This window comes from Mangrovibacterium marinum, from assembly GCF_003046625.1.
GTDB lineage: Bacteria > Bacteroidota > Bacteroidia > Bacteroidales > Prolixibacteraceae > Mangrovibacterium > Mangrovibacterium marinum.
The window spans coordinates 1-115,343 of sequence record NZ_QAAD01000009.1 but is presented as its reverse complement, the minus strand read 5'-3'; the positions used below and the strand labels follow the sequence as shown (position 1 = coordinate 115,343).

Genomic DNA, 115,343 nt, shown 5'->3' with positions numbered 1-115,343 from the left:
ACCGGATAAATCCGTTCGTCGCAGGCACTGTCCACCAGTTCCATTACGGTATGTTCGGCGTGCGGATCGTCCAGGGTTGTTACAAACCCACGCGGCTTATTCAACAACAGATACACCTTCTTTTCCACCATCAGGGGCTTGCCTTTGTACAGCACCTCGTCGCGCTTGCACACCTTGGCACCCAGCTCGGTCACAACTTGCCCGTTCACGGTAATCTCGCCATCGGCAATCAGCTTGTCGGCCTCACGACGCGAACACACCCCCGAGTTGGCGATATACTTATTCAAACGAATTTCTTCGTCTCCCTTTTTCACCAGGTTCAATTTCTTTTTTTCAGGTTGAAAAGCCTTTTCGTCCTGCTGCGATTTCGGGCGGAAGTTGCGTCCTTGTCCCCGGTTTTTCATGTTTCTCATATCTAGCTGTCAAATTGCCACAAAGGTCGGAAAATTATGCGAATAAAAAAGGTATCCTTAATGGAGAGCATCGCGGAGTTTACTTTACTGAGGGCTTCACGGTTTCCACTGAGGGCTTCACGGTTTCCACTGAGGGCTTCACTTTGAGTGAAACCCTCAGTAACTTTAAGTGAAACCCTCAGTGGAGTAAAAACCCTCAGTAAACTGAAACCCTCAGAAAGAAATTGAAGTAGTTTAAGCTGCTTGCATTCTAAAACTCACTCAATGAATTTCGAACGAAACCACATCTACCACATTTATAACAGAGGTAATAATTCTCAACCTATTTTCTTTTCCAGAGGAAACTACCTTTTCTTTTTGAAGAAAATACATGACTACCTGCAACCTTATACAGATGTGTTGGCCTGGTGCCTTATGCCAACACATTTCCATCTGATGGTATATGTAAATACATCTGAGATGACACAAGCCAGTATGGATAGAATGGCTCGAAGTGAAAACTTTCCAACAACACGCACCCTTAATCAGTCTATTGGAATTATGCTACGCTCGTACACAAGAGCAATTCAAATTCAAGAAGGAATGACGGGCTCTCTCTTTCAAAAACAAACAAAAGCTATGTGTATCTCTCAAATCAATGAATTTTCAAGAAATTGGTACAACACAGCCACCGGAACGCAATTCAACCTGACGTTTCCTGAAAAAGAGTATCCTCAAATTTGCTTTAACTACATTCACGGCAACCCAACGAAAGATGGTCTGGTTGAACAGGAAACATTTTGGGAGATTTCCTCTGCCCGCGATTACGCCGAACTTCGAGATGGGAAATTGATCAACAAAAAGCGCGCAACTGAATTGGGCCTAATTTACGGAGGGCTGCATTGAGCTTACTGAGGGCTTCACTCTCTTGTTTACTGAGGGCTTCACTTTAAGTGAAACCCTCAGTTAAAAAGCTTTTACCTACTCCGGCTTCAACTCTGCCGCACCGTCAAACTGTTCCTGCTGGTACAATAGATATTGTTTGAGGATGGCATCGCGCACGTCATATTCGTTGGAATGAGCCGTCAGCACATTCTTTTGGTTGAAGTAGATCATGAAGGTGTCGGCCTCGGCGTAAGTTAAGCCGGTAATGGCCATCACCACATCCTTATTGTAATATTTCGAAAGTCGCTGCCATTGCGCATCGCTGATCATGGCCGCGCGCACATTGCGTTTTTCCTTTTCGCGTTTGCTCAGGTGATATTGCAAAAACGAGGCCGGTGAAAAAATGGCTGCCAACACCGATGGCTTTTTGTTAAAGGCATCGCCGCGCAAGGTCGGATCCAAGTCAGAGGGTTTGCCGGTTCCCACGCCATCCATATTCACCTTTTTACCTTCGCCGGTTACTTTTACCTCGCCAATGGCAACCCGCAACGGACGGGCATAAACCCGAAGAACGCTATCCGGATTGTAGCTGTACGGAATATGAACAAAGTCGCGCATGTAGCCCATGGCCGATAAGCCCAGGCTATCGACATTGAGCATCTCGAGCGAGAAATAGCCATTCACATCGGTCGTTGTTCCACCTCGGGTGCGCATATTCACAATGTGAGCATAACTAACCGGCGAACCATCATCGGCATCCACCAACCGGGCTTTCAGGTAAATCAGCACCGGATCGATCAGCTCATCATCGTCCTGCGCCCAAACACGCCCCGGGAGGATAATGCAACAAAGTATGATCAAACTAAAAACGATTCGCATAGGACAACAAAAATACAGTTTTCCACAGGGCTTAAGATAAGACGAAAACGATTCCTTACAAGATTTAACAACATTTAAGGGATCTTGTTGTCATTCGCAGCTCGGCGATCCCCCAAAAACAAAAAACCCCAACCAAACGGAAGGGGTTCATCTATCTTTAATCGCTTAGCAGCTTAACTCAGTTTCTTGATGCGTTCCATGGCTTCGATCACATTTTCGCGATCGGCAAAGGCCGAAAAGCGGAAGTAACCTTCACCGGCAGGACCAAATCCAGACCCCGGGGTGCCCACAACATTGGCTTCCGTCAATACCTTGTCGAAGAAATCCCATGAGCTCATGTTGCTTTTGGTTTTCACCCAGATGTATGGTGCGTTAACACCACCAAACACGGTGTAACCGGCAGCCGACAGGCTTTCGCGCATGATGCGGGCGTTTTCCATGTAGTACTCAACCACTTCTTTCACTTCTTTTTGACCTGCTTCGGAATAAACGGCAGCAGCGGCTTTTTGAACCGGGTACGAAACACCATTAAATTTAGTTGTGTGACGGCGCAACCACAATTTTTTAATTGAATGTGCATTTCCGTCTTTATCGTAGGCTTTCAATTCTTCCGGAATTACGGTAAAGGCACAACGGGTACCGGTGAAACCAGCTGTTTTTGAGAAACTGCGGAACTCGATAGCCACTTCTTTAGCACCTTCAATTTCGTAGATCGAACGCGGGATGCCCGGCTCGGTGATGAACGCTTCGTAAGCAGCATCGAACAGGATCACACACTTGTTTTCGCGGGCATAGTTCACCCATTTGGTCAGCTCTTCTTTCGAGGCTACCGTACCGGTCGGGTTATTGGGGTAGCACAGGAAAATCAGATCAGGACGCTCGGCCGGCAGCTCGGGAATAAATCCGTTAGCCTCCGTACAAGGCATATAAACAATGCCCGAGTAGTATCCGTTTGTTGCACATTCGCCTGTTTTACCGCTCATCACGGTTGTATCGGCGTAAACCGGATAAACCGGGTCGCAAATCGCAATTTTATTGTCGTTGCCAAATACTTCCTGAATGTTTCCGGTGTCGCATTTCGAACCGTCCGAAACAATGATGTCGTCAGCTTTAATATCGATTCCGTTGGCCTGGTAAGCTTTTGTAGCAATAACCTCGCGCAGGAAATCGTACCCTTGCTCGGGGCCGTAACCTCTGAAGGTAGCTGCATTACCCATTTCTTCAACCCCTTCGTGAAAGGCTTTCAACACAGTTGGAGTTAATGGTTGGGTTACGTCACCAATCCCCATCCGGATAACCTTCTTATCGGGATTTGCATCGGTAAATTCTTTCACGCGACGGCCAATCTCCGGGAAAAGATATCCGGCTTTCAGCTTCAAATAGTTCTCGTTAATTAATGCCATGTATTTCGATTATTTAAATGAATTTCTGTTTTTCGTGTAAACGCGCACAAAGTTACAAAACGCGGGCAAAATGCAAAAGATGACCGCTAAAATAACGGAGAGAAATATTAATCAATCAAGCGTTTAACGGCCAGGCTGTCCGAACAATCTTCCAGCAAACCGATAATACTTTGCTTGAAAACAGGATGGACAAAGTCGGCGGCTACTTCGGCCAGGGGCTCCAGCACAAAACGGCGGTCGATCATGCGCGGGTGCGGCAGTTCCAGATCCGGTTCGTGAAACACCAAGTCATCGTAAAAGAGCAGATCGATATCGATTAAGCGCGAGCTGTAGCGGGCAGCTTTGCGAATGCGCCCCAGCTCCAGCTCAATAGCTTTGGTGAACTTCAACACCTCAACCGGCAACAGCTTGGTCTCGATAACCAGGACCTGATTCCAGAACAAATCTTCACAGTCGAATCCCCAGGGTTCGGTTTCGTAAATCGACGAAACTTCAATGATGGCTCCCAACTCTTCCTGCAAACGATGCCGAGCTTTGCTAAAAATTTGCTCTTTGTCGCCTAAATTTCCACCTAACAATAAAAAAAGCTTCGCCATCTTATAAACAAAATGTAATGAAATTAGTAAATTCGTGTCCAATAGTATACGAAGCCGCAAAGCTACAAACACAAAATTAGATTTCATCATTATGAGAAACTTTTTAAAGTACACACTGGCTACAATTGTCGGTGTTCTGATTGCCGGGATCATCGGATTCTTTCTGCTGATTGGTCTCTTCTCGGCCATTATTTCGCTCTCGGATAAACCGGTCGTTGTCGAAGAAAACTCCGTTTTACTGCTCGACTTTAAAAAAGCCATTGTTGAACGAGCCGTCGATAATCCGTTCGATAGTTTCGCCGTTCCCTACATGGGCAGCACCGGGCAAATGGGTCTTGACGACATTCTGGAGTGCATCGAAAAGGCCAAAACCGATGACAACATCCGGGGTATTTATCTAAACCCGGGAATGATTCGTGCGGGAATGGCATCCCTCGAAGAAATCCGCCACGCTCTGCTTGATTTTAAAGAGTCGGGCAAATTTATCTACGCCTACGGCGATGCCTTTTCGCAGAAAGCCTATTACCTGGTATCGGTGGCCGACAAGGTTGCCCTCAACCCGCAGGGAATGCTCGAACTGCAAGGGCTTAGCGCCAACCGGATGTTCTTTAAGCATGCCCTCGAAAAAATCGGTGTGGAAATGCAGGTTGTGCGTCACGGGCAGTTTAAAGCAGCCGTTGAGCCCTATATGCTCGATAAAATGAGTGAGGCCAACAAACTGCAAACAAAAACTTACTTAAACAGCATCTGGTCGCAAATGGTGGAGGCCATTGCCGAATCGCGAAAGCTGTCGCCCGAACAAATTAACCAGATTGCCGACTCGGTGGCCCTGTTTATGCCTGCTGAAGAGTTGACGGCAAAAGGCTTGATTGACACCTTGATTTACAAAGATGAACTGATTAACGAGCTGAAACAACTGACCGGTATTGCCGAAAAAGACGATGTGCCGGCCATTGGGGTTGAGAAATACGCCAAGGTGCCCGCTGCCAAAGCCGGAAAATTTGTGCGCGAAAAAATTGCGGTGATCTATGCAGAAGGAGAAATTGACGGAACAGATACCGACGGCATCAAGTCCGACAAGTTGTCGAGAACCATCCGCGAAGCACGCCGCGACTCCTCGATCAAAGCCATTGTGCTGCGCGTAAACTCGCCGGGGGGAAGCGCCTACGGATCAGAGGTTATCTGGCGCGAAGTGAAACTGGCCAGCGAAACCAAGCCCTTAATCGTATCGATGGGCGATGTGGCGGCCTCGGGAGGCTACTACATTGCCGCCGCTGCCGACACCATCATGGCCGACCGCACCACCATCACCGGCTCCATAGGTATCTTTGGTGTTATCCCCAACTATGGTGAATTGCTCAACGACAAACTGGGGATTACCACCGATGCAGTGGGCACCAATGCCAATTCAGATTTATTGGCTACATCGCGCCCGATGACCCGCTTCGAACGGATGAAGCTGCAAAGCTACATCGAACGGGGCTACGACACCTTCATCGGCCGGGTGGCCGAGGGGCGCTCCATCACCAAGGAACAGGTTGATGAAGTTGGACAGGGCCGCGTGTGGGCCTCAACCGATGCCAAAGAACGCAGTCTGGTTGACCTTTACGGCGGAGTGAATGACGCCATCAAGCTGGCCGCACAAATGGCCAAGCTCGAAAACTACCGCATTACCAAGCTGCCCAAACTGCCCGATCCGCTGGAAGAGCTGGTGAAAGAGCTCACCGGCGAAGCCAAAAGCTTTTTCATGCAGAAAGAACTGGGCGATCAGTATAAAATTTACCAACAGCTAAAAGCTACGGCAAACACCAAAGGAATACTTGCCCGTATGCCCTACGATATTACATTTGAGTAAAATCCGCCGAGCTCAAACAGAGCTTTAATCACTACGGATACAAGTGCTTAAACAATAAAAACACCTCTAAAGAAGTTAGCTCATTGAGCTAGCTTCTTTTTATTGCTTTCGATTTTGGTAAATTCGCCAAACAAATGTGCGCTATGATAAAAATTCTCTTATATCCGCTATCGTTAATCTACGGTTTGATTGTTTACATCCGTAATATGCTGTACGATACGAAAATCTTCAAATCGACCGAGTTTGAAATCCCTGTTATTTCCATCGGGAACATTACCGTTGGCGGAACCGGTAAAACACCTCATACCGAATACCTGGTAGAATTACTGAAAAAGCATGTAAAAGTGGCCACACTCAGCCGTGGCTATAAGCGAAAATCGAAGGGCTTCGTTGCAGTACAGGAAACCTCCGATGTGCAAAATGTTGGAGACGAACCGCTTCAGATAAAACGCAAATACCCCGAAGTAACGGTGGCGGTGGATGAAAACCGCGTACACGGCATTCAGCAGCTTATGAAAGACGAAAATCCCGATGTCATCCTGCTCGACGATGCCTTCCAGCACCGCAAGGTAACCGCTGGAATCAACATCCTGCTGATCGACTACAACCGCCCGATTGAAGAAGATCACCTGCTGCCCATGGGACGTTTGCGCGAGCGGGCTCATCACCGCCGCCGGGCCAACATCATTATCTACACCAAGTGTCCCGATGAGATCACTCCCATCACCCGGCGCATCATCATGAAAAATGTGAACCTTCGCCCCTACCAGTCCTTGTATTTTACAACCATGGTGTATGGCGAGGCCGAGCCGGTGTTCCCCGAGTTGGCTACCGAGCGTCCGGAGATGGATGGAAACCAAACGCGAACAGTCATGCTCTCGGGCATCGCCAACCCCTCACAATTTCGGAAGTATTTGGCGGCACACTCAAACCTTCTGGACGAAATCGTGTTTAGTGATCACCATAACTTTACAAAACGCGATTACAAACAAATTGAGGATATCTTTGCAAAATACCAGGCCGAAAACAGCTATCTGCTGACAACCGAGAAAGATGCTGTTCGCCTGCGCTTTTCGTCGGAACTGAGCGATGAACTAAAAGCAAAGCTTTTCTACATACCGGTAAAAATTCACTTTCTGGATAGCGAAGGAAAAAGTTTTAATAAAAAAATAGTGGGCTATGTTAAAGACAATAGAAGCAACCGCAGACTACATCAGCAAAATCATTGGTGATCAACCCGAAATCGGCATCATTCTGGGTTCGGGTCTGGGCGGTCTGGCCAAAGAAATTGAAATTGAGAAGGAAATTCCTTACGGGCAGATTCCGAACTTTCCCGTTTCAACAGTTGATGGCCATAACGGACATCTTATTTCGGGCAAACTAGGGGGTAAAAAGGTGCTGGCCATGCAAGGTCGTTTTCATTTTTACGAAGGCTACAACATGAAGGAAGTTACCTTTCCGGTGCGGGTGATGAAGAAACTGGGCATCGAGTACTTATTTGTATCCAATGCCACCGGCGGGCTAAACCCGGATTTCAAAATTGGCGACCTGATGATTATCAACGACCACATCAACATGTTTCCGGAGCACCCGCTACGCGGCCCGAATATTGATGAACTGGGCCCCCGCTTCCCCGACATGAGCCAGGCTTATTGCAAGGAGCTGCGCCAGAAAGCTAAATTCATCGCCCTGAAAAATAAAATTGAAATCAAGGAAGGCGTGTATGTGGGCGTGCAGGGACCAACCTTCGAAACACCACACGAATATAAGATGTTCCGCATCCTGGGAGGCGACGTAGTAGGTATGTCAACCGTTCCAGAGGTGATTGTTGCCCGCCAGATGAACATGAAAGTGTTCGGTATCTCCATTGTGACCGACAGTGGTGTGCCGGGCGAGATTGTGGAAATCTCGCACGAGGAAGTACAGGAAGTGGCCATGAAATCGGAACCCTACATGACCCAAATTCTGAAACAACTGATTGAAGAACTTTAAGCTGGCACAGGGGACTGCGAAAAATGAAAGCGCTTGCCAACAAGTCCGCTTTTCGCTTCAACAATGCTTGGAAAGATCTCCTGTTCCCCCAATCGTAAACCCGTTGATTATGAAACTTCCCGAATTTGCCGATATCGCCGAGGCTCACCAACGCATCCGCTCGTTGGTGCATCGCACGCCGGTTTTAAGTTCATCAACCATGAACAGCATCTTAAACTGTTCGCTCTATTTTAAGTGTGAAAACCTGCAGAAAGTCGGCGCCTTCAAATTTCGGGGAGCCTGCAATGCCGTTTTTGCACTTAGCGAGCAGCAGGCAGCCCGAGGCGTTTGCACACACTCGTCGGGCAACCATGCCGCAGCCCTGGCCCTGGCGGCCCGGATGCGGGGAATCCCGGCCTACATTGTGATGCCCGAGACTGCACCCGCGATTAAAAAGCAAGCCGTTGAGAGCTACGGAGGCCAGATCACCTTTTGCAAACCAACACTGGAAGCCCGCGAAACAAGCCTGGCCAAGCTTGCCGCCCAAACCGGAGCCGTAGAAATTCACCCGTACAATAACTTCGAGGTGATTTGCGGACAGGGAACAGCAGCCAAAGAGCTGATTGAAGATCAAGGACTATTCGACATTGTGATGTGCCCCATTGGGGGTGGTGGGCTGCTTAGCGGAACCGCCATTGCCACGCGTACGCTCAACCCCAAAGCCTTGGTTATTGCAGCCGAACCCGAGGGAGCCGACGATGCCTACCGCTCGTTTCACGAACACCGGCTCATCCCCTCGGTGAACCCCAAAACCATTGCCGACGGCTTGCTGACCTCGGTGGGCGAAATGAACTTCCGCATTATACAACGCAAGACCGATGAGATTGTCACCGTCTCGGAGCGAGCCATTGTCCGGGCCATGCGCATGATTTGGGAACGTATGAAAATTATTATCGAGCCTTCGGCAGCCGTGCCTCTGGCCGCCATTCTGGAGAATAAGCTCGATGTTCGCGGTAAAAAGATCGGCATAATCCTCAGCGGCGGGAATGTCGACCTGGAGAAACTTCCTTTTCACGAATTTATGTAAGCCTGCCGCTCTGCCCCCTTCGGCGCAGCCTATCACCCCATGACAAAGGGGCTAAAGCCCGTTCGGAAGGGGCTCCGGGCTTTTACCAACCGCCTTGCGCATCAGCAAGGCGGTGCTGCCGTTTTTATAGTAGGCACGGCGTTCGCCAAAAACTTCAAATCCCTGCTGCAAATACAGCGTCACTGCGGGTTTATTTTCCTCGCTAACCTCCAGTGTCAGGTATTTGAAACCATCGGCCGCGGCTCTTTTCAGGGCTTCGGCCAGCATGATGCGCCCCAGCCCCTGCCCCCGAAACCGGGGATTGACAGCAATGGAGTACAGGCGCATCCCCGAGCTATTCTTCTTTTTCAGCAAAATCATGAACGCACTTATCCGGCTTTCCTGCCGGCGCAGCAGAAAATAGCCCTTGGCTTGCGAAAGCAGGTAACGCAGCTGCCGGCGTGTAAATGCTTCGGCATCGAAACACAACTGCTCCAGTTCGAAGATCTCTTTCAAATCCGACTTTTGCGCCGGCACCAGCTGATTTTCTTCCATTATCGGCGACCTTTAAGTTCCATCCGGCTGACAAACTCGCGCAAAATACGCCGGTACAGCTCGTCACCCAAAATATCGTCCTCAACGCCGTGATCGATCGAGGGATTATCATTCACCTCAATCACCAACGACTTCCCTTCAATCTCTTTCACATCAACACCATACAAGCCCTTACCGATCAACGATGCGGCCTTTACGGCGCTGCGTACCACCTGCTTGGGAGCTTTGCCAATAGGCACCGACTCCCAGGCTCCCGACCGGGTTTTCTTACCCTCGTGATTATAGATCTGCCAATGCCCGCGCGCCATGAAATACTTACAGGCATACAGTGCTTCGCCATTGATAATGCCGATGCGCCAGTCGAAAGGAGTCGGCACAAACTCTTGTGCCAGAAATACGGAAGTTTGTTGCGACAGCTCGTTCAGGGCTTCCTCATATTCCTGTTCATTATTGACCTTATACATGCCAACCGAGAAGGAGCCATCAGGGATCTTCAGCACGATCGGCTGGCCCAGGCAGGCGGTTACCTCCGCAAAGCTGGCGCGGTTGTTTTTGAAGATTAATTTCGACTTGGGCGTGGGAATGCCTTCCCGGTCGAGCAATTCTTTCAGATACACTTTATTGGTGCAGCGGATAATCGACAACGGGTCGTCGATCACCACCATATCCGCCTGATGAGCCTTCTGTGCCAAACGGTAGGTAAGGTGGTTCAGCGCCGTTGTCTGGCGGATAAACAAGCCATCAAACTCCAACAAACGAGCCGTATCGTCCTCGGTAATCAGCTCGGCGTTGATATTCATCTTACGGGCCTGGCTCAAAAACTTGTTCAGAGCGCCCTTATTGCTGGGAGGCAATTGTTCGTCGGGATCGTACAAAATGGCCAGGTCGAAGCGCGAGGCTTTGTGATGCCGGGGTTGCCGCCAGACCTTTTTGTTGAAATTATCGAGAGCCGTGGCAAACAAATCTTCCTGCACATCAGTCAACTCGTGCAACCCAAGTATTTTAACTGAATCGATTTGGTTTTTAGCACGATTAGCCAGTGTCACGCGGATCAGCGGACAGGGCAGCTGTTCGAAAATGTAGCGGGCAATCTTTTCCAGTTCCGGCTCGTGAGTTAAGCCAAAGTAGATGTCGATGTCGAAGGATTCGGCTGCCGGATTTGTTGCCTGCATCCATTTGTAGCAAAGCTTCTGCAACAAATCGTCCATGCGGGTGAGGGCCCCGTTATCGATCCGGTTTAACACATCCACATCGGGTAACACCTTGTGCCCGCGGGCCTGAGCCAACAACGAACAATAGTATCCTTCGGAATGATATTGGTGCGAACTGCAAAGATTAATAACCAGCAGCGGTTGCTTGCTCAATTCGTCGTTTTGCAAATAGTCGGCTCCTGTAATCAGGCTTTCGGTCTCGTAGTAGGGTTTCCACTGCTCCAGGGCGTCGACCAAAATAAGTGTTGATTGCATTTTATAATTTCAAAAAAGAAAAACAAGTTAAAGAAAACAATCGTTTAAACCGGAAAAGCAGGAAACACCGAAGCTCAGAAACACAAATTACAGTTTTATTTATCAAGCCTTTACACGACAAATCGCCACTTTAAACCGGGCCTACAATTGTACGCAAAATCTTGACTTGTTATCCGGGCTCCCTCTTTTTTTTAACGAAGAAAATGATGGTCTGCATAAAGCTCAGCCCTAAAGCATTGGGCTCAACAAACGGGCGAACGATTCTTTGGCTTTTTCCAGGCGCGGACGTTGTTCCCATTCCCCGGCAATAACCTCGCGGCTCTGCTTTAGGTCGTCCATAAATTGTGCTTCCAACTCAGCGGTAGTTTCCGGGTCGTAAATCATCGCGTTGACCTCGAAATTGGTTTCCAGACTCCGGAAGTCGAAGTTGGCCGTTCCGACTGAAGCAAAAACCCCGTCGACCAGAATCAACTTGCTATGCAAAAATCCTGCTTCGTAAAAATAGATCCGTACCCCGGTTTCAAGCAGCTCGGCAATAAACGAACGGGTGCTCCATTTGGGAGTCAACGCATCCGACTGGCGAGGAACTAAAATACGCACATCAATTCCTCCCATGGCCGCCACTTTAAGCGCATTCATAATCTCGGGGGTCGGAATCAGGTAGGGCGTGTTAATATAGACCCGTTTCTGAGCCGAGGCAATCGCCGCGAAATAAGCCTGGCCAATGCTCTCCCAGTCCGAGTCGGGACCACTGGCCACCATCTGCACCAATTTACCAGAGCCTTGTACCACCGGCCTGAAATATTGTTCGCCTTGTAATATTTCCTTCGACACAAAATACCAGTCGGCCATAAAAATCACTTGCAGCATGCTCGCACCACCTCCGCGAACCATTAAATGCGTATCGCGCCAAATGCCCATTTGGGGAGTTCCGTTCAGGTATCGGTCGGCCACATTCAGCCCCCCAACGAAGGCCGTATGCCCATCGACCACCACAATCTTTCGGTGATTGCGATAGTTCACCCGGGAGGTAAGATGCGGGAAACGCACTTTCATGAAACAGTCAATCTTCACGCCGGCTTGTTTCAGCGAGCCGATGTACTTGCGCGGCAATGCCCAGCTGCCCACATCGTCGTAAATCAGGCGCACCTCCACGCCTTCTTTGGCTTTCCGAATTAACAGATCGCGCAGCTGGTTGCCTAAAATGTCGTTTTCAATAATGTAAAACTCGATATGAATATGATGCCGGGCTGTTTCGAGGGCCTGAAATATAGCCGGAAAAGTTTGCGCTCCGTTCTTCAGAACAGTTAGCTCATTATCGCTCGTCAACAAGGCATTGGAATTGGACAACATTAAGCTCATCAGGTGTTTTTTGGCCAACACTTCCGGCGGAAAACTACCTAAGGCCTGCGGCATACTAACCAACTGATCCTGAATCATCTTGCGCAGCCGCTCGAGACCTTTCAGCCCCTTGCGCGAGAACATTTTCTTTTTCCGGTATTCCTGCCCGAAAAATAAATAGAAAACGATGCCGGCAAAGGGCAACAACACCAATACCAACACCCAGCTGATCGTCTTCAGCGGGCTTCGGTTTTCCAACACAATTAAAATCGCAATAAAAATAACCGTCAGTAAATACAGGGCATTCAGCACTGTTGTGAGGTTCTCATTTAAATATGAAAGCAAACTGTTCATCCGGTATTTTTGGTTCCTGTACTAAATTCGATAAATTATTATTGATTAACAAACGAATTAATATTTCGTAGAAGATAAAAAAGCAGACACCATGAAACATTTAACAATTATCGGATTCGTATTCCTGATCATTTTTGCCTGTTCCAACAAACGCGAAATGGTGATTGAAGCACGTCAGGGCGAGAATATGGAAGATACCGTAACCTACGAACTGGTTGTTTTAGACCCCGGCTTCGACAGTTGGTATCTTCTGCACGATTCTCCCTCGAAATACCACAGCCAGAGTTACTACGAAGGCTGGAACCAGCGCTATGTCGATGCCTGGAACTATCAGCATATCGGACATCGGTATGCACAGGTAATTGAAGGGAATATTGACTACCAACCCGGCATTGACTACGGGTTTGAGCTGAATCACAAGCTATTTTACTACTTTATGTATGTTGAAAACGAGTTGGATATTCAACTCATTCCGGACGGGCCAAAAACCTACTAAGGTTGATTTGATTGCACAAATACCTGCAACTGTGTATCGTGCAGCAGTTCGCTTTTTACCGGCAGGGCGTTGAGCTTTGGAGCGGCAACACCGCTTCCGAACCAACTGTGGCCAATGTATAGGTGCGCCTCGTCCCACATTCCCTGGTCGATAAATGCTTGCAGTAGCTGACGACCGCCTTCCACCACCAGCGACTGCAAATTCTGTTCATAAAGCCAATTCAGAATTTGAGGGACAATATTTCTGGCGTAATCCAGCACCACATACTCCGTTAGCTCCGACGACTCGACAGGCTTCCCGGTAAATACAACAGTGCGGCAGGTTTGGTCTTTCAGGTGAATAGCAGCGGGCAGCCGATTCATGCGATCCAGCACCAGGCGCACGGGCTGGCGACCACTCCACTCGCGAACGGTTAGGGATGGGTTATCTTTCCAGGCCGTGTTGGTTCCGATTAAAATGGCATCCACCTCGGTGCGTTGTTTGTGCACCATGCGCCGCGACAGCTCATTGCTAATCCAGGTAGGCTGGCCAAACTCAGGATGAGAGCGGTCGATATCCAGGTAGCCATCCAGGGTTTGGGCCCACTTCAGATAGATGAAGGGACGCTTTTTTTGATGAAAGGTAAAAAAACGCTTATTCAGCTCCAGGCAAGCTTCATTTAACACGCCAACATCGACCTTGATCCCTGCCTTCAACATTTTTTCAATGCCCTTACCGGCAACTTTGGCAAAGGGATCAACCGAGCCCACCACCACATGCGGGATACCGCTGGCAATAATTAAATCGGAACAGGGGGGTGTTTTGCCGTAGTGAGCACAGGGCTCCAGACTGACATAAATCGTCGATTCCCTGAGCAGTTCCTTGTTTTTCACCGCATTGATGGCATGTACTTCGGCATGCGGACCACCACACTGACGATGGTAACCTTCGCCAATGATTTTCCCCTCATGAACAACAACAGCCCCCACCATGGGGTTGGGAGCAACCTCGCCCCTGCCCAGCCGGGCAAGTTCGATGCAACGATTCATATAGATTTCAGCTTGAGTCACAATGCAGAAAAACTTAAATTTGCCAAAAATACAAATAATGCAAGCAAGCCTACAATATATTCGTCAGGAATTACGGGATAACTACCCCCCCGAAGAAGTCGAAAGTTTTATCCGCCTGATCTTTTCCTGGCTCAAAAGCTATTCGCTAAGCGATCTGATCTTAAAAAAAGACGATCAGCTCAGCAACGACGACCGAGAGAAGATTATCGACATTGTAGCACGTCTTAAAAGACACGAGCCAATCCAATACATTTTCGGAGAAGCCGATTTCTATGATCTGACATTTCAGGTTTCGGAGCATGTGCTGATTCCGCGGCCCGAGACCGAAGAACTGGTCGACTGGATCATTAAGGATCGGCCCCATGCAGGGACACGCATCATGGATGCCGGCACCGGCAGCGGCTGCATTCCTGTTGCCCTCAAAAAAAACCTTCCCGAGGCCATCGTTTCCGCCTGCGACATCTCTGCCCATGCGCTTGCGATAGCACACAAAAATGCCGAGCAAAACCAGGCTGAGGTGTATTTTTTCGAAATGGACATCCTGAGCTCGACGCAAACAAGTTTAGATCACCAGATCGACATTTTAGTCAGCAACCCGCCTTACATCCGTCTTTCGGAAAAAGAACTAATGCACGCCAATGTGCTCGACTTTGAGCCCCACCATGCGCTGTTTGTCGAGAACGAACAACCATTGCTGTTTTACGAAGCATTGGCTCGCTTCGCCCAAACGAACCTGGTTCCTGGCGGTTTGATTTATTGGGAGATTAACGAAGCGTTTGGAAAGGAATGCTGCGAGCTCCTGCACCAATTTGGCTTTACCGACATTATTCTGCGGAAGGATTTAAACGGCAAAGACCGCATGGTGAAAGGACGCCTGATTGAGTCCAAAATGTCGACAGGGAATTAAATTACAAGAATTTTGACAGCTTAAAGCCGGCCATGATTGGCGGATGCTTTGGGTTTTCTATCTTTAGCAACGAAACACAATTAAACCGTTCTGTATTGAAACGATTTTTCAGAAACATACTCCTTTTTTTCAACATCATAGCAGCTTTAACACTGCTTTTCATTTACCTGTCGGTATGGGTTAGCCCGGTTGTTTTCTGGGTTCCGGCCTTGGTTGGGCTGGCCTATCCGTACATTTTGCTGCTCAATATTCTTTTCATTCTATACTGGCTTTTCGCTGCTCCCAAATGGGCCTTGGTCTCCATCGTTTGTGTTGGCCTCGGCTACACTCACCTTCAAAACTACTTTCAGTTTGCCCCAAAGGAAAGCACCGACAAAGGCATTGTGGTTTGCAGCTACAACGTAAAAGCGTTTGCCGCAAAAGGATACAAATACAAAGATGCTACACAGAATGCCCAAACCATTCTGGATCATCTGAAAACGAAAAAGCCCGACATTCTTTGTTTTCAGGAGATGAGCTTTTTAAATAAGAAGGGCTATGCCGGCTTTAACAAGCAGTTCGATCTGAAAGGCTTACCAACCAAAGCCGATGCGGGGCGCGTTCACGGGCCGGTAACCCTGACTAAATTCCCAATCATCCACAAGGACGAAGTGCATTTTGAGCATACCGGCAACATGATCATCATCACCGATGTGGTGACACCGAGCGATACGCTGCGCGTTTTTAACTGCCATCTGGAGAGTTACCGCTTTACGCAGGAAGACATCAGCTCACTGGATTCCATTTCAATTAACAAGCAGGATAACAATATGAAAGAATTCCGGTTGTTTGGTTCGAAGTTGAAAAAGGCGTTCATTAAACGAGCCGAGCAAGCCGAAGAATTGCGGCGCCAGATTGATGCCTCGCCCTACCCCGTTTTAGTGTGCGGCGACTTTAACGATACGCCGGTGTCGTACACCTACCATACCGTGCGCGGCGAACTGAAAGATGCCTTTGTTGAGTCGGGAGCCGGAATCGGAAACACCTACCTCGGGCGCCTTCCCTCGTTCCGGATCGACTATATTCTGCACAGCCCCGACTTTGAGGCCTATAACTTTCAGATTGATCATGTTGATTTTTCGGATCATTACCCGGTGAGCTGCACCTTGATCCCGAACAAGAAAGATTAAAACAGGCGTTTTCGTTTGAGCAGAAACTGCATCAGCACCTCGGAAAAATTTTGGTGAATATCGGCTTCAACCAAGTCAATCTGGTACTGGCCGCACTTTATTTTGAGCTCTTCGAAATAAGCTTTTACTGCTTCGCGATAGCGTTTTTTCAACTCGCCGGGCGAGAAACGCAGATGCTGGCCGGTTTCCAGGTCGACAAAGCGATAGGGACGATTGACAAAGTCGAGTTCCCGCTCCTGCTTGTGATCGGTGACATGAAACAAAATCACTTCGTGCTTATTATAGCGCAGATGCTGCAAAGCTGAGAACAGCTCATCGTCGGCATGCTCGTCGAGCATATCGCTGAAGATAACCACAAACGAACGTTTATGCACCTGCTCGGCAATCTGATGCAGGGCCGACACCGTATTGGTTGTTTTGTTTAAGTCGTCCTTTCCGGCCGAAAGTAAGCCTGCCAGCTTGCCGTAAAGCAATTCGGCATGCACGGATGATAAGCGGTTTTCGGAGTGAAACTCAATGAAATCGGAAAAGAGCGACAAGCCTACCGCATCGCGCTGTTTGCGCATTAGATAAATCAAGGCTGCCGAGCAGTAAACCGAGAAGGCCAGCTTATTCATCCGCTTTTCTTTGCCACTGTTAAAGGGAAACAGCATCGACGAAGAGGTGTCGATGACCAGCTGACAACGCAGGTTGGTTTCTTCTTCGTATTGTTTGACATACAAACGGTCCGACCGCGCGAAAAGCTTCCAGTCGATATGCTTGGTCGATTCGCCCTGGTTATACTGGCGGTGCTCGGCAAACTCGACCGAAAAGCCGTGGAAGGGGCTGCGGTGAAGGCCCGTTATAAACCCTTCGACCACCTCGCGGGCAATCAGTTCCAAATTATCGAACTGCTGAAATTGCTGAATGTCAAACAGGTTGTTCATACCTACAAATTTAGGATACTGAGGCCGATACACAAGCCCGGGACAACTAAAAAAGGCATGAATTTCTTCACGCCTTTTCCCGATTGCTTTTATCGTTAGTCTTACAGAATAGCATCGATTTTAGCGGCCAGGCTCGATTTTGGCGCAGCACCTACATGCTTGTCAACCACTTCGCCACCTTTAATGAAAAGGATGGTGGGGATGTTGCGAATGCCAAACTGCATAGCTGTATTGGGGTTGCTGTCTACATCAACTTTGGTTACCAATACTTTTCCTTCGTAGTCGTTCGATAATTCTTCAACGACGGGAGCCACCATGCGGCAAGGACCACACCATTCGGCCCAGAAATCGACCAATACAGGGATTTCTGATTTCAATACTAATTCTTCGAAATTTGCGTCAGTTACTTCGATTGCCATAATTCAATATTTTTTTTGATTTTAAAATTCGTTCTTGCTACTTGTGCTCACCGTTCTCCGTTTTTCAGAAAATGCAGCACAAAACTAATTAATTTTGAAGGAGATATTTTCGTGTCTTCGTAAAAATGTCTCAAATTCCTGATTCAACTCGATTCGAGTGTTTCTTGAAAACAGATTGACCACGGATTTTGTTTCGGTGTCCCACAAATTAAACTTCAGCAGCGCACCACCTTTATTTTCGCGGCATCGCTGGTCAACCTCGCGGATAAACTCCTCGGTGACCGACTGCACGGCCACCTCAACGGTAACGGCCTTCACCTGGCTTTTGCGCACTTCCTCGAGCATTTCGATGTGGCGCACGCGGTATTCCAGCCCCCCGCGGAAACTTTCCTGCACCACCCCTTTCACCATAATAAAGATGTTGGGCTTACAGAACTTCCCAAACTCCACATAGTCCTTTCCGAAGAAGAACATGGTGTAGGAATCCTGGTAATCGGCCAGGGTGAGCTTGCTGTAGGGTTTACCGGTTTTACCCACGGTTTCGAAGGCTTCGGTGACCATGCCGGCAAAAGTAATCTCGCGGCCTTTTAACGCGTCGATGTTATTATTCAAATCCTTGAGGGTAAACTCGCGGCTTACAAAATTTTCGAACTCCAGTCGATAGTCGTCCAGCGGGTGGGCCGACAGATAGATGCCGATCAGCGACTTTTCCTTTTCGAGCAGCACCAGGTTGGCGAACTCGGGCACTTTGGGAATATCGGGGGTTTTTACGGCCTGCGCCGACATCACCTCGCCAAAGAGCGACTGCATGGCATTATTGCTTTCCGACTGGATCTGGTGCCCGTACTTAATCAACTTCTCGATGAAAGGGGCATCGTTTTCCTCGGCGCTGGCAAAGAACTGGCTTCGTTTCATGCCGAAGCTATCGAAAGCACCGGCACTGGCCAACCCTTCGATATTCTTTTTATTGACCGACTGCAGGTTCACGCGCTCCACAAAATCGAAGATATTGTTGAAAGGCCCTTTGTCGCGCGCTTTCACAATCTCGGCAACGGCGCCGGCGCCAACCCCCTTGATGGCGGCCATACCAAAGCGAACGTCGCCGTTTTTGTTTACAGTAAACTTCTGGAACGATTCGTTCACATCGGGGCCAAATACGTTGATGCCCATCCGCTTCGACTCTTCCATGAGCTTGGTAATATCGACAATATTGCTGAGGTTACGGCTCATGTTGGCGGCCATAAATTCGGCCGGATAGTGGGCCTTCAGGTAACCGGTTTGATAGGCAATGTAGGCATAACAAACCGAGTGCGATTTGTTGAAGGCATAGCTGGCAAAGGCTTCCCAGTCCTTCCAAATCTTATTAATCAGCTTTTCAATTTCGTTTTCCTTGCCAATCTGCTTGCAGCCTTCCACAAAATCGGGGTTGGCCTTACAGCCTTCCACGAACTTCACTTTCAGCTTATCCATCATGGCAATAATCTTTTTCCCCATGGCCTTACGCAGCGAGTCGGAGTCGCCCCGGGTGAATCCACCCAAGTGGCGCGACAGGAGCATCACCTGTTCCTGGAACACGGTAATTCCGTAGGTGTCGCTCAGGTACTTTTCCATCATGGGGTGGTCGTACTCTACCTTTTTGCGGCCATGTTTCCGCTCGATGTAGTCGGGGATGTATTCCATTGGACCGGGACGATACAGGGCATTCATGGCAACCAGGTCCTCGAAACGGTTGGGTTTCAGGTTGCGCAGGTGCTTTTTCATCCCCGGCGATTCAAACTGAAAGATTGCCGTGGTGTCGCCATGACTGAACAGCTCGAAGGTCTTGGCATCGTCCATCGGAATTTTGTCGATGTCGATGACAATTCCTTTGGAAAGCCGGATATTCTCCAAACACTCTTTAATGATCGACAGGGTTTTCAGTCCCAGGAAGTCCATCTTCAGCAAGCCGATAGCCTCCACAAAGCGGCCGTCGTACTGGGTGGTGAACAGGTGCTCCTCCTTGGTGGGCATAATGGGAATATGATCGGTCAGCGGGTCGCGGCTGATGAGGATCCCACAGGCATGCACACCGGTTTGGCGCACCGATCCTTCGAGGGTGCCCGCGTATTTGAGGGTGTCGCGCACCAGCGGATCGTCCGAATCGCGCTCGGCAGCCAGCTCGGGGCTTTCCTTATAGGCCTTGGCAAAACTCATTTTGGGTGCTTCGGGCACCAGCTTGGCCAGACGGTCGGCATCGGGCAGCGGCAGCTTGAGCACCCGCGCCACATCGCGAATAGCCAGTTTGGTGGCCATGGTTCCGAAGGTACAGATGTGCGCCACCTTGTCCTGTCCATATTTATCGGTTACCCAGTCGAGCACCATCTGACGGCCATCGTCGTCGAAGTCGATATCGACATCAGGCATGGAGATCCGGTCGGGGTTCAGGAAACGTTCGAACAGCAGGTCGTACTTAATGGGGTCGATGTTGGTAATACCCACGCAGTACGACACCGCAGCACCGGCAGCCGATCCACGGCCGGGGCCAACCAGCACGCCCATGTCGCGTGCAGCACCGATAAAGTCCTGCACAATGAGGAAGTACCCCGGGAAACCCATGGTTTTGATGGTGTCGAGCTCGAAGTCGATACGATCTTTCACATCCTTGGGCAGCGGATTTCCGTAGCGCACATAAGCCCCTTCGTAGGTGAGATGCTGCAAGTAATCGGACTCGAGCTTCACGCGGAGGGTTTTCTCGTATCCGCCGTTTCGTTCCACGCTCTTCTCGCCAAATTCCTCGAGAATGGCCGCTTCGTTAAAGGTTTCCAGGTAGTGTTCCATGGTGCCGAACTCCTCGGGAATGGGGAATGGCGGCATGATGGGCGACGAGTTCAGCTCGTACACTTCAACCTTATCGACAATTTCCTGGGTATTTTGCAGCGCTTCGGGCACATCGGCAAACAGCTCGTTCATCTCGGCCTGCGTTTTAAACCATTCTTGTTTGGTATAGCGCATCCGGTTCGGATCGTCGTAGTCTTTACCGGTATTCAGGCAGATCAGCAGGTCGTGCGCATCGGCATCTTCCTTATTAATAAAGTGAACGTCGTTGGTACAAATTACCTTAACGTCGTATTTTTTCGAGAGCTCCAGCACGCGCTCGTTCACCATCACCTGGTACTTGTACACCTGCTCGTTCATCTCGGGCAGTTCCGAGTTGTGGCGTTGCAGCTCCAGGTAGTAATCGGCGCCAAACACCGATTTGTACCATTTCACGGTTTCCTCGGCCTCCTCGAAGGTGGAGTTCATAATATGCTGCGGCACCTCGCCCCCCAAACAGGACGACGACACAATCAGGCCTTCCTTGTGCTGCTCGAGCAATTCCTTATCGATACGCGGTTTGTAGTAGAAGCCATCGGTGGCCGCCACCGAGATCAGCTTGATCAGGTTCACGTAGCCCGTGCGGTTTTTGGCCAACAGGATGAGGTGGTCGCCCGATCGGTCAACTTTATCGCTTTTATCCGATATTTTGCGCGACGCCACATAGGTTTCGCAGCCCAGGATCGGCTTCAGGCCTTCCTTTTTACAGGTATCCCAAAACTCTTTAATCCCGAACATCATCCCGTGGTCGGTCAGAGCCAGGGCGGTCATGCCGTCGTTCTTGGCTTTGCCCACCAGCCCTTTAATACTGGCGGCACCATCGAGGATGGAGTATTGCGAGTGAACGTGTAAATGCGTAAATGGAATCATTCTCAAATGGTTTAAATCGTTGGCGGAAATCGGTCGCCCCGCTTTTTTCCGCCGGCTAAAAATACGCTTTTCAATCAGGCTTTAAAAACTCCGGTCCGAGAATATTGACCGGCGAACTGCCTGTTTCGGACATTGGTTGCTTACAGCAGGCTGAATTTCTGCGTGAACAGGTCGTGAGCACGAAAATGTTGCACAACAATTGGATGCTCACGCCATGAGCACGAAAAAAAGAACTCCGAATTTGATGCCCACGCCGTGAGCACGCAAAAAAGAAGTCTGAATTGGATGCCCACGCCATGAGCACCAAAAAAAGAACTCCGAATTTGATGCCCACGCCATGAGCACGAAAAAAAGAACGCTGAATTCGATGCCCATGCCGTGAGCACCAAAAAAAGAACGCTGAATTGGATGCCCACGCCGTGAGCACCAAAAAAAGAACGCTGAATTCGATGCCCACGCCGTGAGCACGTTTCAGCAACCGATCGGTTTTAGGCTGCGGGCATGAGGGCGCGCGTGCCAATCGAAGCACAAACGCTTAGTCGGTGGTGCTGAGTTGGTCGAAGATTGAAAAGATGAGATCGGGCTCGAAACCGCGGCTTTGCGCAAAACGGACCACCTTCGCCTTCAAATCGTAGTGATTGGCGGCTTTGGTTTTACGAATTTTGTCGGCCAGCAGGCGTTTCAGGCTGTCGCGGTAGTCGTCCTCGTTAATTTCGTCCATAGCCCCCGAAATAATCGGGCCCGAAATGCCCTCGGCTTTCAGGTGAAAGGCGATTTTCACCCTCCCCCACTGGTTAAAGCGAAATTTATCGCGCACATAGCTGCTTGCAAAACGTTCCTCGTCCAAAAATTTTTGCTGAAAAAGCAGTTGCATCACCGCCTCGGCCTCCTCCGGCGCAAGCCCCCACTGCCCGAGCTTCTTCTGAATAGCACCGGGGCTTTTCTCGGCCCGGCTGCACAGCGCTGCTGCTTTGGCGAAAGCTTGCTTTTGTTCGTTATTCAATTCTGTCATTGTCGTATTTGCCCTTATTGCGCAAAGTTAATACCTTGATGCACCTTTCAAAACAACGAATATGGATCGAAATTACATTGACATCAACCGTAAGCTGTGGAACGCCCGCACCTTGATTCATTTTGACTCGGATTTTTACGGGGTAAAAGATTTTATTGAAGGAGGCAGCTCATTACAAAACATCGAACTGGAGCGGCTCGGTAACATTAAGGGGAAAAAAGTACTGCATCTGCAATGCCATTTCGGGCAGGACAGCATTTCGCTTTCGCGGATGGGTGCCAAGGTTACGGCGGTCGATTTGTCGGACGAAGCGATCAAGCGTGCCGAACAACTGGCCAAGGATTGTGGACAGGATGTTCGGTTTATCTGTTGCGATTTATACGATTTACCCAATCAGCTGTATGACTCGTTCGACCTGGTATTTACCAGCTATGGCGTAATTGGCTGGTTGCCCGATTTGAATCGCTGGGCAGCAGTCGTCTCCCATTTCCTAAAACCCCGAGGGCAACTATTGTTGGTGGAGTTTCACCCTTTCGTTTGGGCTTTTGATCCGGATTTCACGCATATCCAATACGATTATTTCAACCGTGAAACCATCGTTGAAACTGAAACCGGCACCTATACCGACCGCCAAGCACCGATTGAACTGCAATCGGTATGCTGGAACCATCCGACCAGCGAGCTACTCAACAGCCTGATCAAAGAAGGCTTAACGATCACTGCTTTTGATGAATTTGACTATTCTCCCTACAATTGCTTTAATAAAACCGTTGCCTGTGGCGAAAACAAATACAGGATCGAGCATCTGGGAAATAAAATACCGATGGTGTTTGCGGTAAGTGCATCAAAGTCATAAAAAACCTTCCTAATTCCGGGGAATCACCAACAGGAATGAAAGTTTACTATTTTTCGACGATGCTGTTATCGTTGTTTTCAACAGTTGTCGGGATTGTCATTTTAAAAAGCGTTAACCAGTAAGGAGTCCTTTTGAACAAGGAGGAAGAGTCGGAAACCGGTTGGCCTATTTTTATCGAGTGTTCACATTCGAAAATGCTATACAGAAAAAAAACAGAGTGATGTTTCTTAAGAGAGGCCGGAATCAAACGGAAAGCTCCGAAAAATCCCGGAGGGATGACATTTGGGTAGCTTTGGCATTTCCGCTGGTAAAATTCCGTCCCGGACGGGACGGGACAATCTTCGTGTTATCGTTTGTACTACCCAAATTGAATGGCTAAAGCCATTGCTGAAAGATGAAAACCTGTCCGGTAGGACAAAAGCTCCGAATTGCGCAAGAGTAGGCGAAAAAAACAGCAGGCTCCGAAACGCCGTGGAAGGAACTTTCAAAACACATACCAGTAGCCCTCTGTAACTCTCCCCTGAAATGAACCAATCCTGGCGGATCGATTCAATTCTGTCCCCTCTCTGCGAGCAGAGCGGGGAAATCCAGAAGCTACAGGTAGATTACAAAAAGCACCATCAGCGTATAAGAATGACGTTCGATCAATGCCAAAAAGTTGGGAACCGGTTGGCCTATTTTTAACAAGACCGGAATCAAACGGAAAGCTTAGTGAACCCGGGAAGCTCCGTCGTGAGACGGAGATCACCCGGTTGAACTTAGCTTTTCGGCAGATGGCAGTTGAAGATAAAAATCAGCCATGACCTTTTTGTTTCGTTTTTGTGTCCCCGTCAGACCGGCCGGGCAGGACTACAAAAATGAAAAACCGTCCGGTAGGACAAAAGATCCGCGTTGATCAAAAGTTGAAGCAAAGGAATAGGCTCTAAAGCGCCGGAAAAAGTGACGTTCATAAAAAAAGCCGGAACATGCCGGCTTCAATAGCTCTTATATCAAGAATTTCTAGTGTGAATCAATCTTGGGACCGAAGGCCAAATCGCCGGCATCGCCCAATCCGGGAACGATGTACGATTTCATGGTCATTTCCTCGTCGATGGCGCCCACCCAGAGGGTTACATTCTTGGCTTTAATGTGTTGTTTCACGTAGTCGACCCCTTTGCGGCTGGCAATAATGGCCACCAAATGCACGTGTTCGGGTTCGCCTTTTTGCATCATGGCTTTGTACGAAATCTCCATGGAGGCACCCGAGGCCAGCATGGGGTCGGTAAGCATGAGCACCTTATCGCTGATATCGGGCGTTGCCAGGTATTCAAACTCGATATGAAACTCGCCTTCGTCGTCGTACTTCCGGTAGGCCGAAATAAAGGCATTCTCGGCTTTGTCGAAAATATTCAGCAAGCCTTGCTGCAAGGGTAAGCCGGCACGCAGAATGGTTGCCAGCACCGGTTGTTGCTTCAAAACAGGCACCTGTGCAATTCCCAGAGGGGTTTTCACATCGGCCACTTTATATTCGAGTGTTTTGCTGATTTCATAAGCAAACAATTCGCCCAACCGTTCCAGGTTTCGGCGGAAACGAAGCGGGTCGCGCTGGATGCTTTCGTCGCGAATCTCAGAAATGTATTGATTGAAGATTGACGTTGATTCGCTGAGGTTGTAAATTTTCATGTCCCAAAAAAATTTTGGGCGAAAATACGCATTTTTTCCCGTTAGCCGAGAATCAGCTGGCTATAAAATTCACCTCAGCGAGTTGTTGCTGACTGTTTTGCGGCAGATATAATTCTATCTTTACCCCTGCAAACCCGCAACTATGGTCAAAGCGATTTATAAAAAACTGGTTTCGGAACGTCGTCGAATCGCGATTCGCCGGGGCATCAAACGGATTTACGCCCTTGCCTACCGGGGCACAACGGTTCGCTGCAACTGTTGCAACCGAACGTTCCGGAAATTTTTAGCCAAGGGAAACCAACCGAGAGCCAATGCCGAATGCCCTTACTGTGGCTCGCTGGAACGCAGCCGACGAATGAAGTTTTACCTGGAGCGGGAAGTGTTTTCACAAGCCATGCCTCAACGCATTTTGCATTTTGCGCCGGAGAAATGTCTGGATCAATTATTCAAAAACCAATCGTTTGAATACGTCGATGCCGATATCAACCCCGCTTACGCCAGCCATCCGATTGATATCACCCGGATTCCCTTCCCGCCAAACTATTTCGACCTGATTATATGTTCCCATGTTCTGGGGCATGTAGCCAACGAAAGGCGTGCGATCAGTGAGCTGCATCGGGTGCTAAAGCCCGGAGGACAAGCCTTAATCCTAAGCCTGTTGCAAGCCGGCCGGGAGAAAACCCTTGAGATGCCCGAACTTGAGACCGCCGCCGAGAAGCTTCATTTTTACGGAGAACCGGATTTGTGCCGGGCGCATGGAAAAGACTTTATCGACCGCCTTGGCCAGGCCAACTGGACCGTTGAATGTGTTGACTACGCGCAAAGCCTCCCTGCCGCCTTCCAGGATCAATACCGGCTGGGCAATGGCGAACGGGAACTCTTCTTTGTATGCGTCAAATAATTAAGATCTCCGGGCATAATGTTTCCCCAGCAAGGCCTTCAGGCGGTAGGCCACAAAAGCCTGTTTGAGCCGCCTCTGGGTGCTCAGCGCCGTATTTTGCTCCATGGGCAGCCGCTGATAGTGACAATTGAAACGCTCTTTTTTGATCCCGGCAGTGCCGAAGCTCAGATCGAACAATCGCTCGCGCTGGCAGGCTTCAAAAACCGCATCGCTCACCCCAAAATCGGTAAACGGAAAAGCAAAGGCTTTGATCGTGGGTTGCAGCTTGCGGTTCAGCCAGTCCATACTTTCGCGAATCTCTTCCAACTGGCTTTCCTCATCCAACAGCTCAAACTCGGGATGATCCATCGAATGCGAACCAATGGTAAAGCCATCGTTCTGCAAGCTTTTCACCTGCTCCATGGTCATGTACGGCTGATTGTCGGCCAACCACTCGTCCCAGTTAATCCCAACCTCTTCAGCCATCTCATCGAGCGAGGCCAAGTCGGCATAGGTTCGCTGCAAGCTAAGCTGAATATTCCGCGACTGAAAGATCGATGTGATCACCGAGGCCTTATAGCGATGAAAAAGATCCTTATTGTCGACAAACGATGGGTTGATGAAAAAGGTCGCGGGTATTCCCTTGCTTTTTAGCAGCGGAGCAATCAGCTCGTAACACTCTCGCAAACCATCGTCGAAACTCAGGTGGAAGCAGCCCGACAAATCGTCGCCTTTGAGCAACTGCTCCAAACCAATGGGTCTGAAATGCTGCAACAAAAAATCCAGGTCTGCCTCAAACTGCGCCACCGACGGGTAGTCGTAGTTATTGCGATAAGGCAAATCCCGATCGGACACCAGATGATAAAAAGGCAACAAAACCGGCAGCGTCCTTCCCGATTTGAGCAGGCGAAATGGCGTAATGGCCGCCAATTCAGCTATAAGTTGTTCTGAAAATTCATTCATCGTTTTAACCATTTCGCCCAAAAGGGCAAATTATTCCAGGCCAGGTAATAGTAGGTTTCGGGGCTAGCGCCAAAGCCCTTATACATGCGGGCCACACCGTCAATCATCGATCCTTCAAAGTCGAGCACATAATCTTTGCCGGCATGCAGATGTATAAAATGATCGAGCAAAAAAAACATGGCTCCCAGTTCGCGCCCCAGCGGGCTGCTGGCCGCATTGATAAAGGTAACCCGTTTTTGATGGCGCACAAAGAAAGCAGCAGCACACAGTTCGTTGGTTCGGTCGTACACTCCGTACAGCTCGCCCCTGTTGCGCGACAGCGAAAAGGTTAGCAGCTGCTTCAAGCCTTCCACTTCCTGCTTTTTCAGGCTATATTTTGAGTGCTCCGTCTTAAACGCCAGATAATCCTTTACCGCCAGCCCATTAATGAAACTGAGCCGGTTGTGCGAGGCTTTTTTCAACTTGCGCACCGTATGCTGCGAAAAATGAGCGGCCAGCTCGCGGTAGGGCTCTTTCAGATTCAACAGAAGGTTGTAGCGCACTTCAACCGCCATCTCGTTGATGGGCCGGTTCATCGCATTGAGGTGAATTTGTCCGAATGAAAAATGCTGCAGCGCGGCCTGATAAAAAGCCGCTGTTATCTGCTTGCCTGGTGTAGGAAAGATGCCCAACTGCTGGCAGTACAAGGGCTGAAACAAATAGCGGATCCCGTATTTTTTGCGATACGTCAGCGGCATCACATACTGATAATCGCCAACCACCAAAGCATCCCATACCGGACAAAGCTTATCGAGATACCACGACTGCACATACACCAGTGAGTTTGGCGCCTTGGCTACGCAAGTATCCCACTTGTCGGTATCTATCTCATCATATTTTAAATAATTAACTTGAATATCCGTCATTTTTCAAAGCCATTGCGTAGGCAGTAAGTTCTTCAAAAACAACTCGCCAGCCCTTCCAGTTTCCGGCATCGCTTAAACTTTCATTATGCCATAAACTTATAAAAGTTCCGCCGCTTTTTTTGATTTCATCCATCATTTTTTTCAGTAATTCGATGGCCTCCGCGGGCGATTTCTGCATATAATCACGCAAGGTGATATCCATACATTGAAAAGGATAAACCCGCAAATTTGTTTTCTGATCTTCTTTCAGGTCGAAAAACCAGAAAGGACTGGCAATTCCGGCTCTAAAACCGATGGTCTCGGGGTAGCCCAAGGTATAATCCTCATGAATTCCGGCTTTGATCAATCGCCGGTAGGTGCCCGGGAACAAAAGCTTCAGATAGTGCTGACGACTAGCCACCACGGGCTTGCCGATAATTTCCTCCAACACCTCACGCTCACGAGAAAGCTCCCGTTTCTTACAGTTTGAACGATAAGAGGGGTGCAGGCCGGTCTCAAAATCGCGGGATAAATCGCGCACCAAGGCTCTAAAACCGGGCTTTGCGGGCGACACATTCCGATCGTAACGGCCAGCCCTACCAACCAAAAAGAAAAAACGCAGAAGCTCTTCCTGCCCCCGATAAACCTGCCGGATATAGCCGTACGTATCGTAGGGGTCGGGATCGTCTCCCGACCAAATCCGCAAGCGCTCGCTAAACTCGTCCAATTTACCCCGCAACACACTCTTCACACTGGCAGCAATCAGCCGCCCCAGACTTTTATGCTTGTAAGCCCAGGCATTGTCAATGTCGATTGTTGTGAGAAAATTGAACCGCACTTCCGGAATCAACAGCCCTGGCCGATGCTTTTTCAACTGATCAGCAATCAGGCGCGACCATTGATTCACCACCGGCTGAACCAACATGTTGTTCCGGCTCAAGACGCTGTGCCGGGCCGGATAGCGACCATGTTTGCCAAACTGACGTTCCAGGTATTCCTCGTACCGGCTCACCAAAAAGAAGCCGGCAGCAAACGGATCGAATGGCAAAAAAGAATCGCCGGAGCTTCTAAACAGACATCGCTGCCCCTGCCATTCAACAGCCGACAGATCCTGGTACTCCAGCCCATGTTGAAACAGCAAGCTATGGGGGCGCATGGTCAACATCTTCCCCGACATCTCTTTGTTGGAATAATTAATCCGAACACCCGCTTCGCGCTCAAAAACACGCTGGTCGTCGGTGAAGCTCACCGGCAACTTCAGCAACTCCTCAAAATAGAGTTCAAAAATATACCGCAAGCGATTTGTTATTTTATTGGCGTAAACAGCAATCATGATCGGGCTACATTAATCCTTCGTCAGCAAAGCTAAAATACTGATGGTGGGCGATGATCAGATGATCGAGCACCGCAATTTCCATCAACTCGGCTGCACTTTTTATTTTACGGGTAATATTCCGGTCGGCCTCGCTGGGGCGGGTATTTCCGGAAGGGTGGTTATGACATAAGATCATCGCGGAGGCTAGTTTTTCGAGTGCCGTCTTCAGAATGATCTTCACATCGATGACGGTACCGGTTAGTCCGCCCTGGCTCACCATAAATTTATCGATGACGGTATTGGAGCGGTTCAGCAATAAGATCCAGAATTCTTCAACAGCAAGGTCCTCCAACAGCGGGCGAAAGTAATTGGCGGCATCGGCGCTCGCCGTGATGGTAAGCTTTTCAAGTGGCATCTGATCCTTTCGGCGACGGCCCAGCTCCAGCGCTGCGACAATATTCACGGCTTTGGCTTCTCCAATACCTTTGAATTTTATAAAGTCGGAGACCTGCTTTTTCCCCAGTTCATTCAGATCGTTATTCGCCGAGTTCAAAATTCTCCGGGACAGCTCAACGGCAGATTCGCCAACATTTCCGGAGCCGATTAAAATTGCCATTAGCTCTGCATCCGACAGCGAGCGGGTACCTTTAGTAATTAATTTTTCCCGTGGACGATCTTCAACTGCCCATTCTTTGATGCTTAACTTCTTATACATGGTTTGTTGGTTTTGAACTAAGTTAAAAAAATCCGGTCAAACCAACTTTATGAACGCAAAAAAAGCCTCTTCATTGCTGAAGAGGCTTCCCATCTATAAGTAATTTCTTATAATTTGTTCACATGCGAAGCAATACTTGCCTTTAAGTTTGCAGCTTTATTCTTGTGAATAATGTTTTTCTTAGCTAATCTGTCAATCATTGAAGTTACTTTCGGCAACTCGGCAACAGCAGCTTCTTTTTCAGTTGCAGCGCGCAACTTTCTCAGTGCATTACGCATTGTTTTTGCGTAGTATTTGTTCTCAAGACGTTTTTTCTCGTCTTGTCTGATTCTCTTTTTTGAAGATTGATGATTTGCCATTTTATAATTTCCTCAATTTTTTTCTTTGTAAAGTAGCCCGTAGGGGAATCGAACCCCTGCTACCAGGATGAAAACCTGGCGTCCTAACCGCTAGACGAACGGGCCATCATTATTTAGCTCCCTTGATTTTGGGACTGCAAAAATAGTTTCTTTTTTTCAGCCTCCAAATTTTTTCAAGAAATTTTTCTGAAATTTTGCGTCGCTTCATTTAGCACCGCCGTTTTTATTTCAGCGATGCAAAGAAATGGAAGATTTTTGAATCTGCAAACAAAAATCTGAAAAAAAATTACTTCCAATCGACGATCGTTCCCCGATCTTTATTCAACAAGCTCTGTGGCATCGCGTTAACAATCTCCTTCCACAACAAGTCGATGAGTTTATTCTTGGCAAAATGCCGCGAATACACCAAACTCACCTCGCGCAAGGGAGTCATATCGTCGAATGCCCGTACATGAAGCGAACGCTCGGTACTCATTCCGACCGATGCCAGCTCCGGAATCAGCGTGATCCCACCTTCCTTATCGATGATATTCATCAAGGTTTCCAGCGAACCAGCCTCGAAATGGAAAGGAAGCTCATCGTTGGCCGCTCCTTTAAACGAACAGAGGTTGATCACCTGGTGACGGAAGCAATGCCCGTCGCTCAACAACCAGATGTCAGGACCGGAAATATCTTTCACTCTGACCTCCTCTTTATCGTGCAACGGATGATCGTGATGCGCATACAGCATCATCTCCTCGTAAAAAATGGGTCTTTCGCTGATGCGGTCTTCCTTTAAGGGCGTAACCAGAATGCCTACATCCAGCAGATCCTTGTTTAAGCGATCGACAATATTCTCGGTTGTCAGTTCTTCAACCTTCAAGGTGATATTGGGATACTTACGTTTGTAGTTTCCGATAAACAGCGGCAATAAATAAGGCGCCAAAGTAGGTATAATGCCAATTTTGAGCTCTCCGGAGATGAGGTTCTTGTGATCCTTGACGATATTATTCACCTTTTCGGTCTCTTGCAGGATGATGCGCGACTGTTCGATAATACGCTTGCCCACATCGGTTGGAATCAGAGGCTGCTTGCTGCGGTCGAAGATGACAACTTCCAGATCCTCCTCCAATTTCTTAATCTGCATACTCAAGGTTGGCTGGGTAATAAAACAATGCTCGGCAGCACGCCCGAAATGACGAAAAGTGTCGACCGCAACAATGTATTCCAATTGGGTTAGCGTAATCATGGTTTATTTATAAAGTTGAGCTTAAATATAGAAAAAATCTATCCTTATCTCTATTCGGCCGAAAATAATTGTTGGCGCTGCCATTCGAACAAGCAAACGGCCAGAGCATGGGATATATTCATCGATTTACACTTTCCGGTCATGGGGATGTAAATTGCGTGCGAGCAACGTTCCAGCAGCTGATCATTTAATCCGTGTGTTTCACTTCCGAGTAAAAAGACAATTTTGTCGGGCAGCTTGGTGGTAAACAAATTGCTTGCCCCTTCGGCCGTTTCGATGGCACAAACAGCATAGCCGTCGGGTATCTGATCGAAAAAATCGGCCGACGATTGATAGTACAGGCTTACGTTTTTAAAACTCAGCCCGGCAGTCTTGCGAATGGATGCCTCCCGTTTGGGGATTTCATCATCCAGCAAAATCAGCTTCTCGCCCCCCAGGTTATCAACCAAACGCATCAAACTTCCCACATTCTGGGGATTCTTCACTTTCCACGCTGCAACAATCGGTTTAACCGGCAGGCTCGGAGCTGTTTCTGCATTAAAAAATGCCACCGAATTTGTTTCCATCCTAAAAATTATTCTTTTTCTTTGACCATTCAGAAAGCACGAAAGAAAAGATTTTAACCCATTTGTCCATGAAAGCAGTACGTTTTTTTCTTCTTTTTTTCATTGCCGCTCAACTTATTTCATGCGGAAAATCGGAAAAACAACTAGCCTCCGAAAAATTGCAGCTGGCCGAAAGCTACTATCAGCAAGGCGACACTACCCTGGCTTTGCAGCTGGCCGATTCGGTTCAGAACTACTATAAGGGAGCCATTCAGCAGGTTGTTTCAGCCGGTCAGTTTAAGAAGAAAGTATACGGAGAACTGCTCTACAAGGCACAGGACGAATTGGACTCGGTAAAAACGCAACTAACTGCACTGCAAAAAAACTTTGTGACCGAAAAAACCGAATTTGACCGCTACACACAATTTATCCATAAGCGTCAGCAGTTTCAGCGCCGATGGAACAAATCATTCATTCAGATTTACCTGGATGAACGGGGCGAGATTTACATTTCGAGCAACTATTACGGCAAGCAAGCACTCGACCATACCGGCATCCGGGTTTATGATGGCGATCTTCAGGCCAAGACCGAGCAAATACCGGTTGGCTCGCCACTTAATCACCAAAGTGATTTCATGAATATGAAATGGGAAAAGGTGTCGTACACCGACGGAAAAGAAAATGGCGTAATCGCGTTTATAGCCGAACATGCCGACCGCAACCTGAAGGCGGTGTTTTTAGGGAAGCGTTATTACTACATTATTCTGGAGAAATACGACAAGGAAGCTTTTGTTGAAGCGTTGGCCCTGTCGAAGGCATTAAAACGAAAAGCCAAGCTCGAACAACAGATTAAAACGCTGCAGTCCAAGGTTGGCTAAACGCTTGCCCGTGGGCATCAATGTTACAGAATTTTATCAATCAACTCGGCGGGTTGCGCCAGAACAGCTTTGGTCCCATTCAACACGATCGGACGTTTAAGCAGTTTAGGATTCGCCGAAAGTGCTTTCACCCAGTCATCTTCGCTCATGGGCTTGTCGCGGAACTCCGTCCGGTACAGTTCTTCCTGCGTGCGCACCAAATCGAAAGCAGACATCCCGGTTAGCTGGATGATGTTTCGTATTTCCTCTTCGGAGATACCATCTTTCAGGTAGTTTACAATGTCCACCGGATAACCGTTTTCCTCCAGAAACTGAAGTCCGGCACGACTTTTTGAGCAGCGTGGGTTGTGATATATTTTCATAATTACCTGATGTTTATCTTTAATATATTGATAGAAATCTTCCTGGGAACGATACCTGCCACCAATCGTTTTGTGGTTGTACCGATTCGATAAAGCATTGTCCAAAATGCGCGACTTGGCATTATCCTTCAACTGAAGGATCAGCATTTGCTTCAGCTCATCCTGAATATCCAGGTCATAAATCGGACAGGCCACCTCAATGCGGCGGTTCAGATTTCGGGGCATCCAGTCGGCCGAAGAGATAAACATCTTCTCTTCGCCATCGTTCCCAAACAAGAATATCCGGGAATGTTCCAGGTACTTATCAACAATGCTAATGGCTTCCAGGTTTTCGCGCACCCCCTCTTCCTCGGTTTTCAGTCCGAAGATTCCCCGCACAATCAGCTGCACCTTCACGCCAGCCCTTGCTGCCTCAGCGATTTTATCGATCATCCCCGGGTCAATCAAGCTATTCATCTTCAGGATCATATATGCCTTCTTGCCCGATTTGGCAATTTCAATCTCTTTGTCAATCATACTGACAAAGAAATTCCGCATACTAAACGGGCTCACGATCAAATGTTTGTACTGATCGTTCCGGTAGTTATGCTTAAAAAATCCAAACAAGCGGGCCACTTCGTCGGCGATGCGTGGGTCGGCTGTCAACAAGCCATCGTCGCCATAAACCCGGGCAGTGCCCTCGTGGAAGTTTCCTGTACCAACGTAAGCGTAGTTCCGCAAGCCATTACCTTCTTTTCGCTGAATCCATGCCAGCTTGGAGTGCACTTTCAGACCCGGCACACCATTAATAACATGGGCACCTTCCTCCTGCAGCTTGTTCGACCAATAAATGTTGGCCTCTTCATCGAACCGGGCTTGCAGCTCAATAACCACCGTTACGCGCTTACCATTGCGGATGGCATTCAGCAAGGCATTCACAACCCGCGAGTTGTCGGCCACCCGATAAATGGTAATACCAATCTCGTGCACCTTGGGATCGATTGATGCTTCGCGCAGCAAATCCAGAAAGTGACTAAAACTTTGGTAGGGATAGTGTAACATCACATCGGCCTGACGAAGCTTTTTCAGGATACTGTCGTGCGGCGGTAAATTGCGATGACGCACCGGAGTTAAGCGCTTATAATAATGATGAACGCTGCCCACCTCCGGGAAGTTCATAAAATCTTTATGGTTGTGATAACGCCCTCCGGCAACGGTATTGTCCGGATCGAGGTTCATTTTTTTGAGAATAAAGCTCAAAAAGTCTTCCGGAATATTACTATCATACAGCAAGCGAACAGGCGTTCCGACTTTTCTCCGTTTTAAGCTGAGCTCCATCTTCTCGATGAAACTTTTCGAGATGTCGTCGTCAATATTCAACTCGGCATCGCGGGTCACCTTAATGGTGTAAGCTTCATACCTGTCGTACTTAAACAACGGGAATATGTCGGGCATGCAATAGCGAATAATATCATCGAGCAGAATGATGTATTTTTTATTATTGCGAGCCGGCAGCACCAGAAAGCGGGTTAGCGTAATACTGGGAACACGCACCAGCGCGTAGGCAAACTTACCGGGTTTCAGAGCCCGATAAAGCTTAATAGCGAGATATACCGAACGGTCGCGCAAATAAGGAAATTTGTGATCCTCAGCCAGCATGATCGGCACCAGGTTAGGCAACACTTTTTCGTTGAAATAGCGTTTCACAAAAATACCCTGCTCGCTGGTCAACTTTGTTTCATCGATAATGAAGATATTTTCATCAGCCATCTCGGCCATGATTTTGCGATATATCTCCTGCGACTTTTTCTGATGACTGATTACAACGCGATGGATTTCCTCATGCAGCTCTTCCGGCGTAAAATTTCCCAGAATGCTGCCATCGTCGCCTAAATCGACCATCCGCCGAACCGAGGCGACCCGAACACGGAAAAATTCGTCGAGGTTATTCGAGAAAATCCCCAAAAAGCGCAGACGTTCAAACAGCGGCACAGTCGGATCCTCTGCCTCCTGCAAAACTCTGGCATTAAAAGACAACCAGCTAATTTCCCGATTAATATATGAATCTGTTTTTCCCATAGTAGTGAGGCTCTGCCGAATTTTACAAGTAAACAGATTTTTTTGAGTTGTTCAAGAAAAACCAGCTAAATCTTTACAAACTCCGCCGCTTTTCGAAAAAGTTCAGCCAAAAAGGAAGGTTCATCAAAATTCTCAAAAAGAATTGGCTCAACAGGTGCCTGTTCCGGCGGAATTAAAGCCAGCTCCCACCAGCCTACCCGATGCCATTGCTTCTTCTTATAACCAACCTGGTTAAACACGGCACATGGTTTAAACCCGACCCTTTCGTGCAATCGGGCGCTTCCCTCATTGGGCAAAGTCACCACGGCCAGCAGGGTCGCAAAGTTTTGCTTTTTAAGAATTTCAATTAACGCATAGTAAAGGGCCGTGCCGATATTTTTCCGCTGCCCTTCCGGATGAATATAAACGGTCACTTCCCGATTCCATCGGTAGGAAGCCCGCGACCGATAAGCGGCCGCATAAGCATAGCCAACAATGCGGCCATCGACTACACACACCAAGTACGGGCACTCCTTTAAAACGAATGCCATCCGCTGGCGAAACTCGCTAACAGATGGCACTATTTCTTCAAAAGTAACAACAGTATCCGTTATAAATGGCTTGTAAATCTCGAGTATTGCCTCGGCATCGGCAAGTGTTGCCAAACGAATTTCAGCTCGATTATGCATCGCCATACTGCATTAGATATGCTTTGATAAAACCATCGATTTCACCATCGAGAACCGACTGAACATTTCCTGTTTCGTGACCGGTTCTCACATCTTTCACCAATTTATAGGGTTGAAGGACGTAAGAGCGGATTTGGGATCCCCATTCGATTTTCTTCTTCCCCGCCTCAATTGCGTCGACTGTTTCGCGTCGCTTACGCAGCTCCAGTTCGTACAACTGAGATTTCAGCAATCGCAAGGCGTTTTCCTTGTTTCCAAGCTGCGAACGACTTTCGGTGTTTTCAATGATAATGCCGGTGGGGGCGTGACGCAGCCGAACGCCGGTCTCAACCTTATTCACATTCTGACCACCAGCGCCTCCCGAGCGGAACGTATCCCAGCTAATATCCGCCGGATTAATCTCAATTTCGATCGAGTCGTCAACCAAGGGTGCAACAAATACGGAAGTGAACGAGGTCATCCGCTTGTTTTGTGCATTAAAAGGCGACAAACGAACCAGACGATGGACGCCGTTTTCACTTTTCAGATAGCCGTAGGCATAATCACCTTCAAACTCGATGGTGCAGTTTTTCACACCTACTTCGTCGCCGGCATTAAATTCAGACACTTTCACCTTAAAGCCTTCTTTTTCACCATAGCGCAAATACATACGCATCAGCATATCGGCCCAGTCATTGGCTTCAGTACCTCCGGCCCCGGCATTAATCCGCAACACCGCACCAAGCTTATCTTCCTCTTTGCGAAGCATATTTTTGGCTTCCAGCTGTTCAATAAGCTCCAAGGTTTCGTTAAACTGATCATTGACCTCGTCTTCCGAAGCCTCCTCAGCTTCAAAAAACTCATACAGAACCATTAAGTCTTCCAACGACTTATCAACAGCTTCAAATCCCTCGGTCCAGACTTTAATTCCGCGAATAGCTTTCATTTGCTCTTCGGCCTTTTTCGAGTCGGTCCAGAAATCAGGATCTTGCGTCTTCAGTTCTTCTTCCTGCAGTTGTATTAATTTTGCATCGTAGTCAAAGATGCCTCCTCAGCGCATCCCGGCGCTCAGCAAGCTCTTTTAGCTGCTCCTTTAAAATCATATCTTTTCGTTTTTTATGGTTTGCAAAAATAGGAAATACAAGCAGATAATTCAACATTGCCCGAGCGATTCGCGCAGTTGGCCAAAAGCAGGGGTGATCTGGGGCAATTCGCGAAACCGGGGGAGGCCTAAAATTCGGAGAGCTGCGCGAAACCATTGGGGCTGAATATTGCGGCTTCTCTTTTCAGATCCTGCTCGAAAACAGAGAGCATCGGGGCATTTTCGCGGTCTTTTCTTCTGCCTCGAAAGAAGAAAAGCAAGCTGCGACCGCAACCTGCCTTACGATATCAGTGTTATTGAATTGCTTATTCGCCCCAAACAACCGTTTGCCGGGTGATGGCTTTAGCTTCCAGAAATTGATCCTCTCCGTCCTCCTTGGCATACAAACCCAACTCAACGGTATAGCTTTCGCCAAAAACTGGTTCGTAATCGCCAATCCAGCCACTCGAGCTAATGTTCGCAGATACAACCGATGATCCAAGCGAGCTGGAATAATAAACCCTTGTTCCTTCCGAATTGCGCAAAACCACAACCGAATAATCTTCCTGGTCGCTCGAATCCCAAACCAAATGAATTCGGTTATTATCGGCTTCGTACTCACAAGTTGTCAACTCCACCGGCTCGATGGTTATGCCTGTCAGCTCATCGGCAACGGTTAGTTCTTCGCCATTCGTGCGCGTAACGGAAAAGGTATAAACTCCAGTTTCGGGCAAACTGGTTGTAAAATCGGCTTCATCCATTTCGGTGTAAAACTCCAGCACGTAATCGTTGTAGGAATATAATTTATAGACCTCTCCCGACTCGCTCCTGGCATTAACACCGGCCATTGCTACATTGGCATAAGTATGAAATGCCAAGCCATATTTTGTGACCCCATCAATTTTCTGACTCAAGATCAAGGCATCGCTATTCACAATTGGCAACACCTCTTCACTCTGGCATGAAAACAAAGCCGGAATCATGGCCAAAATTCCACATACGATCGATACTTTATTCATCTCTTTCTATTTAATTTTATCTAACTCATTTTACAGATCTGCGCCAGGCCATATCGTTGCGTCCCGGGTCCCGCCTTGCCTGCAAATTTCACACCTGTTTTTTCTAATCCAACCAGGAACCACAAAACCCTCCCGGTGAGAAGAAGAAATTTCAAATTACGTCATTTTTATCGAGTTGCATAAAAAACAGAAAGACTTTTCCCGATCTAAAATAAAAGATTATCTTTGCGCCACATTTTAACGAATTGTTTATCAATTAAATTTAAATTCAATGCCAGCAAAAATCAGATTGCAGCGACATGGTCGCAAACGTTTAGCTTACTATCACATTGTGATAGCTGATAGCAGGGCACCACGAGATGGTCGTTTCATTGAAAGGATTGGATCTTATAATCCGAATACTAATCCTGCTACGATCGATCTTGATTTTGATAAAGCTTTAAACTGGCTTAACAAAGGTGCTCAACCAACTGACACTGTAAGAGCTATTCTTTCTTACAAAGGTGTTTTATACATGAAACACTTGCAAGGTGGAGTTGCCAAAGGTGCTTTCTCTGAAGAAGAAGCTGAAAAACGCTTCCAAGCATGGGCTGCTGAAAAAGAAGCAAAAGTCCAGTCTAAAAAAGACCGCTTGTCTCAAGAAGCCAGCGATTCGAAAACAGCTCGCTTAGAAGCTGAAGCAAAAGTTAACGCCGACAGAGCCGAAGCTATTGCTAAGAAAAACGCTGAGTTGGCTGCTGAAGCAGAAGCCGCTGTTGCCGCTGCTGAAGAAACAACAGAAGAAGCTCCGGAAGCTGAAGCTTCTGCCGAAGGCGAAGAAACAGCCCAGTAATTCCGGGTCGGCACTGTTTTTAAGCTTCGAACTTAATACAGAACGACATAAAAAAAGCGATGGAGTTTTCCATCGCTTTTTTCATATCTGCTAATTTGCGTCCAATCGTGATCTATTCTTCTTCGTCCTTATTCTGTGGATCAACAATCCATTCCGGGTCATACAAAAAGTCGTTATAAGGAAAACGCGTAATATGGATTTTATGAACTTCCTCGTAGAGTTTCTTCTTAAAATCGTCGACATTCTGCTTCTTAACCGCCGAGATAAATAACGAAGGCGTATTCTTCTTCCCCATCCAACTGTTTTTCCAGTCTTCCAACGAATAGTTCTGGTTGGTCTTCGGGCTCAGGTCGGCTTCATCCTTGGCCACGTAATTATAAGCGTCAATTTTATTGAACACGTAAATCGTCGGCTTCTCGCGGGTATCGATTTCACTCAAGGTTTCATTAACCGTGTCGATTTGTTCCTCAAAACCCGGATGCGAAATATCGACCACATGCACCAACAGATCTGCTTCGCGCACCTCGTCGAGCGTCGATTTAAACGACTCAACCAGGCCATGAGGTAATTTTCGAATGAACCCAACGGTATCCGAAAGCAGAAAAGGGATATTTCCAATGACCACTTTCCGTACGGTTGTATCCAATGTGGCGAATAATTTATTTTCGGCGAACACCTCGGATTTGGCCATCATGTTCATAATGGTTGATTTCCCGACATTGGTATAACCGACCAAGGCTACCCGCACCATTTTCCCCCGGTTTTTGCGCTGCGTTGCTTTTTGCTTATCAATTTTAACGAGCTGCTCTTTCAGGCGGGCAATTTTATCTAAAATAATCCGGCGGTCAGTCTCAATCTGTGTTTCACCCGGACCACGCATACCAATACCACCTCGCTGACGCTCCAGGTGAGTCCACATTCGTGTCAGACGTGGCAACATATATTGATACTGCGCCAGCTCAACCTGCGTTTTGGCATGGGCTGTTTGAGCCCGTTTCGCGAAAATATCCAAGATCAGATTGGTTCGGTCTAAAACCTTACAAGTTAGCTCTCGTTCAATGTTACGCAACTGAGTCGGACTCAATTCATCATCAAAGATGATTGTATCTATTTCATGTATTTTAATGTAGTTCTGGATTTCTTCTAATTTGCCGGAACCAACAAATGTTGCGGGATGCGGAACATCCAGCCTTTGAAAAAATTTCTTTTTCACCACAGCACCTGCTGTATCAGCCAGAAATTCAAGCTCATCCAAATACTCTTGAGCTTGTTTTTCGTCCTGATTTTGGTTGATCAAACCAACCAAAACTGCTGTTTCCTGTTGCGGAGCGGTTTCAATCATTCAACTTCAATTTATGGCATAAAAAAACCTGGTCTCGAACACGAAACCAGGATTTTTGTAATATAATGCGTCTTACTGTAATACAAAACTGATAGGCACCGTGTAAGAAACTCTTACTGGCTTACCCCTTTGCATTCCCGGCTTCCATTTGGGAAGACTGTTAACAACGCGAAGAGCTTCTTTATCCAAAGATGAGTCAACACCACGTGCAATACGCGCTTGTGTTACCGAACCATCTTTATCAACTACGAAGTTCACGTACACTTTTCCCTGGATACCGTTTTCCTGAGCAATGACAGGATATTTAATTGCATTGGCAATGAATTTACGCAATGCCAACTCGCCACCGGGGAACTCAGGCATGTTCTCTACAATAAAGAACACTTCACTTTCTTCTTCTTCCTCCGCTTCTTGTTGAATAACAGGAGCAACATCAATTACGGTGTTATCGTCCGCTTCTGTGTCTTCGATCTCCAGTTCATCTTCGATCTCCACATCGTTATCCACAATATTCAACATCTCAACAACCTTTGGTGGCGGTGGTGGTGGCGGTGGTTTTACTTCTTCTTGACGCGTGATCGGTATGATCTCATCTTCGACCTCTTGCTGCACCACAGTACCCAATGAAGAGGCTTGCTCAACACGAGTCGTCCACTCAAACGCAAGAAGTGTAAGTCCAAGAGAGATCACAAGACCGATCTGAACAAAGATATTTCTCTTGTTCTCGAGATCAGCTTTCGGTGATTTCTTCAATTCCATAATTCAGTTTTAGAAGTTTATTCTGTGACAGAAACTTTTTTTTCTTTGAGGGGTTAAAGATATAAAATTATCCACAAAAGCAAATTCACCCCAACTAAAAAAAATCGTCCGTCGTTTATTTCAAATTCGTTTCAATTTACTGCAATACAAAGTTAATGGGGATGGTAAAATTCACCCTTACGGGTCTCCCGTTTTGAGAGCCTGGTTTCCAGCGGGGCATCAGCCGTACAACACGAAGAGCCTCGGCATCCAACAACGAATCAACCGACCGGACAACATGAGCATCGGCTATGGTACCGTCGGTATTCACAACAAAACGTACAAAAACGCGCCCCTGAGTTCCCAGCTCGCGTGCTTGAGCCGGATAGCGGACACTTTTCGAAATAAAACTAAGCAAGGAAGACATGCCGCCGGGAAACTGCGGCATCTGCTCGGCGAAATCAACAACCGCAACCTCATCGGGCTCCGGCGAACGCTCGCTCAATATCGGATTCAGCGCAATGCCAACTCCCTGATCAATCTCATCGGTATAATCCGAAAAGTCGAGCTCTTGTTCTCCGGCCTCCAGATTTAAAACAATTTCGTGGATCGTAATTGGCTTGATTTCGGGCTTCTTATCTTCAGGGCGGGTAACGGGAATGATAATTTCCTCCGGTGGCTCCCAATTTACGGTTCCTCTTTCAGGAATCGCTACAACGGCTGTTTTGTAATTAAAAGCGGCCAAAACCAGTCCAAGTGCCAGAACCAGTCCGATTGAGAAAAACAGGGATCGCCCCTTTTCCAAATCAACTTTTGGGGATTTTTTTGTTCTCATAGCTTTATAATAATTAGGTTGTGAGGGGTGGCAGAAAGGCAGAAAACAAAAATCAATCCAAAAAGCAAACATTTTCTTGCGGTTTTGAAAATATTACTATATTTGCCCAACCAAAGCAATGGGGGATTAGCTCAGTTGGCTAGAGCGTTTGACTGGCAGTCAAAAGGTCGCCGGTTCGATTCCGGCATTCTCCACTGGTAATAAGGCAGTTAGAATTCACTTCTGACTGCTTTTTTATTTTATACATACCAGATGCATACAGGATGGACAAGAAAATGCCATACGCCCCATTGCCTTGGGACGGAAGAACCGGTTGTTCTGTGGTAACGACAGCGCTGCCGAAAATACGGCTGTGATCTATTCCATGATGGCTTGCTGCAAAGCTGCTGGACTGAACTTCCGAGACTGATTGGTTTTCGTCCTGGAAAACGTTATTAGCCAGGAGAAAAAGGGCGGAAACTAACGAAAGTAATCATCCTTCAATTTATCTGAATTGACAACGAATTTATCTGTCAGTTAGGTACAATTTATTAGCTAATACAGCTATTTGTTTCTCTTAACTATATCGTTGACAATGCTAAAGAGTGAATCTGGGTTACTCACTAAAAGACAATGATTTTCATTAGGAATAACGTACTTTCGATATTTGCTGGCAGGTATCGAACCATTTACTCCTCCACTTCTGTCTTTTGCGCCGTAAATTACATTAACTTTTTTTACAGTTGCCGGCGTATTGTTTAAACTAGCTGAGAGTATTGTAAATGTCTTAAACGAATCCGGGAAATATTGCACCGAGGTATTGACTGCGGAGCCTCCATTGGAAAGACCAATCAAATGCGTCTTCTTGTTTTTTAGCCCCATTCTCTCGAATGCATGTGGCAACGTCGTTTTAAGGATTTTCTGCATTACTACCCTATTGAAAACCCCATTGAAATCGGGGGTTTCTACCGCAACAACAATTGCATTCGTATATTTCGCCAACAGCTCGGTGTACAAAACCCAACTACCGGCATAGCCATGACAAAAAACGACAACCTCGGCGTCGTCTTTTGCGCCTTCCGGAATGTGCAAAAAATAATGGTCAATATTTTTATACCAACCGCTCCCCTTTAAAAGCTGAAATAGTACGTTATGAGGAGGCGTTCGCTTCCAGGCCAACTTTCTATATGGCAGATGAAAACCATTCTGAAGGAATGGTGTTTTATTGCAATAGTTAACAACGTCTTCAAACGCGTTACTCTGAATAAAAGAATTTTTCTGCGACACTTTACTAATCAAACTAACCACTGTCATCACTTCTCCTTCGCCAACAATGTTCGACAAATACGGAATCAACGGAGTTACGACAACTTTTCTGGATTCTGTATTAAAATATACACTTTGAATATAATCACCGGCATGGCAGATGCGACGCGGATACGTATATGCAAAAGCCACCACGAACAAAGCAAAAGCAACCCAACCGTAATTTTTTCGATTAGGGGTAGGCAAGAACCTCTTTAAGACCAAGAAAAGTAAGTATACACACAGTACTTTCAGATGCCAACTAACAAACACCATTGAAAAGGTCAATAAAATGACCACTAACAAAATCACTAAAAACATTCAATTATTATTTAGATGTAAAAACAACACATATCTTTCCAGTGTAGCCCTTTAATAAATCACAATTAAGTAAATCGTAAGCCTTATAGTACAAATAAAGTTCGAATGTACGTTTGATTTTTGACATTGCGGTGGATCCCTAAAATGCACGACTACTTAAGCTAAATTACTGATTATTGAGAAAATGATGTCAATAGTTGGCATCATTTAATCCCATCCAAAATAAAAACTACCGGAGTGCCCTTCTGGAGTGAAGAAATGCAATAGAATGCATGAATTCGCGCTTCATACAGCCTATAATCAACTGATATTCCGACCACCCAGATTATATAAGATCCACTGGCAGTCAAAAGGTCGCCGGTTCAGTTCCGGCATTCTCCACTGAATTTTTAAAGAGCTACAATCGGCGATTGTAGCTCTTTCTTTTTTCCCCTACTCAACCTGCGTTATTTTCTGTTTCGCCTGCACAAAATCACGTTGGCTCCACTAAACCTTCAAAACCGAAAAATCGTATGTTTTAATGGAGAGCCGTCAATCAACTTAGGTGCGCAAAAAAGGAACTTTTCAGTAATTCAGACGAATGCGTCAAGGTGACAGGGAGTGAGGCATTACAACAACATGCGATAACGAACACTAAAAGCAGGAACGACATGAGAACAGAAAAACAAAAATTATTTGAGCCGGTTTCTCACCATAAGATACAACTTCAGCAATATACACGCACCATAGGAGATTGCTATCATCCCAGCAAAATGAAACAGGGGATCCACTGCACCGGCAACCGCTTTGAATACGTTGTACCATGGGAGGTAAGGAAAAAAACCGAACAAGTTTCCGCGAGTCAACATGCTTATTCATAAAGCAAATCAGGAAACAAAAAACGCTGTCCGTAGAATTCTCCTCGAGCAGCGTTTTCTTTTTTGTGTTTCTGTTAACACAATAATATAAGGCGTCCTTTTTATTGAAGAACCGATAAAGGCAAGTCAACAGGGCGTATCCGTTCGTTTGGCGAAAATGCTTATTCGTAAGACAGCGATGACTGAAGATTCTGCAGGAACAGGAACGTTCTTTTCGTTCATTTTTTGCTTTCGCATCTACCCAGCAACAAATCAAGTCAAGCCGCTTGGATCACTGAACAGCACCATACACATTTGGAGACGCATCGCCCCCTCGCCTCCCCAAACACGATCAATTAAGATTTTGAGCACAGCGATTCCGCAAGCTCTTTCACATCCTTTCCGGAGAAATTACCGGAGGTCATGATCAGTAAATTCTTACCGCTCCAATCTTTGGACTGAAGCCGGGCAAACAGTTCATCCGAATCGGTAAAAACCTGAAGCCCGCCGGATGCAAAAGCCTCGGCAACCTGTTCTTTAGTGATCGGCTCCAACTGCTTATGCACAATGGTCTGTGGATTGAAGTAAACATAGGCCTCATCTGCCGCAGCCATACACCCTTCATACTGCGGCAAAAACTCTTTTTTCAACGAACTGAAGGTATGCAGCTCCATTACAGCGATCAGCTTTCTGTCGCCAAATTGCTTCTTCACCGCCTCGGTGGTTGCTTTCAGCTTGGAGGGTGAGTGGGCGAAATCGTAGAAGACGGTACTGTCGCCATTTTCAGCCAACACTTCCAGGCGGCGCGCAGCCCCCTTAAAAAAGGCCATAGCCGAAAAAAAGGCTTCATCACCGATTCCCAACTCGTTACAAACCAATTTGGCACCGGCGATGTTTTGCAGATTGTGATCGCCAAACACCTGCAACCGGTATTTATCGTTGCCCGAGGTCAAATAAGTAATGCCGTCTTCAACACAGGAGGGCTGCTCCCGATAGGCCTGGGGACGGATATCCGCGCGAAGATCACCGGCGATATCACAAAGATGGCGATCGCCGCCATAATAAAACAGTTTCCCATCTTTTTCAATTAAGTCGGCAAACAAGCGAAACTGTTCCACATAGTTTTCAAAAGTCGGAAATACATTGATGTGATCCCAGGCAATGCCGCTCAATAAGGCAATATGGGGATGGTAAAGATGAAATTTAGGTCGCCGGTCAATTGGCGATGACAGATATTCGTCGCCCTCGAACACTGCGATTCGGCTTTCGTGACTCAACGAAACCATCGTATCGAAGCCGTCCAGCTTAGCGCCAACCATATAATCAAATTGCACCCCATTACATTTCAGCACGTGCATAATCATTGAGGTTATCGACGTTTTGCCGTGCGAGCCACCAACGACCACACGCAGTTTATCTTTGGTCTGTTCGTACAGATATTCCGGATAAGAATAGATCTTCAAACCCAACTGCTGCGCTTTCAACAATTCGGGGTTGTCGGGCCGGGCGTGCATGCCCAGAATAACGGCATCGATGGTCGTACTTAGTTTCTCCGGATGCCAGCCATAGTCCTCGGGCAGCAAACCATACTGCTCCAGACGCCCTTTGGAAGGCTCAAAAATCTCATCATCGCTCCCGCTAACTTCAAAACCTTTTTTGTGCAGTGCAATTGCCAGATTGTGCATGGCACTACCGCCAATCGCTATAAAATGAATACGCATAGTGTTTGTTTTCAGAATGACCAAAGATAAACATTAGTTGACTTCCTACGAGCCGCCGCCTGTAAAACAGCCCGATCTCCCCCACCGTTCATTCAACATCACTCCTCACACATTCAATAAAACCCCAGTCTTTCACGTATAAACGCAACAGATCGCCGGTCATCCGATACATGGATATTGCCGGAATGAGTTCGGCAAACCGAACAGCAAATTCACTGTCGCAACACATCTCCGTACAGGCAGGCATGGCCAGAATTAAGTAATTATCGGTAATATTCAGGATTGAGCCACCACAGCTATTTACACCGAGCTGCACCATATAATGTCCGTCATCGTATAAGGCAAAGTAGATTGGCTTAGCGTCATCATTGTCCATCGTTTCATCGATGGCAACAAATCGTGTTACCTCCCATGTTTTATAGACATCCGCAGCCGGCCCGTCAATTTTCTCACAGGCCACGATCGCCAGGCAGAGTACCATAAAGATTACAGAATGTGCTAACTGAGGCATAAGTTCCGTCTTTTTTTGAAGCGCTTATAAAATTAGCGAACCCAAACCGATTATCAAACAATTAACTTACGCAAGAGTCAAACGGCAGGCAACCACCAATTAATCAGACAACAACCGAACACACACGCCTTCCGAAGCCCCATCAAAATGCCCTGTTTGCCCCTGAAAATGCGATTCCGAATGCCAATTTTAACAAATGGTTAATATTAAGAATCGATCTAAAGAGTCACAATAAAAGGCTTTTTTGTCTTATTTTGACCGATATAACAAATTAAATTACAATCGATTGGCAACCCAATCGCAAATAAACAGGCCCAAACAAAAACATACAGGAAGGTTGATATGTAAATGCGTGAAAAACAAACACTGACTTTTGTTAGCAGGTGGTTAAAAACTTGACAGACTATGGGATTCTATGCCTAAAAACCACTAATTTTGCCCACTGATTTTCTTAACAGTTACATTATGGCAGAAAAATATAACAAACTTTTTGAAGAATTTCCTCCTGTCAGTAGCGAAGATTGGAAAGCAAAAATTGTTGCTGACCTGAAAGGCGCTGACTTCGACCGCAAACTGGTCTGGAGGACAAACGAAGGTTTTTCCGTACAACCGTATTACCGTCAGGACGACTTGACAAATCTGAACTACCTGGACACGCTTCCCGGTGAGTTTCCGTTTGTTCGGGGAAACAAGACCAATGACAACGACTGGTATGTTCGTCAGAACATCGTTGTAAAAGACTTTGCAGAGGCCAACAAGAAAGCACTGGATGTATTAATGAAAGGTGTGACTTCGTTGGGCTTTGTGTTTAATGAGTGCATCAATGTTACCAAAGACGACATGGCAGTGTTGTTGAATGACATCTGTTTAGAGTCGGTAGAAGTAAACTTTGTTGCCAAGTGCTACACCGCAAAAATTGCTGAAGCTTTTGCCGACTATGTGCTGGCTGGCAAGTGGAACCCGGCCAATGTTGTGGCTTCAGCGGCTTGCGACCCCTTTGGAAACTACCTGGTTTACGGCCGCATGAAAAACGGCTTCGACGGTTCGGTAGAACAAGCCAAAGGCCTGATTGAAAAAACAGCCCAATTACCTCAATACCGGGTTGTTGCTGTTAATGCTAAAAACTTTGCTGCTGCCGGTGCATCAGCTGTGCAAGAGTTGGCTTTCGCCCTGGCTCAAGGTGCTGAATACCTTTCAGCATTAACTGAAGCAGGAGTTGCAGTGAACGAAGCTTCCACGAAAATGAAATTCAACTTCAGCGTTAGCGCCAACTACTTCATGGAAATTGCAAAATTCCGTGCAGGTCGTATGTTGTGGGCTCAAATCGTAAAAGCTTACGGTCCGCAAGACGATGCAAGTTGCAAAATGAATGCTTATGCTGAAACAGGAACCTGGAACAAAACATTCTACGATCCTTACGTAAACATGCTGCGTACGCAAACCGAAACCATGAGTGCTGCCTTAGCTGGTGTGGATTCAATTTCAGTTCTTCCGTTCAACGCCATTTACGAAGACACCACCGTGTTCTCTGATCGTATTGCCCGCAACCAACAGTTGTTGTTGAAAGAAGAATCTCACTTGGATAAGATCGTTGACCCGGGTGCCGGTTCATACTATATTGAAGAGCTGACTGCTTCAATCGCCGACGAAGCCTGGAAACTGTTCCTGACCATTCAGGATAAAGGCGGTTTCGTAGCTGCGGCTAAGGAAGGTTTCATCCAAGCCGAAATTAAGGAGATGGCTCAGAAACGCGATATGAAAGTTGCTACTCGTCGCGAAAACATCCTGGGAACAAACCAATTCCCGAACTTCACCGAGCAATTGGAAAAAGAAGATGTGGATGCTTCCGTTTTCGAAGCAACTGATCTGACTGCTGAAGATGCAGAAATTGAAACCCTGAAACCTTACCGTGGCGCTCAGGCTTTCGAAAAACTGCGTATTGCTACCGACAAATTTGCAAAAGCAAACAAACGTCCGTTGGCCTTCATGTTAACCATTGGCAACCTGGCTTTCCGTAAAGCTCGTGCTCAATTCGCCTGTAACTTCTTTGCTGTTGCCGGTTATGAAGTGAAAGACAATAACGGTTTCGCAACTGTTGAAGAAGGTTTGGCTGCTGCTAAAGAAGCAGGCGCCGAGATTGTTGTAATCTGTAGTTCTGATGATGAATATGCTGAGTTGGCTCCTGCTGCTTTCGACGCGATGAAAGGCGAAGGAATTTTCGTTGTAGCTGGTGCTCCTGCTTGCATGGATGATTTAAAAGCTAAAGGCATTGAAAACTTCATTCACGTGAAGAGCAATGTGCTTGAAGACTTGAAAGCATACAATGCAAAGTTAGGAATCGGCTAGATTGCCGGATATTTAGATTTTCGGATTTTCAGACGTTCAAACCATGCACAACTATCAGGAATTAAAAATATGGCAGGAAGGGAGAAAACTCGTAAAAGAGATTTATCTGATTTCAGCTGGTTTCCCGAAAGAAGAGATGTATGGATTGACATCACAAATTAGAAGAGCTGCGGTTTCCGTCCCTTCGAATATTGCCGAAGAAACAGGAAGAGCCAGTGATGTTGAATTTCAACGGTTCCTGGATTTCGCACTCGGATCGCTTTTTGAACTTGAAACACAAACGATTTTGGCGAACGATTTGGAATATTTGAAAACTGAAGATTTCGAAAGAGTTAGTTTGATGATTAAATCATTGATTAAGATGATTGTCAAGTTTAAGAGCATTCTTTAAGTCTGAAAATCTGACATCTGATTGTCTAATAATCTTAAAAACAAAACAATGAAACCAGATTTTAAAAGTATCAATATAAAAACAGCCACTGCGCAGAAAAAAGCGAGCGAGTGGGCTGCTGAACACAAAATTTCAAAAGACTGGATCACACCGGAGCAAATCCCTGTGAAACCGGTTTACACCAAAGAAGATTTGGAAGGCATGGAGCATTTGAATTATGCTTCAGGTTTGCCACCATTCCTTCGCGGACCTTATTCAGCCATGTATCCTTTGCGTCCCTGGACAATCCGTCAGTACGCCGGGTTCTCAACTGCTGAAGAGTCAAACGCATTCTACCGCCGTAACCTGGCAGCCGGTCAGAAAGGTCTTTCTGTAGCTTTCGACTTGGCAACTCACCGTGGTTACGACTCAGACCACCCTCGTGTAGTGGGTGATGTTGGTAAAGCCGGTGTGGCAATCGACTCAATCCTGGATATGAAAATCCTGTTCGACCAAATTCCATTGGATAAAATGTCAGTTTCGATGACAATGAACGGTGGTGTATTGCCGGTAATGGCGTTCTACATCGTTACTGCATTGGAGCAAGGCGCTACCTTGGATCAGTTGGCCGGTACCATCCAAAACGATATTTTGAAAGAATTCATGGTGCGTAACACCTACATCTACCCACCGGAATTCTCGATGAAAATTATCGCTGATATCTTCGAGTTCACTTCTCAGCACATGCCGAAGTTCAACTCAATCTCAATCTCGGGTTACCACATGCAGGAAGCCGGTGCAACAGCCGACATTGAAATGGCTTACACCCTGGCCGACGGTTTGGATTACATCCGTACAGGTATCAACGCCGGAATTGACATCGACGCTTTCGCGCCTCGTTTGTCATTCTTCTGGGCCATCGGTATGAACCACTTCATGGAAATCGCCAAAATGCGTGCTGCACGCATGATCTGGGCGAAATTGGTGAAACAGTTCAACCCGAAAAACCCAAAATCAATGGCTTTGCGTACGCACTCGCAAACGTCAGGTTGGTCGTTGACAGAGCAAGATCCGTTCAACAATGTTGGTCGTACTGCAATTGAAGCGATGGCTGCGGCTTTGGGTCACACCCAATCATTGCACACCAATGCGTTGGATGAAGCGATTGCATTGCCAACCGACTTCTCTGCTCGTATTGCACGTAACACACAGCTATATATTCAACAAGAAACTGAAATCTGCCGTGGCGTAGACCCATGGGCCGGTTCATACTATGTTGAGGCGTTGACGAAAGATCTTTACACGAAAGCATGGGCCTTGATCGAAGAAGTTGAAAAACTTGGCGGTATGGCTAAAGCGATCGAAACAGGTGTACCTAAAATGCGTATTGAAGAAGCTGCTGCACGTACTCAGGGACGTATCGATAGTGGAGCTCAAACCATTGTGGGTGTTAACAAATACCGTTTGGAAAAAGAAGATCCGATCGACATCCTGGAAATCGACAACACAGCTGTTCGTTTGTCTCAGATCGAGCGCTTGAAAAAATTGCGTGCTGAGCGTAACGAAGAAGAAGTACAACAAGCATTGGCTGCCATTACAAAATGTGCCGAAACCGGCGAAGGCAACCTGCTTGACCTCTCTGTGAAAGCTGCACAAAAACGTGCTTCATTAGGTGAAATTTCTGACGCCTGCGAAAAAGTCTGCGGACGTTATAAAGCTGTAATTAGAACTATTTCAGGCGTGTATTCATCAGAAAGCAAAAACGATGCTACCTTCCAGGAAGCTCAGGATTTGGCGAAGAAATTCGCTGAATTGGAAGGCCGTCAACCTCGTATCATGATCGCTAAAATGGGTCAGGACGGACACGACCGCGGTGCTAAAGTAGTAGCAACCGGTTATGCCGACCTTGGTTTCGACGTAGATATGGGACCCTTGTTCCAAACTCCGGAAGAAGCTGCCAAACAAGCGGTTGAAAACGACGTTCACGTCATGGGTGTTTCTTCGTTGGCTGCAGGTCACAAAACATTGGTTCCTGCCGTTATCGAAGAACTGAAGAAACTGGGTCGTGAAGACATCATGGTGATTGCCGGTGGTGTAATTCCTGCTCAGGACTACAAATACCTGTACGATGCAGGCGTTGTAGCCATCTTCGGACCTGGTACCAGCGTTGCTGCTGCCGGTAAGAAAATCCTTGAGGTTTTGATTGCTGCGCACGAAGCGTAACAGCCCCTCCCCAGCCCTCCCCAAGGGGAGGGAGTTAAAATACAGAAAGCCATCTTCCGCTTATAGCCGGAGGGTGGCTTTTTTTGTTGGGTGATGCGGTTTCTAACCGCATTCTAATCAGCGGATAGAATCCGCTGCACCGGGGAAGTACGCGGATTTTCTTTTTTGGCGGTGCCCAATGCCCCTGTCTGGTTTTCCTTAGCCCTATGCGATTCTACTGTTCCCTGTGCTGTTTTCGGTCACCCTGTGCACTTTTTCGCCGTCCTGTGTAATATTTCCCCGCCCTTTGCGATTTTTGGCGTTCCTTTGCGATCTTATTGACTCTTAGTTACACTGGAGCGAATTATTTCGCACAGGAGTCTGAAAAAGAGCACAGGACTGACATTTTGCTCACAGGATTAGCTAAACTCGCACAGGAAGCAGCAAATTAACACTGGAGCGTACAAAATGTCCCTGAATTGCCCCAAAGAACACAGGAGACCACCCAACACACCAAAACAATGCCGGAACATCACGAACGTTCCGGCACCTGGTTCCCTCTTCACTTAACCATGCCCATCAGGGCTTAATATTCTGATTCATCCGGAAGGTATTCAGCGGGTCGTATTTGGCCTTCAATTGGGCCAACCGCTCGTAGTTCACTCCGTAAGCGGCTTTCACCCGGCTTGCCTCTTCTTCGGTCATAAAGTTGACATAGGCGCCTCCGGAGGCATAAGGAGCCGAAGCTTTGAAAAACTCGCGTGACCAGCCAATACATTTGTCATCGTCTGCTGCGGCTTCCCAGCGTCCGTGTACATTCATCACAAACTTCATATCGCGGCTACTGAAGGCCGTTGCATCTGCGGGAACCTCATTCGTTTTACCCGCAACCACGCCAATAAATATTTCACAATGCGGCGAAGGCATTTTGCCCGCGTAATCGATCATCGCTGAAAACAAACCATCATGCAGCTCGGTGAAGTTATGCGACTTCCAATAGTTCCGGAAGCCGGGAGTCAAGAGCGGATCAAAAGCCTGCTGCCAGGCCGTGTAGGGAGCCATCCCGATATGTTCGCCCATCGGATCGCCAAAAGTCCGCATCGGAGCCACCAGCTTCTCGCCTTCTTCGGCTCCGCCGAAATAGCAAATCGCTGCGACCAAAACATCCTGCCCGTGAACATCCTCTGCAAGGAAAGGCAATGGCGGTGCTTTACGCATAACTACCCACGCATTAAACTCAACCGGTGTGGAGAGAATATAATCGCGATAATGCGCTAAGACCTGTTTGGCCTGAGCATAAGGGAATACCAACAACCCGGCAAACACCTCGGTGCCAATATTGTGTAAATCAAATTCAAACTGGGTGACAATCCCGAAGTTTCCTCCGCCACCGCGGACCGCCCAAAATAAATCGCTGTTCTCCGACGAACTGGCATGTACAGCCTCTCCCTCAGCCGTAATCATATCTACCGATGTCAGGCTATCGATGGTCATTCCGTACTTGCGCGACAGCCAACCAAATCCACCACCGAGTGTTAATCCGGCAATTCCGGTGGTGGAGTTAATCCCAACCGGAAGAGCCAATCCCGAAGCCTGGCAAGCTTTATCAACATCGCCCAAAGTCGCACCGGGTTCAACGTATGCCTTTTTCTTGCCGGCATCAACACGCACTTTATTCATCCGAATAAAATCGACGACCAAACCACCATCACACAGCGAGTTGCCGGCAATATTATGTCCCGCCCCCCGAATCGACAAGTCCAATTCATTTTCTTTCGCATAACGCAGCGCCATTTGCGCATCTTTTGCGTTTGCACATTGTACAATCACTGCGGGTTTCTTGTCGATCATGGCATTCCAAATCTGACGTACTTCGTTATATTCGCGATCATCGGGCATTACAACCCGCCCTTGAACTTTTTGCTTCAAACCGGCAACGGTTTCTGATTTTGCTTCTTTCATACTTACGGTTTCAATCGGTTAATATCCTGTTGGTTTGAGCTCTTCACCAAACCAAATTTCAGGCGCACTGCTAACACCTGCGTTTTCCATCGCTTCCTTCAACTCCCCGGAATTAAAAAAATCAGTTGCATCTTTCATCGTATTAAATGCGTGCGTCACAATCACCTGATCGGGTGAGCCGGGATCGCGAAAGACATGTTCTTCGACGACTCCTTTGCCTTTGGCCACAGGCGTGAAATCATCGTAAACAGCTTTCCAACTTGCAAAGTCTTTAACTGAATGCTTGATAAAAGTGGTTATCATTCTGCGTTCATTTTAGGTTGAAAAATTGGCATAACAACTACATCAGCACCATCCGGCACTTCCGGACGATGAGTTCATGAGGTGAAATAAATTACAAATTACAGGCGTCAAGATTGCTCCCGAGGTGTTGTTGCTTCGAGCAATCCAAAGCCTTTAGCTATTTTTCGGGGCGGGAATAAAACAGACAATTAATTCACTTCTTCATGGATGAGTGACTTAACTTTCGGCACAAGTTCTTCATTAATTTCCATACCATGCACTGCTTGTGCATGCTTCGCGACCTGGTTCATCAGGTCTTCTTCTGATTCAGAGCGGGCAACAAAAGTGCTATCAAAACCCGCATCACTACGACGTACAACCTTCATCCTTCCCATAATAAATCCTCCTCAATTTTGATGATTCCGGGTTTTGGTACCTGCCGGTTCCGCACGTCAGACTTTTGGGTCTACGCGATAAATCCAAATAAGATACTTTTATCTCTTTTTCTTTTCCTGATCGCTCCTATCGCTACTGATAGGAATTATGTATCAAAAAAAACTTCCTGATTCCGGAGATGCTGTTGTCGTTGTTTTCAAAAGTTGTCGGGTTGTCGTACCACATCTATTCAAAACCTTGATCGACATTTTGGCTTAGCTCCTTTGGGTGGTATGACTTTCAGAAAAAAACTTCCTAATTCCGGGGAATCGCCAACTGGAATTACAGTGAATTCTTTTGAATTAGATTGACCCTCCCATTCCGACAAAGTCGGAATTTCCAGCCCTCGTGAGGGAGGTCCAGGGTGGGTACATTAGGTCAAAGGTAAAAGCAGAAGGAACTTTCACAGAAAAGGTCTCACTTTTCGAGTGAAACCTTTTGTATTCTTCAACGGAGCACCATCGATTGATCCTTCGCTTTTCCTTACTCCACCTTATAGTTGAAGAAGCTATTGTCTTCGTTTCCGACCAGCAGGTTGAAATAATCGTTCGCCCGACTCATGTAACCAATGCTGAAATCGGTATTTCCCTGAAGCGGAAAGCCGTTGTAGAGTTTCCCGTTCATATTGACCAGGTAAACCCGGTTTTCGTTCGAGCACACCACACCAACTTTCTTATCGGCATTGGCAAATGTGTAAATGTTCGGGCGATTACTGATTGTACTGGAGAACTCGTACTCCATCAACTCCTTGCCTTTATCACTGTAACAGGTCAGTTCCTTTCCGTCTGCAATCACGAAATCCGATTGACCGTCATTATTCAGGTCGTCGGCCACAAAGAAGTGACTTTTGTTGAAACTGCCCAGATCAAGGGTTTTAGCCTGACCATTGAAATATTGCAAATGCACCAGCCCTTTCACATCGGTTGTTGCCAGTGCAAACGATCCTGCTTTAACCAGGTAAAGCTGATTGCCCGAGTGCTCGAAATGATCGGTTGTTTTCACCCGGATGTTTCCCTGACGATCGAAAATATAGGTTTTATACTGGTCGGCACAAGCGATATAGTCTTTACCATCGATCCGGAAATGTTGAATCTGGTTGGTAACCAATCCATCTGTTTTTCCCGACTTCCAGCCGTTAACGATACGACCATCGCGGTCGTAGCAATAAATTTCTTTGTTCTCGCAAGCCACAAAAAAGCGATAATCGCGATTGCTATCGTAGTCGAACAAGGCCACGCCATTGGTTGCGGGCGAGCGGAAATTCACCGGAAAGCGAGCCAGATGATTTCCGTTACGATCGAGTAAATACAGCTTGTCTTTCGTATTGAACAGGTATTGAAGCTTCCCGTTTCGGTAATAATCCACCTGATAGACATCGCCCAAAATCTTATCCGAGAGCTTCACCTTCCACAGACGCACACCCTCTTTGTTTATCAGATAAAGGTTGTTGGCATTATCCTGCACCATCACTTCTTTGTTTTGGCGATCGTAGTGATTGGTCACAATCTGCGGTTTAATCCAGATGGTGGTATCCAGCTTGCTTTGCCAAACGGTTTGCGGATCAACCTTCATCACCGGATCGAAACGCAAGTACAGGTTATTGAGCAAGGACCCCGAGTTGGTTGAAATTTGCCATCCCAAGGCATAAAATTTCCGGAACAGATCTTCGTGGGCTTTCACCGATGCAAAGGCCTCCTCATTCAAATAGTAAGTGCCCAGGTTGAAAGCTTTCGAGCAGTTTAGGTAGAAGTAGACACTGGAACGTGAGGCCATCTCTTCCTGAAATTTTTGAAAATGGATATCCTTCTCAAGCGTTGCCGACAACACCAGGTCGTGGATATAATTCTTCAGCGCAGGCTCGCTATCGGCAAAAACAAGGTAGTTGTCGTAAAAACAAAGGTAATTACAGGCCACACCCGAAAATACGTTCCCAAAGAGCAAACGTGCCAGCTCCGGAACGGGAAACTGGTAAATTGAATAAACAACATCTTTCTGCAGTTGGTATTTACTCTCCGTATCGGCTAAGGTCTTTTTCGCCGACTTGGCAAAGTTCTCCAGAACCGGAAGCAACAACTCCTTGGCAGCCGACTGGCTTTTCACCTTGGCAATAAAGAAGCGATTCAACGTTGGGTCGTTTTGCAAAACCGATCCGTAGGCCATGGCAAAATCGTTATCCGCTATTTCTTCAAAAAGCGGAATAAGTGCCTTTCGCCCTCCTTTTTCGGCATGAGTCAACGCTGTTTCGCGGTTGTAGAAATCACTTCCTCCCTGCTTCTTCAAAAATGCCACATAGTCGTCCTGAAACTGGTTGAAGTCGTCCAGGTTGAAGTTAACGAACATGCTGGTATTGCCTGACAACACGCGATCCATCCGAAAACGCTGCCCTGTTTGATTTTTCAACACATTCAGGTAATTATCGAAGGTTTTGCCCGCCGCACTGAAGCCATTAAACCAAAATTTCGAATCTTTCATATCGACGTCCAGCTCACTCCAATCGGAAAAGTTGGCAAACTGCCGGATAAGCTTTCGAAAATCGGACGCGACAAGCTTCTCAAGCAAGATGGACAGTTTCTTATGGTTGACAAATACATTGCAGGACGAACCACGATTAACGGTGCTATAAAGCTGCTTAAACTGGGCTTGGTTATACAGATTGTCGGTGCGCACCTGACGAATGCCTTCTTCGACAAAAATGACATTCCGGCTAAACAGGAAAATCCCCTTCACCTCGGCAAAGGCAAAGCTCTGACTACCGCTTTTCAGTTGAAAAACCTCGTTCCCATCATATTCGCGCTGACTCAACTTCAGCTTGCCCTCCTGTTGCAATTGCTTAAGATAGGCAATCAGCTTTTCGCGCTCGCCCCGGTTGTTTAAGCTCAGGGCAAACAAGGCCTCAATTTCGTCCTTCCCTTCGGGATTGAAAGCCACCACAACCGATTTTGACTGGATGGCCTGACGCAAATTTTCATCTTCGGCCATCAAATTCTCAATGGCATCAACATCCTTCCAAAACGACTTTAAGAAGGTGGCTGTGCGCAAGGCTTCAATCACCGGATCATTGCTCCGTATTTCCTCGAGCAACGAACGCAACTCGGGAACCTCAACAATCAGCGGTGTACGAACAGGGATTGCCTGGTAGGCCGAATTTTCGTTGTAAGCGGTTGATTGCCGCGCCATAAAATACCAGGCGAACCCCAAAATAACAAATAAGACAAGAAGCAAGGGAATAAGAAACTTACGCATATCGAAAGGCTTTTATTCAAAAATAGGAAGTTTAAAAAGATTATAAAACGAAAGAGCTTCCTTAACTTAAAAATTACGCAGAATTAAAGTGAAAGAAGCTCTTTGGGAGCAGCGGTATTTAAGCGTCGCCAACTACCGCCTTTGTTTGACCTCGCTGGCCGGCACAATCTTGTATAACTTGTCGGAACGCCGCACCTTTTGGGGTAGCTTCACCGAGAAAAGTTCGCCCTTGTGGGTTTCCTCAACCGGTTTCAAATCAACACGGATTTCCTCAACCACCGACTCAATAACGCCGGTACTGGGGCCGGTTACCAGAATCTTATCGCCCACCTTCAGGCTCCCGGCTTCCAACTTAAATTCGGCCACACCAATATTGGGGAAATAATTCATTCCACGACCAATGTAAATCTTGCGTTCGGTAGCCAACGAGCCGTAGTTCTTGCTCCACTCGCCCAGGCGTTGCCCCTGGTAATAACCATCCCAGAAACCACGATTGAATACCGTCTTTAAACGGGTATCCCAATCGGCAATCCGCTCGTCGGTGAAGTCATCATCGAAATAAGCATCCACAGCTTCGTGGTAGCACTCCACCACTGTTTTTACATATTCCGGGGCCCGGGCACGACCTTCAACCTTTAACACCGAAACCCCGGCATCCAAAAGCTTATTCAGAAAATGAATGGTCTTCAAATCCTTCGGCGACATGATGTATTCATTGTCAATCTCCAGCTCTGCGCCGGTGTCGTTGTCGGTTACGGTGTACGAACGCCGGCATGTTTGCATGCAGCTGCCCCGGTTTGCCGAGCTGTTCATCTCGTGCAGGCTGAGGTAACATTTGCCCGACACGGCCATACACAGCGCGCCATGTACAAACATCTCAATCTGCACCAGCTCACCTTTGGGACCACGAATATTTTGTTCGCGAATCTGATCACTGATGGCTTTTACCTTCTCCATGTCCATTTCGCGCGCTAACACCACCACATCGGCAAATTGAGCATAAAACTTCACTGCCTCAATATTGGTAATGTTCACCTGGGTCGAAATATGCACTTCAACTCCAATTGAACGGGCATAGCTGATCGCTGCAATATCGCTGGCAATAATGGCAGAGATTCCGGCTTCCTTGGCCGCATTAATCACCTCGTGCAATTTTTCCAGCTCATGATCAAAAATGATGGTATTCACCGTCAGGTAGCTTTTCACCCCATGGCTATGCGCCTTGTCGGCAATGGTACGCAGGTCATCCAAGCTAAAATTATTGGATGAACGTGAACGCATATTCAGCCCTTCAACGCCGAAGTAAACCGAGCCCGCGCCGGCCTGAATAGCTGCTGCCAGCGACTCGTACGAGCCAACCGGAGCCATAATTTCGATATCTCTTCTCTCCATATTTTCAACTAAATCGGCCACAAAATTACATTTAATTTGACGACAAGCCAAAGCCTGCTGCCAGGCGAATAGTTGGATTTATAAATTGTGGTTTTTCTCTCGAGAGTCGGGAGTAACGAGTAGTGAGTCTTGAGTCGTCATTAATGGTCATTGGTTGTCAGTCCCTCAATCCTTCAATCCATCAATAAGTCTATAAATCCGGCTGTCCAAAAAATCTAACAATCTGACAATCCAGCAATCCGATCATCCGGCCATCCGACAATCCATCTACTGCGCCAGGGTAAAGCGGAAACTCATACCAAAGCTGGTGGTTCGCGTTGGATAGGCCGACGAGGTAAACGGGTTGTTCACCACCTTATCGTAGTACACCCGCAGTTGAAAGCGGTCGCTGAGCATATAGTCGGCGGTGGACTTGATTGTCACTTTCTTCTGACCGGCTGTCAACTGATTTTCCGCTTCGGTTAATTTACGAAGCACGGTTTTGTTTTTGGCAAATGCCAGGGCAATATTAATATTCAGATCGTTGGAATAGGCTTTCTGCCCGTTCTTCGACTTGATGATTAAGTCCATCCGCGGGAAGCGATAACCAAGCCCCATCGACACTTCGTTGCTGCGCACTTCGGTAAGCTGCACATTGGCAAAGTTGAGCGACAGATTTCGCGACCGGTTAATCTGGAAAGTCGTGGAGACATCGTTCAGCCAAGTGATATCCACATTGATCAGCGGGTTAAACAATTCGGTAATATTCACCGAAGCAATATCGTATTGCGGAACAAAATTACCCGAACTGTTGGTGACATAGCTCCAGCCATCGTCGTACAGCTGATCGTTAAAATTCAGGTTTGTAGCATACGAGCCAACGTTATAGGTTGAACGGTAGGTCTGACTTAAGCTCATCGATTTCATCACCTTCTTCAAGCCACCAATCCGGGAAACAACGCCATTATAAGTAATCCGCCAGTTGGGCCGCATATATTTCAACGAAGGGAAGGGCTCCAGAGAGACCTTCTCGGCCGACTGCCCGGTATAGGCCGCAATAAATGCGGGAATCAACACCTCCTGCGAAGTAGGGCCATAGCCATAAGGGTAACCCGTTTCGGGGTTGTCGCCAATGTTATTATAGCCTTCGGCTGCGTTGGGAACGCGCCGTGCTGCCAGCCGTTGCGCAATAATGTAACGATTGTCCAGCAGATCCTGATAAGCTTTTGGCGGTTCCACATCGGCCTCTCCCATTTTACTAAAGGCTGTCCCCAGGGTATTGATCGACATGGAAAAACTTCCGCTAACAGTTCGGCTGGTCGGGTTAAACACATCATCCACCTGATCATACAAATAGTACTCGCTGGCATTCTCCGAGATGGAATGAGAACCCGTTAAATCGATGGTCAGGAATGGCAGGGGCTCAATATTCGTGCGGAAAGTCCACGACTTGTTAGTAGTCATCAGGTACGCACTGTTCAGCGTTGTATCTTTGGTGATCCATCCTTTTTGGGCAGCTTCTTTGGCAAAGTCGTCATTCTGCCAGCCCAGCAGGAAGGGAATCCCCGGGGCCATCGACGAGGCGATATTGCCAAATGTAGCCTCATCGGGCGTATACCGGCCGGCACCAAAAATGGTGGGTTCAGGCATGAAACCCGGCAAATAAGTACCATCCGAAGAAGTGTAAGTCAACGACAGATTCTTCACCATCATGGCGGTACGGGCAGCGTACTGGCTGGCCGTATAAAAGATGGTATTTTCAATTTTCCGCTTGCCGCTAACCTCAACACGGGCCTTCTCGATGGCGTTACGGCTTTGGAAGCTCATGCGATTTTCGTCCAACACTTTGGTGATACCGCGAATTTGCTGCCCGTCCTGGTTGTATACTTTCAGCCGAACATCGGTTGTTTTCAGGTTATGCTCAATCACCAGGGCCTCACCGGCCGGCACATCGACCTTTCCTTTTTTATACGACACTTCTTTAATCCGAAATTCTTCCGTCTCTTTCTTGCGGGCTGATGCGGCAGCCACACGGCTCCGCGAACTGCGGGCCGAACGCGTGCTGGCACCAAACTTCCGGTTCACCTCTTTCAGGAAATCGACCTTATTGTACAGGTTTGTCAGCGTCATCTGTCCATTCCCCTGGATGATGCGCGAGTTCTCGATGACATTCCCCAACTCGACTGACTGATCGGTAATCGATCCGGCAGTCCAATCGTACAAAGCCTGATAGCGCCCGGTTGCTGTTACCCAGTTAAAAGCAGGTATTTTATTCAGTGGCACCTGATAACTTACATTCAACGAATGATGGTACAGGATCGGACGTCCCAAATCGAACAGGTTGCGCAGGATAGAATCTTTCTTTAGCTGATAGTCATCATCGGCCCGGTTGATTCGTCCTTCCGGCTCGTCGATGCGTGCTGTTCCCTGCGACGAAAAGTCGATTTTCAGCGAACGTGTGAGGTTGTACTTGAGGTCGAAATTCCGGCGCCACAGGAAATCTTTTTCAACCGTCAGCGGAATAACAATCCCCGGATCGGAAATATTGCGCGACTGCAATTCATAGTAGTACCGGTAAAGTTCGTTGCGATACGAGATCTGCGTTGGCATCAGGTAAAAATTGAAATCGCGAATCAAACGGAAAGCACTACTACGCAGAAATTTCACCTTTTTAAAAGGCTCATACAATTTTGGGCGGGTATTGAAATTGTAATTCAAGGCCAACCTGTAACTTTTCTCAATGCTGTATTGGGTGTTTACATCGCGGTCTTTTTGCTTGTTGAAGGCAAAGGATGCCGAGAAGTTCGTCGGGTCGTACAAGCGGGGTTTACCCGATTTATTGGTCTTATCAACCTTTACATTATTCAACACGATGCTTGTTCGTTTTGAATAGTCCTGCACCAGCTTTTTTATCGAATCCCGCTCCGACTTGCTGTTCAGGGTCGAATAGGTTTCCTTCATCGTAATATCCGGATCGAGCGGGTTGTATTCGGGATTGCTGATAGATTTTGAAATCCCCACGTACAACGGGATTTTCACCCGCGCTTTTTCGGGGAAGAAACGTCCCAAATCGAAATTGGATGAAATATCGTATTGCAGTAAATCTTCGTTGGAACGCTCCGAGGCACTTTTGTCGAGGCTCCCAAAACCTGTTGACCGGTAGCTTCCGGCAAACACCACGGTTCCCAAGTCGGCCAGTTTGGTTGAAACACGGGTGTTGGCAGCCCAACCACCCGAGTTAGTGAGATTTGTCAGGCGCAGCTCGTTCACCCACACCTCAATCGAACGCGGAGGAGTGGTTAATGTGCCCGACTTATTGCGAACCCCCATCATCATAACGGCCACATTCCCCAGGTTGGGACTACCCTTGATTTTCACCAGGTTTTGATCGTCATTATAGCCTGTGTGCACCTGTTCAAACAAGTCGGATAACGAAATCACGGAGCCGGCAGCCCGCATTTGTTCGTTTCGCAAAAGTTTCGTGTTGGTAAACACCGACAGGGGGATATCGATGCGGTTCTCGTCGGGCCATACCAGATACCGGTCGGTTTCAATATTTGTGTTATAAACGCCCGGCTCGGTCAGCTTCAGTGGCAGTTCATACTCGTAGTAGTTGTCGTTGTAGTCCGATCCCAGGCGCACAAAGAAATAAAGATCATCATCGCGTAGCTCCTGTCCCGGAATAGCCTCGGCATGTACCTCCAGCTTAATCCGCTTGTAAGGCCTGAAGTCGAGGTTAATACTTTTGTAGGCAGCACGGGCATCACCTTGTTCCAGGTTTTGCACATTCAGTGTCATAGCCTGTTCGTTCAGCTCCAGCAACTGCGCATTCGACGGGTCAATCACCCGGTCGATTTTTGGCGGAAGCACATAGTTGACCGGTGTGCGGTCGCTGTTTTCCTCGATGTTGACAGCCGACACCGCAAAATTGGTGTTGGTGCCCAAATTATTGCTGTTTTCTTCCAGATCGTTGGTATAAACCCGCCAGTCGGCACGAACCAAATCCAGGGTTGCAAAACGAAGGACAACAGGCTGGTTAAAGTGTTTCAGGAACATCCGCATAAAACGGATGGAGCTGAAGTCGGAGATCGAGCCCACCACAGCTTCGGGCTGTTTTACCGGCACCTTAAACTGGTACCATTTTACCGCACTGGTTGTTCCGTTGGCCATGGTCACCGAAGCCGTACGTACATCGGAAATAAAGTTCTGCCCCACCTGCATATTTTCCGGGCGCAAACTTACCCGGTATTGGTAGTAACGTTCGTACTCGTTCAGGGTATTGTCGCTGTTCACATCCTCAACATCGGGCAAGGTTGACGCTGAAGTCGTGTATGACTCGGGCGACAAAGCTGCGGGTACGGAGTTCCCCTCGGGCCCGTTATACTTCTTGTAGCGCTCCAAAATTCCCAACTGCTCATTGTCGTAGTCACTCCCCCTGAAATAATGATAATCATCGCCTGCGGGGTCGGCAAAAAACTCCTGATAGGTCTCTGCATTCACCACATTGCGCAAATCGGTCAGGTAAGTCTCAAAGAAGCTTTCCTCATCGCTGCTCGACAAGCCATCGAAGCCAATATCCTGATTGTGGATGATGTTGTCGTCCGACACAAAGCTTTTGGTTAGCTGGGTCGTTGTCGCCACGCGTCCCCACACGGTTGTGTCTACTTCGGATACCAGAGCCGACTCGGGCAAGCCATTTTCAAAGCCCTTGCGGGAGTCCTTCAACACATCCTCCGACACCTCTCCCAGATTGAAATACAGATCGCCGCCATCCATCGCCCCCACGGTGTCATTCACAAAGGGATCCATCATCCAAAACTCGATATACTCGATATTGGCCGACTCGAAATCGGTTGTTGTAATCTTACGCATAATCCCGCCCCAGCGACTCTCCGGGTCGGCCAATGTCCCGTCGGCATTCAATCCGGCCGAATAAGACGAGGGTGCTACATCGAAATTGTAGGGACCACGTTCTTCCGGATAGAAGGCCAGGTTAAGCACCGATATATTGGTTGGCGTACCAACCTCAGTATCCCGTTCGGGGTATATTTCCTGTTGATAAACTTCGCGCACCAGGTGGTTCGACTGTTCGTCGCGATTTTGCTTAATGTGTGCCGGTGTTTGCGATGTATTGCGCAGAAATAAGGGATCGATATTGTACCAGGCCAGTTTGGCGCGGTTATAACCATAGGCTAAATCATCGTTCAAGTCGCCCTCGGGGAACATGCCCGGTTGGTTCTGCGGCGTACTGGCCAGCATCCATGCCGAACGGGTTTTCAGATCGAGCGATGTTTTGGTCGATTCAAAATCATCAATATAAACCGTTCCGTCGGTAATATTGGAATTTCCGACTACCAATTTGGCGACCTCGGCCTCAACCGCAACGGTCGATTTTTCCTTGGTATCGATAAAAGGCAGCTTATCCACCAGGTTGGTCAAAAACTGCGATTCGGTGTTATAGCTCAAATCCAAGCCCAGCATGGTGTTCGACACGGGCTCTTCACCATAAATCACCTTTTGCGTCAGTGGTCGTTCTTTGAGGTGAAGGATCGTTCCCCCCAGGTTGAAGTTATCCGAAAAGGCATAGTTGGCATGTGTTCCGAGTAAGGTTTTCTGCTGCACCGAGAACAGGTCCTCGCTTTCGGTTGAGATTTGCAATGATGTCCCTGACTCCAAATAAGTCGGGTTGATGATTTTCACCCGCCCCAGCGTGTAATCAACCGTATAGTCGAGCCCCTCGGTCAGGGTAATCCCCCCGGCAGTTACCGTCACCGAACCTTGTGTGAGGTTGATGGTTCCCAGCGAAATTTCGGAGTTCGACGAGCCGCTGTAACTCCCCCGCAGCACATATTTATTATGCTCGGCGTCCTGCTCGGCATAGGTGCGCAAGGTGTCGTACAAGCTTTGGTAGGCATATTTATCTTTAAAAGTTTCGGAGCTAATCTGGTTGGCCAAATACGAGCCGAAAGGCTCCACCGCCGGGAAGATCACACGTCCCGACGACGACTGCACCGTCACGCCATCAACATAGTCGAATGCACCATCGCTGCCCAGGTCGAGCTGCGAATTCAGGTTATCCAGATTGACCAACCCCAATAATATTTTACCTTGCAGGTTCGACTCGGGCAGGTAATTAATCAGGGTTCCGGTTTTTTCATTTTCATACAACACATTCAGCTTGAAATCCTCGTTGGTCAGCGAGTAGGCATTCAGGCTGTAAATATTTTTCATCATCAATTTCCAAGTAGGCAGCTTCGGTGTTTGGTTGGTTCCTTTCAGCAACTTCACCAACAGGGTGCTCGGCGCATTTACCCCGTCGGTCGAAAATTCACCCACCTGGTAAGTCTTACCTTTCGCGGTATAGTTGAAGGCTACCGCCAGCACCTCGTCCGAGTTCAGCGCCGAGTTCAGCGAGATGTAGCCCAGTTTCGTGTTCACCGTATATTCCGATGAACTTAACAATCGAGCCTGCTCAATTTTCTCAAAATCCTGCCCGCCCTCAAAATCATTCAACACGGCAAGCGTTTTCGTGATCTGCGAAACGTCGCGGATGGCTGCGTAGTTTTCAGTTAACTCCAGATACATCCGGTTGGCTCCGTTGTAGGGATACAGGTTATCGGGAAATACCTGCCCGCTGCTTTCGCCGAATGAAGGTACCGTGTTATAAATATTCCCGGCATGCTCGCCCAGGTCCATCAGAGCCAGAATATTACGCGACTCATCGTAATCGCCCGATTTGTTGGTCACCCAAACTTCAATTTTATTGATGGTAATCGACGAATTGATGACCGGCAGGTTGGCCAGTGCTTCATCGTAATGATCGCGAAAATACTGAGACAGGAAAAAGTGACGGTTGGCGTCGTAATCGGAAGCCCTTAGCTCGAAATTGGTCGTCTGGGCTCCATCTTCAATGTTTACAACCTTGGTTTCGCCTTTGCTTTGCGAAAAAACGGTTGACAGGTAAAGTTTCCCGAACTGCATATCGGTTTTTACCCCAAACAGGTTTGTCGCGCCGGTGATGAGTGTCCCGTTGAGTGGCAGCGACACATTCCCGGCTTCCACTTTCTTGATAATCTCATCTTCATCGCCCGAGTACTCCAGGTTCATTTTATTCTCGTAGTCGAACGTTGCTTCGGTGTTGTAGTTCACGCGCATCTTCATCTTATCGCCGATGCTACCGTTGACACTCATCTGGATCTTCTGGTCGAAATCGAAGGTAGGAACCTTCCGCAAACGCTCGGCAATGGACGGATTTTGGGTTTCATTCATCTGGTAGCCAAAATTGACTTCCACAAAACCTTGCGTGCGTATGTCGATATTATTGCCGCCAAATATGCGATTGAAGGCCTCCCCGCCGACCGAAAGGCGCGGAATAAGCCCTCCGCGGCTTTCCAGATAGCTCTCGCTCGACTTCTGGCGCCAATAATTCCGAATTGAATTTTGAAAATCGTAGCGAACAAACTCTTCGAGCGACATGGCCTTAGGCAGGCGATAATTCATATTCCCGATCTTCTCGGTCACCACATACTGCCCCGTAACCGGATCGTAAACCACCTCGCGCTTGATGTTTGAGGGAGTTTTCAGGAATAAGCCCGAGCGCTGATCATCGTCTGAATAGTCAAATTCGCCGCGATCATCGAAGGGATAGATCAACACGCCGGTGGTATCAATTTCGAGCGTGTCAACCTGCATTGAATCAGCAGGCTGAAGCAATTCCGGATATCGTTGGGCCAGGCCAATATCAGGGACAGAAGTCCAGCCCATAGCCAGAACCCCTGAAAAAATAACCGTAATCAGCGAATTTCTCAGAAAAGTTTTCAATACCGCGCTATTCAATTGTTAAAGGCTTTTCAAAGCCATCTTTATCGTTTGCTCGACAGTTATCCCCGGATTTGACTTGAAAATCTTGTCTAATTCCTTCTCCACACTTTTGCGTGCAAAACCGAGCATAACTAAAGCAGATAACGCTTCATCGCGGATAGTATTGTCTTGATTGGTGATTAAAATTTGGTCGGAAGCGGGCTGTTTCCCGATTTTATCCTTCAGGTCGATAATGACCCGTTGAGCCGTTTTCGCACCGATTCCTTTGATGCTCTTCAGCAAGTTCACATTCTCCTCCAGAATGGCTTTTTTGATTTCATCGGGAGTCAGCGACGAAAGCATCATCAAGGCCGTGCTGGAGCCGATGCCGGTTACCGAAATCAGCAGACGGAACAACTCGCGCTCGCTATTTTCGGCAAAGCCATACAACAGGTGGGCATCCTCGCGAACCACCTGATGCAGAAACAATTTAACAGCCTGCTGCCCGTTGATGGCAGAATAAGTATTAAGAGAGATATGGAGAAAATAACCGATTGACCCCGCTTCAATGATTGCATTGGCCGGTGTTAAACCAGCTATTTTCCCGTTAATATATTCATACATAGTTTGAGAACAATAGATCGTTAGATTTTCAGACTATCAGACATTTGTAATGCTTAAATTCAGCGTGTTTTGATAAAATCAAACAGCACGTTCACAAAACACTTCCGATCAGGCAACTAAAAAGCTTAACGAACTGTCGTGAGAGATAACGAAAGCTAATCTAGCCGCGCATAGCCTGCCTTAGCCTGCCTTCATTCGTTGTTTTTCCGACAGTGCGGATTTACAAATTAGCCTCATCATCGGCAAAGCCCACACTCTCGTCAACCTGGTTGGGATTGATCTCGTAAGTCTTCAGCGGGTTTTTACTGATTTCCTTATACAGCTGGCGGCTTTTATGCACGTCGATGGCCAGGTAAAGCGCTTCGCGGAACGATTCGGGCGAAGCTTTTCCCTCGCCGGCAATATCGAAAGCAGTACCGTGCGATGGCGATGTACGAATCATGGGCAAACCAGCAGTATAGTTCACTCCGCGCTCGAATGAAATCACCTTGAAAGGTGTTAAGCCCTGATCGTGATACATGGCCAGGATAGCGTCGAACTTGGCATAGTCGCCCGAGCCGAAGAATCCGTCGCAGGGATAAGGGCCGATGGCGAGAATTCCTTCTTCTTTGGCCTTTTCGATCGCCGGAATGATAATTTCTTTTTCTTCGGAGCCCAGCAAACCTCCGTCGCCGGCATGCGGGTTCAGCCCCAACACGGCAATACGCGGCTTTTTAATGCTGAAATCCTGCTCCATCGAAGCCGAGATGATGCGCAGCTTACGCACAATGGCCTCCTTGGTGATTAAGGAAGGTACCTTCTCTAAAGGAACGTGAGTCGTGACCACCCCAATCTTCATCATCTCGCTAACCATCAGCATAATATAATTATTGGTATTAAACTGCTCGGCTAAAAACTCGGTATGTCCCGGGAAATTGAACTTCTCGCTCTGAATATTATCTTTACTGATGGGTGCAGTCACCAAGGCATCAATCCGTCCGGCTTTCAGGTCGCTCACAGCCGCATCCAGCGCCATGTAGGAAGCCTCGCCGGCCACATCCGAAATTTTACCCAGTTCCACCCGTACATTATCGTCGATGCAATTGATGATGTTTGCTTTTCGGGGATCAGCCTCTTCGGCATTACGGATTGTGTTGAAGTTAAAATGCTCCATATTCAGTGCCTTGCGGTGATAAGCGGCCACCTTGGGCGAACCGTAAACAATCGGCGTACACATTTCCAGCACGCGCTGATCGCTTAAGGTCTTCATGATCACTTCGTAACCAATACCATTAATATCTCCCTGAGAGATGCCTATTTTTATTTTGTCTTTACTCATCGTTCTTATGTTGTTAATTAGCTCAACCTTTCGGCAAAAACAGCTTCCCGCTCTTGCATCGGGTAAATTTAATGCTAAAATCCTTTAATCAAAAAAGAAAAATATTCGATGTTATTGTTGCCTGCTAAGGCGTATACAGCCCCAAAAGCTTCGTCCCGGCGCACTTCGCCAAACAATCAAAACCGATTTTGATGAATTTTTTGCCACTGCAAATCCTCTGTGGCGACTGTTTTTCGCTCTTGAGCCGGATAACCAATGGCCACAATACTGAGCACCTTTTGGTTCGCGGGTATTGCGAGCTGCTCACGCACAAAGTCTCCGGCTGTTTTTTCATCATCGTGATGACGCCCGCGAATTTGCACCCAGCAATTGCCTAGTCCCAACGACTGCGCGGTAAGCTGAAGGAAAATCGTGGCCACCGAGCAATCTTCAACCCAGGCTTCGGTTTTCGAATCGTCGGCCATCACCACCACAGCCAACGGTGCCGACTCCAACAGTTTGCTTCCATGAGGTTTTGCAGCTGCAAGCGACTGAATCAACTTTTTGTCCTGCACAAAGATGAACTCCCAGGCGTTGGCACTCTTCGATGCCGGCGAGCGCAAAGCAGCTTCCTGCAATAACTTGATTTTTGCGTCCTCAACCGGTTGTTCGGTAAACTTACGGATACTGCGTCGTTGGCGGATAATATCGATCATGATGATAGTGTTTTTGATTTTGAATGAACAAAAAAAGCACATTTCGTGCACAAAACCATCCTTTGGCCAGGGCAAAATGGATCAACAAGGTTCGTGTCCGGGAAATCACATCAGCATAAACAAAACCACAAACAACAGGAAGACCATAAACAGAACCAATTGGTTACGGACAAAGAGCCCCAGCAGGATCAACACCTCCAGCTCTTCGGTATCGGCGGTGTAAATTTCAATGGTCCCGCTGTCTTTGGTAAGAAATTCCTGACTTTGAAAAACAATGATCTCCTGCCCGTTGTATTTCCACGACCAGCGCGATTGCCAAAAGTTTTTGATTTCGAGTTCAAAACGCTTTCCGTTCAATACCAAGTCCCCTTTCGGGTTGAAAAGATTAATCATGATGGTGGCCAGAAGTGCCTGAGTGGTCGCATCAGAAATTTCGAGCTTGGAAAGAAAAAAATCGCGGTTCAGTAAAAACCGATGGCCATTGATGGTGGCCAGTGCGTCGGAACTAAAAAAGTTATTCCAGTCGATAACCCCAACTTGCTCATTACCTCGCCGAACCGTTAATCGGTTTCTGAATAATCCTTTTGTCCAATGTAATTTATCCATAGTAGCCGCATTCACATCAAAGGATTTGCAAGTTAACTATTTTGAATGAAAGAGGACAAGAGCTTTCTCGGATCCAAATGCTTAAAAATGTTAAAAAATCAAGGTGATTTCGTCCCAAAGCCCCGCTTAAATCGTCGGTTTAGTGATAGCGCCAACACTCCATTAAGATAAACAAATAGAGCAAAGACAGCGACATACATCAGTTGGCTCCCAAAGCTTTAGTGGACAGCAAACCGCAGGCCGCATAAATATCCTGACCGCGCGAAGCACGGATGGTTGTGGTGATGCCTTTTTTCTCCAGCCCTTCTTTAAACTCCTGCAAGCGTGTTTCGTCGGTTCCTTTCAGCGGGGTATTCGGGATGGGGTGAAAACGAATCAAATTGATCCGGCATTTGATGCCATCCAGAATGCGGGCCATTTCACGAACGTGTGCCGGGGTATCATTTAAGCCGTGAAAGACAATGTACTCGAACGACACGCGGCGTTGGCGGCCAAAGTCCCAATTGCGGATTTCCGAAAGCACATCATCCAGCGGATAAGCAATCTCCACAGGCATCAGTTTCTGACGTTCTTCGTGAAAAGGGGTATGCAAGCTGATGGCCAGATGGCACTCGCTCTCATTCAGGAAACGCACCAGGCCGGGAACAATGCCAATGGAGGAAACCGTGATCCGCCGCGGACTCATGGCAAAGCCCCATTCCGAGGTGAGGATTTGTGTACTCTTGAGCACTTCATCCAAATTATCGAAAGGCTCGCCCATACCCATGTACACAATGTTGGTCACCTCTTCCCATTCGGGGATGTTACGAATTTGGTTCACAATTTCGCCAGCCGTCAGCTGTCCCTGAAAACCCTGTTTCCCGGTCATGCAGAACAGGCAGCCCATTTTACAGCCCACCTGCGAGGACACACATACGGTCTTGCGATCCTTATCCGGAATCATGGCTGTTTCAACATACTTTCCGTGCGCGGTAGGAAACAGATACTTCTTGGTGCCATCGACACTTTCCTGCACCTTGGTCGGATCGGTTAAGCCAAAGAGGTATTTTTCATTCAGCAACTCGCGTGCTTTTTTCGAAAGGTTGCTCATCTCATCAATCGACGACACCTTTTTCTTATACAACCAGTCGGCGATTTGTTTAGCGGTAAATTTTGGCAAAGCCAGCTCAACGCATATCCGTTGCAATTCGTCTAAGGTCTTTCCAAATAAAGCTTCTTTCTGCATCCTGAAAATTTTTCGGCAAAGTTAGAAATAAATCTCGGCAATGATATTCTCGTAGGGCACGCCCTTCGCAATCAACAAATCGCGGACATCGACAACCATGATGGCTTTCCCGCACAAATAATATGGTACGTCGGCGGGCAGCTCGTCCAGGCTGTTCAGGTAATCGGTTACGCGCCCCGGAAACAGGTCGCACGACTGCTCGCGGGAGCAACAACGCTGGTAATTCGTCCCCAGTGCCCTGTCCAGCTCATCTTCAAAATAAAACTGGTTCTGATAGCTCGCTCCGTGAATCAACCGCTTATTGGCAAACAAGCCCGATTGAAACATGGCGTAGAAAGGCGCAATTCCGGTTCCGGTGGCAATCCAGCAGGCAGGTTTGCTGTTGCCGATAAAACCACCGTAAGGCTCGCTGAGCAAAACCCGATCGCCGGGCACCAGGGCTGCCAGCTTCGGGGTCAGGTATCCATCTTCCTTAATATTGAAAAGCACGCGCAACTCCTGCTCGTTATTCCCGCTGCAGATACTATAAATACGCGGTGGCTGCACCCGATCGACGGCCAGCTTGACCACCTGCCCGGGTTGAAAATCCCAACGCCGGTTCACCGACAGCAAAAACACCCCCGGCGAAATCTCCTCATTACTCACCACTGTTTCTTCAAACAGCTCCCGATCTTTCTTACTATATTCTTCGGCTTTAGCCATATTTTCGATTTTATCTGCCTGTAAAACACCGCGACAGGCTTTTGGTTTTATTTTTCTTCCTTTTTTCAGACCAATGCACGAATCTTACAAAGGCCCCAAACGGCGCCCCTCCCTCCCCAGCGACGTAAAAGGTTCCTGACATCCAATTATCTTTTACTAACTTTGTGGCAAACAAAACAGATGCGGCGATTGATCAAATTTATATTGAAAATTTTGGGATGGATCCTGTTGTTGCCAATTTACTTTTACCGGGCAGCCATCTCCCCTATTTTGCCCAACTCGTGCCGCCACACACCTACCTGCTCGCAGTACGCCATCGAAGCCATCAAAATTCACGGCCCTTTCAAAGGATTTTACCTGGCTACCAAGCGAATACTTCGCTGCCACCCCTGGGGTACGCACGGCTACGACCCCGTTCCGCCTGCCGGAAAAATAAAGGTGAAAAAGATGGATTTAGAAAAATAAGCCGGTTTCAGGACTCCTGCTTAACCGACTCGCTTGTTTCTCCCCCGTGACAATGCCCCTGCCTCCACAATCCTAAAATTAACATTCCATTAACCAGAAAATTTTGATCTACACTACGTATAAATGCGTACTTTGGCTACCTTTGCTAAGTACTTATACCTAGTCGAAGTTTCAAAACAGTCAATTCATGGAATGGTTAATTAGCACCCTGGTAATCTTAATGGCCTCACTTTTAAAAGGAATGACCGGTTTTGGCTTTGCCCTGCTTGCCCTGCCCATCCTGACCATTTTCTTCCCGATGCAGGCACTCGTGCCGGCCATGACACTCTTCAACCTATTTACGTCGCTCTATATTTTGGCCAACATCAAACTAAAAGTTGACTATAAATATTTGGTGCCCATGCTGCTCGCCAGTTTCATCGGCATTCCGGCGGGCGTACAAATCCTTCAATATTTACCGGAACGCACCATGGAACTGACCACCGGAATCAGCATTTTCAGCCTGTCGATGGTCTTTCTTTTAAGCGGAAGTAAAGAGATTCCCGAGTCCCGCAAAAAGAAACCGATCGTATTTGCCGGTTTCCTGAGTGGCTTCATGGCGTCGAGTATGTCGATTGGCGGACCACCGATTGCCCTGGCCATGAACCGCAAGGGTTACACCAAAGAGCGTTTCCGGAAGATGTTCGCGCTGGTTAGCGTCATCAACGCGGTAATCGCCACCGTGCTGTATGTGGCCAAAGGTATATTTGTAGCCTTCTCGCTGAAATTTGCAGCCTTTCTTTTTCCGGTCATGCTCCTTGGTTCGCGGCTGGGCGATCTGCTCTCGAACAAGGTCAATCAGGCGCAGTTCAAGAAGATGATCCTTTACCTGAATATGGTATTGGGCTTGTTTATTGTGGCGCGCATCCTGCTGCACACATAGCACCTTCCTGATTCCGGGGGATATCCAACAGGGATGAAAGTCGAGGGTTATCGGTTATCCTGTTGTCCGGGTTATCCTAGTTGTCGGGTTGTCGTGGTTGTCTGTTGTCGGGTTGTCATTTAAAAAGCGTTAACCAGTAAGGAGTCCTTATAGAACAATGCCAAAAAGTTGGGAACCGGCTGGCCTGGTTTTATCAAAGCCGGAATCAAATGAAAAGCTTCCTGCAATCCCGGAGGGATGACATTTGGGTAGCTTGGACATTTCAGTGGGTAAAATTCCGTCCCGTACGGTAGGACAAAAGATCTGAGTTGAGTGAAAGTAGGAGTGAAAAACAGCCAGTTTTGGGGCAATGCCCATCAATACCGGGTTGCTAAAAAGTGAGTCGTGGCTCCAGGTTCGAGCTCAATCGCAATTCAAGTCATCCCCGACGCGGTTGAAAACCGCATCACCCGAAGGGACTTTCAGAAAAAACTGCGCACAGTGTCAACAAATCAAGGCATTGTCGGTTAACTTACCGACAACAGCTTGCCGGAAAACAGAACACCGAACAAAGGCCACGGTAGCACCCCGCCCTATTCTTTGCATTCCCGTAATTCCGCGCGACTTATTATCTTTGATTTCGAAAACAGCACACAGCAAACAAGCATGAAAAAACTATTGACATTCATTTTTATGATCAGCCTGGCGTGTAGCGGGCCGCAAAAAAGCGATAAACCCAGCATTGCCGTAACCATTTTACCGCAAAAACAGTTCGTTGAGAAACTGGCTGGCAATTTGGTCGACATTCAGGTGCTGGTTCCGCCGGGTGCCAGCCCCGAGCTGTATGCACTGATGCCCTCGCAAATGACCAGCCTGTCGGCGACCCTGGCCTGGATTGGCATTGGCAAGGTGGGCTTCGAGGAGGGTTGGGTGGACAAAATAAGGGAAAGTAACCCCAAGTTGAAATACTTCGACAGCTCGCTGCAAGCCGACTGGATTGCCGGCGAAGAAGAGGTGCATGGCGACCACGTTCACCTGCATGGCATCGATCCGCATATTTGGTCGTCGCCGGCTGAAGTGCGGAAAATTGCCCGCGAAACCTCCAACGCATTAACCGAAGTGCTCCCCGAACACCAAGCGGAGTTTGCTAAGAATTTAGCCCGTTTTGAACAGGAGATTGACCAGCTGGACACCGAGCTGAGCCAAACCTTCGCCCAGCTGCCAACCAAAAAGTTCCTCATCTTTCATCCGGCGCTAACCTACCTGGCTCGCGACTACGGCCTGGAGCAGGTAGCCATGGAGGTGGATGGCAAGGAACCATCGCCCCGCCACCTGAAAGAGTTGGCTGAAATGGCCAAAAATGAAAATATAAAAGCCATTTTTGTGCAAAAGGAATTCAACATGGAAAATGCCCGGCAGATGGCCAACGAAATAGGTGGCCAGGTGATCCAGATTGACCCCCTGAATGAAAACTGGGCCGACGAACTGCGCTCCATTGCTCAAAAAATTAGCCAGGCTGAAGCGATTCAGGAATAAGCTGCAAGTGATAAGCTGCAAGCTGCAAGTAACAAGCTGCAAGTAACAAGTAACCAGCAACAAGTAACAAGCTGCAAGCTGCAAGTAACAAGCAACCAGTAACCAGCAACCAGTATGCAAAAACTGCTCGAAATAAAAGAACTTACCGTCAGCTACGATCACGAAGTGGTGCTGAACGATGTCAACCTGACCGTTCACAAGGGCGACTTCCTGGGCGTGATTGGACCCAACGGCGGTGGAAAAACAAGCTTAATAAAAGCGATACTGGGATTGGTGAAGCCGTCCAAAGGACAGATTCTGTTTCACATTCCGCAAACCCGCATTGGCTATCTGCCACAGATTAACCAGATTGACAAGCGCTTTCCCATTACGGTGCTCGATGTGGTGCGCTCGGGAAAAACCGACCGCCGCAGCTTCAGCCTGTTTGCCAAACAAACAGAAGAAATTGCCCATGCAGAGAGCTTGTTGAACGAAATGGGTGTATGGCAGCTGCGCCACAAAGCAATCGGCGAGCTGTCGGGCGGGCAAATGCAACGGGTATTTCTGTGCCGATCGCTGATGAACCGCCCCGAGCTGCTCATCCTGGATGAACCCGACACCTTTGTGGACAACCAGTTTGAAAGCGAACTGTACGAAAAGCTTAAAGAACTGAACCAGCGCATGGCCATCGTCCTGGTTTCGCACGATGTAGGCACCATTTCGTACTATGTGAAAACCATTGCCTGCGTGGCCCGCGAGCTGCACTATCACCCCAGCAATATTATCAGCACCACGCAGCTGGCCTCGTACAACTGCCCGCTGCAAATTATTACCCACGGCGATGTGCCCCATACCGTTTTGGGCCTTCACGACAAACACCAGCACGACCACAAACACGACCATGAGCACGATCATTGATCTTTTTCGATACGACTTTTTCATGAATGCCTTTTGGGCATCGCTTTTTGCGGCCATCACCTGTGGCATTGTGGGCACGTACATTGTTTCGCGCCGCATTGTTTTCATCAGCGGCGGCATCACCCACGCCTCGTTCGGCGGCATTGGCATTGGCTATTTTATCGGCATGAACCCGCTGTTGGGCGCTGCCATCTTTTCGATCTTATCCGGGCTGGGGATTCAGTATTTCACCCGTAAGGGACGACTGCGCGAGGACTCCTCCATCGCCATCTGGTGGTCGCTGGGCATGGCCATCGGCATCATCTTCATCTACCTGTCGCCGGGTTATGCCCCCAACCTGATGAGCTACCTTTTCGGGAGCATCCTCACCGTGTCGACCACCGAAATATGGATCATGGCCGCCCTGTCGTTGGTGCTGATTGCCTTTTTCACGCTCATGTACCGGGCAATTCTGTATGTGGCCTTCAACGAAGAATTTGCCCGCACCACCGGGCTGCCCGTCAACCTGATCAATTACCTGCTCATCAGCCTGATTGCCGTCACCATTGTGATGAACATCCGCGTGGTGGGCATCATCCTGATTATGTCGCTGCTCACCCTGCCCCAGGCAACAGCCAACCTGTTCACCCACGACTTTCGAAAGATGATGCTTTATGCCATTGGCTTCGCCTTTCTGGGCTCGTTTACCGGGCTGCTGTTTTCATTTTATGCTGATATTCCCTCGGGCGCTTCCATCATTTTCACCCTGGTGTTGCTTTTTGGAATCATGAAAGCCGTGTCGCTGCTGCAAAAACGAAAAAAACGAATCGATGCCCAAACAAACGCTGCTTAGCTGCCCCCATTGCCACAAGCAGTACGCCAGGGACGACCTGCAACGCGACTGCGGAAACTGCTTTGCCTGCACCGGTTGCGAAATCTACATCTGCCCCAACTGCCGCCGCGAAATTGTGGTAAAACCCCTGAAAAAACCTTCGCGCAAAAGCTCCTAAGCCTCTTTTAGGCTGAAAAGAAGCTCCTTTGCGGCTGTGAATTTTTCACAGCAGGCAAAACAACTGCCGGGAAACTTCTGAAAATTTCACAGCCTTCTCGGCAACCGCTGTGGGCCTTCTGAAATTTTCACAGCCTTCTCGGCAACCGTCGCGAGCCTTCTGAAAATTTCACAGCGTTCTCGGCAAGCGCTGCGGGCCTTGTGAAAATTTCACAGCGCCCAAAAGAAAATAGCTCCTTGCTCCGGCCATCGAGTATCAATTTTGGTCGATTCTGTTTCGTCAGCCGTTCAAAAACTTTTACTTTGTTGATGCGCTTAGCGCCGCATTTCATTCAACCCCAAAAAACCAAACAATGAAACTTTTAAAAAGAAGCCCCCTTTTTCTGAGTATGCTGCTGCTTTTAGCAGCCTGCACCAAGCAAGGCGATCTTGTTGTTGCCTACTCGAACCCGCAAATTGCCTACGAAGGCCGGATTGATACCAGCAACAGTACCGCCGCCCGGCTGTTTTGGTCGGGAACCACCATCCGGATTAACTTTGAGGGTGAAGCCATTGCCGCCACCCTGGCCGACCAACGGGGCGATAATTATTACAATGTATTTGTCGATGGGGACAGCCTGACCATCCTTCGCCCCGACACCACCCAACGCGAGTACCTGCTGGCCTCGGACCTTGGCGCGGGAAAACACCGCCTTGAGATTTTCAAGCGTACCGAGTGGGATCGCGGTACCACCTCGTTCTACGGCTTCCGCATCAGCGGCAAGGCCAAACTACTTCAGCGCGACCCGGCGAAAAAACGCAAAATTGAATTTTACGGCAACTCCATTACCGCCGGCTATGCCGTTGACGACTTTTCGGGGAAAGACCGTTCCGACAGCATCTTCACCAATAATTACCGGAGCTATGCCCGCCTGACAGCCGACCATTACAACGCGCAGTACAGCTGCATTTGTAAAAGCGGCATTGGCATTACCGTGAGCTGGTTTCCCACCATCATGCCCGAAATTTACGACCGCCTCGACCCCACCGACCCCAACAGCCCCTGGGATTTTTCGCGCTATACGCCCGACGTGGTCGTCATCAACCTGTTTCAGAACGACTCGTGGCTGGTGAATATGCCGCAACACGAACAGTTTAAAGCCCGTTTCGGCAGCCAGGCGCCAACACCCGAATTCATCACCGGGGCTTATGCCAACTTTGTGCGCTCCATCCGCACCCGCTACCCCGAAGCACAAATCGTGTGTATGCTCGGCAGTATGGATGCCACCCGCGAAGGGTCGCCCTGGCCGGGCTATGTGGAGCAAGCCGTTGCTCAACTCGACGATCCGCGGATTTTCACCCACTTCGTCCCCTTTAAAAACACAGGCGGACACCCCAACATCGCCGAACAACAGGCAATGGCCCAAAGCCTGATTGGTTTTATGGACGAACATATCGATTGGTAAAAACCCGATCGCACCAACGGATCCAAAATGAAAACCGGACTTTAGCCGTGCGCTAAAGTCCGGTTTTTTTTCAGGATCAAAGTCGCTTTACAAAGCGCCAATCCAGCAGAAAACCAGGAATGATAGTTGACGCGGAAACCCGACAACCGATGACAACCACGCCAACAAGACATCCCAAAATCAGTGATTTTCGTCCCTAAACCAGAAATAAATCCTGCAACAGAAACGCGCGTCGTCCCGTTCCGACCGACAATAGCGAGAGCCAGCTCGTAGAAACAGATCACAGCCCTGTCGCCCTCAACAAAAAACAATTCCTTAACAGAGCTAACAAAATCAATCCAAAGCTTTTAACTAAATTGCAGCCAAAATCTATTTCATGAAAATGCTTATTCCACGAGGGATCCTGACAACACTACTGCTCATACTGCTGCTCACTACGAGCAACGCGCAATACCGAAAGGAGATTCACATCCCGAACATCCTCGGCTACCAAACCCTGAAATGTGATTTTCATATTCACACCGTATTCTCCGACGGCGATGTATGGCCAACAGTGCGTGTACAGGAAGCCTGGGCCGAAGGCCTGGACGTGATCGCCATTACCGACCATATTGAGTACCGACCCCACTCAGTCGATATGGAAGCCGACCTCAACCGCCCCTATGAAGTTGCCAAACCCCTGGCCGACCAAATGGGAATTATTCTGGTGCGCGGAGCCGAAATAACCCGCAACATGCCTCCTGGGCATCTGACTGCGATCTTCATAAAAAACGCCAACTTGCTGGAACGCGAAGACTGGTGGGAAGCTTGCGTGGAAGCTCGCGAACAAGGTGCTTTCGTGTTTTGGAACCATCCCGGCTGGAAACAACAACAACCCGACACCACTCGTTGGTGGCCCGAACATAGCCGACTGATGAATGCCGGAATACTGAAAGGTATCGAGCTATTCTCCGGCGACGAGTTTTACCCCGAAGCCCTGCGCTGGGCTCAGGAAAAAAACTTAACCATCCTGGCCAACTCCAACATCCACGCGCCAAGTTCACAAGCCTATCCATCCCCGGCTGCCAAACGCCCGATCAGCCTGGTTTTCGCGCTCGACAAGTCCGAAAGCGCCATTAAGGCAGCACTGGCCGACAACCGAACAGCGGTGCTCTTCAACGACACACTCATTGGCGAACGCCGTTTTCTGACACCTATTTTTATAAGTGCCATCGAAATAAAAAATACCAAATTGAATTTGAAAGATCAGGATATTAAATACCTGCAAATCTACAACAACAGCGACATCCCCTTCCGGCTGCACCAACGACAGCCCTCGATCGGCTTTTCGTGCCCCGAGGAAATTATCCTGCCGGCAAACCGAACCGTTTCCATTGAACTAACAGGTATTTCGGAGGAAGTAGAACAAATGACAACCCTAAAAATGTTTTACGAAGCAACCAACCTGCTCACCAAGCGCGGCGAAAAGCTACCGGTGAACATCGATGTTCCCAATAAATAAGCCCGCATAACAGCAGCATTAGCTCGTAGAAGTCGCAATTTTCAGCAATTTTCAGGGGGAAACAAAACCCGCATGATTCCGCGGGAGCCTCCAACAGAGATGAAAGACAAACATTTTCGGTTGCCGTTGTTGTCATGAGTTGTCGCGTGTCCGTTCAATACAAGATCAAAGCAACTTGAAGATCCGGCTGACCTTGCAGCCTGGCATTTATCGATTTTCACTGTAAGTATGGGACTTAGGCTTTCAAAAAAGGACATAAAAAAAGCGGTGGAACTTTTTCCACCGCTTACCTCCAAACAAACAACTAAAATTACCTTTCATACTTTGCAGTGCTCAACCAATCAACCCCAATAAATAATGATAAAAAGAATAAAAAGAACTGCAAAGCTTTACTGAATAATACGGGGAGCTTCTTTTTTTTGTTTCAGCCTCAAAACATACTCTAAAACACCTTTTTAGAATGAACTTTTCCCAAAACGCTATTTCTATTCTCGAATATTTTAGTAAAGAATTGCTATGATCGGACATAAAAGCTGTGAAGCCCTTCCGATCTGAGAAAACGACAACCACGATATCAGGCAAAGCAACGCCCTTCCCGCCTACAAACTTCAGCCCCACCCCACCGCACAAGTCAGTTCCAAGCGCTTAGCCGACAATAATCCTCAAAAAATTTGCTTTTCAATAAAATATTTCATTGTTTTGAAACACGTTTTACGACTTAATGAATAAATACAATATGGCTTCCGTGGTGGGGTCTTCTTTCTTTTAGAAGTTTATAGCCATATTGGTATTTTTAAAAATATTACGATGCATACAAGAATGACAACAATTTGGTGGTGGCGCAACTACTTTTCACAATACCGTGGAGAGGCGTAGCTATCATGTCAATTTTGTATGAAAAAGCGGCTTATCGGACACGGTAAGCCGCTTTTTTGTTTTAACCATTTTCAGCAAAATTTTAATGCACTAAATATGAAACCTATTCAAATTCAAGTTAACGTCAAAAAAATCCTGGGAGATACGCTTACCCCGGTTAGCGTTTATCTCAAGTTTCGGGATTTATTTCCCCATTCGGTATTACTGGAAAGTTCCGACTACCATGGCAACGAAAATGCCTACTCTTTTATCTGTATCAAACCGCTGGCCGGCTTCATTGCCGACGAAGGGTTAATCAGTATTGACTACCCCGGGCAGGCCAAAACAACCATTCCGGTTGAAGACCACTTCACCGTTGAACGCGAGCTGAACAACTTCTACAAAGCTTTTCAGCTTACCGGAGATCTGAAAGAAGCCCCTGCCAATGGCCTGTTTGGCTACCTAAGCTACGACTCGGTAAAATATTTCGAGAAAATCGACATTAACACCGAGAAGAAAGAAGCGTACGCCGTGCCGGAAGTTCGCTATCACTTTTATAAATATATCCTGGCCATCGATCATTCGAAAGACATGATCTCGCTGATCGAAAACCTGCCGGAGGGCGAGCAAGCAGAAATGCATAATATTGAATCCTTGCTGCGCAACCTCAGCTTCCCCACGACCACCTTCGATACCGTTGGCGAAGAAGTGTCGAACATCACCGACGAACAGTACCGGCAGATGGTCACCAAAGGCAAAGAACACTGCTTCCGCGGCGATGTTTTCCAGATTGTCTTGTCGCGGCAATTCTCCCAAAAATTCAAAGGCGATGACTTTATCCTCTACCGTGCACTTCGGTCGGTCAATCCATCGCCTTACTTGTTCTTCTTCGACTACGGCGACTACCGGATTTTTGGATCGAGCCCCGAAGCAGAACTACGCATCAAGAAAGGCCGGGCGATCATTAACCCCATTGCGGGAACCTTCCGCCGCACCGGAAACGACGAACAGGATCGCCTGCTGGCCGAAAAGCTCTGTGCCGATCCCAAGGAAAATGCCGAGCATGTCATGCTGGTCGATCTGGCAAGAAACGACCTTAGCCGCAATGCCGCCGATGTACGTGTTGACAACTACCGCGAAGTGCAATATTTCTCGCACGTTATTCACCTGGTATCCGAGGTTTCGGGGAAACTTCCGGAAGAGGCTAATATGATTTCGGTACTGGGCGATTCCTTCCCCGCCGGCACACTCTCCGGAGCCCCCAAACACCGGGCCATGCAATTGATTGATCGCTACGAGAACCAACACCGCAGCTACTACGGAGGAACAATCGGCTTCCTGGGCTTCGACAACAGCCTGAACCATGCCATCATGATCCGCTCGTTCCTCAGCAAGGACAACACCCTTTTCTACCAGGCTGGTGCCGGCATCGTTGCCCGCTCGGTGGAAGAAAACGAGCTACAGGAGGTTAATAATAAGCTGGCCGCCTTGAAACGGGCCATCGAAATTGCCAAAGAGATTTAATTGCCTTAATCCTTAGAATTTACTACAATGAAAATAGTCATCATCGATAATTACGACTCATTCACCTACAACCTGGTGCATGCCATCAAAAAGATATCCGGTCAGCCTGTCGACGTCATTCGCAACGACGAGCTCGAACTGGGCGACCTGGAGCAATACGACAAGATTGTCCTTTCACCGGGGCCGGGAATTCCCACCGAGGCAGGCTTACTAATGGCTATCATTCGGGAGTTTGCACCTCGTAAAAGTATGTTGGGCGTGTGCCTGGGCCATCAAGCCATTGGCGAATCCTTTGGTGCCCGATTAACCAACATGAGTCATGTTTTACATGGTATCGCAACGCCAATTTGTGTAACTTCGTCCGACCCGGTTCTTTTCGACGGACTGCCCGAGCAATTCGAAGTTGGACGTTACCACTCCTGGATCGTCGACCAGGAAGGACTGCCCGACTGTCTGGAAGTAACCAGTCGCGACGAAAACGGACAGATCATGTCGCTCAGGCATAAAGAGTACGATGTGCGAGGGGTTCAGTTTCACCCCGAATCGGTTCTTACACCCCTGGGTGAAAAACTGATTGCAAACTGGCTGAAAAACTAGATTTCAGCTAAAAGACACCCAACAACAGACCTTTGGATTTTGGAATTTTAAACTTGGAATTTTTGACATGAAAGACACACTGAATTACCTGTTTTCAGGAAATAGCTTAGATAAAAACCAAGCCTGTGAGCTGCTAACGAAGATCGCTGAAGGCCAGTTTACAGATGCCGAGATTGCTTCCTTTTTGACCGTTTTCCGCATGCGCCCGGTGAAAGCCGAAGAGCTCTCCGGTTTTCGCGAAGCCCTGTTAAACCTTTGTGTGAAGGTTGACTTCTCGGAATTCAACACCATCGACGTGGTAGGCACTGGTGGCGACGGTAAAAATACCTTCAATATTTCAACGGCCAGCTGCTTTGTTTTGGCCGGCGCCGGATACAAAGTCACCAAACACGGCAACTACGGTTTATCATCCGTTAGCGGGGCATCCAACATGTTCGAGTATTTCGGCTACAGCTTCAGCAACGATATCGACAAATTAAGAAAAGAACTGGACGAAATTGGCATCTGCTTTTTCCATGCGCCACTTTTCCACCCGGCGATGAAAAACGTTGGACCGGTTCGCCGCGCGCTGAAGGTTCGGACGCTTTTCAATATGATGGGGCCGATTATCAACCCTTGTTCTCCGAAAAACCAACTGGTCGGCACCTCCGATCTGGAGATTATGGATTTGTACAACCAGGTTTTCGAGGCCGGCGATCAAAACTATATGCTCGTACATGCCCTGGATGGTTACGACGAGGTTTCGCTAACCGGTGACACACGCTATATGACCCGAAATGTGGAAGACAACCTGTCGCCGGCCGACTTTGGCTTTTCGCCACTGAAGCCGGAAGAGCTTTCGGGCGGCAACTCCGTGGAAGATGCAGCCGCGATCTTTAAAAATATTATGAATACTGAAGCCACCCAGGCACAGCAAAATGTGGTCATTGCCAATGCGGCACTTGGCATTCAATGTATGTGCCCCGAAAAATCGCTGAGCGATTGTGTTGGCGAGGCAACCGACGCCCTGAAAGGCAAAAAAGCACTCGCCGTATTCACGAAACTGATGAACTCAAATTAAAGCTTCCACTTCGCAAACTTGAAACTTAAAATTTTGAACTTTACAGATGACAATTTTAGACCAAATCAATAACAATAAGCGCCGCGAAATTGCCGAGGCGAAAGAGAAAATAAGTGTGGAAGACTTGAAAAAGTCTCCCTTCTTCAACCGGACACCCAACTCCCTGAAAGCGGCCCTTCGCCTCCCCGGAGCAAGCGGTATTATTGCCGAGTTCAAAACCAAATCGCCCTCGAAAGGGATGATCAACGAGGAAGCCGAGGTTGCTGAGGTAACAGCAGGCTATGTTGAAGCCGGAGTAAGTGGTCTTTCGGTATTAACCGACCTGAACTATTTTGGCGGTTCGTTCGACAACCTGGCCAAAGCCCGTTTCACGAACCCAAGAACACCGATCCTGCGTAAAGACTTTATGCTGGATCCGTACCAGGTGTACGAAGCCAAAGCTCATGGTGCCGACCTGATCTTGCTGATCGCAGCAAGCTTGTCGAAAGAGGAGATGCTGAAAATGACAGAGCTGGCCAAGGAGCTGCAACTGGAGGTTTTAGTTGAAGTACATACGGAAGAGGAAATCGAGAAACTAAATCCCCTGGTTGACCTGGTCGGCGTAAATAACCGAAACCTGAAGACCTTCGAAGTGGATGTGGAAACATCGGTTCGGCTGGGAAAATTGCTACCCGATGATTTGATCCGCATCTCGGAAAGCGGTCTTTCATCGGTGGAGAATATTCATTACCTGCGTAAACATGGCTTTGAAGGCTTCCTGATGGGCGAAAATTTCATGAAAACAGACGACCCGGCACAAGCCTGCATCGACTTTATTGCACAGTTGAACGCTTAGAACAGCGAAAATGAACTCATTGAAGATAAAAGTTTGTGGCATGCGCGATCCGAATAATATCGATGCTGTTTGCGCATCGATGCCGGACTACATCGGCTTCATATTTTACCCAAAGTCGAGCCGTTTTGTCGGAAAAGCCCCCGATGAAACTATTTTCGCCCGCGTGCCGAAATCAACGCAAAAGGTTGGCGTATTTGTTAACGAAACAGCCGAGACGGTCCTTGCCACTTGCCTGCGATACCGGCTTCAGGGAGCACAGCTTCACGGTCACGAATCGCCTGCGTACTGCCTGCAAATTAAACGAGCCGGCTTCACAGTCATCAAGGCATTCTCCGTCGCTGAGGATTTCAATTTCACCACGATCAGCGACTATGAAGGAGCAGTCGATTTCTTTTTGTTCGACACCAAAGGAAAACTGCCCGGTGGCACCGGCCAAAAATTCGATTGGAGCGTGCTCCATCAATACGAGCTAAACACGCCCTTTTTTCTGAGTGGCGGAATCCGCCTGCACGACAGCACCGACATTAAAGCACTGAACCTGCGACAACTGTATGCTGCCGATATCAACAGCGGTTTCGAGATCGAACCCGCTTTAAAAGATGCAAATCAAGTTGCAACATTCATTCAACAAATTCGAAATTAAAAAACACAGAATATGAGCTATCAAGTTAACCGAAAAGGATACTACGGCGAGTTCGGGGGCGCATTTATCCCCGAGATGATGCATCCGAACATCGAAGAATTACAGGAAAAATACATGGAAGTGATCAACTCCTACAATTTCCGGCAGGATTTTATCGCCCTGCTGAAACATTATGTGGGACGTCCTTCGCCACTGTATTACGCACGACGGATGTCGGAGAAATACCAAAGTCACATTTTCCTGAAACGGGAAGATCTGAACCACACCGGATCGCACAAGATTAACAACACCATCGGGCAGATCCTGCTGGCCAAAGCCCTGGGCAAAACACGGATCATTGCCGAAACAGGTGCCGGACAGCATGGCGTTGCCACCGCTACCGTTTGCGCGCTGATGGATATGAAATGCATTGTGTATATGGGTGCGCTCGATGTGCAACGCCAGGCGCCGAACGTGAAAAAAATGCGGATGCTGGGTGCCGAAGTGATTGCTGCCGAGTCGGGCAATAAAACGCTGAAAGACGCCACCAACGAAGCCATGCGCGACTGGATCAACAATCCCGAAGATACCCACTACATCATCGGGTCGGTTGTGGGGCCACACCCTTACCCCGACATGGTAGCCCGTTTTCAGTCGGTGATCAGCGAAGAAATAAAATGGCAGCTGGACGAGCAGCTGGGACGCGAACTGCCCACCCGTGTAATTGCCTGTGTTGGTGGCGGCAGTAATGCTGCCGGTGCCTTCTATCATTTTCTGGACAGTGAAGCTGTTGAGCTAATTGGCGTTGAGGCTGCCGGAAAAGGAATTGAAACCAAAGAGACCGCAGCAACCTTAACACTTGGAAAACCCGGTGTGCTGCACAGCTCCCGTTCGTTTGTGATGCAAACCAACGACGGACAAATTATTGAGCCTTACTCCATTTCGGCCGGTCTGGACTACCCCGGCATTGGCCCCATGCACGCCAACCTGCATGCTACAAAACGCGCCAAATACCTGTGGGCCACCGACGACGAAGTGCTGGAGGCAGCCCTGGAACTGACACAACTGGAAGGCATCATTCCCGCCCTGGAGTCGGCTCACGCCCTGGCCGCGCTGAAAAAACTAAGTCTGAAGCCGGAAGATGTCAACGTGATCAGCCTCTCGGGCCGCGGCGACAAGGATATGGAGACTTATTTAAATCATTTTGGCTACTAAAACCGGATATTGAGGGCTTGACTTGAAGTCAAGCCCTCATTCAAAAAAAAACATTTTCAATCATGAAAAACAGAATCAATCAACTATTTCACGATAAAAAGGAGAACATCCTTTCTGTATATTTCACTGCCGGCTATCCGCAACTGGACGATACGGTGACCATTATCGAGCAACTGGTTGCCAACGGCGTCGATTTGATCGAGATTGGCATGCCTTTTTCCGATCCGGTAGCCGACGGCCCGGTGATCCAGCAAAGCAGCCTTGTTGCTCTAAAAAACGGAATGTGCATTGCCAGGCTATTTGAACAACTCAAAGGAATCCGCGAGAAGGTGAATATCCCCCTCATCCTGATGGGCTACCTGAACCCCGTTTTGCAATACGGCGTTGAAGCCTTTTGTCAGAAATGTGCCGAGGTGGGCATCGATGGCTTAATCCTTCCGGACCTGCCGCTGGAGGAATACCACGACAGCTACCGCGAGATTTTTGCCCGCCACAACCTGCACAATATTCTGCTGATCACCCCACAAACAAGCGAAAAGCGTTTGCATGAAATCGACGAAGCCTCGCACGGCTTCATCTACATGGTGTCCAGCTCGTCGACCACCGGAGTCAAAAGCAGTGTCGCCGATTTCCACCTCGATTATTTTGAGCGAATTAATCAGCTAAAACTGCAAAACCCCCGACTGATCGGCTTCGGCATTTCGAATAAAGAAACCTTCGACAATGCCTGCCAATATGCTCAGGGAGCAATCATCGGAAGTGCCTTTGTTAAAGCGCTTGGCGACAACGGATCGCTGGATGAAAAGATTTCAAAATTTGTTAATCAACTTGTAAAGGGAGTGTAACTGGAGTGCTTTTTCTTTGACCTAACGAATCAAACAAGATGTTTTTAAACAAGGAAAAACGCCCCTTTCAAAGAGGAGCCTGTGGACCAAAGTTTTAATAAGCAAACAAATTCTTAATGCCCGTTAAACTTTGTTAAGCAGCAAAAACCCGTTTTGGATATTCGTTTTCCTGCTGTACCTTTAAGCAACAACAACTAAATTAAACATTCGAACCATGAATGAATATGCAAAAGTGATCCTGCCAAAAGTTAGTTTTAGTAAGGAATTATTCCGCAAAGAATTGGCGAAGTGTATCAGATGGGCCGAAAAGCCCGAAGAACTGGATGACTTAACCCAATGGTGTTTCCGAAATTTCGCGGAAGTACATCCCGAAATTCTAAATGAAGTTTTTACCCATAATGCTGCATAAGCAAAAAAGGCTCCGGTGATTCGGAGCCTTTTTCATTTGGAAGAGCGAAACAGCTCTTCCCTATTCGATCGTTAAGCGCTTATTGCAAGGCGTAAGTGCAATTGGTTTCAACATCCTGCTGAACAGCCACCGGGTCGAAGCCGGGCATCAGTTCCTGAACGCTGCCATCAGGGTAAAACAGGTGATACGAAATCACTTTTCCATCCTGAATATCGACATTCACCAGCTTTTGCAGCTTTTTACCTTTCACCAGGTACCAGCTGTTGTCGTCTTCATTGAAGATCATCTCCGTTTTTTTCTTCGCGTCGTTCAGCTCCTGAACAGTCATTTTGTTTCGTTCAGCGGTCAGGCGATATTTTTTACCGTCAATCTCAACAATCTTTTGATCGTGCTCTCCTTCTTTCATGCCCATTGGGTTGCTGCCGCTCCAAAACTCGATGGTATTCAACACCAGTCCGTCGACTACTGTGGCAACCTCGTAAACCGGAACTATAACGAAGGCCAGGAACACCAGCTCGTTAACAAACTTATCGCCAACAGTGCCATTCCAGTCCCACAGCGAGCGCGTTAAAGTAAAACTACCATAGCAACCTGTCAGTACGACAGTGACCAGCAGCAGTGCAATTGTTTTTTTCCATGATTTCATAGTAATCCGTTTTTTGGGTTAAACTTCCGGATGAAATTTCAAATTCGCTCTTCATCCCTTTTCGATTTGATATATAACGAATAAAACCGCTATTATTGTTTAAAGCAATAGCAACTATTTGCTTTTTGCCTATTTTTGAACCATGAAAACTGAAGGGAATTTTTTACCGGCCGAATGGGTTCGCCAAAGTGGCGTTCAACTCACCTGGCCCGACTGTGAAACCGATTGGTGCGACATCATCGACGAGGTTGTGCCGGTGTACGAGCAGATGGCGCGTGAAATTCTGAAACGGGAAAAATTGCTGCTGGTATGCCGCGACCGATCGCTGCTCCCCCAGTTCCTGCAAGCAGAAAACGAGCGTTTGCTGATTCACCAGATGCCGCTGAACGATACCTGGGCCCGCGATCACGGCGCCCTCACTGTTATTGAAAAAGGCCAGCCAACTCTGCTTAATTTCCGCTTCAATGGTTGGGGAATGAAGTTTGCCGCCTGCCACGACAATCAAATTACACCGACCTTGTTCGCAAACGGTGCATTTCGCAAAGGTGTGCCCATGCTCGATTTTTCGTATTTCACCTTCGAAGGCGGCGCCATTGAAAGCAATAACGAAGGCGTGCTGCTAACCACCAGCGAGTGTCTGCTTTCGAAAAACCGCAACGAACACCTGAGCAAGACCGACGTTGAGTTTTTCCTGAAGAAAGTTTTCGATGCGCAGAAAGTGCTGTGGCTCGACCATGGCTTTCTGGAAGGCGACGATACCGACAGCCACATCGACACACTGGCCCGCTTCTGCTCGGAAAAGACCATTGCCTATGTGAAGTGCGACGATAAAACAGACAGCCACTACCAAGCCTTGCAAAAAATGGAGGAGCAGCTGCAAACGCTGACTGATCAGCACGACAAGCCTTTTCAACTCGTGCCGCTGCCCTTTCCCGAGGCCATTTACGACGAGGATGGCCAACGACTACCGGCAACCTACGCCAACTTTCTGATCGTGAACGGCGCGGTGTTGCTGCCGGTTTACGGGGTGCCGCAGGACAACGAGGCGGTGCGCATCATGCAGACCCTGTTCCCCGATCGCGAGATTGTGCCCATCAACAGTGTGCCGCTGATTAAACAGCACGGCTCCATTCACTGTATCAGCATGCAATTTCCCGAAGGGGTTATTTAATAATCGATTGTTAGACTTAAGCTATTCAGACGCTCGCGATGCACGAATGAACAAATACCTGAAAGTTCCGTTTCGAAATGATTAATTTTAAGACGATCGCGAAGCATTCATTTAAACCAGGCGAATAATGAAGAAAAAAGAAATCCGGGTTGGGCTGATCCAACAAAGCAATACCGCAGCGGTTGACGACAATAAAGCCAAACTGGCTGCCAACATTGCCGACTGCGCTGCCCAGGGCGCCCAACTGGTGGTGCTGCAAGAGCTGCACAACAGCCTCTACTTCTGTCAAACCGAAGATGTTGACTTGTTCGACCTCGCGGAGCCCATCCCCGGCCCGTCGACCGAATTTTACGGGCAGCTGGCCCGGAAGCACAAAATCGTGTTGGTGACTTCCCTGTTCGAGAAACGTGCGCCGGGACTGTACCACAACACCGCGGTGGTGTTCGACACCGACGGATCGATGGCGGGCAAGTACCGCAAGATGCACATTCCCGACGATCCGGGCTTTTACGAGAAGTTCTATTTCACGCCGGGCGATCTGGGCTTTCAACCCATCCAAACATCGGTTGGCAAGCTGGGCGTGTTGGTATGCTGGGATCAGTGGTACCCCGAAGCAGCGCGCCTGATGGCCATGGCCGGTGCCGAGATGCTGATTTACCCCACCGCCATTGGCTGGGATCCGCGCGACACGGCCGACGAACAAAGCCGCCAACAAAATGCCTGGATCACCATTCAGCGCTCGCACGCGGTGGCCAACGGCCTTCCCGTGATCAGCGTCAACCGTGTCGGACTGGAAGACGATCCCTCGGGCAGCTCGGCTGGCATTCAGTTTTGGGGCAACAGCTTTGTGGCTGGCCCGCAAGGCGAACTGCTGGCCCATACCAGCAGCGAGAGGGAAGAAAACCTGCTGGTGAACATCGACCTGAGCCGCTCGGAAGATGTGCGCCGCATTTGGCCCTTCCTGCGCGACCGCCGCATCGAGAACTACGGCGCTATCACCAAGCGCTTCCTGATCGACTAGACTATTTTTGAATAGATCGTTAGATTTTCGGACGACCCAACATCTGTAATGCCTCAATTGAGTATGTTTGGGCAAAGCTCCGGCAGATTCAGAAAAAACATACCTGATTCCGGGGGAATCACCAACAAGGGAGGAAAGTGGATTCTTTTAAATTAGATTGACCCTCCCATTCCGACAAAGTCGGAATTTCCCTCCCTCGCGAGGGAGGACCAGGGTGGGTACATTCGATCGAAGGTAAAAGCCGAAGGGACTTTCAGAAAAAAGGTCCCTTTTCACTCTCGCCTGAAATGACCCAATCCTGACGGATCGATTCAGTTCTGTCCCCTCTCTGCGGGCAGAGCGGGGGAATCCAGAAGCTACAGGTAGATTACAAAAAACACCATCAACGAGTATGAATAACGTTCGATCAATGAGAAAACGTTGGAAACCGGTTGGCCTATTTTTATCGAGATCGAAATCAGACGGAAAACTTAGTGAACCCGGGAAGCTCCGCTCCGGCAGCTGCCGGATTGGAGATCACCCGGTTGAACTTAGCTTTTCGGCAGATGGCGGTTGAAGATAAAAATCAGCCATGACCTTTTTGTTTCGTTTTTGTGTCACTACAAAAATGAAAACCCGTCCGGTAGGACAAAAGATCCTCTTTTATACAAATTAGAATTGACGGAACACTCGCTTAAGCGTCGAAAAAAAGACTTTCAGAAAAAAGCGGTTCGCACGGCTGCGGCGGGCCTTGCTTTTTTTAATCTACCAACGGTAGAATGCCCACGGCACCTGCCGGCAAGCTTCTACCAACGGTAGATTGTTCCCGGCACGAGCGGAGAGCTTCTACGAATGGTAGAAACGCCACAGCACCTGCGGAGAACGATCTACCAACGGTAGATTGTCCACGGCACCTGTCGGCAAGCTTCTACCAACGGTAGATTGTCCACGGCACCTGTCGGCAAGCTTCTACCAATTGTAGATTGCCCAAAGCATGTCCGGCGGCCGATAGCTACAATTTTTTGCAGCAAAAAGGCCATCCCTCGCGGAACAGCCTTTCAATTTATCGTGCTTAATGATTGATCTAAAAGAAGTCTTCGAACGAAGCGGGTTTCTCGCCGGCATCTTCCTGTTCGTCGCAATCCAGATTCATAATGAAGTTCATCGGTTTCTCGAACTCCGAATCGGGCGTATACTCCAACGACTCATCGGCATACACCTTCTTCATAAAACGCCCCCAGATGGGTAGTGCCATGTTGGCTCCCTGTCCGTAGCGGATATTATCGAAGCGGATGCTTCGCAAATCGCCACCGGTCCATACGCCGGCAACAAGCTGGGGTGTTACCCCCATAAACCAGCCATCGGAATGGTTCTGCGTGGTTCCTGTTTTTCCGGCAATAGGTCCTTCAATGCCGCCATACACCTTGTGCCAGCGCAGGCGCGTTGCGGTACCGTTATTCACCACCCCTTGCAGCAGGTTAATCATCAGATAAGCTGTTTTATCGTCGATTGCGTCGTGCCGCTCGGGTCGGAAAGTGGCAATCACGTTGCCATACTTATCTTCAATGCGGGTCACAAAATAGGGCTGTGTATAAACCCCTTTATTACCAAAAGTGCCGTAAGCGCCCACCATCTCGTAGAGCGAAATGTCGGATGTTCCCAAAAACATGGAGGGCACCGGATCGATATAACTGTAAATGCCCATCTTTTTCATCACATCGACCACCGACTGCGGGTTAAACTGTTTCATCACCCAGGCCGAAATCTGGTTCACCGAATTGGCCAAGCCCCACTTCAGGGTCACCATCTTACCGTCGTAGTCCGATTTGCCCGAGTTTTTAGCCTCCCAAACCGTGCCGTCGCCCAGAATAAACTGTTGCCTCACATTGGGCACCTTGGTACAGGGCGACAGGCCGTTTTGCATGGCCAGGGTATAGAGGAAGGGCTTCACCGTAGATCCCACCTGCCGCTTTCCGCCCAGCACCATATCGTACATGAAGTGGCGGTAGTCGGGGCCGCCCACGTAGGCACGCACCTGCCCGCTCTGAATATCCATCGCCATCATCGACGAGCGCAGGTAGCTCAGGTAATACTGAATGGAGTCCATGGGACTCATGATGGTATCGATATCGCCCTTCCACGAGAAGACCGACATTTCCACCTTCTTATTGAAGATCTCGTCAATCTCTTTGGCTTTCTTGCCCTGCACGCGCAACACGCGGTAGCGCTCGCTCTGCCGCATCGACAGGTTAAGCAGATGCTCCACCCCTTCGTCACTCATATCGTCCGAAAAAGGCGGATGTTTCAGACTTTTCAGGTGGCGGTTAAACGAGGGCTGCAAGTCCAGGCTCAGATGTTCGGTTACCGCTTCTTCGGCATACTGCTGCATCCGCGAATCGATGGTGGTAAAAATCCGCAGGCCATCTTCGTACAAGTCGTAGTTGCTGCCGTCGGGTTTAAAATTCTTTTTACACCAGCCATACAGCGGGTTGGTTTCCCAGGCTACCGAATCTTCGCGGTATTTGGTGGTTTGCCACGAGGCATATTTCGAGCGGTCGGGTTTGCCGGCACCCATGGTTATGCGCAAATATTCGCGGAAGTACGGCGCCAGGCCCTCTTTAAAGTCTTCACGGGTAAACTCCAGCTCCATCGGCAAGGCCGACAGCGAGTCCTTCGCGGCTTTGGTCAGGTAGCCGTAACGATACATCTGCGCCAACACCACATTGCGGCGCTCCTTGGTGAGCTCGGGCCGACGAACCGGGTTAAACAGCGCCGAGTTTTTAGCCATCCCCACCAGCATGGCCGACTGCTCGGTACGCAGCGAGTCGGGCACGGTATTGAAATAAATCCGGGCAGCCGACTTCACACCGACAGCCAGGTTCAGAAAATCATACTTATTTAAATACATGGCGATGATTTCTTCCTTGGTGTAGCTCTTTTCGAGCTTCACGGCAATCACCCATTCTTTAAATTTGCGAAGCACCAGATCCAGCTTGCTATCCATGCCATTACGGGGAAAGAGCATTTTGGCCAGCTGCTGACTGAGCGTACTACCGCCACCGCTGCTGCTGTCGCCGGTGATCACCCCTTTTAGCACGCGCAGCAAACCGCGCAGGTCGATGCCCGAGTGATCGTAAAAACGCACATCCTCGGTGGCCAGCAAGGCTTTCACCAGATTGTCGGGCAGCTGCTCGTAAGTAACAAAAGAGCGGTTTTCCCGAAAATACCGGCCAATAGACACCTGATCGCGCGAAATTACCTCCGAGGCCAGCAGGCTTTCGGGGTTTTCCAACTGCTTAAACGAGGGCATCTCCCCCAGTTTGCCTTCCGCGATCAGATAAAACATGCTGCTAACGGCAAGCAGTCCGAGCGCAAAAACAGTCCAGAAAATAATGCTGTATTTTCGGTAAGCTTTCTTCACGTTTTTCATGAATAATCAATTGTAGATTGAGCGACAAATATAACGAAAGGAATAAAACTATTATTTCGCGGCCCGGCGGCCCGGTTGTACTAAAAAGCAACGCGCTCCGTCGCACCGGTAAAACCGTCGGTACCGGCACCCCCGAATTGGCCCTTCAATCTACTGAAATACTGCCGTCTAAATCACCCTCAAACTACCCTACCGAAAGGGGTGTAAAACGAATAAAATAATCATTTTCAAAGATATAAAGCCACAATTTTTGTTGAATTAAAATTTGATGATCGCCCGACATTTATTTTATTTGCAGAAATTTTTATCGTTTGGAGGATATATATGCAAGAGAATCTGGTCATCGTCGAGTCTCCCGCCAAAGCCAAAACCATTGAGAAGTTTCTTGGAAAAGACTTCCTGGTTACATCCAGCATGGGGCACATTCGCGACCTCGAAAAAAAGGACGCGGGAATAGACCTGGAAAACAATTACCTTCCCAAATACGTCGTCTCACCCGACAAAAAGAAGATTGTTAGCGAACTGAAAAAACTCGCCAAGGACGCCAAGCTGGTGTGGATCGCATCCGATGAGGACCGCGAGGGAGAAGCCATTGCCTGGCACTTGCAAGAGGTACTGAAGCTGAAACCGGAAAAAACAAAGCGAATTGTTTTTCACGAAATTACCAAAGAAGCCATCCTGAAGGCTGTGGATAACCCACGCCCCATCGATATTAATTTAGTGAATGCCCAACAGGCCCGGCGTGTGCTCGACCGGCTGGTGGGCTTTGAAGTGTCGCCGGTTTTATGGAAGAAAGTAAAACCATCGCTCTCAGCCGGACGTGTGCAGTCTGTTGCCGTACGCCTGATTGTTGAACGCGAGCGCGAAATCATTCATTTTACAGCAACATCAGCCTTTCGCTTAACGGCTGTTTTCCTCGTTCCCGACGAAAACGGAAATGTCGTTGAGCTGAAAGCCGAGCTCAATAAACGGTTTAACACCAAAGCGGAAGCCCGCGCCTTTCTCGAGAAATGTCAATCGGCCGAGTTCAGCATTGCCGACATTCAGAAAAAACCATCCAAACGTACACCGGCAGCTCCTTTTACAACCTCGACCTTGCAACAGGAGGCCAGCCGCAAGTTAGGATTCTCGGTATCGCAAACCATGTCGGTTGCCCAGCGTCTGTACGAATCGGGGAAAATCACCTATATGCGTACCGACTCGGTGAACCTGTCGGATTTGGCCATCACGACCGCCAAAAGCAAAATTCTGGATATGCACGGCGAGAAATACCATAAGTTCCGCCAGTACACCACCAAGTCGAAAGGCGCACAAGAGGCTCACGAAGCCATCCGGCCAACCTATCTGGATCAGGAAGAAGTTTCGGGAACAGCGCAGGAAAAACGCCTGTACGAGCTCATCTGGAAACGCACCATCGCCTCGCAAATGGCCGATGCCGAGCTGGAACGAACAACCATCTCGATTAAAGTTTCCAATGCACCGGAAGTTTTCCAGGCAACCGGCGAGATCATCAAGTTCGACGGTTTTCTGCGGGTTTATCTCGAATCGACTGACAACGAAGACGAAGGCAGTGAATCCAAAACGCTGCTTCCCCCGGTCAAAGTTGACCAGCTGCTGCGCGCCGAGCAAATTGATGCCACCGAGCGTTTCAGCCAAAAACCGGCGCGCTACACCGAAGCCAGCCTGGTGAAAAAACTCGAAGAACAAGGTATTGGCCGGCCATCAACTTATGCGCCAACCATCACAACCATCCAAAACCGCGGCTATGTGGTCAAAGAAGACCGCCCGGGTGTGGAACGTCAGTATGCCACCCTCAGCCTGAAAAACGGCAAGCTCAGCGAAAAGGAAAAAACCGAGATTACCGGTGCCGAAAAATCGAAACTGTTCCCCACCGACATTGGCATGGTGGTCAACGACTTTTTAGTGAAATACTTCGAAAAAATCATGGACTACAGCTTTACAGCCAATGTAGAAGTTGATTTTGACGAAATTGCCGATGGCAAACGCATCTGGACCGAGGTGATCGACGCTTTTTACAAGCCCTTCCATCACCATGTTGAAGATGCTTTGGAAAACTCGGAACGCACCAACGGCGAGCGCTACCTGGGCGACGACCCGGCCACCGGACTTCCGGTGTCGGTGAAGATTGGCCGCTACGGCCCCCTGGCGCAGCTGGGCGAAACAACCGAGGAAGGCGATAAACCACGCTTTGCCAGCCTCCGCTCGGGACAAATACTGGAGACCATCACCCTGGAGGAAGCCCTGGAGCTGTTTAAGCTTCCGCGCGACCTGGGCGAGTACGAAGACAAAAAGGTTCGGGTTAACATTGGCCGCTTTGGTCCATACGTGCAGCACGACGGCAAATTTGTCTCGCTCGAGAAGAATGTCGACGACCCCTACTCGGTAGAGCTGCCCCGGGCCATTGAACTGATTGAAGCCAAGCGCGAGAAAGACCGCAAAGCCTTGATCAAAACCTTCGACGAAGAACCGGAACTGCGCATCCTGGAAGGACGCTGGGGACCCTACATCTCGTACAAAAAGAAAAACTACAAAATTGCCAAAGGCACCGATGCCGCCGCACTGAGTCTCGAGGATTGTATGAAGATCATCGAAGCCGGACCGGCACCGAAAAAACGAGGCCGAAAAAAATAAATTCGAAAAGGCAAATACAGAAGTATTTGCCTTTTTTGTTGAAAAGCGTAATTTCATGGATAGAAAAATTCATTGTTACCTGTTGAACAGCCAAAACACGAAAGTCCATGAAGCTCGAATATTACCTCACACCGGTCGATTTTGCCGCTTTTGCCCTTCCGCGGTGGGGTCAAAAGAAATTTGCCCTGGGCAGCCTGCTGGAGAAAAACCACGATAAGCTGGCTCCCGAGAAAGCCAACATTGTATTGATTGGCGTCGAGGAAGACCGCAATGCTCTTTGTCCGGGCAGTGCGCTGGCTCCCGACCGCATTCGCGAGCAGCTTTACCAGCTGAACCGCATTGCCCCGCGCTTCAAAATCCGGGACCTGGGCAACCTGAAGATTGGCAAAACCCCCGGCGACAGCTACTTTGCCCTGAAGGATGTCTGCCAGTATTTCCTGGAAGAAGGCGTGACAGTGGTCGTCATGGGTGGCTCGCAGGATCTGACCATTGGCACCGCCAAAGCCTTTGAGGATCAGCCCTACAACCTGGTTACCATCGACCCCCGGCTCGACTACCACAAAGGAGCCAAGTCGATCGACTCGGAAAATTACCTAACCCTGCTTTACGACAAGCAGCCCAATCTTTTTTCACACACCCTGCTGGGCTACCAGAACTACTTTACCGATGCGGTAGAGCTGAACCAGGTGGCCGACTTTAACTGCGACAGCAAACGCCTGGGACAGGTGCGTTACGCCATGAGCGAGATTGAACCCTATATGCGCGGTGCCGATCTGCTAAGCTTCGACCTGAATGCAGTGCGCCAGATTGAAGCCCCCGGGCAGTATTTTGGTTCTCCCAACGGCTTTTATGCCGAAGAAGCCTGCCAGATTGCCCACTATGCAGGCATGGCCGATCAGATGAAGATCGCCGGCTTTTATAACCTCTGCCCGATGCTCGACAAGCAGGAGCTGAGTGCCAAACTGATGGCACAAATCATCTGGCACTTTCTGGAAGGTTTTCACTTTAAAGTGCTGGAAGACCCGGAAAAGCACCCCAAGGAATTTAGCGAGTACATCATCGAGATGGACGAAATAGACCTGCCCCTGACCTTTTACCAAAGCCGCAAGACCGGCCGCTGGTGGATGAAAATTTACAACCAGAACGACGATACCGATCATATTGTACCCTGCTCGCAGGAGGATTACGAACAAGCAGCACGCTACGAAATTCCCGACCGTTGGTGGAGAAACATCAGAAAATTAAACCAATTGGCAAAATAAACGCCTCCGGCTGTTCGTTCAAGACTTTACCGTGGGAAATCAGTTATTGACCAACAGCCCGGGCGGGAGGTTCATCCAGCCTGTCCAACCATACTAAAAACCGGCTATTAGCCCCATTTATGAAAAAATTATTTTGCTTTTCATTTCTGCTAATAATATTTAATTTAGCCGCTATTGCCCAGCAGGATCCTCAGTTTAGCTTCTACAAGCTTGCACAGCTGACGAACAATCCCGGTTATGCCGGTACCAGCAGGGCAATATCAGGCCTGATTCTGAACCGAACACAGTGGAGCGGACTCGAGGGAGCTCCGAAAACCAAACTGTTCAGTGCAGAATCGTCAACTGAACTATGGGGCATAAAAAGTGGTATTGGGCTGAATGTTATCCGCGATGAGCTGGGTTTTGAAAAAACCACGCTGGTTAACCTGAACTACGCATACCTGGTTGAAACCGGCTGGGGAAACCTGGGAATAGGAACATCGCTGGGAATCTTCAACAAAGCCATCGACGGAACATGGGATGCGCCCTCCCGCGGGGATTATGTGGTTAGTGATCCGTACCTTCCCGACGAAAATGTCAGTCAGGTGGCCTTCGATCTGGGCTTTGGTTTGTACCTGAAATCCCCCGACTACTTTGCGGGAATTTCAGTCACTCACCTCAACCAGGCCGAAATATCGTTCTCCGATGACGCCTATACATTTTATACCCGCCATTATTATTTTACCGGCGGATATACTATTCAGATGTCAAATCCGTTATTCACAGTGCAGCCATCTGTTTTGTACCGAACAGATCTGGCCGCATCGCAAACGGATTTAAATGTTGATGTCACTTACAACGAACGCTTTACCGGCGGTATCGGCTATCGGTTAAACGAAGGTCTAATCATCGGGTTAAGCGTTGAATTACAGAGCGGTTTGAAAGCAGGTTATGCTTACGACTTAACCACATCGGCCCTGGGAGCCGACAGTTCCGGATCGCACGAGCTGTTTTTAAGCTATGTATTTGCAATCCGGAAAGGGAAAAATAAAAAATATAAGAGTGTACGTTATTTATAGAAATTCTAAAAGTTAGCAACATATATCATCGTTATGAAAAAAATACTCTCTCTCTGTTCGATGACTCTGTTGATCCTGTCGATGATTAGTTGTAATCGTTCGGGCAGCAACGGTGAACTTACTGGTGTGAAAGGGCGAGGCAAATGGTTTGAACCCGCACCTTACGGAATGACCTTCGTTCATCGCGGAAGCTTTAATGTAGGCCCGAGTGATCAGGACGCCAGTTGGTCGTCAACACCAACCAAGACTGTTTCTGTTGATGCCTTTTGGATGGATGACACAGAAATTACCAACAACGAATACCGCCAGTTCGTCAATTTTGTGCGCGACTCCATTGCCCGCACCATGCTTGGCGAGCAGTTTCCCGAGTTTCTGATTACCGAGGATCGCGATGGCAATCCCATCGATCCGCCGCGTTTAAACTGGGATGAACGGTTGGAGTGGGATAATCCCGACTATGCCGATGCACTGGAGCCCATGTTCTATGCCGAAAACGACCGCATCTTCAACAAAAAGGAAATCGATGCCCGCAAACTGTTCTACACCTACTACTGGATCGATTACCAACAGGCGGCCAAACGCGCCAATATGTACGACTACGAAACGCAAAGTTACCATGGCGTGGTCTACGATAAAACAGGTGCTGCCAAGCCCATTGAGAATCGCTCGTCCTTTGTATTCAGCGACCTGGTGAATGTATATCCCGACACGCTGTGCTGGATCCGCGATTTCACCTACTCCTACAACGAACCCTGGGCAACCCGTTATTTCTGGCATCCCGGCTTCGACGAGTATCCGGTTGTTGGCGTAACCTGGACACAGGCCAAGGCTTTCTGTCACTGGCGCACACGCCTGCATAACGAATACCTGCTGGGTCACCGCGAGCAACCGCTGCAAGACTATCGACTGCCCACCGAGGTAGAATGGGAGTATGCTTCACGTGCGGACAAGGAAGTATCAATGTACCCTTGGGGGGGCTACTACACCCGCAACGAAAAGGGTAAATTTCTGGCTAACTTTAAACCCTTACGGGGTAACTATATCGAAGACGGCGGCATGGCCACTATGAAGGTAGGCTCGTACGATGCCAACAAATTCGGGCTGTACGACATGGCCGGGAACGTAGCCGAGTGGACCATCACTGCTTACGACGAATCGGCTTACATGTACATGCACGATTTCAACCCGAATTTCGAATACAATGCTAAACCCGACGACCCACCGGCCATGAAACGCAAGGTAATTCGTGGTGGCTCGTGGAAAGACATTGCCGGATATGTGCAAACCTCAACAAGAAGCTACGAATATCAGGACACCGTTAAATCTTACATTGGATTCCGCTGCGTCCGTTCATCTTTTGGAAACGAATTTTAACCCTAAATTGTGATCATTATGAGTTTTGGTGAAATGTTACATAGCAAGCGTTGGAAAGTCTTTACCGGCTATGTGTATAACTTTGGTGCTTCCGTCGTTTTGATCGGTGCCTTATTTAAACTTCAGCACTGGGCTTTCTCCGGACCAATTTTGGTTGTCGGTCTATGTACCGAAGCATTTATCTTCTTCATCTCGGCCTTCGAACCCCCTATGGAGCTTCCGGAATGGTCGAAAGTGTACCCCGAGCTTCGGGAAGACTTTGTGCCCGATGACGATGACGACACATCGCGCGACGACCAGCTGAGCAAGCTGTTTGGTCAGGCCGATATTTCACCCGATTTGCTAACCAAGGTGTCCAAAGGTTTAACCGACCTAAGCAATACCGCTTCTTCCATCAGCGACATCAGCTCGGCCACGCTGGCTACCGACGTTTATGTGAAGAACCTCAACTCAGCCTCAGAGTCGATGAACACCTTTGCCGAAATTAATTCCAAAGCCAATAGCGACATCAACCAGTCGGTCAATGTACTGGTGGAATCGTATACCAACACCGCTCAACGGTTAAGCTCCCGTGGCGACGAGATGCTCAACAAAATGGCCATGTCCAGCGAAGAGTTTACCAACGTATTGTCCATGTCGGGTAAAAAGCTGGTGAACTCCTACGATAAGGTTGCCGAAACCATTGAACGGGGTTTTGGCGATTTAGGCGAAAAATCGAGCAGCTACAACGAAAAGCTGACCAAGCTGAATGAAAACCTGGAGGCGCTGAACAGCTCGTACGTATCGCAACTGAAAGGAACAAGCGAACAGCTGGCGGCCTCGCAAAAATTCTTCGCAGAAATGGGACAGATGAACCAGGTGATTCAAAACTCGGTTGAAGAAGTGAAAAAATATCAATCAAACGCTGCCGAGCTAAACAAACACTTAGAAGCATTGAATTCAATTTATGGCAATATGTTAGGAGCCATGAATTATAAAAAATAAAAACGCCAGGATATGGGAACAAAGAATTGCCCGGAAACAGCGAGGCAAAAAATGATCAACATGATGTATCTGGTTCTTCTGGCGATGATGGCGATGAATGTCGCGGCCGAAGTGTTAGATGCCTTTCGTGTGGTTGATTCGAGTCTTGTGCAAACTTACAGTACGCTCCAGAAAAAGAGCGGACAGCAGTATGCTGCTTTCGAAGCAGCCTACCAGATGAACCAAAGTAAAGTCGGCCCCTGGCTTGAAAAAGCCAATCTGGTGAAGGCCAAGGTTGACTCGGTACAAAAATTAATTTTCGACATCAAGGAAGACCTGGTGGTCCGCGGCGGCGGTGTGAAGATTGCCGACATCGATGGCTTCGAGTTCAACCCCGAACGCTCCTACATTCAGAACTATGCGGGCGACTCGCTGCTGATTTCCAAGGATGACGAGCTGAATGTTCCGTCGGAGCTGATGATCCGCCTGGGAAGAGGCCAGGAACTGCGCAACGCTATCAGCAGCTTGCGTAATGACCTGACAGCCATGGTGCCCGACAATGCACCAATCCGTTCGAGCATCGAGCAGGAATTGGCAACAGCCGACCCGGGACGAAACATGAAAGAAGGCGGTGAAAACCTAAGCTGGGAAGAACAAAACTTCGAACACAAACCGATGATTGCAGTCATTACTCTGTTGAGTAAAATGCAGATCGACGTAAAAAATACCGAAGCCAACCTGCTGAACTACCTGTACAGCCAGATTGATGCGAGCTCGTTCAAGTTCAATAAACTGAATGCGGTGGTCATCCCCAAATCGTCCTACGTTTTGGAAGGCGACGTCTATCGTGCCAGCGTTTTTTTAGCAGCTGAAGATACAACACAAACACCAACCGTCATTGTTGGCAATCAGGAATTGCCCATCGAGGGAGGCAAGGGAATTTACGAAGTGAAAGCCGGCAAATCGGGAACATTCACCTACAATGGTGAGATTCATTTTCAGAATCCCGACGGCGGAACCAATATTTACACCTTTGAGCAGGAATACCAGGTTGGAAAACCAAGCGTTACCATTTCACCAACAAAGATGAACGTTTTCTACCTGAATATTGCCAACCCTATCAGTGTGTCGGTTCCGGGCGTACCCTCGCAAAACCTGAATGTGAGCATCACCAACGGAAAAATAGAACGTCGTGCCGACGGGATGTATGTCTTCCCCTCCAAAGAAGATATTGCCGGCAAAAACACCCAGGTCATTGTTAACGCCACCATCGATGGCAGCACCCGGCGCATGGGAGCAATGACCTTCCGCGTAAAACGAGTACCCGACCCGGTAGCCCAAATTGCCGAGAAGAACGGCGGTGTTCTGCGCAAGGAAGACCTGATGGCCGAACAAGGTATTTTTGCAGCCCTGATCGACTTCGACTTCGACCTGAAATTTAAAGTTACCCAATTTGATGTGACCATTACCGGAGCCGGTGGTTTTAACAACACCTGGTCGTCCAAATCGAATATGTTCTCGGCCGACATGCGCAAGCAGTTTGCCAACCTGCAAGCGGGAAGCATCATTTATTTCGATAACATCATGGCGCATGGTGACGACAAAACCGACCGGGCACTGGCACCGATCAGTTTTAAAATACGATAAAAACACCGAGCATTGTTAAAAGGCAAAAACGACAACTCAACTTTTAACAAGGACTCATAAAAAGAGCCGCAAGGCCTGTGAATTATAGTCAGAACGCGTTTGCATACAACGACCACTTTGCCCGCCAACAACGGGTGAGGGATATTTTAAAAATAAACGAAATGAAAAAGCTTATCATAGCCCTGGGATTCCTGCTTGCTGCTTGCTGCTTCGGCGAACAAACAGCACAGGCGCAAATTGTCGACGGCGCCTTTCAGCGCACCGATATTAGCCGAAAAAAGCCAATGGCCTTCCCCCACCTGCGGGAAGCCGATGTGATGTGGTCCAAAAAAATCTGGCGGATCATCGACCTGCGCGAAAAGATGAACCAGGTGCTTTATTTCCCAACCATCGAAACCGAAGGACGCAACAACCTGATCAATCTTCTGCTCAAGAACATTGAAGATGGTTTGCTAACTGCTTACGATGCACGCTACGACGATGAATTTAAAATTCCGATGACCTACCAACAGGTGAAAGAAGCTTTTGGTGCCACAACCCGTACCCGTCGTGTGCGCAACCTGACAACCGGCGAGTTTGAGGACAAAACCATTGAAGGAGAGATTCGTGGTGAGGAGATCATGCAGATCATGATTAAGGAAGAGTGGTTCTTCGACAAGCAAACATCAACCATGAACGTACGCATCATCGGCCTCTGCCCCATTCAGGAATATTACCGCGACGAAGATATTAACCGCGAAAACGTTCAGCGCCGCCAGGTATTCTGGGTTTACTACCCCGAAGCCCGCGAGTTGCTGGCCGGCAATGCCGTGATGAACACCCACAACACGGCCTACAACATGTCCTTCGACGATCTGTTTATCAAACGCCGCTTCAACAGCTATGTGGTCAAAGAAAGCAACGTGTATAACAACCGGGCCATCAGCCAATACCTGACCGGACTGGATGCCATGCACGAGTCGAAACGGATCGAACAGCAAATCTTTAACTGGGAACAGGATCTTTGGGAGTACTAACAAATCACCAAATCATTACTATAGAAAAGCCTTTCGGAGAAATTCGGAGGCTTTTTTTTCGGATGGCTGGATCGTCGGAAGGATTGAAGGATTGAGGGATTGAAGGATTGAAGAAGTCGCAGTCGCAGTCACAATCCGTGAGAATTTACCATTCAGCGATTTACTATTGACAATTGAGAAGAACGACGGTAGAAAAGAGTCGCAGTCTCAGGATGATCGGATATTCGGATGCTCGGATTATTGGACTTCTGGACTTATTGAAGGATTGAGGGATTGAAGGAGTCGCAGCATCAGATCGTCAGATTATTGGATTTTCGGATTCTTAGACATCCAGTAATCCAGCGATCCGGACATCCAGCAATCCAAACATCCAGCGATCCAGTAATCCAATAATCCGGCAATCCACTTATTCAAAATCGGCGGTCACACTTTTTTAGTTCATAATAACAATATAACTTGCAGGTCTGCGTTTTTAAACTTGCACGTGCACCCTATTTTATGCGACTAAATTATTCATGCTTACTCGTTTGTTGCCTGCTTCTCTTTTCGGCTTGCGAAAAGAATGAACTGGTACAATACACGGCATCCAATAAGAATAAGCCTTATTTTGAGCCGGTTCCCTTCGGCATGTCCTATATTCAGCGGGGAACGATTGTGGTGGGGCCCGACGATGAGATCTACCAGGAACACGGCCAAGCCAAACGGGTGTCGGTTGAAGCTTTTTGGATGGATGAAACCGAGATCACCAACAACGAGTACCGACAGTTTGTGTATTGGGTGCGCGATTCGATCGCCCGCAGCTTGCTGGCCGATCAGTTTCCGGAGTTTATGCTTACCGAAACCGACCGCGGTGAACCGCTGGACTACCCGCGCCTGAACTGGGATGAACCCCTGGAATGGGATAATCCCGACTTTGAGGAGGCCCTGCAGCCCCTCTACCTCGATGCCGACAACCGCGTGTTGTGGGAACGGGGCATCGACGCGCGCAAACTCATTTACGAATATCAGTGGGTCGACTATCAGCAGGCAGCCAAACGGGCCAACAGCTATAACTACGAAACCCAGTCGTACAACGGAACGGTAACTGATATCGACGGGCAGGTGAAGCCCATCACCAGCCGCTCGTCCTTTGTATTTCGCGAATCAACACCGATCTACCCCGACACCTTGTGCTGGGTGCGCGATTTCACCTACTCGTATAACGATCCGATGACGCAAAAATATTTCTCGCATGTAGCCTTCGACGATTATCCGCTGGTGGGCGTCAGCTGGAAACAAGCCAAAGCCTTCTGCCAGTGGCGCACCAACGAGTACAACCAGTACCAGCATCGGCTGAACAGTGTCGATGTGTTCGACTACCGGCTACCCACCGAGGTGGAATGGGAATATGCCGCCCGGGCTGGTGAGGAACGCAACCTCTATCCCTGGGGGAACTATTATATCCGCAACCAGATGGGCTGCTTCATCGCCAACTTCAAGCCACGCCGCGGTAACTATGTGGCCGACAGCAAACAGTCGACCACCACCATGCCTGTTGGATCCTACGCCCCCAACAACAAGCGACTGTACGATATGGCCGGCAATGTGGCCGAATGGACCAGCTCAGCCTTCCACGAATCGGGCTATGAGTTTATGAGCGACTTCAACCCCTCGGTTGAATACAATGCCCGCCCCGACGACCCGCCCGTGCTGAAACGGAAAGTGATCCGCGGCGGATCGTGGAAAGATATCGGCTACTTCCTGCGAAACGGTACCCGCAGCTTCGAATACCAGGATACCGCCAAATCCTACATCGGCTTCCGCTGTGTAAAAACATCCTTCGTCGACGAATTCCGCATCAACCAGTGATGGATTTAACCGCAAAGAACGCAAAGAAGACGCAAAGAACGATGGTCCACGAATTACCCGAATGACACGAATTGGTTGACCACGAATTATAGTCGCAGTCGCAGTCGCAGTCACAGTGTTCAGTCCTCCCCCTCCGGGGGAATAAGAAGAGGGCTTTTAACGGCGAATTTCCAATAACCAATGTTCAATATCGAATAAGAAACAAGGAACCGCAAAACGGGGAAGCGCCGAATCTTGAAATTTGGTTTTTGGACTTTGGATTCTGCTTTTTGGAATTTGTTTTTTGAAGACTTCATCCCCAACTCCCCTATGGCTTAGACGATAAATACTCCAGACATCCTCATGATTTAACGGAGAAAAAGAATATATTTGTTTTAGTCTTTGAAGACTGAATTTCAGCTAGGATACCCACGCGCGAACATTTAAAGTAGTCTAAAATGAACTCAAAGCAGGAATACATCAATCTGTTATCCAATTTTAAAACCCAAAGAGGTTTCTTATACGGAATAAACCGTATGGGGATATTTGGTTCGGTTGCCCGTGGCGAACAAACAGAGAAAAGCGATATCGATATTTATTATGAAGGCGAGCCTTTGAGCCTTTTCAAGATAGTGGAACTTAAAAATGAGCTTGAAAAGCTGCTGCATTGTACTGTTGATGTTGTGCGTCTTCGCGAAAAAATGAACCGGATTTTGAAAAAAAGGATTCAACAGGAGGGCATCTATGTTTGACCGGATCCTGGCATTCGATATCATCTCATTAATCGATGAAAACCTGGAAACAGTTTTACAGAGAACCAGACACCTAAAATCAGCCGATGAATTTACCGCTTCAGAAACAGGAATGATACTCTTGGACAGTATCTGCATGAAACTGGTAGCAGTCGGCGAAAGCATTAAAAACCTCGACAAAGTAACCCACAAAGAGTTGTTATCCCAATATCCCCAAATACAATGGAAACAGGCGATGGGAATGCGTGATATTATTGTGCATCATTATTTCGATGTCGATGCTGAGCAAATTTTCAACACGCTGCGTGAAGATATTCCACCATTACTATCAGTACTGGAAAAAATAAAGAAAGACCTCAATTCCTGATCCCCTTGCAATGTTAGGAAAATGCGATGAAACCGCAAACCTGTCCCGAACTGGCTTCGGGAGAAGACGCGGAGAACGCAGAGGAAGATTGGCCACGAAATTCAGTCGCAGTGTTCAGTCACAGTGTTCAGTGTTTCCCCCTCCGGGGGAATAAGACGGGGGAAACGGGTGATGCGGTTTGTAACCGCGTCGGGAAAACTGGATTAACGCTGTCAGGTACTGCGGACGCTGACAGGTTGAAATCATAACCCATCATAAACATCATAAAAATCAGCGTCGCCATTCTTATAAAAATCAGTGTCTCCATTCTCCACAAAACGACCGGGAAGCTTAACCGCTGAAGACGCGGAGAACGATGTTCCACGAATTACTCGAATGACACGAATTAAAAGGCTGCCCCAAAATGACACGAATTGTCAGATTGACCACAAATTATAGTCGCAGTCGCAGTCACAGTGTTCAGTCCTCCCCCTTTGGGGAGTTAGAAGGAGGCTTTCCCTCCCATCCCCGCGATGTTGGGAAATGCACAAAGGCTGCTAATTTCGAATTTCCAATAACCAATATTCAATATCGAATGAGGAACCGCGAAACAACTCTACCCCAAACCCCTAAAGGGGCTTAACGCTTCGATGAAGTTTGGTGAAACTTGGAACCTAGAACTTTTTAACCGCAAACCTGTCCCGAACTCGCTTCGGGAGAAGACGCGGAGAGATCAAACGAACGGTTGCCCACGAACTGCAGTCGCAGTCCCAGGGTTCAGTCCCAGGTCCATATCTCCCGAGTACCGACTACCGACTAGACGCAACCCACCTGCTATGGGCAAAACGAAACGTCTCATTCTTAACACACATTTAATATAGGTCGTTTAAAAGGGGGCGGGAGGCCGGGATCAGACGCAGATCGAGTCTCACATTTTATGTTGTATTTTCTGTGCAAAAAGCACCTCTGCGGCCTTTTGAAACCGACCATCAACTTAAGACTTTAAGCAGCTTATGTGGCCAATCGGATAGAAAGATGAAACTAAAGACCAATTGATCTTAATTATTTTTTCCAGCCATCATAAATCCAAAACCCAACGACAGTCCCCGGCCTTCCAGGCAGCAATTCGGGCTGATAATGCGGGATGGCGAAAATCCGTTCGTATAGCGAAAGTGGGTGTTCGTCCCAAAATTCGTACCACTCATATTTTGCTTAACCTTGTGGTAAGCCTAAATAAGTGTTAATGCCTTATTTTTGTCGCATCATTGCGGTTCAATCGTTTTAACGCTAGCAGGGCTTAAACAATAAAAATCCCTTTTCAGGAAACAACGAATTGTGACTGTGTTGGCGTAGCCTTGTCTTGTCGGGAACACGCACCCCTGTTCGCAACAAAAACAAGCATGACCGAAGAGTTGATTATCAATCATTTGCCGACAAAAGAGAGCTTCATCATCGGCAGGCTGTCCGGAAAGCTTGAAAATTGAAAGAACCAAACAAAATACACGAATAGGGAGCAATGTTATGAAATGGTACGCGGTATATGTAAAGGCAAAACACGAGCGCAAGGTATTCGAGATGCTTCAGCGCCGCGATATTGAAGCGTACCTCCCCCTGCGTAAAGTCGTCCGCCAGTGGAGCGACCGCAAAAAGACGGTCGAAGAACCACTTATCCGAGGCTATTTATTTGTGCGCATCGACATCCGACGCTATTACGAAACAATAAGCGTTCCCGGCATTATTAATTTTGTTCGTTTTGATAATCGACCTGCAATAATACCGGAACACCAAATCAACGATCTAAAATTGTTTCTAAAAAACGATATCCCTGGACTGGAGGTTACCAATGAACGCATTAAGAAAGGACAATTAGTAAAAATCCGCACAGGCGCTTTCGCTAATTTCATCGGGGAGATATCAGAACTACGAGGCCGCAAAAGACTATTAATTCGTATTGATCAACTGGGCTGTATCATCCATGCCGACTTGGGAAGCAATCAAGTAGAACTGATAGAGGCAGTCGAAATAGAAAGATTTGGAAAGTAATTCATTGCTGAAGATCAACGCCGCAATTACGGAGTGCGAATAAATCAGACTCGGAACAAGCGAGTGTTGAATGACAAAGCAGCAGTGTTGTAACTTTTTATCTATTTCGAGTTCTATTTTGGACCGAAATTCCACTCTAGGAAGTGGAGCTAAGGTATCGACTTGCTACAGCGAAATATATGAAATAAAAAAGCAGAAGATCAACAGACCCAAATGCTAAACAAATAAGTTGAATATCTGGCTTGCAGGTCGGCAATTAAGCTGTACCTTGCTGAAGCTTTCCGAAACAACCAATTAACACACCCACCCCACTCATTCGGATCAGTAAACTAACACCTTGTTTGTCAAGGACGAAACAGAAGACGAAACCATGCTTAGAGAACGTGAACAAGTATTGGCCCGCATCAACCAGGTTATGCAGACCATGTTGTCGGTCGCTGCTTTTTCGGCAGCCAGTGGCTTGTACCACTATCCCCATTACCAGGCGCTGTTCGCCAGCAAAGAGTTTAACTTTTACCTGTTGCTGGTAAGTTTATCAGCCTGGATCGCCATTGAATACAGCGGGTTGCACCAGATGAGCCGCGAAGACCGCTACCACGAGATTTTCTTCCGCTACCTGAAGGTGACGGCCATTAGCTCGGGGCTGATTTTCACGGCCCACTATTACCTGGATACCCGCTGGATTGACCTGGGCAGTCTGACGCTGTTTGCCACCATCAACCTGGTGTTGCTATACAGCTTTAAAGCTTTCTTCTACCGTTTTATGCAGCTAATGCGTCGCCGGGGTTACAACACGCGGCAGCTGCTGGTGGTGGCCGACAACAGCTCGGCCGACTTTGTGGAAGAGCTGATGCAAACTAAAGACTGGGGCTACCGCATCCAGGCGCTGGTAACCGACAGCCGTGAAGTGCGCGGGCGTTACCAGGATCAGCTGGACGTTTACGACAGCCAAACACCGCTGCCCCAACTGATGAACGAGCTGGTGGTGGATGAACTGGTGTATGCCCGGGGTAAGATTAACTACGAAGAGATTAACCCGCTGATGGCGACCTGTGCCGAACGGGGCATTGTGTTTCGCCTGCGCCCGATTGTACTGGAGCGCTACGGACTGAAGGCGGGCTACACGATATTTAATGATAACCCGCTGTTTGTCTTCCGCAATATTCCGAACAACTACCTGGCCCTGAAAGTGAAGCGGGGGCTGGACATGGTGGTGGCCCTGGGGGCACTGATCATGGCCTCGCCGGTATTGCTGGCCATTGCTATTGCGATTAAGCTGGACGACGGCGGCCCGATCTTTTTCAACCAGCAACGCGTGGGTTTGTTCGGGCGGCGCTTTGCCTGTCTGAAGTTTCGCACCATGGTGGTGAATGCCGAAGCCCTGAAAGCGAGCCTGATGGAACAGAACGAACAGGACGGCCCGGTGTTCAAGATGCGCTGCGACCCCCGCATTACGCGTGTAGGCCGTTTCCTGCGGAAGTATTCGCTGGATGAGTTTCCGCAGTTTTTGAATGTGCTGAATGGTGATATGTCGGTGGTTGGCCCACGCCCACCGCTGCCTGCCGAGGTGAACCAATATCAAAAATCGCAAAACCGGCGGCTAAGTATGAAGCCGGGGATTACCTGCATCTGGCAGGTGAGCGGCCGCAACAATACGGACTTCGACGGCTGGGTGAAACAGGATATGGAATACATCGACAACTGGTCGCTGAAGCTGGATCTGCTGCTGATTTTGAAGACCTTTACCGTGATGCTGAAGGGAACGGGGATGTGACAATTGATGACTAATGATTGATTAATTATTAATTGGCCGTTGCAGGTTTCACAGTAATCCTTTGCTCCGCTACCCCTCGTCTGAGTGAAGCGGAGACGAGGGGTAAGTCGTTCTTCCCGATTGTATCGGGACCAGCGGTTTTTGACGATTAGATAAAGCGTTAAAAACGCCTAACCGTAAACCACTCGTTCGGAAACGAGTGGAAGTAGAAAACTTGGAACTTAGGGACTGAAAACTCATTACTCACGACTTCGTCCGTTTTCATCCTTCGACATTTCTTATTGATTATTCGATATTCTACATTTTGTGAAGCAGCCCTGCTCTTTCCGGGGATTTACAGGGGGCCTGGCGCCTCAATTGCCATCAGTATTAACCAGTAGCAATGCGATGAACAACAAACCGTTAAAAAAGACTTGAATTTAGCGTATGGTTTCGATGTACACGGAAACTTTACTATTTTCGGTCGCCAAAGCGATTTTTGAATAACAAGCAGACTTAGCAGCCAAACAGGAGGCTGATATACAACAAATAACAAAATTATTTCTTGATAGACTATGACCAAAAATTTGATCAGGACAGCTCTCTACGGTATGCTGGCATTGTTATTTTTCAGTTCATGTAAATCAAATAAAGAACTGATTTACCTACAAAACCTACCTGAAGGAGAAACGATTCAAGCAAAACCGTTTTCAACTGACAGCTACCAGCTTAAACCCGGAGACAACCTATTTATCCAGGTCTCGTCAATCAATCCCGAGGTCAATCAATTGTTCAACCCGGCCATGGGATCAGGCTACTCGGGAGGGATGGCACAACAGTTTGGTTCGGTAAGCTCACAATACCTCAACGGCTATTTGATTGATCAGAATGGAAACATCGAACTTCCGATCATTGGGGCTGTTGGTGCAAGCAACAAAACACTCGCCCAAGTAAAGAAAACGGTCGAACAAAAAGTAAACGAGTACTTCAAAGAAGCAACTGTTACGGTGAAACTGTTGAACTTCAAAATCGTCGTTATGGGTGAAGTTTCAAAGCCCGGTGTAATATACAATTACAACAACACTTGCACGCTACTAGAAGCAATCAGTCAGGCCGGTGGAACAACTGATTACAGCCGATTGAAAAAAGTGGTCGTGATACGTGAAAGCTTATCGGGAACCACTAACATCGAAATCGATCTGACAGACAAGGCATTTCTCAACTCAACGGCCTATTATTTACAGCCCAATGACATTGTTTATGTGTGGCCCGACAAATACAAAAATACGCGACTTAATGCGTCTCTGTATTCGTTAATTCTTTCATCGATCTCAACATTAATAGTTGTGCTCAAATTCATGAGCGAATAAACACATTCCATTCTGCTGTACGTAATTAGAAAAGCTATGAACAACAAGGAAATTTTAACACCCGGAGCATCCGCACATGACGAAGACCAGATTGATTTGGTCGAATTGCTATTTAAAATACTGGCTCATTGGAAATGGATCACCGCAACAGCTTTCATTGGAGTAGCCCTGGCTTTCACATTCAACCATTTCGCCCCACCGAGCTTTCAGGTAAACAGTACATTAATTGTAAAGGACAACAAATCAGACGGACTCAACATCGCCAATGTATTTAGTGACAACCCTTTAAAAGGCGACGTAAGCATTGACAATCAAATTGAAATTCTTCGATCTTTCAGCCTCAACCACCAGGCATTAGAAAACTTGGCAAGCGATATATCCTGGTACAAAGCAATGCCCATAGGCGATTTCAATGTGTATGGCCGCGAACCTTATCGCGTAGCCTTCGATAAAACAGCATTTAACCTGAAGGATGTCCCGGTTTATATCGATCCTATCGACAACGAACAATACCGGATCACAGTTGATGCAAGCACCAAAATCTTAGGGATAGAAACAGAGGTGGATTTTGAGGCAAAAGCGAAATTTAACGAACCATTTGAAAATCAATACTTCAGCTTCACAATCCAAAAAACTGCTCCTCCCGAAGAGGGAGATTTCTACTTTGTATTCAACGATTTCGACAAACAAACATTAAAGAACATTGATAAACTAGTAGTTAGCAGAGTTAACCAAAATGCAGATCTGATAAAAATTGAATTTACAGGAGACAATTCGCTACAACAACTCAGATATGTCAATGAGCTCTCTAATGTTCTGATACAATATGGTTTAAAACAAAAAAATCAAATCTCCGACAACACAATTAAATTCATTGATTATCAACTAAAGAACATTGTTGACACCCTCAAATCAACCAGTAGTCAATTTACCGAGTACCGATCCAACAAAAAAGTTTTTGATCTGGGAACAGAAGCCTCTTTGGTAGCCGAAAAACTGTCAGACTTAGACTCAAAACGATCGGTTGCACGAATGCAATTAGAATATTATTCCAATTTGCTTTCCTACATTAGTAAAGACTCGGATATGAAAAATATGATTTTTCCGAGTGTGGTCGGGATTACCGATCAAGGCTTAAACAGCATGATCGTCCGGCTTAGCGAGCTTAACAGTAAGAAAGAGGCACTCTCCTACAGCCTGCACGACAAAAACCCAAGTGTTCAAATCATTGAAAGAGAACTGGAATATATCAAAAAGAGCTTAGAGGAAAACCTAAATAACCTTGTTTTCAACACTCAAAAAGAACTCGAGTCAATCAACAACGATATTGAACAGGTAAATAAACAACTGAGTGCATACCCCAAAACAGAACAAGATTTAATCAATATCAAACGGATGGTTGATTTGAATAATGAGCTTTACAATTTCTTACTGCAAAAGAGAGCTGAAGCTCAAATAACAAAAGCATCTAACGTACCGGATGTTGACATACTCGATCCCGCAAGAGAAGTTACAGTCACTCAAACTGGTCCCCGGAAAAAGATAAACCTTTTAATCGGTCTCTTTGCAGGTCTGTTCTTGCCTGTCTGCTTTATTCTTGTTAAAGATTTTCTAAATACAAGCATTCAGGATCAGGAGCAAATAGAACGAATTAGCTCGATTCCTGTGCTGGCTTCAATCATACATAACAACTACAAAGAAGCTTTGCCGGTCAATGAATACCCAAGATCGATCCTTACCGAATCATTCCGGGAGCTGCGCACCAGCCTGGATTATCTCAATTTCGAAAGTAAGAAAAAAGTTATTGGGGTGCATTCAATGATACCTGGGGAAGGAAAAACATTCGTATCATCAAACTTGGCAGCCATTCTGGCGATGAACCAAAAAAAGGTGATTGTTGTGGGAGCCGATATGCGCAAACCAACCCTACACAACTATTTTGGAGCTTCAGCAACTCCCGGCCTGAGCACCTATCTTATTGGAGCGCACAAGTTGGAAGACATCATAAAACAAAGCCAGTTCAACAACCTGCACTTTATTCCTGCCGGAGAAATTCCACCGAACCCGGTAGAATTACTCAACAGCGAACGTTTCTCTTCATTGATCGACGAACTCAAAGAGAGATACGATATCATCATCATCGACAACTCTCCGATGTCGTTGGTTACTGACGGTGCTGTGACTAACAAAGTTACAGACACCAACCTGTTTGTTGTGCGTCAAAATTACAGCCCTGCAAAATTGCTCTCTCTTTTACAAACATTAGCATCCAAACACAACATGAAGAAGGTCGGCATTGTAATTAACGACGTAAACCCCAAACGGTCCTCCCAGTATGCATATACTTATGGCGGATACTACAGTAATAAAAGTGGCTATTTCAGCGAAAAGTAGAATAATACCAACTCTACAATCATGATAAAGAGTAAAAAAGTAATTGCCGTAGATTTTGATGGCACAATCGTCACGCACGAATATCCAAAGATTGGCAAAGACATTCCCTTCGCCATTGAGACACTCATCCAGTTGCGGAAAGAAGGCTTTCGATTGATTCTTTGGACCGTTCGACATGGAAAATTACTGGACGAGGCGGTGGAATACTGTCGAGCACGCGGACTGGAGTTTTACGCCGTAAACAAAAACTACCCGGAAGAAGATTATAACCATAATGCCGGACGCAAGATTGTTGCCGACTGGTACATTGACGACCGTAACCTTGGGGGACTTCCATCGTGGGGAGAGATCTATCAACACCTGTCCATCTCAGAACCTGCCCAAAAGTCCAAACAATCAGGTCTACTATGGAAAAACAAGCAAAGTACTAAAAAGCCCGGGAAATTATACCGCGCATTAACGCTCCGATTTTAGTTTCTGCAAGGGGCATAACAGCAGAGATTACATCATAATAAGCCTGCCAGCACCTAATATAACCACCTAATGATTTGCCATATTCCAAATCATCGATGATACAAATCACGATCATCTGCAATTATCTACCTTTGCAGTTCAACAGATACAGCAACAGATGGATATGGTTTCGAAACGAATAACAGCTGACTTCTTCCAACGCGATACCCTTATCGTGGCTCAGGATTTACCGGGTCAGTTTCTGGTACGCCAGTTTGATGATGGCTGCATAAAGCGCTACAGGATTACCGAAACAGAGGCTTATTGCGGCATGGAGGATAAAGCCTGTCATACCAGCAAAGGGCGCACTGCCCGCACCGAAGTAATGTTTCAGCCGGGCGGTAGCGTGTATGTCTACCTGATCTACGGCATGTACTGGATGCTTAACTTTGTAACAGGCCATGCCGGTGAAGGCACAGCGGTCCTCATCCGTGGGCTAGAAGGCTTCGATGGCCCCGGCAAAGTGGGTCGCGAGCTACAGCTCGACAAGAGTTTCTACGGTGAGGATCTGGAACAGTCGACACGTTTGTGGCTTGAAGAAGGCCCGGCACCGCGACAGCTGGAAGCAACTCCCCGAATTGGGATTGCTTATGCCGGCGAACCCTGGGTAAGCAAGCCCTGGCGGTTTCGCAGCCAGTGACGCATAAGAAATATACAAAAGCCTGCTCGGGAAACCGGGGAGGCTTTCTGTTTTTCGGGAGTGTTCGTTGAAGGATTGAAGGATTGATGGATTGAAGGAGTGAAGAAGTCAAAAGTTGAAAGGCAAAAGGAGAAGAAGAAGAAGAGAATGGCCGTCCACAAATTACACGAATTGCACAAATGTAAATAGCAAATAAAAAAGTACCATTTTTTCGCAACGATAAAGTGCCAGTTTAGGGTGAAAAATTTATTGATTAAATATTGACTTTCTGTTT

The 115,343-nt window shown here is 47.9% G+C and carries 94 protein-coding genes, 2 tRNA genes and 1 pseudogene (1 of these 97 running past the window's edge); 52 read left to right on the top strand and 45 right to left on the bottom strand.

What is annotated here, in order from left to right; genetic code table 11:
• Positions 1-413: the 5' portion of a pseudouridine synthase gene (locus C8N47_RS10480; protein ID WP_107822508.1), read on the bottom strand. Its footprint begins 409 nt before the window's first position; 413 of the gene's 822 nt are visible here — the first part of the coding sequence; its start codon is at positions 411-413; the stop codon falls past the left edge of the window.
• 264 nt (positions 414-677) lie between these two features.
• Here C8N47_RS10480 and C8N47_RS10475 point away from each other — a divergent pair, with 264 nt between their 5' ends.
• Positions 678-1,298: a hypothetical protein gene (locus tag C8N47_RS10475; RefSeq protein WP_107822507.1), complete on the top strand. Its 621-nt coding sequence runs from the start codon at positions 678-680 to the stop codon at positions 1,296-1,298.
• A 75-nt stretch (positions 1,299-1,373) separates the two neighbouring features.
• Here C8N47_RS10475 and C8N47_RS10470 read toward each other — a convergent pair whose 3' ends face one another.
• The 3 genes from C8N47_RS10470 to folK all read right to left on the bottom strand — a co-directional run bounded on the left by C8N47_RS10470 (position 1,374) and on the right by folK (position 4,155).
• Complete coding sequence (locus tag C8N47_RS10470) at positions 1,374-2,138, bottom strand: carboxypeptidase-like regulatory domain-containing protein (RefSeq protein ID WP_146161504.1); 765 nt, start codon at positions 2,136-2,138, stop codon at positions 1,374-1,376.
• A gap of 191 nt (positions 2,139-2,329) precedes the next feature.
• A complete protein-coding gene (locus C8N47_RS10465; RefSeq protein WP_107822505.1) occupies positions 2,330-3,559 on the bottom strand; it encodes an LL-diaminopimelate aminotransferase in 1,230 nt (409 codons plus the stop codon).
• Between the two features lie 107 nt (positions 3,560-3,666).
• Positions 3,667-4,155, bottom strand: coding sequence for a 2-amino-4-hydroxy-6-hydroxymethyldihydropteridine diphosphokinase (folK, locus tag C8N47_RS10460; protein WP_107822504.1), 489 nt, complete (start codon positions 4,153-4,155; stop codon positions 3,667-3,669).
• A gap of 91 nt (positions 4,156-4,246) precedes the next feature.
• Between folK and sppA the strand changes: the two genes are divergently transcribed.
• The 4 genes from sppA to C8N47_RS10440 all read left to right on the top strand — a co-directional run bounded on the left by sppA (position 4,247) and on the right by C8N47_RS10440 (position 9,068).
• Positions 4,247-6,010 (top strand): signal peptide peptidase SppA, encoded by a 1,764-nt coding sequence (gene sppA, locus C8N47_RS10455; RefSeq protein ID WP_107822503.1) that lies wholly within the window; start codon positions 4,247-4,249, stop codon positions 6,008-6,010.
• A 143-nt stretch (positions 6,011-6,153) separates the two neighbouring features.
• Positions 6,154-7,242 carry a tetraacyldisaccharide 4'-kinase gene (gene lpxK / locus C8N47_RS10450; RefSeq protein WP_170111364.1) on the top strand — a complete coding sequence of 363 codons (1,089 nt, stop codon included), beginning with the start codon at positions 6,154-6,156 and terminating at the stop codon, positions 7,240-7,242.
• Positions 7,190-8,002: a purine-nucleoside phosphorylase gene (locus C8N47_RS10445; protein WP_107822501.1), complete on the top strand. Its 813-nt coding sequence runs from the start codon at positions 7,190-7,192 to the stop codon at positions 8,000-8,002. The genes lpxK and C8N47_RS10445 overlap by 53 nt, the downstream gene beginning before the upstream one ends.
• Before the next feature lie 109 nt (positions 8,003-8,111).
• The gene (locus C8N47_RS10440) at positions 8,112-9,068 is read left to right on the top strand and encodes a pyridoxal-phosphate dependent enzyme (RefSeq protein ID WP_107822500.1); all 957 of its coding nucleotides are present in this window, start codon (positions 8,112-8,114) and stop codon (positions 9,066-9,068) included.
• Positions 9,069-9,119: 51 nt separating this feature from the next.
• On the opposite strand, the gene C8N47_RS10435 is transcribed toward C8N47_RS10440, so the two are convergent.
• The 3 genes from C8N47_RS10435 to cls form a co-directional block, all read right to left on the bottom strand.
• Positions 9,120-9,602, bottom strand: a complete 483-nt coding sequence (locus tag C8N47_RS10435; RefSeq protein ID WP_107822499.1) for a GNAT family N-acetyltransferase — start codon at positions 9,600-9,602, stop codon at positions 9,120-9,122.
• Positions 9,602-11,068 carry a RimK family protein gene (locus C8N47_RS10430; protein ID WP_107822498.1) on the bottom strand — a complete coding sequence of 489 codons (1,467 nt, stop codon included), beginning with the start codon at positions 11,066-11,068 and terminating at the stop codon, positions 9,602-9,604. Before C8N47_RS10430 ends, C8N47_RS10435 begins: the two co-directional genes overlap by 1 nt.
• A gap of 228 nt (positions 11,069-11,296) precedes the next feature.
• Positions 11,297-12,763 carry a cardiolipin synthase gene (gene cls / locus C8N47_RS10425; protein ID WP_107822497.1) on the bottom strand — a complete coding sequence of 489 codons (1,467 nt, stop codon included), beginning with the start codon at positions 12,761-12,763 and terminating at the stop codon, positions 11,297-11,299.
• A 91-nt stretch (positions 12,764-12,854) separates the two neighbouring features.
• Between cls and C8N47_RS10420 the strand changes: the two genes are divergently transcribed.
• The gene (locus C8N47_RS10420) at positions 12,855-13,259 is read left to right on the top strand and encodes a DUF6146 family protein (RefSeq protein ID WP_107822496.1); all 405 of its coding nucleotides are present in this window, start codon (positions 12,855-12,857) and stop codon (positions 13,257-13,259) included.
• Here C8N47_RS10420 and ribD read toward each other — a convergent pair.
• On the bottom strand, positions 13,256-14,308 hold the full coding sequence (gene ribD, locus C8N47_RS10415) for a bifunctional diaminohydroxyphosphoribosylaminopyrimidine deaminase/5-amino-6-(5-phosphoribosylamino)uracil reductase RibD (RefSeq protein WP_281257122.1): 1,053 nt from the start codon (positions 14,306-14,308) through the stop codon (positions 13,256-13,258). The genes C8N47_RS10420 and ribD overlap by 4 nt on opposite strands.
• Positions 14,309-14,345: 37 nt before the next feature.
• Here ribD and prmC point away from each other — a divergent pair, with 37 nt between their 5' ends.
• Positions 14,346-15,215, top strand: coding sequence for a peptide chain release factor N(5)-glutamine methyltransferase (gene prmC, locus C8N47_RS10410; protein WP_170111363.1), 870 nt, complete (start codon positions 14,346-14,348; stop codon positions 15,213-15,215).
• Positions 15,216-15,310: 95 nt separating this feature from the next.
• A complete protein-coding gene (locus tag C8N47_RS10405) occupies positions 15,311-16,384 on the top strand; it encodes an endonuclease/exonuclease/phosphatase family protein (RefSeq protein WP_170111362.1) in 1,074 nt (357 codons plus the stop codon).
• Here the strand turns inward: C8N47_RS10405 and C8N47_RS10400 are convergent.
• The 4 genes from C8N47_RS10400 to C8N47_RS10385 all read right to left on the bottom strand — a co-directional run bounded on the left by C8N47_RS10400 (position 16,381) and on the right by C8N47_RS10385 (position 22,464).
• On the bottom strand, positions 16,381-17,310 hold the full coding sequence (locus tag C8N47_RS10400; protein ID WP_107822493.1) for a DUF58 domain-containing protein: 930 nt from the start codon (positions 17,308-17,310) through the stop codon (positions 16,381-16,383). The two genes, C8N47_RS10405 and C8N47_RS10400, sit on opposite strands and share 4 nt — an antisense overlap.
• Before the next feature lie 101 nt (positions 17,311-17,411).
• Positions 17,412-17,729 (bottom strand): thioredoxin, encoded by a 318-nt coding sequence (gene trxA, locus C8N47_RS10395; protein ID WP_107822492.1) that lies wholly within the window; start codon positions 17,727-17,729, stop codon positions 17,412-17,414.
• An 84-nt stretch (positions 17,730-17,813) separates the two neighbouring features.
• The gene (gene dnaE, locus C8N47_RS10390) at positions 17,814-21,452 is read right to left on the bottom strand and encodes a DNA polymerase III subunit alpha (RefSeq protein ID WP_107822491.1); all 3,639 of its coding nucleotides are present in this window, start codon (positions 21,450-21,452) and stop codon (positions 17,814-17,816) included.
• Positions 21,453-21,987: 535 nt separating this feature from the next.
• Complete coding sequence (locus tag C8N47_RS10385; protein WP_107822490.1) at positions 21,988-22,464, bottom strand: regulatory protein RecX; 477 nt, start codon at positions 22,462-22,464, stop codon at positions 21,988-21,990.
• A gap of 61 nt (positions 22,465-22,525) precedes the next feature.
• Between C8N47_RS10385 and C8N47_RS10380 the strand changes: the two genes are divergently transcribed.
• Positions 22,526-23,320 carry a class I SAM-dependent methyltransferase gene (locus tag C8N47_RS10380; RefSeq protein ID WP_107822489.1) on the top strand — a complete coding sequence of 265 codons (795 nt, stop codon included), beginning with the start codon at positions 22,526-22,528 and terminating at the stop codon, positions 23,318-23,320.
• Positions 23,321-24,319: 999 nt separating this feature from the next.
• On the opposite strand, the gene upp is transcribed toward C8N47_RS10380, so the two are convergent.
• The gene (gene upp, locus C8N47_RS10375; RefSeq protein ID WP_107822488.1) at positions 24,320-24,982 is read right to left on the bottom strand and encodes a uracil phosphoribosyltransferase; all 663 of its coding nucleotides are present in this window, start codon (positions 24,980-24,982) and stop codon (positions 24,320-24,322) included.
• Between the two features lie 142 nt (positions 24,983-25,124).
• Between upp and C8N47_RS10370 the strand changes: the two genes are divergently transcribed.
• A complete protein-coding gene (locus C8N47_RS10370; protein WP_107822487.1) occupies positions 25,125-25,883 on the top strand; it encodes a class I SAM-dependent methyltransferase in 759 nt (252 codons plus the stop codon).
• On the opposite strand, the gene C8N47_RS10365 is transcribed toward C8N47_RS10370, so the two are convergent.
• From C8N47_RS10365 to C8N47_RS10320, 8 genes are all read right to left on the bottom strand, one after another.
• The gene (locus C8N47_RS10365) at positions 25,884-26,825 is read right to left on the bottom strand and encodes a polysaccharide deacetylase family protein (RefSeq protein ID WP_170111361.1); all 942 of its coding nucleotides are present in this window, start codon (positions 26,823-26,825) and stop codon (positions 25,884-25,886) included.
• Positions 26,822-27,730 (bottom strand): hypothetical protein, encoded by a 909-nt coding sequence (locus tag C8N47_RS18680; protein WP_146161502.1) that lies wholly within the window; start codon positions 27,728-27,730, stop codon positions 26,822-26,824. Before C8N47_RS18680 ends, C8N47_RS10365 begins: the two co-directional genes overlap by 4 nt.
• Positions 27,711-29,042 (bottom strand): polysaccharide deacetylase family protein, encoded by a 1,332-nt coding sequence (locus tag C8N47_RS10345; RefSeq protein WP_107822482.1) that lies wholly within the window; start codon positions 29,040-29,042, stop codon positions 27,711-27,713. Before C8N47_RS10345 ends, C8N47_RS18680 begins: the two co-directional genes overlap by 20 nt.
• A gap of 7 nt (positions 29,043-29,049) precedes the next feature.
• On the bottom strand, positions 29,050-29,739 hold the full coding sequence (gene radC, locus C8N47_RS10340) for a RadC family protein (RefSeq protein ID WP_107822481.1): 690 nt from the start codon (positions 29,737-29,739) through the stop codon (positions 29,050-29,052).
• Between the two features lie 107 nt (positions 29,740-29,846).
• Positions 29,847-30,098, bottom strand: a complete 252-nt coding sequence (gene rpsT, locus C8N47_RS10335; protein WP_107822480.1) for a 30S ribosomal protein S20 — start codon at positions 30,096-30,098, stop codon at positions 29,847-29,849.
• A gap of 33 nt (positions 30,099-30,131) precedes the next feature.
• Positions 30,132-30,203: transfer RNA gene (locus C8N47_RS10330), tRNA-Glu, on the bottom strand.
• 181 nt (positions 30,204-30,384) lie between these two features.
• On the bottom strand, positions 30,385-31,326 hold the full coding sequence (locus C8N47_RS10325) for a hydrogen peroxide-inducible genes activator (RefSeq protein WP_107822479.1): 942 nt from the start codon (positions 31,324-31,326) through the stop codon (positions 30,385-30,387).
• A 50-nt stretch (positions 31,327-31,376) separates the two neighbouring features.
• A complete protein-coding gene (locus C8N47_RS10320) occupies positions 31,377-31,892 on the bottom strand; it encodes a TrmH family RNA methyltransferase (RefSeq protein ID WP_107822478.1) in 516 nt (171 codons plus the stop codon).
• Positions 31,893-31,960: 68 nt separating this feature from the next.
• Between C8N47_RS10320 and C8N47_RS10315 the strand changes: the two genes are divergently transcribed.
• Positions 31,961-32,749 carry an outer membrane protein assembly factor BamD gene (locus tag C8N47_RS10315; RefSeq protein WP_107822477.1) on the top strand — a complete coding sequence of 263 codons (789 nt, stop codon included), beginning with the start codon at positions 31,961-31,963 and terminating at the stop codon, positions 32,747-32,749.
• Between the two features lie 23 nt (positions 32,750-32,772).
• On the opposite strand, the gene ppk1 is transcribed toward C8N47_RS10315, so the two are convergent.
• From ppk1 to C8N47_RS10295, 4 genes are all read right to left on the bottom strand, one after another.
• Positions 32,773-35,169, bottom strand: a complete 2,397-nt coding sequence (ppk1, locus tag C8N47_RS10310; RefSeq protein WP_107822476.1) for a polyphosphate kinase 1 — start codon at positions 35,167-35,169, stop codon at positions 32,773-32,775.
• A gap of 65 nt (positions 35,170-35,234) precedes the next feature.
• The gene (locus tag C8N47_RS10305; protein ID WP_170111360.1) at positions 35,235-35,837 is read right to left on the bottom strand and encodes a GNAT family N-acetyltransferase; all 603 of its coding nucleotides are present in this window, start codon (positions 35,835-35,837) and stop codon (positions 35,235-35,237) included.
• Positions 35,830-36,919 (bottom strand): peptide chain release factor 2 gene (gene prfB, locus C8N47_RS10300; RefSeq protein WP_146161501.1). Its coding sequence is split into 2 segments (ribosomal slippage): positions 35,830-36,855 and positions 36,857-36,919, totalling 1,089 coding nucleotides; the frame shifts between segments, so codons are not numbered across the junction. The genes C8N47_RS10305 and prfB overlap by 8 nt, the downstream gene beginning before the upstream one ends.
• 304 nt (positions 36,920-37,223) lie before the next feature.
• Positions 37,224-37,916, bottom strand: coding sequence for a hypothetical protein (locus C8N47_RS10295; protein WP_107822473.1), 693 nt, complete (start codon positions 37,914-37,916; stop codon positions 37,224-37,226).
• Between the two features lie 271 nt (positions 37,917-38,187).
• On the opposite strand from C8N47_RS10295, the gene C8N47_RS10290 reads away from it, so the two are divergent.
• Complete coding sequence (locus C8N47_RS10290; RefSeq protein WP_107822472.1) at positions 38,188-38,748, top strand: 30S ribosomal protein S16; 561 nt, start codon at positions 38,188-38,190, stop codon at positions 38,746-38,748.
• Positions 38,749-38,860: 112 nt separating this feature from the next.
• Here the strand turns inward: C8N47_RS10290 and hflX are convergent, their stop codons facing one another.
• The 3 genes from hflX to C8N47_RS10275 form a co-directional block, all read right to left on the bottom strand.
• Positions 38,861-40,090: a GTPase HflX gene (hflX, locus tag C8N47_RS10285; RefSeq protein ID WP_107822471.1), complete on the bottom strand. Its 1,230-nt coding sequence runs from the start codon at positions 40,088-40,090 to the stop codon at positions 38,861-38,863.
• A 72-nt stretch (positions 40,091-40,162) separates the two neighbouring features.
• The gene (locus tag C8N47_RS10280) at positions 40,163-40,849 is read right to left on the bottom strand and encodes an energy transducer TonB (RefSeq protein WP_107822470.1); all 687 of its coding nucleotides are present in this window, start codon (positions 40,847-40,849) and stop codon (positions 40,163-40,165) included.
• 136 nt (positions 40,850-40,985) lie between these two features.
• Complete coding sequence (locus tag C8N47_RS10275) at positions 40,986-41,663, bottom strand: energy transducer TonB (RefSeq protein ID WP_170111359.1); 678 nt, start codon at positions 41,661-41,663, stop codon at positions 40,986-40,988.
• Positions 41,664-41,783: 120 nt separating this feature from the next.
• Here C8N47_RS10275 and C8N47_RS10270 point away from each other — a divergent pair.
• Positions 41,784-41,857: transfer RNA gene (locus tag C8N47_RS10270), tRNA-Ala, on the top strand.
• A 77-nt stretch (positions 41,858-41,934) separates the two neighbouring features.
• Positions 41,935-42,066, top strand: a pseudogene (locus tag C8N47_RS10265) (IS66 family transposase); the annotation flags it as partial.
• A gap of 140 nt (positions 42,067-42,206) precedes the next feature.
• Here the strand turns inward: C8N47_RS10265 and C8N47_RS10260 are convergent.
• Positions 42,207-43,268, bottom strand: a complete 1,062-nt coding sequence (locus C8N47_RS10260; RefSeq protein WP_107822467.1) for a hypothetical protein — start codon at positions 43,266-43,268, stop codon at positions 42,207-42,209.
• A 650-nt stretch (positions 43,269-43,918) separates the two neighbouring features.
• On the opposite strand from C8N47_RS10260, the gene C8N47_RS18675 reads away from it, so the two are divergent.
• A complete protein-coding gene (locus tag C8N47_RS18675) occupies positions 43,919-44,128 on the top strand; it encodes a hypothetical protein (protein WP_146161500.1) in 210 nt (69 codons plus the stop codon).
• A 332-nt stretch (positions 44,129-44,460) separates the two neighbouring features.
• Here the strand turns inward: C8N47_RS18675 and C8N47_RS10255 are convergent, their stop codons facing one another.
• Positions 44,461-45,825, bottom strand: a complete 1,365-nt coding sequence (locus C8N47_RS10255) for a UDP-N-acetylmuramate--L-alanine ligase (protein ID WP_107822466.1) — start codon at positions 45,823-45,825, stop codon at positions 44,461-44,463.
• An 88-nt stretch (positions 45,826-45,913) separates the two neighbouring features.
• The gene (locus tag C8N47_RS10250; protein WP_107822465.1) at positions 45,914-46,336 is read right to left on the bottom strand and encodes an META domain-containing protein; all 423 of its coding nucleotides are present in this window, start codon (positions 46,334-46,336) and stop codon (positions 45,914-45,916) included.
• 465 nt (positions 46,337-46,801) lie between these two features.
• Here C8N47_RS10250 and mutA point away from each other — a divergent pair, with 465 nt between their 5' ends.
• From mutA to scpA, 3 genes are read left to right on the top strand one after another with little or no spacing between them, the layout of a single operon-like run.
• Positions 46,802-48,682 carry a methylmalonyl-CoA mutase small subunit gene (mutA, locus tag C8N47_RS10245; RefSeq protein WP_107822464.1) on the top strand — a complete coding sequence of 627 codons (1,881 nt, stop codon included), beginning with the start codon at positions 46,802-46,804 and terminating at the stop codon, positions 48,680-48,682.
• A gap of 43 nt (positions 48,683-48,725) precedes the next feature.
• Positions 48,726-49,073, top strand: coding sequence for a four helix bundle protein (locus C8N47_RS10240; protein ID WP_107822463.1), 348 nt, complete (start codon positions 48,726-48,728; stop codon positions 49,071-49,073).
• A 48-nt stretch (positions 49,074-49,121) separates the two neighbouring features.
• On the top strand, positions 49,122-51,275 hold the full coding sequence (gene scpA, locus C8N47_RS10235) for a methylmalonyl-CoA mutase (protein ID WP_107822462.1): 2,154 nt from the start codon (positions 49,122-49,124) through the stop codon (positions 51,273-51,275).
• Between the two features lie 558 nt (positions 51,276-51,833).
• Here scpA and C8N47_RS10230 read toward each other — a convergent pair.
• The 12 genes from C8N47_RS10230 to C8N47_RS10175 form a co-directional block, all read right to left on the bottom strand.
• Positions 51,834-53,216: an FAD-binding oxidoreductase gene (locus C8N47_RS10230; RefSeq protein ID WP_107822461.1), complete on the bottom strand. Its 1,383-nt coding sequence runs from the start codon at positions 53,214-53,216 to the stop codon at positions 51,834-51,836.
• A gap of 18 nt (positions 53,217-53,234) precedes the next feature.
• Positions 53,235-53,519: a cyclase gene (locus C8N47_RS10225; RefSeq protein ID WP_107822460.1), complete on the bottom strand. Its 285-nt coding sequence runs from the start codon at positions 53,517-53,519 to the stop codon at positions 53,235-53,237.
• Between the two features lie 188 nt (positions 53,520-53,707).
• The gene (locus C8N47_RS10220; protein WP_211316102.1) at positions 53,708-53,893 is read right to left on the bottom strand and encodes a DUF1059 domain-containing protein; all 186 of its coding nucleotides are present in this window, start codon (positions 53,891-53,893) and stop codon (positions 53,708-53,710) included.
• A 523-nt stretch (positions 53,894-54,416) separates the two neighbouring features.
• On the bottom strand, positions 54,417-57,176 hold the full coding sequence (locus tag C8N47_RS10215) for a hypothetical protein (protein WP_107822459.1): 2,760 nt from the start codon (positions 57,174-57,176) through the stop codon (positions 54,417-54,419).
• Between the two features lie 132 nt (positions 57,177-57,308).
• On the bottom strand, positions 57,309-58,568 hold the full coding sequence (locus C8N47_RS10210; protein WP_107822458.1) for a peptidase U32 family protein: 1,260 nt from the start codon (positions 58,566-58,568) through the stop codon (positions 57,309-57,311).
• Between the two features lie 267 nt (positions 58,569-58,835).
• A complete protein-coding gene (gene sov, locus C8N47_RS10205; RefSeq protein WP_107822457.1) occupies positions 58,836-66,368 on the bottom strand; it encodes a T9SS outer membrane translocon Sov/SprA in 7,533 nt (2,510 codons plus the stop codon).
• A gap of 18 nt (positions 66,369-66,386) precedes the next feature.
• Positions 66,387-66,971: a Holliday junction branch migration protein RuvA gene (ruvA, locus tag C8N47_RS10200; RefSeq protein ID WP_107822456.1), complete on the bottom strand. Its 585-nt coding sequence runs from the start codon at positions 66,969-66,971 to the stop codon at positions 66,387-66,389.
• A 220-nt stretch (positions 66,972-67,191) separates the two neighbouring features.
• Entirely contained in the window at positions 67,192-68,289 is a 1,098-nt protein-coding gene (gene pdxA, locus C8N47_RS10195; protein ID WP_107822455.1) for a 4-hydroxythreonine-4-phosphate dehydrogenase PdxA, read from the bottom strand.
• Positions 68,290-68,465: 176 nt separating this feature from the next.
• A complete protein-coding gene (locus C8N47_RS10190) occupies positions 68,466-68,984 on the bottom strand; it encodes a nitroreductase family protein (RefSeq protein WP_107822562.1) in 519 nt (172 codons plus the stop codon).
• Between the two features lie 105 nt (positions 68,985-69,089).
• The gene (locus C8N47_RS10185) at positions 69,090-69,590 is read right to left on the bottom strand and encodes a hypothetical protein (RefSeq protein WP_107822454.1); all 501 of its coding nucleotides are present in this window, start codon (positions 69,588-69,590) and stop codon (positions 69,090-69,092) included.
• Between the two features lie 199 nt (positions 69,591-69,789).
• Positions 69,790-70,815, bottom strand: coding sequence for a dual-specificity RNA methyltransferase RlmN (gene rlmN / locus C8N47_RS10180; RefSeq protein WP_107822453.1), 1,026 nt, complete (start codon positions 70,813-70,815; stop codon positions 69,790-69,792).
• Positions 70,816-70,836: 21 nt separating this feature from the next.
• Complete coding sequence (locus C8N47_RS10175; RefSeq protein ID WP_107822452.1) at positions 70,837-71,517, bottom strand: ferredoxin--NADP reductase; 681 nt, start codon at positions 71,515-71,517, stop codon at positions 70,837-70,839.
• A gap of 189 nt (positions 71,518-71,706) precedes the next feature.
• Here C8N47_RS10175 and yidD point away from each other — a divergent pair, with 189 nt between their 5' ends.
• From yidD to C8N47_RS10090, 16 genes are all read left to right on the top strand, one after another.
• Entirely contained in the window at positions 71,707-71,982 is a 276-nt protein-coding gene (gene yidD / locus C8N47_RS10170; RefSeq protein ID WP_245915702.1) for a membrane protein insertion efficiency factor YidD, read from the top strand.
• 187 nt (positions 71,983-72,169) lie between these two features.
• Entirely contained in the window at positions 72,170-72,904 is a 735-nt protein-coding gene (locus C8N47_RS10165; RefSeq protein ID WP_107822450.1) for a sulfite exporter TauE/SafE family protein, read from the top strand.
• Between the two features lie 645 nt (positions 72,905-73,549).
• Complete coding sequence (locus tag C8N47_RS10160) at positions 73,550-74,419, top strand: metal ABC transporter solute-binding protein, Zn/Mn family (RefSeq protein WP_107822449.1); 870 nt, start codon at positions 73,550-73,552, stop codon at positions 74,417-74,419.
• A gap of 114 nt (positions 74,420-74,533) precedes the next feature.
• Positions 74,534-75,316, top strand: a complete 783-nt coding sequence (locus C8N47_RS10155; protein WP_107822448.1) for a metal ABC transporter ATP-binding protein — start codon at positions 74,534-74,536, stop codon at positions 75,314-75,316.
• A complete protein-coding gene (locus C8N47_RS10150; protein WP_211316101.1) occupies positions 75,300-76,148 on the top strand; it encodes a metal ABC transporter permease in 849 nt (282 codons plus the stop codon). The genes C8N47_RS10155 and C8N47_RS10150 overlap by 17 nt, the downstream gene beginning before the upstream one ends.
• Positions 76,126-76,305, top strand: a complete 180-nt coding sequence (locus C8N47_RS10145) for a hypothetical protein (protein WP_107822447.1) — start codon at positions 76,126-76,128, stop codon at positions 76,303-76,305. The genes C8N47_RS10150 and C8N47_RS10145 overlap by 23 nt, the downstream gene beginning before the upstream one ends.
• A 352-nt stretch (positions 76,306-76,657) precedes the next feature.
• Positions 76,658-77,749, top strand: a complete 1,092-nt coding sequence (locus C8N47_RS10135; RefSeq protein ID WP_107822445.1) for an SGNH/GDSL hydrolase family protein — start codon at positions 76,658-76,660, stop codon at positions 77,747-77,749.
• A 376-nt stretch (positions 77,750-78,125) separates the two neighbouring features.
• Positions 78,126-79,250: an Sb-PDE family phosphodiesterase gene (locus C8N47_RS10130; RefSeq protein ID WP_107822444.1), complete on the top strand. Its 1,125-nt coding sequence runs from the start codon at positions 78,126-78,128 to the stop codon at positions 79,248-79,250.
• A 972-nt stretch (positions 79,251-80,222) separates the two neighbouring features.
• Positions 80,223-81,629, top strand: a complete 1,407-nt coding sequence (locus C8N47_RS10125) for an anthranilate synthase component I family protein (protein ID WP_107822560.1) — start codon at positions 80,223-80,225, stop codon at positions 81,627-81,629.
• Between the two features lie 27 nt (positions 81,630-81,656).
• The gene (locus C8N47_RS10120) at positions 81,657-82,226 is read left to right on the top strand and encodes an anthranilate synthase component II (RefSeq protein WP_107822443.1); all 570 of its coding nucleotides are present in this window, start codon (positions 81,657-81,659) and stop codon (positions 82,224-82,226) included.
• 67 nt (positions 82,227-82,293) lie between these two features.
• A complete protein-coding gene (trpD, locus tag C8N47_RS10115) occupies positions 82,294-83,286 on the top strand; it encodes an anthranilate phosphoribosyltransferase (RefSeq protein WP_107822442.1) in 993 nt (330 codons plus the stop codon).
• Positions 83,287-83,332: 46 nt separating this feature from the next.
• The gene (gene trpC, locus C8N47_RS10110; protein WP_107822441.1) at positions 83,333-84,121 is read left to right on the top strand and encodes an indole-3-glycerol phosphate synthase TrpC; all 789 of its coding nucleotides are present in this window, start codon (positions 83,333-83,335) and stop codon (positions 84,119-84,121) included.
• A 10-nt stretch (positions 84,122-84,131) separates the two neighbouring features.
• Entirely contained in the window at positions 84,132-84,764 is a 633-nt protein-coding gene (locus tag C8N47_RS10105) for a phosphoribosylanthranilate isomerase (protein ID WP_211316100.1), read from the top strand.
• Between the two features lie 12 nt (positions 84,765-84,776).
• Entirely contained in the window at positions 84,777-85,958 is a 1,182-nt protein-coding gene (trpB, locus tag C8N47_RS10100) for a tryptophan synthase subunit beta (protein WP_107822440.1), read from the top strand.
• A 62-nt stretch (positions 85,959-86,020) separates the two neighbouring features.
• The gene (gene trpA / locus C8N47_RS10095) at positions 86,021-86,803 is read left to right on the top strand and encodes a tryptophan synthase subunit alpha (RefSeq protein WP_107822439.1); all 783 of its coding nucleotides are present in this window, start codon (positions 86,021-86,023) and stop codon (positions 86,801-86,803) included.
• Positions 86,804-87,017: 214 nt separating this feature from the next.
• Positions 87,018-87,212 (top strand): hypothetical protein, encoded by a 195-nt coding sequence (locus C8N47_RS10090; protein ID WP_107822438.1) that lies wholly within the window; start codon positions 87,018-87,020, stop codon positions 87,210-87,212.
• Positions 87,213-87,291: 79 nt separating this feature from the next.
• On the opposite strand, the gene C8N47_RS10085 is transcribed toward C8N47_RS10090, so the two are convergent.
• Positions 87,292-87,858, bottom strand: coding sequence for a DUF3332 domain-containing protein (locus C8N47_RS10085; protein ID WP_107822437.1), 567 nt, complete (start codon positions 87,856-87,858; stop codon positions 87,292-87,294).
• 142 nt (positions 87,859-88,000) lie between these two features.
• On the opposite strand from C8N47_RS10085, the gene C8N47_RS10080 reads away from it, so the two are divergent.
• Both C8N47_RS10080 and C8N47_RS10075 read left to right on the top strand, forming a co-directional pair.
• Positions 88,001-89,029 carry an agmatine deiminase family protein gene (locus C8N47_RS10080; RefSeq protein WP_107822436.1) on the top strand — a complete coding sequence of 343 codons (1,029 nt, stop codon included), beginning with the start codon at positions 88,001-88,003 and terminating at the stop codon, positions 89,027-89,029.
• Positions 89,030-89,156: 127 nt separating this feature from the next.
• On the top strand, positions 89,157-90,050 hold the full coding sequence (locus tag C8N47_RS10075) for a carbon-nitrogen hydrolase (RefSeq protein ID WP_107822435.1): 894 nt from the start codon (positions 89,157-89,159) through the stop codon (positions 90,048-90,050).
• Positions 90,051-91,113: 1,063 nt separating this feature from the next.
• Here the strand turns inward: C8N47_RS10075 and C8N47_RS10070 are convergent.
• The gene (locus C8N47_RS10070; RefSeq protein WP_107822434.1) at positions 91,114-93,459 is read right to left on the bottom strand and encodes a transglycosylase domain-containing protein; all 2,346 of its coding nucleotides are present in this window, start codon (positions 93,457-93,459) and stop codon (positions 91,114-91,116) included.
• 324 nt (positions 93,460-93,783) lie between these two features.
• On the opposite strand from C8N47_RS10070, the gene topA reads away from it, so the two are divergent.
• From topA to C8N47_RS09990, 16 genes are all read left to right on the top strand, one after another.
• Complete coding sequence (gene topA, locus C8N47_RS10065; protein WP_107822433.1) at positions 93,784-96,111, top strand: type I DNA topoisomerase; 2,328 nt, start codon at positions 93,784-93,786, stop codon at positions 96,109-96,111.
• 107 nt (positions 96,112-96,218) lie between these two features.
• Positions 96,219-97,373, top strand: a complete 1,155-nt coding sequence (locus C8N47_RS10060) for an arginase family protein (protein WP_107822432.1) — start codon at positions 96,219-96,221, stop codon at positions 97,371-97,373.
• A 119-nt stretch (positions 97,374-97,492) separates the two neighbouring features.
• Positions 97,493-98,431 carry a PorP/SprF family type IX secretion system membrane protein gene (locus C8N47_RS10055; protein WP_107822431.1) on the top strand — a complete coding sequence of 313 codons (939 nt, stop codon included), beginning with the start codon at positions 97,493-97,495 and terminating at the stop codon, positions 98,429-98,431.
• 33 nt (positions 98,432-98,464) lie between these two features.
• Entirely contained in the window at positions 98,465-99,805 is a 1,341-nt protein-coding gene (gene porK, locus C8N47_RS10050; RefSeq protein ID WP_107822430.1) for a T9SS ring complex lipoprotein PorK/GldK, read from the top strand.
• An 18-nt stretch (positions 99,806-99,823) separates the two neighbouring features.
• Positions 99,824-100,789, top strand: coding sequence for a type IX secretion system motor protein PorL/GldL (gene porL, locus C8N47_RS10045; RefSeq protein ID WP_107822429.1), 966 nt, complete (start codon positions 99,824-99,826; stop codon positions 100,787-100,789).
• 12 nt (positions 100,790-100,801) lie between these two features.
• Positions 100,802-102,415: a type IX secretion system motor protein PorM/GldM gene (gene porM / locus C8N47_RS10040; protein WP_107822428.1), complete on the top strand. Its 1,614-nt coding sequence runs from the start codon at positions 100,802-100,804 to the stop codon at positions 102,413-102,415.
• 161 nt (positions 102,416-102,576) lie between these two features.
• A complete protein-coding gene (gene porN, locus C8N47_RS10035) occupies positions 102,577-103,431 on the top strand; it encodes a type IX secretion system ring subunit PorN/GldN (RefSeq protein ID WP_107822427.1) in 855 nt (284 codons plus the stop codon).
• A 498-nt stretch (positions 103,432-103,929) separates the two neighbouring features.
• Positions 103,930-105,279, top strand: a complete 1,350-nt coding sequence (gene porK, locus C8N47_RS10030) for a T9SS ring complex lipoprotein PorK/GldK (RefSeq protein WP_107822426.1) — start codon at positions 103,930-103,932, stop codon at positions 105,277-105,279.
• 437 nt (positions 105,280-105,716) lie between these two features.
• Positions 105,717-106,010 (top strand): nucleotidyltransferase family protein, encoded by a 294-nt coding sequence (locus tag C8N47_RS10025; protein ID WP_107822425.1) that lies wholly within the window; start codon positions 105,717-105,719, stop codon positions 106,008-106,010.
• Positions 106,003-106,377, top strand: coding sequence for a HepT-like ribonuclease domain-containing protein (locus C8N47_RS10020; RefSeq protein ID WP_107822424.1), 375 nt, complete (start codon positions 106,003-106,005; stop codon positions 106,375-106,377). Before C8N47_RS10025 ends, C8N47_RS10020 begins: the two co-directional genes overlap by 8 nt.
• Before the next feature lie 1,500 nt (positions 106,378-107,877).
• Entirely contained in the window at positions 107,878-108,399 is a 522-nt protein-coding gene (locus tag C8N47_RS10015; RefSeq protein ID WP_146161499.1) for a UpxY family transcription antiterminator, read from the top strand.
• Positions 108,400-108,769: 370 nt separating this feature from the next.
• Positions 108,770-110,173 (top strand): sugar transferase, encoded by a 1,404-nt coding sequence (locus C8N47_RS10010; protein WP_107822422.1) that lies wholly within the window; start codon positions 108,770-108,772, stop codon positions 110,171-110,173.
• Positions 110,174-110,739: 566 nt separating this feature from the next.
• Complete coding sequence (locus tag C8N47_RS10005) at positions 110,740-111,522, top strand: polysaccharide biosynthesis/export family protein (RefSeq protein WP_170111358.1); 783 nt, start codon at positions 110,740-110,742, stop codon at positions 111,520-111,522.
• A gap of 36 nt (positions 111,523-111,558) precedes the next feature.
• Positions 111,559-113,916, top strand: a complete 2,358-nt coding sequence (locus C8N47_RS10000) for a GumC family protein (RefSeq protein ID WP_107822420.1) — start codon at positions 111,559-111,561, stop codon at positions 113,914-113,916.
• 21 nt (positions 113,917-113,937) lie between these two features.
• Entirely contained in the window at positions 113,938-114,390 is a 453-nt protein-coding gene (locus C8N47_RS09995) for a BT0820 family HAD-type phosphatase (protein ID WP_107822419.1), read from the top strand.
• A 157-nt stretch (positions 114,391-114,547) separates the two neighbouring features.
• Positions 114,548-115,069, top strand: coding sequence for a DNA-3-methyladenine glycosylase (locus tag C8N47_RS09990; protein WP_245915701.1), 522 nt, complete (start codon positions 114,548-114,550; stop codon positions 115,067-115,069).
• The last annotated feature ends 274 nt before the right edge of the window (positions 115,070-115,343 follow it).

Bases quoted from the DNA above. Each gene is read 5' to 3' on its own strand.
- C8N47_RS10475 (WP_107822507.1), top strand. From the start codon at position 678: ATGAATTTCGAACGAAACCACATCTACCACATTTATAACAGAGGTAAT.
- C8N47_RS10465 (WP_107822505.1), bottom strand. From the start codon at position 3,559: ATGGCATTAATTAACGAGAACTATTTGAAGCTGAAAGCCGGATATCTT.
- folK (WP_107822504.1), bottom strand. From the start codon at position 4,155: ATGGCGAAGCTTTTTTTATTGTTAGGTGGAAATTTAGGCGACAAAGAG.
- sppA (WP_107822503.1), top strand. From the start codon at position 4,247: ATGAGAAACTTTTTAAAGTACACACTGGCTACAATTGTCGGTGTTCTG.
- lpxK (WP_170111364.1), top strand. From the start codon at position 6,154: ATGATAAAAATTCTCTTATATCCGCTATCGTTAATCTACGGTTTGATT.
- C8N47_RS10445 (WP_107822501.1), top strand. From the start codon at position 7,190: ATGTTAAAGACAATAGAAGCAACCGCAGACTACATCAGCAAAATCATT.
- C8N47_RS10440 (WP_107822500.1), top strand. From the start codon at position 8,112: ATGAAACTTCCCGAATTTGCCGATATCGCCGAGGCTCACCAACGCATC.
- C8N47_RS10435 (WP_107822499.1), bottom strand. From the start codon at position 9,602: ATGGAAGAAAATCAGCTGGTGCCGGCGCAAAAGTCGGATTTGAAAGAG.
- C8N47_RS10430 (WP_107822498.1), bottom strand. From the start codon at position 11,068: ATGCAATCAACACTTATTTTGGTCGACGCCCTGGAGCAGTGGAAACCC.
- cls (WP_107822497.1), bottom strand. From the start codon at position 12,763: ATGAACAGTTTGCTTTCATATTTAAATGAGAACCTCACAACAGTGCTG.
- C8N47_RS10420 (WP_107822496.1), top strand. From the start codon at position 12,855: ATGAAACATTTAACAATTATCGGATTCGTATTCCTGATCATTTTTGCC.
- prmC (WP_170111363.1), top strand. From the start codon at position 14,346: ATGCAAGCAAGCCTACAATATATTCGTCAGGAATTACGGGATAACTAC.
- C8N47_RS10400 (WP_107822493.1), bottom strand. From the start codon at position 17,310: ATGAACAACCTGTTTGACATTCAGCAATTTCAGCAGTTCGATAATTTG.
- trxA (WP_107822492.1), bottom strand. From the start codon at position 17,729: ATGGCAATCGAAGTAACTGACGCAAATTTCGAAGAATTAGTATTGAAA.
- dnaE (WP_107822491.1), bottom strand. From the start codon at position 21,452: ATGATTCCATTTACGCATTTACACGTTCACTCGCAATACTCCATCCTC.
- C8N47_RS10385 (WP_107822490.1), bottom strand. From the start codon at position 22,464: ATGACAGAATTGAATAACGAACAAAAGCAAGCTTTCGCCAAAGCAGCA.
- C8N47_RS10380 (WP_107822489.1), top strand. From the start codon at position 22,526: ATGGATCGAAATTACATTGACATCAACCGTAAGCTGTGGAACGCCCGC.
- upp (WP_107822488.1), bottom strand. From the start codon at position 24,982: ATGAAAATTTACAACCTCAGCGAATCAACGTCAATCTTCAATCAATAC.
- C8N47_RS10370 (WP_107822487.1), top strand. From the start codon at position 25,125: ATGGTCAAAGCGATTTATAAAAAACTGGTTTCGGAACGTCGTCGAATC.
- C8N47_RS10365 (WP_170111361.1), bottom strand. From the start codon at position 26,825: ATGAATGAATTTTCAGAACAACTTATAGCTGAATTGGCGGCCATTACG.
- C8N47_RS18680 (WP_146161502.1), bottom strand. From the start codon at position 27,730: ATGACGGATATTCAAGTTAATTATTTAAAATATGATGAGATAGATACC.
- C8N47_RS10345 (WP_107822482.1), bottom strand. From the start codon at position 29,042: ATGATTGCTGTTTACGCCAATAAAATAACAAATCGCTTGCGGTATATT.
- radC (WP_107822481.1), bottom strand. From the start codon at position 29,739: ATGTATAAGAAGTTAAGCATCAAAGAATGGGCAGTTGAAGATCGTCCA.
- rpsT (WP_107822480.1), bottom strand. From the start codon at position 30,098: ATGGCAAATCATCAATCTTCAAAAAAGAGAATCAGACAAGACGAGAAA.
- C8N47_RS10325 (WP_107822479.1), bottom strand. From the start codon at position 31,326: ATGATTACGCTAACCCAATTGGAATACATTGTTGCGGTCGACACTTTT.
- C8N47_RS10320 (WP_107822478.1), bottom strand. From the start codon at position 31,892: ATGGAAACAAATTCGGTGGCATTTTTTAATGCAGAAACAGCTCCGAGC.
- C8N47_RS10315 (WP_107822477.1), top strand. From the start codon at position 31,961: ATGAAAGCAGTACGTTTTTTTCTTCTTTTTTTCATTGCCGCTCAACTT.
- ppk1 (WP_107822476.1), bottom strand. From the start codon at position 35,169: ATGGGAAAAACAGATTCATATATTAATCGGGAAATTAGCTGGTTGTCT.
- C8N47_RS10305 (WP_170111360.1), bottom strand. From the start codon at position 35,837: ATGCATAATCGAGCTGAAATTCGTTTGGCAACACTTGCCGATGCCGAG.
- C8N47_RS10295 (WP_107822473.1), bottom strand. From the start codon at position 37,916: ATGAATAAAGTATCGATCGTATGTGGAATTTTGGCCATGATTCCGGCT.
- C8N47_RS10290 (WP_107822472.1), top strand. From the start codon at position 38,188: ATGCCAGCAAAAATCAGATTGCAGCGACATGGTCGCAAACGTTTAGCT.
- hflX (WP_107822471.1), bottom strand. From the start codon at position 40,090: ATGATTGAAACCGCTCCGCAACAGGAAACAGCAGTTTTGGTTGGTTTG.
- C8N47_RS10280 (WP_107822470.1), bottom strand. From the start codon at position 40,849: ATGGAATTGAAGAAATCACCGAAAGCTGATCTCGAGAACAAGAGAAAT.
- C8N47_RS10275 (WP_170111359.1), bottom strand. From the start codon at position 41,663: ATGAGAACAAAAAAATCCCCAAAAGTTGATTTGGAAAAGGGGCGATCC.
- C8N47_RS10260 (WP_107822467.1), bottom strand. From the start codon at position 43,268: ATGTTTTTAGTGATTTTGTTAGTGGTCATTTTATTGACCTTTTCAATG.
- C8N47_RS18675 (WP_146161500.1), top strand. From the start codon at position 43,919: ATGAGAACAGAAAAACAAAAATTATTTGAGCCGGTTTCTCACCATAAG.
- C8N47_RS10255 (WP_107822466.1), bottom strand. From the start codon at position 45,825: ATGCGTATTCATTTTATAGCGATTGGCGGTAGTGCCATGCACAATCTG.
- C8N47_RS10250 (WP_107822465.1), bottom strand. From the start codon at position 46,336: ATGCCTCAGTTAGCACATTCTGTAATCTTTATGGTACTCTGCCTGGCG.
- mutA (WP_107822464.1), top strand. From the start codon at position 46,802: ATGGCAGAAAAATATAACAAACTTTTTGAAGAATTTCCTCCTGTCAGT.
- C8N47_RS10240 (WP_107822463.1), top strand. From the start codon at position 48,726: ATGCACAACTATCAGGAATTAAAAATATGGCAGGAAGGGAGAAAACTC.
- scpA (WP_107822462.1), top strand. From the start codon at position 49,122: ATGAAACCAGATTTTAAAAGTATCAATATAAAAACAGCCACTGCGCAG.
- C8N47_RS10230 (WP_107822461.1), bottom strand. From the start codon at position 53,216: ATGAAAGAAGCAAAATCAGAAACCGTTGCCGGTTTGAAGCAAAAAGTT.
- C8N47_RS10225 (WP_107822460.1), bottom strand. From the start codon at position 53,519: ATGATAACCACTTTTATCAAGCATTCAGTTAAAGACTTTGCAAGTTGG.
- C8N47_RS10220 (WP_211316102.1), bottom strand. From the start codon at position 53,893: ATGGGAAGGATGAAGGTTGTACGTCGTAGTGATGCGGGTTTTGATAGC.
- C8N47_RS10215 (WP_107822459.1), bottom strand. From the start codon at position 57,176: ATGCGTAAGTTTCTTATTCCCTTGCTTCTTGTCTTATTTGTTATTTTG.
- C8N47_RS10210 (WP_107822458.1), bottom strand. From the start codon at position 58,568: ATGGAGAGAAGAGATATCGAAATTATGGCTCCGGTTGGCTCGTACGAG.
- ruvA (WP_107822456.1), bottom strand. From the start codon at position 66,971: ATGTATGAATATATTAACGGGAAAATAGCTGGTTTAACACCGGCCAAT.
- pdxA (WP_107822455.1), bottom strand. From the start codon at position 68,289: ATGAGTAAAGACAAAATAAAAATAGGCATCTCTCAGGGAGATATTAAT.
- C8N47_RS10190 (WP_107822562.1), bottom strand. From the start codon at position 68,984: ATGATCGATATTATCCGCCAACGACGCAGTATCCGTAAGTTTACCGAA.
- C8N47_RS10185 (WP_107822454.1), bottom strand. From the start codon at position 69,590: ATGGATAAATTACATTGGACAAAAGGATTATTCAGAAACCGATTAACG.
- rlmN (WP_107822453.1), bottom strand. From the start codon at position 70,815: ATGCAGAAAGAAGCTTTATTTGGAAAGACCTTAGACGAATTGCAACGG.
- C8N47_RS10175 (WP_107822452.1), bottom strand. From the start codon at position 71,517: ATGGCTAAAGCCGAAGAATATAGTAAGAAAGATCGGGAGCTGTTTGAA.
- C8N47_RS10165 (WP_107822450.1), top strand. From the start codon at position 72,170: ATGGAATGGTTAATTAGCACCCTGGTAATCTTAATGGCCTCACTTTTA.
- C8N47_RS10160 (WP_107822449.1), top strand. From the start codon at position 73,550: ATGAAAAAACTATTGACATTCATTTTTATGATCAGCCTGGCGTGTAGC.
- C8N47_RS10155 (WP_107822448.1), top strand. From the start codon at position 74,534: ATGCAAAAACTGCTCGAAATAAAAGAACTTACCGTCAGCTACGATCAC.
- C8N47_RS10150 (WP_211316101.1), top strand. From the start codon at position 75,300: ATGAGCACGATCATTGATCTTTTTCGATACGACTTTTTCATGAATGCC.
- C8N47_RS10145 (WP_107822447.1), top strand. From the start codon at position 76,126: ATGCCCAAACAAACGCTGCTTAGCTGCCCCCATTGCCACAAGCAGTAC.
- C8N47_RS10135 (WP_107822445.1), top strand. From the start codon at position 76,658: ATGAAACTTTTAAAAAGAAGCCCCCTTTTTCTGAGTATGCTGCTGCTT.
- C8N47_RS10130 (WP_107822444.1), top strand. From the start codon at position 78,126: ATGAAAATGCTTATTCCACGAGGGATCCTGACAACACTACTGCTCATA.
- C8N47_RS10125 (WP_107822560.1), top strand. From the start codon at position 80,223: ATGAAACCTATTCAAATTCAAGTTAACGTCAAAAAAATCCTGGGAGAT.
- C8N47_RS10120 (WP_107822443.1), top strand. From the start codon at position 81,657: ATGAAAATAGTCATCATCGATAATTACGACTCATTCACCTACAACCTG.
- trpD (WP_107822442.1), top strand. From the start codon at position 82,294: ATGAAAGACACACTGAATTACCTGTTTTCAGGAAATAGCTTAGATAAA.
- trpC (WP_107822441.1), top strand. From the start codon at position 83,333: ATGACAATTTTAGACCAAATCAATAACAATAAGCGCCGCGAAATTGCC.
- C8N47_RS10105 (WP_211316100.1), top strand. From the start codon at position 84,132: ATGAACTCATTGAAGATAAAAGTTTGTGGCATGCGCGATCCGAATAAT.
- trpB (WP_107822440.1), top strand. From the start codon at position 84,777: ATGAGCTATCAAGTTAACCGAAAAGGATACTACGGCGAGTTCGGGGGC.
- trpA (WP_107822439.1), top strand. From the start codon at position 86,021: ATGAAAAACAGAATCAATCAACTATTTCACGATAAAAAGGAGAACATC.
- C8N47_RS10090 (WP_107822438.1), top strand. From the start codon at position 87,018: ATGAATGAATATGCAAAAGTGATCCTGCCAAAAGTTAGTTTTAGTAAG.
- C8N47_RS10085 (WP_107822437.1), bottom strand. From the start codon at position 87,858: ATGAAATCATGGAAAAAAACAATTGCACTGCTGCTGGTCACTGTCGTA.
- C8N47_RS10080 (WP_107822436.1), top strand. From the start codon at position 88,001: ATGAAAACTGAAGGGAATTTTTTACCGGCCGAATGGGTTCGCCAAAGT.
- C8N47_RS10075 (WP_107822435.1), top strand. From the start codon at position 89,157: ATGAAGAAAAAAGAAATCCGGGTTGGGCTGATCCAACAAAGCAATACC.
- C8N47_RS10070 (WP_107822434.1), bottom strand. From the start codon at position 93,459: ATGAAAAACGTGAAGAAAGCTTACCGAAAATACAGCATTATTTTCTGG.
- topA (WP_107822433.1), top strand. From the start codon at position 93,784: ATGCAAGAGAATCTGGTCATCGTCGAGTCTCCCGCCAAAGCCAAAACC.
- C8N47_RS10060 (WP_107822432.1), top strand. From the start codon at position 96,219: ATGAAGCTCGAATATTACCTCACACCGGTCGATTTTGCCGCTTTTGCC.
- C8N47_RS10055 (WP_107822431.1), top strand. From the start codon at position 97,493: ATGAAAAAATTATTTTGCTTTTCATTTCTGCTAATAATATTTAATTTA.
- porK (WP_107822430.1), top strand. From the start codon at position 98,465: ATGAAAAAAATACTCTCTCTCTGTTCGATGACTCTGTTGATCCTGTCG.
- porL (WP_107822429.1), top strand. From the start codon at position 99,824: ATGAGTTTTGGTGAAATGTTACATAGCAAGCGTTGGAAAGTCTTTACC.
- porM (WP_107822428.1), top strand. From the start codon at position 100,802: ATGGGAACAAAGAATTGCCCGGAAACAGCGAGGCAAAAAATGATCAAC.
- porN (WP_107822427.1), top strand. From the start codon at position 102,577: ATGAAAAAGCTTATCATAGCCCTGGGATTCCTGCTTGCTGCTTGCTGC.
- porK (WP_107822426.1), top strand. From the start codon at position 103,930: ATGCGACTAAATTATTCATGCTTACTCGTTTGTTGCCTGCTTCTCTTT.
- C8N47_RS10025 (WP_107822425.1), top strand. From the start codon at position 105,717: ATGAACTCAAAGCAGGAATACATCAATCTGTTATCCAATTTTAAAACC.
- C8N47_RS10020 (WP_107822424.1), top strand. From the start codon at position 106,003: ATGTTTGACCGGATCCTGGCATTCGATATCATCTCATTAATCGATGAA.
- C8N47_RS10015 (WP_146161499.1), top strand. From the start codon at position 107,878: ATGAAATGGTACGCGGTATATGTAAAGGCAAAACACGAGCGCAAGGTA.
- C8N47_RS10010 (WP_107822422.1), top strand. From the start codon at position 108,770: ATGCTTAGAGAACGTGAACAAGTATTGGCCCGCATCAACCAGGTTATG.
- C8N47_RS10000 (WP_107822420.1), top strand. From the start codon at position 111,559: ATGAACAACAAGGAAATTTTAACACCCGGAGCATCCGCACATGACGAA.
- C8N47_RS09995 (WP_107822419.1), top strand. From the start codon at position 113,938: ATGATAAAGAGTAAAAAAGTAATTGCCGTAGATTTTGATGGCACAATC.
- C8N47_RS09990 (WP_245915701.1), top strand. From the start codon at position 114,548: ATGGATATGGTTTCGAAACGAATAACAGCTGACTTCTTCCAACGCGAT.